This window comes from Roseateles chitinivorans (genome assembly GCF_002761755.1).
GTDB lineage: Bacteria > Pseudomonadota > Gammaproteobacteria > Burkholderiales > Burkholderiaceae_C > Roseateles > Roseateles chitinivorans.
Map to the genome: position 1 here is coordinate 57,165 of NZ_PEOG01000005.1, position 112,038 is coordinate 169,202.

General features: G+C 68.7%; 110 protein-coding genes (2 of these 110 running past the window's edge). 81 read left to right on the top strand and 29 right to left on the bottom strand.

Annotation, left to right across the window (positions count from 1 at the left end):
- The 6 genes from CS062_RS00700 to CS062_RS00725 all read left to right on the top strand — a co-directional run.
- Positions 1 to 3,159 carry the final stretch of a hybrid sensor histidine kinase/response regulator gene (locus CS062_RS00700; protein ID WP_099859561.1) on the top strand. The gene continues 3,633 nt to the left of window position 1, outside the view, so the window shows 3,159 of its 6,792 coding nt (coding positions 3,634-6,792); the start codon falls outside the window, past its left edge; its stop codon occupies positions 3,157 to 3,159.
- Between the two features lie 65 nt (positions 3,160 to 3,224).
- A complete protein-coding gene (locus tag CS062_RS00705; RefSeq protein ID WP_099859562.1) occupies positions 3,225 to 4,283 on the top strand; it encodes a GGDEF domain-containing protein in 1,059 nt (352 codons plus the stop codon).
- Between the two features lie 4 nt (positions 4,284 to 4,287).
- Complete coding sequence (locus CS062_RS00710) at positions 4,288 to 5,346, top strand: alpha/beta hydrolase family protein (RefSeq protein ID WP_099859563.1); 1,059 nt, start codon at positions 4,288 to 4,290, stop codon at positions 5,344 to 5,346.
- A 418-nt stretch (positions 5,347 to 5,764) separates the two neighbouring features.
- A complete protein-coding gene (locus CS062_RS00715; protein WP_099859564.1) occupies positions 5,765 to 7,189 on the top strand; it encodes a CHASE3 domain-containing protein in 1,425 nt (474 codons plus the stop codon).
- Positions 7,170 to 7,808, top strand: a complete 639-nt coding sequence (locus CS062_RS00720; RefSeq protein WP_099859565.1) for a response regulator — start codon at positions 7,170 to 7,172, stop codon at positions 7,806 to 7,808. The genes CS062_RS00715 and CS062_RS00720 overlap by 20 nt, the downstream gene beginning before the upstream one ends.
- Positions 7,809 to 7,963: 155 nt before the next feature.
- Positions 7,964 to 8,848, top strand: coding sequence for a response regulator (locus tag CS062_RS00725; RefSeq protein WP_158238629.1), 885 nt, complete (start codon positions 7,964 to 7,966; stop codon positions 8,846 to 8,848).
- A 21-nt stretch (positions 8,849 to 8,869) separates the two neighbouring features.
- Here the strand turns inward: CS062_RS00725 and CS062_RS00730 are convergent, their stop codons facing one another.
- On the bottom strand, positions 8,870 to 10,396 hold the full coding sequence (locus CS062_RS00730) for a cryptochrome/photolyase family protein (RefSeq protein ID WP_099859567.1): 1,527 nt from the start codon (positions 10,394 to 10,396) through the stop codon (positions 8,870 to 8,872).
- A 35-nt stretch (positions 10,397 to 10,431) separates the two neighbouring features.
- Between CS062_RS00730 and CS062_RS00735 the strand changes: the two genes are divergently transcribed.
- The 7 genes from CS062_RS00735 (at position 10,432) to CS062_RS00765 (ending at position 16,068) form a co-directional block, all read left to right on the top strand.
- Complete coding sequence (locus CS062_RS00735) at positions 10,432 to 11,010, top strand: YqgE/AlgH family protein (RefSeq protein WP_099859568.1); 579 nt, start codon at positions 10,432 to 10,434, stop codon at positions 11,008 to 11,010.
- A gap of 14 nt (positions 11,011 to 11,024) precedes the next feature.
- Complete coding sequence (gene ruvX, locus CS062_RS00740; RefSeq protein WP_199174140.1) at positions 11,025 to 11,429, top strand: Holliday junction resolvase RuvX; 405 nt, start codon at positions 11,025 to 11,027, stop codon at positions 11,427 to 11,429.
- Positions 11,426 to 11,926: a bifunctional pyr operon transcriptional regulator/uracil phosphoribosyltransferase PyrR gene (gene pyrR, locus CS062_RS00745; RefSeq protein ID WP_099859570.1), complete on the top strand. Its 501-nt coding sequence runs from the start codon at positions 11,426 to 11,428 to the stop codon at positions 11,924 to 11,926. Before ruvX ends, pyrR begins: the two co-directional genes overlap by 4 nt.
- 4 nt (positions 11,927 to 11,930) lie before the next feature.
- Positions 11,931 to 12,893, top strand: coding sequence for an aspartate carbamoyltransferase catalytic subunit (locus CS062_RS00750; RefSeq protein WP_091726920.1), 963 nt, complete (start codon positions 11,931 to 11,933; stop codon positions 12,891 to 12,893).
- Positions 12,890 to 14,218, top strand: coding sequence for a dihydroorotase (locus CS062_RS00755; protein ID WP_099859571.1), 1,329 nt, complete (start codon positions 12,890 to 12,892; stop codon positions 14,216 to 14,218). The genes CS062_RS00750 and CS062_RS00755 overlap by 4 nt, the downstream gene beginning before the upstream one ends.
- The gene (locus CS062_RS00760) at positions 14,218 to 14,955 is read left to right on the top strand and encodes a lysophospholipid acyltransferase family protein (RefSeq protein WP_099859572.1); all 738 of its coding nucleotides are present in this window, start codon (positions 14,218 to 14,220) and stop codon (positions 14,953 to 14,955) included. The genes CS062_RS00755 and CS062_RS00760 overlap by 1 nt, the downstream gene beginning before the upstream one ends.
- A gap of 240 nt (positions 14,956 to 15,195) precedes the next feature.
- The gene (locus CS062_RS00765; RefSeq protein ID WP_099859573.1) at positions 15,196 to 16,068 is read left to right on the top strand and encodes a ribose-phosphate diphosphokinase; all 873 of its coding nucleotides are present in this window, start codon (positions 15,196 to 15,198) and stop codon (positions 16,066 to 16,068) included.
- 28 nt (positions 16,069 to 16,096) lie between these two features.
- Here CS062_RS00765 and gpmA read toward each other — a convergent pair whose 3' ends face one another.
- Positions 16,097 to 16,840 (bottom strand): 2,3-diphosphoglycerate-dependent phosphoglycerate mutase, encoded by a 744-nt coding sequence (gene gpmA, locus CS062_RS00770; RefSeq protein WP_099859574.1) that lies wholly within the window; start codon positions 16,838 to 16,840, stop codon positions 16,097 to 16,099.
- A gap of 206 nt (positions 16,841 to 17,046) precedes the next feature.
- Here gpmA and CS062_RS00775 point away from each other — a divergent pair, with 206 nt between their 5' ends.
- From CS062_RS00775 to CS062_RS00810, 8 genes are all read left to right on the top strand, one after another.
- The gene (locus tag CS062_RS00775; RefSeq protein WP_099859575.1) at positions 17,047 to 18,255 is read left to right on the top strand and encodes a porin; all 1,209 of its coding nucleotides are present in this window, start codon (positions 17,047 to 17,049) and stop codon (positions 18,253 to 18,255) included.
- A 29-nt stretch (positions 18,256 to 18,284) separates the two neighbouring features.
- Positions 18,285 to 18,701 carry a type 2 periplasmic-binding domain-containing protein gene (locus CS062_RS00780; RefSeq protein ID WP_099859672.1) on the top strand — a complete coding sequence of 139 codons (417 nt, stop codon included), beginning with the start codon at positions 18,285 to 18,287 and terminating at the stop codon, positions 18,699 to 18,701.
- A 122-nt stretch (positions 18,702 to 18,823) separates the two neighbouring features.
- Positions 18,824 to 20,338: a methyl-accepting chemotaxis protein gene (locus CS062_RS27240; protein ID WP_099859576.1), complete on the top strand. Its 1,515-nt coding sequence runs from the start codon at positions 18,824 to 18,826 to the stop codon at positions 20,336 to 20,338.
- A gap of 72 nt (positions 20,339 to 20,410) precedes the next feature.
- Complete coding sequence (locus CS062_RS00790; protein WP_099859577.1) at positions 20,411 to 20,830, top strand: rhodanese-like domain-containing protein; 420 nt, start codon at positions 20,411 to 20,413, stop codon at positions 20,828 to 20,830.
- A 72-nt stretch (positions 20,831 to 20,902) separates the two neighbouring features.
- Positions 20,903 to 21,160: a glutaredoxin 3 gene (gene grxC, locus CS062_RS00795; protein ID WP_099859578.1), complete on the top strand. Its 258-nt coding sequence runs from the start codon at positions 20,903 to 20,905 to the stop codon at positions 21,158 to 21,160.
- A gap of 123 nt (positions 21,161 to 21,283) precedes the next feature.
- Positions 21,284 to 21,751: a protein-export chaperone SecB gene (secB, locus tag CS062_RS00800; RefSeq protein WP_099859579.1), complete on the top strand. Its 468-nt coding sequence runs from the start codon at positions 21,284 to 21,286 to the stop codon at positions 21,749 to 21,751.
- A gap of 110 nt (positions 21,752 to 21,861) precedes the next feature.
- Positions 21,862 to 22,872: an NAD(P)H-dependent glycerol-3-phosphate dehydrogenase gene (locus CS062_RS00805; protein ID WP_099859580.1), complete on the top strand. Its 1,011-nt coding sequence runs from the start codon at positions 21,862 to 21,864 to the stop codon at positions 22,870 to 22,872.
- Positions 22,873 to 22,945: 73 nt separating this feature from the next.
- Positions 22,946 to 23,947 (top strand): Bug family tripartite tricarboxylate transporter substrate binding protein, encoded by a 1,002-nt coding sequence (locus CS062_RS00810; protein ID WP_099859581.1) that lies wholly within the window; start codon positions 22,946 to 22,948, stop codon positions 23,945 to 23,947.
- A gap of 114 nt (positions 23,948 to 24,061) precedes the next feature.
- Here the strand turns inward: CS062_RS00810 and CS062_RS00815 are convergent, their stop codons facing one another.
- Both CS062_RS00815 and CS062_RS00820 read right to left on the bottom strand, forming a co-directional pair.
- Positions 24,062 to 24,532 carry a tRNA (cytidine(34)-2'-O)-methyltransferase gene (locus CS062_RS00815; RefSeq protein WP_099859582.1) on the bottom strand — a complete coding sequence of 157 codons (471 nt, stop codon included), beginning with the start codon at positions 24,530 to 24,532 and terminating at the stop codon, positions 24,062 to 24,064.
- A 31-nt stretch (positions 24,533 to 24,563) separates the two neighbouring features.
- Complete coding sequence (locus CS062_RS00820; RefSeq protein WP_099859583.1) at positions 24,564 to 25,343, bottom strand: ComF family protein; 780 nt, start codon at positions 25,341 to 25,343, stop codon at positions 24,564 to 24,566.
- A 63-nt stretch (positions 25,344 to 25,406) separates the two neighbouring features.
- Here CS062_RS00820 and CS062_RS00825 point away from each other — a divergent pair, with 63 nt between their 5' ends.
- The 7 genes from CS062_RS00825 (at position 25,407) to CS062_RS00850 (ending at position 31,507) form a co-directional block, all read left to right on the top strand.
- On the top strand, positions 25,407 to 26,324 hold the full coding sequence (locus CS062_RS00825) for a biotin synthase (RefSeq protein WP_233217845.1): 918 nt from the start codon (positions 25,407 to 25,409) through the stop codon (positions 26,322 to 26,324).
- Between the two features lie 290 nt (positions 26,325 to 26,614).
- Positions 26,615 to 27,799, top strand: coding sequence for a cytochrome c oxidase subunit II (coxB, locus tag CS062_RS00830; protein WP_099859584.1), 1,185 nt, complete (start codon positions 26,615 to 26,617; stop codon positions 27,797 to 27,799).
- A gap of 98 nt (positions 27,800 to 27,897) precedes the next feature.
- Positions 27,898 to 29,529 (top strand): cytochrome c oxidase subunit I, encoded by a 1,632-nt coding sequence (gene ctaD, locus CS062_RS00835; RefSeq protein ID WP_099859585.1) that lies wholly within the window; start codon positions 27,898 to 27,900, stop codon positions 29,527 to 29,529.
- Positions 29,530 to 29,554: 25 nt separating this feature from the next.
- Positions 29,555 to 29,674, top strand: coding sequence for a cytochrome oxidase small assembly protein (locus CS062_RS26710; protein ID WP_233217846.1), 120 nt, complete (start codon positions 29,555 to 29,557; stop codon positions 29,672 to 29,674).
- A 31-nt stretch (positions 29,675 to 29,705) separates the two neighbouring features.
- Positions 29,706 to 30,323 carry a cytochrome c oxidase assembly protein gene (locus tag CS062_RS00840; protein WP_099859586.1) on the top strand — a complete coding sequence of 206 codons (618 nt, stop codon included), beginning with the start codon at positions 29,706 to 29,708 and terminating at the stop codon, positions 30,321 to 30,323.
- A 22-nt stretch (positions 30,324 to 30,345) separates the two neighbouring features.
- Positions 30,346 to 30,597: a DUF2970 domain-containing protein gene (locus CS062_RS00845; RefSeq protein WP_099859587.1), complete on the top strand. Its 252-nt coding sequence runs from the start codon at positions 30,346 to 30,348 to the stop codon at positions 30,595 to 30,597.
- A gap of 25 nt (positions 30,598 to 30,622) precedes the next feature.
- A complete protein-coding gene (locus CS062_RS00850) occupies positions 30,623 to 31,507 on the top strand; it encodes a cytochrome c oxidase subunit 3 (protein ID WP_099859588.1) in 885 nt (294 codons plus the stop codon).
- Between the two features lie 146 nt (positions 31,508 to 31,653).
- Here the strand turns inward: CS062_RS00850 and CS062_RS00855 are convergent, their stop codons facing one another.
- The gene (locus CS062_RS00855) at positions 31,654 to 31,863 is read right to left on the bottom strand and encodes a DUF2909 domain-containing protein (protein WP_091726850.1); all 210 of its coding nucleotides are present in this window, start codon (positions 31,861 to 31,863) and stop codon (positions 31,654 to 31,656) included.
- Here CS062_RS00855 and CS062_RS00860 point away from each other — a divergent pair.
- From CS062_RS00860 to CS062_RS00880, 5 genes are read left to right on the top strand one after another with little or no spacing between them, the layout of a single operon-like run.
- Positions 31,862 to 32,692: an SURF1 family protein gene (locus CS062_RS00860; RefSeq protein ID WP_233217848.1), complete on the top strand. Its 831-nt coding sequence runs from the start codon at positions 31,862 to 31,864 to the stop codon at positions 32,690 to 32,692. The genes CS062_RS00855 and CS062_RS00860 overlap by 2 nt on opposite strands.
- Complete coding sequence (locus CS062_RS00865; RefSeq protein WP_233217849.1) at positions 32,673 to 33,401, top strand: SCO family protein; 729 nt, start codon at positions 32,673 to 32,675, stop codon at positions 33,399 to 33,401. The genes CS062_RS00860 and CS062_RS00865 overlap by 20 nt, the downstream gene beginning before the upstream one ends.
- A gap of 28 nt (positions 33,402 to 33,429) precedes the next feature.
- Positions 33,430 to 34,620 (top strand): COX15/CtaA family protein, encoded by a 1,191-nt coding sequence (locus CS062_RS00870; RefSeq protein ID WP_099859589.1) that lies wholly within the window; start codon positions 33,430 to 33,432, stop codon positions 34,618 to 34,620.
- Positions 34,617 to 35,525: a heme o synthase gene (gene cyoE, locus CS062_RS00875; RefSeq protein ID WP_091726838.1), complete on the top strand. Its 909-nt coding sequence runs from the start codon at positions 34,617 to 34,619 to the stop codon at positions 35,523 to 35,525. The genes CS062_RS00870 and cyoE overlap by 4 nt, the downstream gene beginning before the upstream one ends.
- A 47-nt stretch (positions 35,526 to 35,572) precedes the next feature.
- Positions 35,573 to 36,190 (top strand): SCO family protein, encoded by a 618-nt coding sequence (locus tag CS062_RS00880; RefSeq protein ID WP_099859590.1) that lies wholly within the window; start codon positions 35,573 to 35,575, stop codon positions 36,188 to 36,190.
- Between the two features lie 97 nt (positions 36,191 to 36,287).
- Here the strand turns inward: CS062_RS00880 and rpoH are convergent, their stop codons facing one another.
- Both rpoH and CS062_RS00890 read right to left on the bottom strand, forming a co-directional pair.
- Positions 36,288 to 37,202 carry an RNA polymerase sigma factor RpoH gene (gene rpoH, locus CS062_RS00885; RefSeq protein WP_099859591.1) on the bottom strand — a complete coding sequence of 305 codons (915 nt, stop codon included), beginning with the start codon at positions 37,200 to 37,202 and terminating at the stop codon, positions 36,288 to 36,290.
- A 158-nt stretch (positions 37,203 to 37,360) separates the two neighbouring features.
- A complete protein-coding gene (locus CS062_RS00890) occupies positions 37,361 to 40,126 on the bottom strand; it encodes a CHASE domain-containing protein (protein WP_099859592.1) in 2,766 nt (921 codons plus the stop codon).
- 266 nt (positions 40,127 to 40,392) lie between these two features.
- Between CS062_RS00890 and CS062_RS00895 the strand changes: the two genes are divergently transcribed.
- From CS062_RS00895 to CS062_RS00910, 4 genes are read left to right on the top strand one after another with little or no spacing between them, the layout of a single operon-like run.
- Positions 40,393 to 40,569, top strand: a complete 177-nt coding sequence (locus CS062_RS00895) for a YgaP family membrane protein (RefSeq protein WP_099859593.1) — start codon at positions 40,393 to 40,395, stop codon at positions 40,567 to 40,569.
- A gap of 14 nt (positions 40,570 to 40,583) precedes the next feature.
- Positions 40,584 to 41,951: an MBL fold metallo-hydrolase RNA specificity domain-containing protein gene (locus CS062_RS00900; RefSeq protein WP_099859676.1), complete on the top strand. Its 1,368-nt coding sequence runs from the start codon at positions 40,584 to 40,586 to the stop codon at positions 41,949 to 41,951.
- A gap of 48 nt (positions 41,952 to 41,999) precedes the next feature.
- Complete coding sequence (locus CS062_RS00905; RefSeq protein ID WP_099859594.1) at positions 42,000 to 43,022, top strand: zinc-dependent alcohol dehydrogenase; 1,023 nt, start codon at positions 42,000 to 42,002, stop codon at positions 43,020 to 43,022.
- 32 nt (positions 43,023 to 43,054) lie between these two features.
- Positions 43,055 to 43,891 carry a universal stress protein gene (locus tag CS062_RS00910; RefSeq protein WP_099859595.1) on the top strand — a complete coding sequence of 279 codons (837 nt, stop codon included), beginning with the start codon at positions 43,055 to 43,057 and terminating at the stop codon, positions 43,889 to 43,891.
- 55 nt (positions 43,892 to 43,946) lie between these two features.
- Here CS062_RS00910 and CS062_RS00915 read toward each other — a convergent pair whose 3' ends face one another.
- Positions 43,947 to 44,792, bottom strand: coding sequence for a universal stress protein (locus tag CS062_RS00915; protein ID WP_099859596.1), 846 nt, complete (start codon positions 44,790 to 44,792; stop codon positions 43,947 to 43,949).
- Positions 44,789 to 45,244, bottom strand: a complete 456-nt coding sequence (locus CS062_RS00920; RefSeq protein ID WP_158238630.1) for a universal stress protein — start codon at positions 45,242 to 45,244, stop codon at positions 44,789 to 44,791. Before CS062_RS00920 ends, CS062_RS00915 begins: the two co-directional genes overlap by 4 nt.
- Positions 45,245 to 45,589: 345 nt before the next feature.
- Between CS062_RS00920 and CS062_RS00925 the strand changes: the two genes are divergently transcribed.
- Positions 45,590 to 46,345 (top strand): Crp/Fnr family transcriptional regulator, encoded by a 756-nt coding sequence (locus CS062_RS00925; RefSeq protein WP_158238631.1) that lies wholly within the window; start codon positions 45,590 to 45,592, stop codon positions 46,343 to 46,345.
- A 124-nt stretch (positions 46,346 to 46,469) separates the two neighbouring features.
- On the opposite strand, the gene CS062_RS00930 is transcribed toward CS062_RS00925, so the two are convergent.
- The 3 genes from CS062_RS00930 to ychF form a co-directional block, all read right to left on the bottom strand.
- On the bottom strand, positions 46,470 to 46,949 hold the full coding sequence (locus CS062_RS00930) for a universal stress protein (protein ID WP_099859599.1): 480 nt from the start codon (positions 46,947 to 46,949) through the stop codon (positions 46,470 to 46,472).
- 15 nt (positions 46,950 to 46,964) lie between these two features.
- Positions 46,965 to 47,429, bottom strand: a complete 465-nt coding sequence (locus CS062_RS00935) for a universal stress protein (RefSeq protein ID WP_099859600.1) — start codon at positions 47,427 to 47,429, stop codon at positions 46,965 to 46,967.
- A gap of 172 nt (positions 47,430 to 47,601) precedes the next feature.
- Positions 47,602 to 48,696 (bottom strand): redox-regulated ATPase YchF, encoded by a 1,095-nt coding sequence (gene ychF, locus CS062_RS00940; protein ID WP_099859601.1) that lies wholly within the window; start codon positions 48,694 to 48,696, stop codon positions 47,602 to 47,604.
- Positions 48,697 to 48,845: 149 nt separating this feature from the next.
- On the opposite strand from ychF, the gene CS062_RS00945 reads away from it, so the two are divergent.
- The 7 genes from CS062_RS00945 (at position 48,846) to CS062_RS00975 (ending at position 55,629) form a co-directional block, all read left to right on the top strand.
- Positions 48,846 to 49,955: an FAD-dependent monooxygenase gene (locus tag CS062_RS00945; RefSeq protein WP_099859602.1), complete on the top strand. Its 1,110-nt coding sequence runs from the start codon at positions 48,846 to 48,848 to the stop codon at positions 49,953 to 49,955.
- Positions 49,956 to 49,996: 41 nt separating this feature from the next.
- A complete protein-coding gene (locus tag CS062_RS00950) occupies positions 49,997 to 50,767 on the top strand; it encodes a DsbC family protein (RefSeq protein WP_099859603.1) in 771 nt (256 codons plus the stop codon).
- Between the two features lie 4 nt (positions 50,768 to 50,771).
- On the top strand, positions 50,772 to 51,239 hold the full coding sequence (locus CS062_RS00955; protein ID WP_099859604.1) for a DUF3429 domain-containing protein: 468 nt from the start codon (positions 50,772 to 50,774) through the stop codon (positions 51,237 to 51,239).
- A 75-nt stretch (positions 51,240 to 51,314) separates the two neighbouring features.
- Positions 51,315 to 53,081 carry a M61 family metallopeptidase gene (locus CS062_RS00960; protein WP_099859605.1) on the top strand — a complete coding sequence of 589 codons (1,767 nt, stop codon included), beginning with the start codon at positions 51,315 to 51,317 and terminating at the stop codon, positions 53,079 to 53,081.
- Positions 53,066 to 54,226 carry a DUF3108 domain-containing protein gene (locus CS062_RS00965; RefSeq protein ID WP_099859606.1) on the top strand — a complete coding sequence of 387 codons (1,161 nt, stop codon included), beginning with the start codon at positions 53,066 to 53,068 and terminating at the stop codon, positions 54,224 to 54,226. Before CS062_RS00960 ends, CS062_RS00965 begins: the two co-directional genes overlap by 16 nt.
- 86 nt (positions 54,227 to 54,312) lie before the next feature.
- Positions 54,313 to 55,122 (top strand): enoyl-CoA hydratase, encoded by an 810-nt coding sequence (locus CS062_RS00970; protein ID WP_099859607.1) that lies wholly within the window; start codon positions 54,313 to 54,315, stop codon positions 55,120 to 55,122.
- Between the two features lie 222 nt (positions 55,123 to 55,344).
- Positions 55,345 to 55,629 (top strand): DUF4148 domain-containing protein, encoded by a 285-nt coding sequence (locus CS062_RS00975; protein ID WP_158238632.1) that lies wholly within the window; start codon positions 55,345 to 55,347, stop codon positions 55,627 to 55,629.
- Positions 55,630 to 55,822: 193 nt separating this feature from the next.
- Here CS062_RS00975 and lysS read toward each other — a convergent pair whose 3' ends face one another.
- Complete coding sequence (gene lysS / locus CS062_RS00980; RefSeq protein WP_099859609.1) at positions 55,823 to 57,364, bottom strand: lysine--tRNA ligase; 1,542 nt, start codon at positions 57,362 to 57,364, stop codon at positions 55,823 to 55,825.
- 52 nt (positions 57,365 to 57,416) lie between these two features.
- Here lysS and CS062_RS00985 point away from each other — a divergent pair, with 52 nt between their 5' ends.
- The 14 genes from CS062_RS00985 (at position 57,417) to CS062_RS01050 (ending at position 72,631) form a co-directional block, all read left to right on the top strand.
- Positions 57,417 to 58,481: a Gfo/Idh/MocA family protein gene (locus CS062_RS00985; RefSeq protein WP_099859610.1), complete on the top strand. Its 1,065-nt coding sequence runs from the start codon at positions 57,417 to 57,419 to the stop codon at positions 58,479 to 58,481.
- A 1-nt stretch (position 58,482) separates the two neighbouring features.
- Positions 58,483 to 59,079: an acyltransferase gene (locus CS062_RS00990; RefSeq protein WP_099859611.1), complete on the top strand. Its 597-nt coding sequence runs from the start codon at positions 58,483 to 58,485 to the stop codon at positions 59,077 to 59,079.
- Positions 59,076 to 60,179, top strand: a complete 1,104-nt coding sequence (locus CS062_RS00995; protein ID WP_099859612.1) for a DegT/DnrJ/EryC1/StrS family aminotransferase — start codon at positions 59,076 to 59,078, stop codon at positions 60,177 to 60,179. Before CS062_RS00990 ends, CS062_RS00995 begins: the two co-directional genes overlap by 4 nt.
- 65 nt (positions 60,180 to 60,244) lie before the next feature.
- Positions 60,245 to 60,805, top strand: coding sequence for an acyltransferase (locus CS062_RS01000; protein ID WP_099859613.1), 561 nt, complete (start codon positions 60,245 to 60,247; stop codon positions 60,803 to 60,805).
- The gene (locus tag CS062_RS01005) at positions 60,802 to 62,055 is read left to right on the top strand and encodes a DegT/DnrJ/EryC1/StrS family aminotransferase (RefSeq protein WP_099859614.1); all 1,254 of its coding nucleotides are present in this window, start codon (positions 60,802 to 60,804) and stop codon (positions 62,053 to 62,055) included. The genes CS062_RS01000 and CS062_RS01005 overlap by 4 nt, the downstream gene beginning before the upstream one ends.
- Entirely contained in the window at positions 62,052 to 63,356 is a 1,305-nt protein-coding gene (locus CS062_RS01010) for a lipopolysaccharide biosynthesis protein (protein WP_099859615.1), read from the top strand. Before CS062_RS01005 ends, CS062_RS01010 begins: the two co-directional genes overlap by 4 nt.
- The gene (locus tag CS062_RS01015) at positions 63,353 to 64,489 is read left to right on the top strand and encodes a glycosyltransferase (protein WP_099859616.1); all 1,137 of its coding nucleotides are present in this window, start codon (positions 63,353 to 63,355) and stop codon (positions 64,487 to 64,489) included. The genes CS062_RS01010 and CS062_RS01015 overlap by 4 nt, the downstream gene beginning before the upstream one ends.
- Positions 64,490 to 64,525: 36 nt before the next feature.
- Positions 64,526 to 65,740 carry a glycosyltransferase family 4 protein gene (locus CS062_RS01020; protein WP_099859617.1) on the top strand — a complete coding sequence of 405 codons (1,215 nt, stop codon included), beginning with the start codon at positions 64,526 to 64,528 and terminating at the stop codon, positions 65,738 to 65,740.
- A 104-nt stretch (positions 65,741 to 65,844) separates the two neighbouring features.
- Complete coding sequence (locus CS062_RS01025; RefSeq protein WP_099859618.1) at positions 65,845 to 66,570, top strand: class I SAM-dependent methyltransferase; 726 nt, start codon at positions 65,845 to 65,847, stop codon at positions 66,568 to 66,570.
- Complete coding sequence (locus tag CS062_RS01030) at positions 66,567 to 67,745, top strand: DegT/DnrJ/EryC1/StrS family aminotransferase (RefSeq protein ID WP_099859619.1); 1,179 nt, start codon at positions 66,567 to 66,569, stop codon at positions 67,743 to 67,745. Before CS062_RS01025 ends, CS062_RS01030 begins: the two co-directional genes overlap by 4 nt.
- A 34-nt stretch (positions 67,746 to 67,779) precedes the next feature.
- Positions 67,780 to 68,373 (top strand): sugar transferase, encoded by a 594-nt coding sequence (locus CS062_RS01035; protein WP_099859620.1) that lies wholly within the window; start codon positions 67,780 to 67,782, stop codon positions 68,371 to 68,373.
- Positions 68,374 to 68,400: 27 nt separating this feature from the next.
- Positions 68,401 to 70,308, top strand: coding sequence for a polysaccharide biosynthesis protein (locus CS062_RS01040; protein ID WP_099859621.1), 1,908 nt, complete (start codon positions 68,401 to 68,403; stop codon positions 70,306 to 70,308).
- A 206-nt stretch (positions 70,309 to 70,514) separates the two neighbouring features.
- Positions 70,515 to 71,207, top strand: a complete 693-nt coding sequence (locus CS062_RS01045; RefSeq protein WP_143742214.1) for a hypothetical protein — start codon at positions 70,515 to 70,517, stop codon at positions 71,205 to 71,207.
- Positions 71,204 to 72,631: an alkaline phosphatase family protein gene (locus tag CS062_RS01050; RefSeq protein WP_143742215.1), complete on the top strand. Its 1,428-nt coding sequence runs from the start codon at positions 71,204 to 71,206 to the stop codon at positions 72,629 to 72,631. The genes CS062_RS01045 and CS062_RS01050 overlap by 4 nt, the downstream gene beginning before the upstream one ends.
- On the opposite strand, the gene CS062_RS01055 is transcribed toward CS062_RS01050, so the two are convergent.
- From CS062_RS01055 to CS062_RS01120, 14 genes are read right to left on the bottom strand one after another with little or no spacing between them, the layout of a single operon-like run.
- The gene (locus tag CS062_RS01055; protein WP_233217852.1) at positions 72,615 to 73,829 is read right to left on the bottom strand and encodes a glycosyltransferase; all 1,215 of its coding nucleotides are present in this window, start codon (positions 73,827 to 73,829) and stop codon (positions 72,615 to 72,617) included. The genes CS062_RS01050 and CS062_RS01055 overlap by 17 nt on opposite strands.
- Before the next feature lie 15 nt (positions 73,830 to 73,844).
- The gene (locus CS062_RS01060; protein ID WP_099859625.1) at positions 73,845 to 74,861 is read right to left on the bottom strand and encodes a glycosyltransferase; all 1,017 of its coding nucleotides are present in this window, start codon (positions 74,859 to 74,861) and stop codon (positions 73,845 to 73,847) included.
- 45 nt (positions 74,862 to 74,906) lie between these two features.
- Positions 74,907 to 76,268 carry a hypothetical protein gene (locus tag CS062_RS01065; protein WP_143742216.1) on the bottom strand — a complete coding sequence of 454 codons (1,362 nt, stop codon included), beginning with the start codon at positions 76,266 to 76,268 and terminating at the stop codon, positions 74,907 to 74,909.
- Between the two features lie 16 nt (positions 76,269 to 76,284).
- Positions 76,285 to 77,466, bottom strand: a complete 1,182-nt coding sequence (locus CS062_RS01070) for a glycosyltransferase family 4 protein (RefSeq protein ID WP_158238633.1) — start codon at positions 77,464 to 77,466, stop codon at positions 76,285 to 76,287.
- A complete protein-coding gene (locus CS062_RS01075) occupies positions 77,459 to 78,715 on the bottom strand; it encodes an O-antigen translocase (RefSeq protein ID WP_099859628.1) in 1,257 nt (418 codons plus the stop codon). Before CS062_RS01075 ends, CS062_RS01070 begins: the two co-directional genes overlap by 8 nt.
- Before the next feature lie 45 nt (positions 78,716 to 78,760).
- Positions 78,761 to 79,897, bottom strand: coding sequence for a dTDP-4-amino-4,6-dideoxygalactose transaminase (gene rffA / locus CS062_RS01080; RefSeq protein ID WP_099859629.1), 1,137 nt, complete (start codon positions 79,895 to 79,897; stop codon positions 78,761 to 78,763).
- Between the two features lies 1 nt (position 79,898).
- A complete protein-coding gene (locus CS062_RS01085; protein WP_099859630.1) occupies positions 79,899 to 80,663 on the bottom strand; it encodes a GNAT family N-acetyltransferase in 765 nt (254 codons plus the stop codon).
- Positions 80,664 to 80,692: 29 nt separating this feature from the next.
- Positions 80,693 to 81,937 (bottom strand): acyl-CoA reductase, encoded by a 1,245-nt coding sequence (locus CS062_RS01090; RefSeq protein WP_099859631.1) that lies wholly within the window; start codon positions 81,935 to 81,937, stop codon positions 80,693 to 80,695.
- Positions 81,934 to 83,055, bottom strand: a complete 1,122-nt coding sequence (locus CS062_RS01095; protein WP_099859632.1) for a LuxE/PaaK family acyltransferase — start codon at positions 83,053 to 83,055, stop codon at positions 81,934 to 81,936. Before CS062_RS01095 ends, CS062_RS01090 begins: the two co-directional genes overlap by 4 nt.
- Positions 83,052 to 84,407 carry an AMP-binding protein gene (locus CS062_RS01100; protein WP_099859633.1) on the bottom strand — a complete coding sequence of 452 codons (1,356 nt, stop codon included), beginning with the start codon at positions 84,405 to 84,407 and terminating at the stop codon, positions 83,052 to 83,054. Before CS062_RS01100 ends, CS062_RS01095 begins: the two co-directional genes overlap by 4 nt.
- Positions 84,404 to 85,141 (bottom strand): SDR family NAD(P)-dependent oxidoreductase, encoded by a 738-nt coding sequence (locus tag CS062_RS01105; protein WP_099859634.1) that lies wholly within the window; start codon positions 85,139 to 85,141, stop codon positions 84,404 to 84,406. Before CS062_RS01105 ends, CS062_RS01100 begins: the two co-directional genes overlap by 4 nt.
- An 8-nt stretch (positions 85,142 to 85,149) precedes the next feature.
- Complete coding sequence (locus tag CS062_RS01110) at positions 85,150 to 85,374, bottom strand: acyl carrier protein (RefSeq protein ID WP_099859635.1); 225 nt, start codon at positions 85,372 to 85,374, stop codon at positions 85,150 to 85,152.
- A 49-nt stretch (positions 85,375 to 85,423) separates the two neighbouring features.
- The gene (locus tag CS062_RS01115; RefSeq protein ID WP_233217854.1) at positions 85,424 to 86,521 is read right to left on the bottom strand and encodes a Wzz/FepE/Etk N-terminal domain-containing protein; all 1,098 of its coding nucleotides are present in this window, start codon (positions 86,519 to 86,521) and stop codon (positions 85,424 to 85,426) included.
- A gap of 16 nt (positions 86,522 to 86,537) precedes the next feature.
- Positions 86,538 to 88,538 carry an SLBB domain-containing protein gene (locus CS062_RS01120; RefSeq protein WP_233217855.1) on the bottom strand — a complete coding sequence of 667 codons (2,001 nt, stop codon included), beginning with the start codon at positions 88,536 to 88,538 and terminating at the stop codon, positions 86,538 to 86,540.
- A 185-nt stretch (positions 88,539 to 88,723) separates the two neighbouring features.
- On the opposite strand from CS062_RS01120, the gene CS062_RS01125 reads away from it, so the two are divergent.
- On the top strand, positions 88,724 to 89,848 hold the full coding sequence (locus CS062_RS01125) for an MraY family glycosyltransferase (protein ID WP_099859638.1): 1,125 nt from the start codon (positions 88,724 to 88,726) through the stop codon (positions 89,846 to 89,848).
- Between the two features lie 107 nt (positions 89,849 to 89,955).
- Positions 89,956 to 91,482 (top strand): DEAD/DEAH box helicase, encoded by a 1,527-nt coding sequence (locus CS062_RS01130; RefSeq protein ID WP_099859639.1) that lies wholly within the window; start codon positions 89,956 to 89,958, stop codon positions 91,480 to 91,482.
- 99 nt (positions 91,483 to 91,581) lie between these two features.
- On the opposite strand, the gene CS062_RS01135 is transcribed toward CS062_RS01130, so the two are convergent.
- The gene (locus tag CS062_RS01135; protein WP_099859640.1) at positions 91,582 to 92,373 is read right to left on the bottom strand and encodes an SAM-dependent methyltransferase; all 792 of its coding nucleotides are present in this window, start codon (positions 92,371 to 92,373) and stop codon (positions 91,582 to 91,584) included.
- 36 nt (positions 92,374 to 92,409) lie between these two features.
- Positions 92,410 to 93,012, bottom strand: a complete 603-nt coding sequence (locus CS062_RS01140) for a Maf family nucleotide pyrophosphatase (protein WP_099859641.1) — start codon at positions 93,010 to 93,012, stop codon at positions 92,410 to 92,412.
- 50 nt (positions 93,013 to 93,062) lie between these two features.
- On the opposite strand from CS062_RS01140, the gene CS062_RS01145 reads away from it, so the two are divergent.
- The 20 genes from CS062_RS01145 to CS062_RS01240 all read left to right on the top strand — a co-directional run.
- Positions 93,063 to 93,623 (top strand): YceD family protein, encoded by a 561-nt coding sequence (locus tag CS062_RS01145; protein WP_099859642.1) that lies wholly within the window; start codon positions 93,063 to 93,065, stop codon positions 93,621 to 93,623.
- Between the two features lie 285 nt (positions 93,624 to 93,908).
- Positions 93,909 to 94,094, top strand: a complete 186-nt coding sequence (gene rpmF / locus CS062_RS01150) for a 50S ribosomal protein L32 (protein ID WP_091726670.1) — start codon at positions 93,909 to 93,911, stop codon at positions 94,092 to 94,094.
- A 293-nt stretch (positions 94,095 to 94,387) separates the two neighbouring features.
- Positions 94,388 to 95,521, top strand: coding sequence for a phosphate acyltransferase PlsX (gene plsX, locus CS062_RS01155; RefSeq protein ID WP_199174142.1), 1,134 nt, complete (start codon positions 94,388 to 94,390; stop codon positions 95,519 to 95,521).
- A complete protein-coding gene (locus CS062_RS01160; RefSeq protein ID WP_099859644.1) occupies positions 95,518 to 96,507 on the top strand; it encodes a beta-ketoacyl-ACP synthase III in 990 nt (329 codons plus the stop codon). Before plsX ends, CS062_RS01160 begins: the two co-directional genes overlap by 4 nt.
- 180 nt (positions 96,508 to 96,687) lie before the next feature.
- On the top strand, positions 96,688 to 97,629 hold the full coding sequence (gene fabD, locus CS062_RS01165; protein ID WP_099859645.1) for an ACP S-malonyltransferase: 942 nt from the start codon (positions 96,688 to 96,690) through the stop codon (positions 97,627 to 97,629).
- A gap of 39 nt (positions 97,630 to 97,668) precedes the next feature.
- Entirely contained in the window at positions 97,669 to 98,406 is a 738-nt protein-coding gene (gene fabG, locus CS062_RS01170) for a 3-oxoacyl-ACP reductase FabG (RefSeq protein WP_099859646.1), read from the top strand.
- Positions 98,407 to 98,589: 183 nt separating this feature from the next.
- A complete protein-coding gene (gene acpP, locus CS062_RS01175) occupies positions 98,590 to 98,829 on the top strand; it encodes an acyl carrier protein (protein WP_058936430.1) in 240 nt (79 codons plus the stop codon).
- A gap of 9 nt (positions 98,830 to 98,838) precedes the next feature.
- Entirely contained in the window at positions 98,839 to 100,086 is a 1,248-nt protein-coding gene (gene fabF, locus CS062_RS01180) for a beta-ketoacyl-ACP synthase II (RefSeq protein ID WP_099859647.1), read from the top strand.
- 29 nt (positions 100,087 to 100,115) lie between these two features.
- Positions 100,116 to 100,595: a hypothetical protein gene (locus CS062_RS01185; protein ID WP_143742218.1), complete on the top strand. Its 480-nt coding sequence runs from the start codon at positions 100,116 to 100,118 to the stop codon at positions 100,593 to 100,595.
- 135 nt (positions 100,596 to 100,730) lie between these two features.
- On the top strand, positions 100,731 to 102,185 hold the full coding sequence (locus CS062_RS01190; protein ID WP_099859677.1) for a DegQ family serine endoprotease: 1,455 nt from the start codon (positions 100,731 to 100,733) through the stop codon (positions 102,183 to 102,185).
- 542 nt (positions 102,186 to 102,727) lie between these two features.
- Positions 102,728 to 104,536: a translation elongation factor 4 gene (lepA, locus tag CS062_RS01195; RefSeq protein WP_091726633.1), complete on the top strand. Its 1,809-nt coding sequence runs from the start codon at positions 102,728 to 102,730 to the stop codon at positions 104,534 to 104,536.
- Positions 104,533 to 105,513 carry a signal peptidase I gene (gene lepB, locus CS062_RS01200; protein WP_099859649.1) on the top strand — a complete coding sequence of 327 codons (981 nt, stop codon included), beginning with the start codon at positions 104,533 to 104,535 and terminating at the stop codon, positions 105,511 to 105,513. The genes lepA and lepB overlap by 4 nt, the downstream gene beginning before the upstream one ends.
- A gap of 59 nt (positions 105,514 to 105,572) precedes the next feature.
- Positions 105,573 to 105,929 carry a DUF4845 domain-containing protein gene (locus CS062_RS01205; RefSeq protein WP_099859650.1) on the top strand — a complete coding sequence of 119 codons (357 nt, stop codon included), beginning with the start codon at positions 105,573 to 105,575 and terminating at the stop codon, positions 105,927 to 105,929.
- 23 nt (positions 105,930 to 105,952) lie between these two features.
- Complete coding sequence (gene rnc / locus CS062_RS01210; protein WP_091726622.1) at positions 105,953 to 106,660, top strand: ribonuclease III; 708 nt, start codon at positions 105,953 to 105,955, stop codon at positions 106,658 to 106,660.
- A 271-nt stretch (positions 106,661 to 106,931) separates the two neighbouring features.
- Positions 106,932 to 107,855, top strand: coding sequence for a GTPase Era (gene era / locus CS062_RS01215; protein WP_233217856.1), 924 nt, complete (start codon positions 106,932 to 106,934; stop codon positions 107,853 to 107,855).
- Between the two features lie 4 nt (positions 107,856 to 107,859).
- Positions 107,860 to 108,636, top strand: coding sequence for a DNA repair protein RecO (recO, locus tag CS062_RS01220; protein WP_099859651.1), 777 nt, complete (start codon positions 107,860 to 107,862; stop codon positions 108,634 to 108,636).
- Positions 108,633 to 109,415: a pyridoxine 5'-phosphate synthase gene (locus CS062_RS01225; protein ID WP_099859652.1), complete on the top strand. Its 783-nt coding sequence runs from the start codon at positions 108,633 to 108,635 to the stop codon at positions 109,413 to 109,415. The genes recO and CS062_RS01225 overlap by 4 nt, the downstream gene beginning before the upstream one ends.
- Before the next feature lie 70 nt (positions 109,416 to 109,485).
- A complete protein-coding gene (gene acpS / locus CS062_RS01230) occupies positions 109,486 to 109,881 on the top strand; it encodes a holo-ACP synthase (protein ID WP_099859653.1) in 396 nt (131 codons plus the stop codon).
- 93 nt (positions 109,882 to 109,974) lie between these two features.
- The gene (gene nagZ, locus CS062_RS01235; protein WP_099859654.1) at positions 109,975 to 111,060 is read left to right on the top strand and encodes a beta-N-acetylhexosaminidase; all 1,086 of its coding nucleotides are present in this window, start codon (positions 109,975 to 109,977) and stop codon (positions 111,058 to 111,060) included.
- A 98-nt stretch (positions 111,061 to 111,158) separates the two neighbouring features.
- On the top strand, positions 111,159 to 112,038 hold the 5' portion of the coding sequence (locus CS062_RS01240; protein ID WP_099859655.1) for an SWIM zinc finger family protein. The gene runs 530 nt beyond the window's last position; only the first 880 of its 1,410 coding nucleotides appear in the window; it begins with the start codon at positions 111,159 to 111,161; its stop codon lies beyond the right edge, outside the window.

The window sequence follows — 112,038 nt, forward strand, 5'->3', positions numbered from 1 at the left end:
ACCGCCGAGGTCGAGGCGGAAGCGCATCCGCAAGAGACCGTCGAGGACAGCGACGATGGCGTCAAGGTCATCGGGCCGCTGCGCATCAGCATCGCGCTGTTCAACATCTTCCTGAACGAGGCCGACGAGCGTTCGCGCCGCCTGCAGGTGGAGCTGAGCGAGTGGGCGCTGCTGCCCCAATCGCCGCTGCCGCAGGACGCGGAAGCGCTGGCGCACGGCCTGGCCGGCAGCGCCGCGACGGTCGGCTTCGAGGACCTGTCCACGCTGGCTCGTTGCCTGGAACACGCGCTGGAGCGCGCCCAAGGTCATCAGGTCGCCGACCCGACGCTGTTCCAGCGCGCCGCGGACGAGATCCGCCGCCTGCTGCATCAGTTCGCCGCCGGCTTCCTGAAGGAGGCCGATGCCGGCCTGCTGGCGGAACTGCAGGCCTTCGAGCCGGGCGCCGCGCTGCCCGACGGTCATGCCGACAGCGACGAGGGCCTGCTGGCCATGTCGCTGGAGGAGGTGTCGACGGCGTCGCTGCCGGCCCACCTGCTGGCGGACCACACGGCCGAACCGGCCCTGCCGACCTCGCATTACGCCTTCCACCAGGCCGCCGAGGCGACCGCCGACGATTTCGACTTCAGCCAGCCCGACCAGATCGAGCCGGAACTGATGCCGATCTTCGAGGAGGAAGCCGAGGACCTGCTGGGCGAGCTGCACGGCGCCCTGCGCGAGTGGGCGACCCAGCCGGCCGATACCGGACGCGCCGCCGCCTGCATGCGGGTGCTGCACACTTTCAAGGGCGGTGCCCGCCTGGCCGGCGCGATGCGCCTGGGCGAGCAGGCGCACCGCCTGGAGTCCCAGATCGAGCGCCTGCTGGCCGACGGCGAACCGGGCTACGAGCAGCTGCTCGCCCTGCAGGACGCCGGCGACAGCCTGGAGCACAGCTTCAAGACGCTGCAGCGCACCTGGCGCGATCCGGCACCGGTGGTGCCGGCGCCGATGGCGCCGTCCGCCCCGGCCGCGCCGGTGGCCGACCTGCCGGCGCCGATCCCGCCCGCCGTCGCGGTCGAGACCATCCAGGCACCGGCCGAGGGATCCGATGCGATCACGGCGCCGCCCGCCGAGGCAGCGCCTATCGAGCCGATCGCCGAAGTGATCGCCGAACCCGTCGCGGAAGCCGCCACGCCGGTCGAGGCGCCGGTGGCCGAACCCGCGCCCACGGTGGCCACGCCGCCGGCCGACATCGAGATCGACTGGGCCCACTTCAGCGAGATCGCCGACCTGGGTCAGCCGCTGGAAAGCGCCCCGGTGGCCCCGGCCGCCCAGGTGCGCGTCCGTGGCGCGCTGCTGGAGCGCATGGCCGCCCTGTCCGGCGAGGTCTCGATCCGCCGCGCCCGTCTGGAGTCCGAACTGGGCCAGATGCGGACCTCCCTGTCCGACCTGGACGACAACCTGGAGCGTCTGCGCACGCAGCTGCGCGAGCTGGAACTGCAGGCCGAGGCCCGCATCGCCGCCCGCCAGGAAGCCGCGCAGGCGACCGGCAAGGACTTCGACCCGCTCGAATTCGACCGCTACACCCGCTTCCAGGAACTGACCCGGATGCTGGCCGAGTCGGTCAACGACGTGGCCACCGTCCAGCGCGGCCTGCAGCGCAACGTCGCGGCCGGCGAAGACGAACTGGCCGGCCAGTCGCGATTGACCCGCGAGCTGCAGGACGACCTGCTGCGCACGCGAATGGTCGAGTTCGACAGCAGCCTCGGCGAGCGCCTGCACCGGGTCGTCCGCCAGGCCGCCCGCGAGAGCGGCAAGCAGGCCCAGCTCGAGATCCGCGGTGGCGGCGTCGAACTGGACCGCGCGGTGCTGGAGCGCCTGACCGGCGCCTTCGAGCACTTGCTGCGCAACAGTGTCGTGCATGGCATCGAGACGCCGGATGTCCGCCAGCAGGCGGGCAAGGCGCCGGTCGGCCGCATCGTGCTGAACCTGCACCAGGAAGGCAACGAGATCCAGGTCCGCTTCAGCGATGACGGCGCCGGCCTGAACCTGGCGCGCATCCGCGCCCGTGGCGAAAGCCAGGGCCTGATCCAGCCGGGTCAGGACCTGAACGACGCCCAGCTGATGGACCTGATCTACGAGCCGGGCTTCTCCACCGCCGAATCGCTGACCGAGATGGCCGGTCGCGGCGTCGGCATGGACGTGGTCCGCTCCGAGGTGAACACGCTGGGCGGCTATGTGCTGACCCAGTCCACGCAGGGGCAGGGCGCCAGCTTCGAGTTGCGCGTGCCGCTGACGACGGCGCTGACGCAGGTCGTCGTGCTGCGCTACGGCGATCGGAAGGTCGCGGTGCCGGCCAGCCTGATGCTGTCGGTGCAGCGCCTGCCGGCCGAGACGGTCGAACAGGCCTACGTCGACGGCGCGCTGATGGCCGCCGGCGAGCGCATGCCCTTCTACTGGCTGGGCGGCCTGATGCACCAGAGCGACCGTGGCGTCGCCCACGGCAAGACCCTGCCGGTGGCGCTGGTGCACAGCGCCCAGCAGCGCCTGGCGCTGCACGTCGACGAAGTGCTGGGCAACCAGGAAGTCGTCGTCAAGAACCTCGGCCCGCAGCTGATGCAGGTCCCGGGCCTGGCAGGCATCAGCCTGCTGGCCTCGGGCGAGGTGGCGCTGATCTACAACCCGGTGGCGCTGGCCAACCGCTACGGCCATGCCGCGCAGCAGCGCGTGCACGATGCCGAGGCGGCGGCACGCCAGGTGGTGGTCGAGGAGGTCGCCGAGCAGCTCGCGCCGCTGGTGATGGTGGTCGACGACTCGCTGACCGTGCGCCGTGTCACCCAGCGCCTGCTGGAGCGCGAGGGCTACCGCGTGCTGCTGGCCAAGGACGGTCTGGATGCGATGGAGCGCCTGGCCGGCGAGGAACTGCCGCACCTGGTGCTGTCGGACATCGAGATGCCGCGCATGGACGGCTTCGACCTGGTCCGCAACCTGCGTGCCGACGCGCGTCTGGCGGGGCTGCCCGTGATCATGATCACATCGCGCATCGCTCAGAAACACCGCGACTATGCACAACGGCTCGGAGTCGACGATTACCTGGGCAAGCCCTATGACGAGGAGCACCTGCTCGGCCTGATCGCCCGATACACTTCGCACCATTCCGCCGGAAAGCCGGCGAGGGCGTAGCGTCCGGGCTCCCGGACCATCGGTGGTTGCCGGCGCCTGGATCCTCCCTCCACGCTGCAAACACCATGTCCGGGGTAGTCGACCATCTTGCCGAGCTGACGGGTTTCCGTGACCGCGACGTCATGGACGTCACCCTGGTCACCGCGCTGCGCGATCTGCTCAATGGCCCTGCGGCCGCCGTGGCGATCTATCGCTGCGTCGGCGAGCCGGGCCAGCAGCGCTGGCTGACCCGCGCCCGGCTGCACGCCGGCGACGCGGTCGCCACCGCCGACTCGCTCTGGGTCGATCCCGACACCCTCCCGAGGCTGGCCGAGCATCCGCGCCGGCTCGAGTGCCTGACGCAGCGCAGCGTGCTGCAGCAGCGCGAGAACAACGAGTGGGTCACGCTGTTCCCTCTGGCGACCGAACGCGACGTGGTCGGCGTGCTGGAGCTGCACACCGCGCGCCGCCTCAAGGCCGAGGCGCAGCGCATGGTCAGCAGCGTGCTGCGGATCTATCACAACTTCCAGGGCCTGCTGGACTACAGCGAGCGCGACACGCTGACCGGCCTGCTGAACCGCAAGACCTTCGACGAGAGCTTCCTGAAGGCGGTCTCTGAGCTGCCGCTGCGGGTCCACGCCGAGGAGGCCGCGCAGGACGAGCCCGATCAGGACCGCCGCCATGCCGCGGTGCATCCGCGCTACTGGATCGGCGTGATCGACATCGACCACTTCAAGTCGATCAACGACCGCTTCGGTCACCTGATCGGCGACGAGGTCCTGCTGCTGCTGTCGCGGCTGATGCGCAGCAGCTTCCGCTTCAACGACCTGCTCTACCGCTTTGGCGGCGAGGAGTTCGTCGTGCTGATGCGCTGCGAGGACGAACCCGACGCCGCGCATGCGTTCGAGCGCTTCCGCCTCAACACCGCCCAGTACGCCTTCCCGCAGGTCGGCCGCATCACGGTCAGCATCGGCTTCACGCAGATCCGCAGCGGCGACTCGCCGGCTGCGGCCTTCGAGCGCGCCGACAAGGCCGTGTATCACGCCAAGGGCGCCGGGCGCAACCAGGTGCAGAGCCACGCGACGCTGGTCGCGCAGGGCCGGATGGCCGAGGCCAGCCACCTGAGCGACGTCGAGCTCTTCTGATCCCGTGACCAGGACCTGGCGCTGGACCGCGCTCGCCGCCTCGGCGGTGACGGCGGTCGCGGCCCTGCTGATCGGCTGCGCGACGCCGCCCCCGGTGACCGGTCCCGACCTGCCGGCCCAGCCCGGCACGCAGGCGGCCGAGGACGGCAGCCATCATTGGCAGGACTTCGACTGGAGCGATCCCGCCCGCCATCGCGCGGTCCCGGTGCGGGTCTACTGGCCCAGCGGCGAGCCACCGGCGACCGGTTGGCCGGTCGTGGTCTTCTCGCACGGCATGGGCGGCTCGCGCCGAGGCTACAGCTACCTCGGCAGCTACTGGGCGGCCCACGGCATCGTCGCGATGCATGTGCAGCACATCGGCAGCGATCGCCGGCTCTGGGCCGGTGGCTTCGGCTGGTCGAACTCGCTGACGCTGGTGCGGCGGCTGCAGCACGCGGCGCAGCCGGAGGAGGCCATCGAACGCACGCAGGACATCCGCTTCGCGCTGGACCAACTGTTGGCCGGACCGCTGGGCCGCCAGCTGGATGCGACGCGCCTGGCGATCGCCGGGCATTCCTATGGCGCCAACACCAGCCTGCTGATCGCCGGCGCGAAGGTGCCGACGCCGCTCTCCGGCCTGGCCGGCGGCGCGGCGCAGGCGTCGACGCTGGCCGATCCACGCTTCAAGGCGGCGATCCTGATCTCCGCGCCGCCGTTCTACGGCGAGGGGGACCCGGCGCCGATCCTCTCCGGCATCGCCATTCCCACGCTGCACATCAGCGCCACCGCCGACGAGATCACCATCCCCGGCTACTACAGCGGACCGTCGGACCGGGTCGCGCTGTTCGACGCGATCGGCGGGCCGCGCAAGGCGCTGGCGATGTTCAGCGGCGGTTCGCACAGCATCTTCACCGACCGGACGAACACCGGCGGCTTCGAGCTCAATCCGAAGGTCAAGGCCGCGACGCGGGAGCTCAGCCTCGCCTACCTGCGCCTGGTGCTCGACGGCGAGGCAGAGCCGCTGCGCGACTGGCAGCAGCGCCATGGCGCGCTGCTGGCCCGTTGGCAGGCCCCTGGAGGGTAGGGCCGGGCGCCCCAAAGGCGGGTGACGGCCTGGCAAGTCCTGACCCCGGCGCCGGTCTCCGGCTTCCCGCGGACAGGCCGGCGGCGCCGGCGAGTACGCTGGCTGCCAGTGGACGTGGCTTTCCCGGTACGCGGCACGTGAGCAGGGACTTGCTTTTCCCGCGCCGCGCCTCTAGCGTTAGGCCCACGTGAGCGGGCGCCAGGGAGCGACCGCGCGAGCAAGCCCTCCCACCGAAGGGCGAAATCCATGCGAGACAGAAGCGAGAGCGGCCCGATCGTCGCAAGCGGCGCGAAAGACGTCCGATGCGCGTAGCACCAAGGGCCCGACTGCAGTGGGGTGGACGCCGGCGAGCTTGTCATCGCTGGAACGCGGCGTCCGCAGGGTTGTACGAACACGGGCCAGAAGGCCCGGACCATCCATGCGCTTGCTGACCTTTCCGGTGGCTGCGGGCCTGTTGCTGGCCGGCTGCGTTGCCTTCGTGGCCACCGCTTATGGCGAGTACCGCAGCCTGGGCGAGCTGACCCGTCTGGAGGCGGGGCGCGCCCATGCCCTGCGCACCCAGCAGCTGGTCTCGGACCTGAATGGCCTGCTGATCGACCTGGAAACCGGCACGCGCGGTTTCCTGATCACCGGCGATGCGGCCTTCCTGCAGCCCTACGAGCGCGCCCAGCGCGATCTCGACGCCAGCTATGCCCAGCTCAAGGACGCGCTGGCGATCACCGGCGACCGCCAGGATCAGGCCTTCGCGCGACTGGACCGCTTCATCGCCGAACGACGCCGCCAGGTCGAGAACCAGGTGGCCAACCGCTGGAAGCTGGGCGCCGAAGCGCTGAACGACCGGCAGGCCTATGTCGCGGGCAAGCAGCTGATGGACGAGATCCGGGGCGAGCTGGCGCGGCTGAAATCGGTGCAGCAACGCCGGATCGACGGCATCGAATCGGCGGTGGCGCTGCAAACCAAGGAAACCACGCTGCTGGCGCAGGTGCTGCCGCTGGCCGGTGGCGTGCTGGTGGCCGCGGCGATGGCGGCGCTGTGGATCGAGCGCGAGCGGCGCGATCAGGCCGAGCGCGCACTGCGAGACAGCCATGCGCGGCTCGAGGGTGCCGTCGCCGAGCGGACCCGCGAACTGCGCGAGGCGCTGACCCGCATCCAGAGCTTCGCCGCCGAACTGGACCGCAGCGTGGAGGCCGAGCGGCGCCGGCTGGCGCGCGAGGTCCACGACCAGCTCGGGCAGCTCGGCACGGCGGCGAAGATGCTCGCGCTGTCAATGGCGCGCAAGATCGCACCGGCCAAGGAGCCGATGCACGACGAGATGCTCGCCATCGCCGACGAGGTCATCGGCGCCGCGCGCCGCATCGCCAACACGCTGCGACCGCCGCTGCTGGACGACTTCGGCTTCGGTGCGGCGGTCCAGCACTATGCGCAGGGCCTGCAGCGGCAGAGCGAGCTGGTCGTCGACCTGGACCTGGCGCCGGACGAGGCGCTCAGCAGCGAACAGCACAACCAGCTGTTCCGCCTGCTGCAGGAGGCCGCGACCAATGTGCTGCGGCATGCCCAGGCCCACCAGCTGACGATCGAGTCCCGCATCGAGGACGGCGAATATCGGCTGCGGATCGAGGACGACGGCGTCGGCCCGGGCCAGGTGCGGGCGGATGCGTCGGGCCTGCGGAACATGCGGGAGCGCGCCGTGCTGGCGGGCGGTGAGCTGGTCTTCGGGCCGGCGCCGCGGCGGGGCACGCGGATCGATGTCCGGGTGCCGCTCGGTGGCGGCGCGGACGAGCGAGACAGCACCGGGGAGACCCGGGAGAGCGAGGAGGGTTGGGATGAGGTTTCTGATCGTTGACGACCATCCGATCATGCGGCTCGGGGTCAAGCAGTTGATCCAGGGCCATTGGCCATCGGCAGTGCTCGACGAGGCATCGACCATCGCCGAGGCCCTGCAGCTGGGACAGGCGAACCGGCCGGACGCGCTGGTGCTCGACCTGTCGCTGCCCGACGCCAGCGGGACCGAGGGCGCCAGCCGCATGCTGCGGGCGCTCAAGGGCGTGCCGGTGCTGGTGCTGAGCCTCAACGCGGAGTCGGCCTACGCGGCACGGCTGCTGCAGATGGGCGTGTCCGGCTACCTGCCCAAGGACAAGGCGACCGATGAGCTGGTCGTGGCGCTGCAGCGCCTGTTGCAGGGCGGGCGCTATGTCACGGCCGCGATGGCGGACCATCTGCTGGGGTTGCTCAGCGGCGCGACGCCGGGCCAGTTGCCGCATGAGCAGCTGTCGGCGCAGGAGCACCGCGTGATGCTGCTGATCGCCGCGGGCAAGACGCCGGCGGAGATCGCGGAGACGATGCACCTGTCGGCCAAGACGGTCGGGACCTACCGCGCGCGCATCCTCGAGAAGACCGGTTGGCGCAACAACACCGAGCTCACCAAGTACTGCGTCCAGCATGGGCTGACGGACATCCAGTGAGCAGCCGGGTGCTGTAGGGGATCGCCCGACAAATCCTGCGGACAGGCCCCGACACCAGCATGCGCGGGGCGCTGCTGATGCCGGCGCCGGGCCTCGCGCAAGATGCCGGACAGGCGGTGACAGCCGGTCGCCGCCCCGATCCGGAGCATCCCTTCATGGACATTTTTCTCGTCGAGGACTCGTCGGCCATCCGCCGCCTCCTGGCACGGCGGCTCGAGGACGTGGCTGGCGTGCGCGTCGTCGGCGAGGCGGACTCCGCGCCGCAGGCGATCGCGCTCATCGACTGGCTGCAGCCCGACACGGTGCTGCTGGACATGACGCTGCTGGTGGGCACCGGTGTCGACGTGCTGCGGGCGCTGCGTCACAAGGGGTTCCAGGGCCGGATCCTGATGCTCACCCATCACGCGATGGACGCCTACCGCGACATGTGCATGCAGGCCGGCGCGGACGGCTTCTACGACAAGGGCAGCGGCCTGGAGTCGCTGTTCGGCGATCTCGACGAACTGCTGCAGAGCGAGCGCGCGACGGGGCGGCAGACGCGGCCCTCGCCGCTGCTGCGGGACACCGCCACCGGGCTGCTCGGCCAGGTGGCGCTGCTGGAGCGCCTGGACCAGGTGCTGCGCATGGTCAATGCCGAGGCCGGCCGGGTGGCCGTCACCGTGGTGGTGCTCAAGGGCCTGGAAGCGCTGCTGCGCAGCCAGGGCGTGCAGGCGACGGCGCCGGTGCTGGTCGAGATCGGCCGGCGGCTGTCGGCTTGCGCCGGTCCGGTCGACCTGCTGGCGCGGCACGCCAACGAGCAGTTCGCGCTGGTGGTCTCGCGCGCCGGTTCGGCGCAGGAGGCGGAAGCGATGGGCGAGCGCATCCGCGATGCGCTGGCGCAGCCTTTCGACCTCGGCGGCCATCCGGTGCGGCTGGACAGCCATGTCGGCGTGGCGCTTCACCCCCGCGACGCGATCACCGCGCGCGGCCTGCTGATCCTGGCGGAGGCCCGGGCGCACGGCTTGAGCCTGCCCCAGAAGGGCAGCGCCGTCGTGCATTGACGGCGCGCGGATCCGGACGACCTAGTCCGGCGCGAAGCCGCGGTCCTTGACGACGGCGTAGCGCGCCATCGTCGCCATGCGCGCGGTCTCGTGGCGCACGATCGGCTCGGGATAGTCCCGGCCCAGCACCACGCCGCAAGCCGCCAGTTCCGCTGGCCTGGCCAGCCAGGGCGCGTGGATCAGCGCCGGCGGCAGCCGGGACAGCTGCGGCAGGTAGCGCTTGATGAACTTGCCGTCGGGATCGAATTTCTCGCTCTGGCTCACCGGATTGAAGATGCGGAAGTAGGGCTGGGCGTCGCAGCCGCTGGACGCCGCCCATTGCCAGCCGCCGTTGTTGGCGGCGAGGTCGAAGTCGATCAGCTTCTCGGCGAAGTAGGCCTCGCCGCGGCGCCAGTCGATGCCCAGGTCCTTGATCAGGAAGCTGGCGGTGACCATGCGCAGCCGGTTGTGCATGTAGCCGGTCTGGTTGATCTGGTGCATCGCCGCGTCGACCAGCGGATAGCCGGTGCGGCCCTGGCACCAGGCGTCGAAGTCGGCATCGGCCTCCGGTCCCTCGGCCCAGGCAATGCGGTCGTACTCGGGCCGGAAGGCCCGCTCCGTCACCTGCGGGTGGTGATGCAGGACCTGGTGGTAGAAATCCCGCCAGATCAGCTCCGACAGCCAGGTCTGGGCGCCGGCGCTGGGGCCGCTGCTTCCGTAGCCGCGTTGCCAGGCCTCGCGCGCAAGCACGCGGATGGAGATCGTGCCGAAGCGCAGATGGGTGCTCAGGTAGCTGGGGCCCTTGGCGGCGGGGAAGTCCCGGGTCTCGCCGTAGCGGTCGATGCGCTCGAGGAACTCGTCGAACAGCCGCCGCGCGCCCGCGCTGCCGCCTGAAAGCGCCGCGCTCAGCTCGGCGGGCTCGAAGCCGATGTCGGCCAGCGTGGGCACGCCCCGACGCGCCGCCACATCGGCACCGGTCGCCAGCCGGGACGCATGGCGCTCCACCGGATAGCTGCTGAGGAAGAAGGGCGTGATCTCGCGCAGCCACGCGTTCTTGTAGGGCGTGAAGACGCCGTAAGGCTTGCCGGCACCCGTCAGCAGCTCGGAGCGCTCGAACACCACATGGTCCTTGAAGCTGTGCACCTCCAGGCCACGGGCCTTCAGCGTGGCGCCGACATCCGCGTCCCGACGCAGCGCGTCGGGCTCGTCGTCGTGATTGAAGTACAGCGCCTGCACGCCCAGCTCGGCGGCCAGCGCCGGGATCTCTTCGCGCGGCGCGCCGTGCCGAACGATCAGGCCGGCGCCGGGGGCCAGCGCGGCGAGGTCGGTGTCCAGGACGCGCAGCGCGTCGAGGACGAAGGCCACGCGTCGGTCCGCGCGCGGCAGCGGGTCCAGGATGTCGGTGTCCAGCACGAAGGCGCAGTAGACCCGGCGGTGCCGCCTGAGCGCGTGGTACAGCGCGGCATGGTCGTCCGCCCGCAGGTCGCGGCGGAACCACACCAGGGCGCTGTCCGCGCCGTCCGTCGGCGCCGGGGTCCGGGAAGCGGGGGAAGAGGACGTTCGCGTCATGGGGACGGAGTGTCGGTGAAATAGAATCCGCGCCTATGTCCAAGGAACGCATCGACCTGACCAACCAGTTCCTGATCGCCATGCCGGGCATGGTGGACGAGACCTTTGCCGGCTCCGTCGTCTACCTGTGCGAGCACAACGAGAAGGGCGCGCTGGGACTGGTCATCAACAAGCCGATCTCGCTGACCCTGGGCAACCTGTTCGAGAAGGTCGAGCTCGAACTCAACGACGAGGACATGGCCGCGCGGCCGGTGTTCTTCGGCGGCCCGGTCCAGACCGAGCGCGGCTTCGTGCTGCACGAGCCGCTGGACGAGCAGGGCAATCACTACAACGCGACGCTCGCCGTGCCTGGCGGGCTCGAGATGACCACCAGCCGCGACGTGCTGGAGGCGCTGTCCAATGGCGCCGGCCCGAAGCGGGTGCTGGTCACGCTGGGCTACAGCGGCTGGGCTGCGGGGCAGCTCGAGGAGGAACTGGGCCGCAACGGCTGGATCACCGTCGACGCCACGCCCGAGATCATCTTCGACACGCCCATCGAGGAGCGCTACGACAAGGCGCTGGCCTTGCTCGGCATCGATCCGCGCATGCTCAGCCAGGAGGCCGGGCACGCATGAACCCCGGAAGCGCCATGACCATCGCTTCCCCGTCGTCGATTGTTTCCCCCCTCGGTTTTGATTTCGGTACCAAGCGCCTCGGCGTGGCGACCGGCAACCGGATGCTGGGCAGCGCGCGGGGCTTGCGCACGATCACCGAGCAGGGCGATGCGCGCTGGGCCGCGATCGCGGCGCTGATCCAGGAGTGGCAGCCGGATGCGCTGGTCATCGGCGTGCCGCGTCATCCGGACGGCGCCCCGCATGAGATGACTGCCCGCGCGCTCAAGTTCGCCGGGCAGTTGCGCGGCCGCTATCGGCTGCCGGTGATCGAAGTCGACGAACGCTACACCAGCGCGGAAGCCCAGTCCCTGGGCGCGCGCGACCTCGATGCCGCGAGCGCGGCATTGATCCTCGAACAATTCTTCCGGGAACACCCATGAGCACATTGCACCTCGATGCGGAAGCGCTCTACGCCGACCTCGCGCGCGGCGTCCAGCGCCTGCTGCAACCCGACTGCGCGCTGGTCGGCATCTGGTCGGGCGGCGCCTGGCTGGCCGAGCGCCTCCAGCAGGACCTGAAGCTGTCCGGCCAGCACGGCGTCATCTCCAGCGCGCTGCACCGCGACGACTTCGGCAGCAAGGGCATGCATGCGAGCGCCGACCACACCAAGCTCCCGTTCGAGGTCGAGGGCCGCCACATCCTGCTGATCGACGACGTGCTCTACACCGGCCGCACCACCCGCGCGGTCATCAACGAGCTGTTCGACTTCGGCCGCCCCGCCAGCGTGACGCTGGCGGTGCTGGTCGACCGCGGCGGCCGCGAGCTGCCGATCGAGCCGGCGTTCTCGGCCGCGCGCGTCGCGGTGGCGCCGAACCAGCGGCTGAGCCTCGTCAAGGGCGACGACGGCCGCTTCAGCTTCGACGTGAAGGAGGACTGATCCCATGCTGAGCAAACGCAATCCGCAGCTGAACAAGCATGGCGAGCTGATCCACCTGCTGTCCACCGAGGGCCTGCCCAAGGCCGTGCTGCACCAGATCCTGGACACGGCCGGCACCTTCCTGTCGGTCAACGACCGAGAGGTGAAGAAGGTGCCGCTGCTGCGCGGCAAGTCGGTGTTCAACCTGTTCTTCGAGAACAGCACCCGCACCCGCACCACCTTCGAGATCGCCGCCAAGCGCCTGTCCGCCGACGTCATCAACCTGGACATCGCCCGCTCCAGCACCGCCAAGGGCGAGACGCTGCTCGACACGGTGGCCAACCTCTCGGCGATGCATGCGGACATGTTCGTCGTGCGCCACAGCGAGTCGGGCGCGCCCTACCTGATCGCGCAGCATTGCGCGCCGCATGTCCACGTCGTCAACGCCGGCGATGGCCGCCATGCGCATCCGACGCAGGGCCTGCTGGACATGTACACGATCCGTCACTACAAGAAGGACTTCACCAACCTGACGGTGGCGATCGTCGGCGACATCGTGCATTCGCGGGTCGCGCGCAGCGACATCCATGCGCTCACGACGCTGGGCGTGCCGGAGATCCGCGCGGTCGGACCGAAGACGCTGGTGCCGGGCGACCTCAAGGACATGGGCGTGCGGGTCTGCCACGACATGGCCGAGGGCGTGAAGGATGCCGACGTCATCATCATGCTGCGCCTGCAGAACGAGCGCATGAGCGGCGCGATGCTGCCCAGCGCCGGCGAGTACTTCAAGAGTTTCGGCCTGACGCCCGAGAAGCTGGCGCTGGCCAAGCCCGATGCGATCGTCATGCATCCGGGTCCGATCAACCGCGGCGTGGAGATCTCCTCCACCGTCGCCGACGGCCAGCACAGCGTGATCCTGCCGCAGGTGACCTTCGGCATCGCGGTCCGCATGGCCGTCATGTCCATCCTCGCCGGGAACGAAGCATGAAGATCCTCATCCAGAACGGCCGCCTGCTCGATCCCGCCTCGGGCCTGGACCAGACCGGCGATCTCGCAATCGCGTCGGGCCGCATCGTCGGCCTGGGGCAGGTCGGCGACTTCAACGCGGACCGCGTCATCGATGCCAGCGGCCTGGTGGTCGCGCCGGGCCTGGTGGACCTGGCCGCGCGACTGCGCGAGCCGGGCCACGAGCATGAAGGCATGCTGGAGAGCGAACTGGCCGCCGCGGCCGCCGGTGGCGTCACCAGCCTGGTCTGCCCGCCCGACACCGACCCGGCGCTGGACGAGCCCGGCCTGGTGGACATGCTCAAGTTCCGCGCGCGCAAGCTCAGCCGCTGCCGGCTGTTCCCACTGGGTGCGCTGACCCGCGGCCTGGAGGGCGAGGCGCTGACCGAGATGGCCGAGCTCACCGAGTCCGGCTGCGTCGGCTTCTCGCAGGCCTATCGCCCCATCCGCAACACGCTGACCGTGCAGCGGGCCATGCAGTACGCCGCGAGCTTCGGCTACACCTTGTGGCTGCATCCGCAGGATCCGTGGCTGAGCGGCGGCGTCGCGGCCAGCGGCCCGGTGGCGACGCGCCTGGGCCTGTCGGGCGAGCCGGTCGCGGCCGAGACCATCGCGCTGCACACCATCCTGGAGCTGGTGCGCGTGACCGGCTGCCGTGTCCACCTGTGCCGCCTGAGCAGCGCCGCTGGCGTCGAGCTGGTGCGCCAGGCCAAGCGGGACGGCCTGCCGGTCACGGCGGATGTCTCGATCAACTCGCTGCACCTGAGCGACGTGGACATCGGCTACTTCAATTCCTCGATGCGGCTCACGCCGCCGCTGCGCCAGCAACGCGACCGGGCCGCGCTGCGGGCCGCGCTGGCGGACGGCACGATCGATGCGCTGGTCAGCGACCACAACCCGGTCGCGGCCGACGAGAAGACCCTGCCTTTCGCCGAGGCCACGCCCGGCGCGACCGGCCTGGAACTGCTGCTCAGCCTGGCGCTGCGCTGGGGCCAGGACGAGGGCCTGTCGCTGGCGCGGACCCTGGACACCATCACTGGCCGTCCGGTCAAGGTCCTCGGCGGCGCGCTCGGCTCGCTGGCGGCGAGCGCCGGCCGGCTGGTCGAGGGCGGCGTGGGCGACGTCGTCGTCTTCGATGCCGAGGCCAGCGGCGCGGTCACGCCGGAGCGGCTGGTCAGCCAGGGCAAGCACACGCCGTTCTCCTTCGACATCACCGGCTTCGAGCTGCCGGGCCGGGTGCGTTACACGCTGGTGGCCGGCACGGTGGCCTACGAATCGCTGGTCACCGACGTCGAGCGGACCGCCTGATGCGCGCCCTCGTCGGCGTCTGGCGCGGGCTGCGGCTGCTGGCGCACATCGCGCACGGGGTGTTCCTCGTGCAGGTGCGCTGGTCGGGCTTCGGCCCGGCCCGGCGACAGCAGCTGGTGGGCTGGTGGTCGGCGAAGCTGCTGAGGGTCCTGGGCGTGCGGCTGGAGGCGCCCGGTGCGCAGACGCCGGCGCCGCGGCTGATCACCGCGAACCATGTCTCCTGGCTGGACATCGCGGCGATCCATGCGGTGATGCCGGAGGCGCGATTCGTCTCGAAGGCGGACATCGCGGCCTGGCCGGTGGTGGGATCGCTGGCGACGGCGGTGGGCACGCTCTACATCGAGCGTGCCAGCAAGCGCGACGCGCTGCGCGTCGTGCACAAGACGGCCGAGGCGCTTGCCGGCGGCGAGACGGTGGCGGTTTTTCCAGAAGGCACGACTGGTGCCGGTTATCCGTTGCTGCCGCTGCACGGCAATCTGCTGCAGGCGGCGATCAGCACCCACACGCCGCTGCAGCCGGTGGTGCTGCGCTGGTACCAGCCGACGCAGGCTTACAGCGAGGCTGCGCAGTACATCGGCCAGATGACCCTGATCGAGAGCCTGTGGCGCATCCTGACGGCGAAGGATCTGGCGGTGGAAGTCCGCTCGCTGCCTGCGATGTCGACCGAGGGCCTGGACCGCCGCCACCTCGCCGAGGCCTTGGCCGACACGATGTCAAACGCGCTTCCCAGGCCCTGAGTCCTGGGTCGTTCGGGGACGGCAAGGCATGGGGTTTCCGCGCTTGCCGCGGAGGCCCCATGCCTTGGCGGCCAAGCGCGCGGCCGGCGGCAGGTGGGCGGCCTCCCCATCGATCACGGTCCCCCAGAGAGCGCCAGAGAGCCCAGGAGGAGGCAGCCCCCGCTCGCCGCAGCCCTCCAATCGCCCACGAGCGGGAATGCCGCATGCCCTGCGGCCGCGGTTTGATGCGAGGATCCGCCGATGCTGCTGTGCTTCGATGACGAACAGGACCTGGCCACGCGGCTGGCCAGGGAGCTGGGCCGCCCGATGGGCGTCATCACGCGACATCGTTTCCCGGATGGGGAGACCCGCGTGGTGCTGCCCCGGCCGTTGCCGAGCGACATCATCGTGCTGCGCGGGATGCAGCATCAGCCCAACGACCGCCTGGTCGAGCTGCTGATCGCGGCACCGGCCGCGCGCGGCTGGGGCGTGCGGCATCTGATGCTGGTCGCGCCCTACCTCGCCTACATGCGGCAGGACATGGAGTTCACGCCCGGCGAGGCGGTCAGCCAGCGCCACATCGCGGCGCTGCTGTCGACCTTCTTCGATCGCGTGGTGACCGTCGATCCGCACCTGCACCGGATCGCCAGCCTGGATGAGGTGATGCCACGCGGGCGCGGCGTCGCCCTGTCGGCGGCGGCCCTCCTGGGGCGCTTCATCGCCGTGCAGGTGCCCGGCGCGGTGCTGGTCGGACCGGATGAGGAGTCGGGCCAGTGGGTCGCCGAGGCGGCGCGCGCCGGCAAGCTCGAGCATGCAGTCGGCCGCAAGGTGCGCTTCGGCGACACGCAGGTGCAGCTGGCGTTTCCCGAGCTGGACGTGCGTGGGCGCTCGGTCGTGCTGCTGGACGACATGGCCTCGACCGGCCGGACGCTGATCGGCGCGGCGCGCGAGGCGCTCGAGCGCGGCGCCGCCAGCGTGGACGTCGCGGTGACGCATGCGCTGTTCAATGGTGACGCGCTGCCGGCGCTGCGCGCGGCCGGCGTGCGTCACATCTGGAGCAGCAACGCGGTGCCGCACGAGACCAACGCGGTCTGCATCGCGGAACTGCTGGCGACCGCGCTGCGCCGCAAGTAGGGCGCGGCGACAGCGCGCCGGCGAGCCCTCAGGCCTTGCCCTGGTTGGCCACCGCGGCCGCGGCCTTGGCGGCGGCTTCGGCGTCGCCCAGGTAATAGCTCTTGATCGGCTTGAGGTCCTTGTCCAGCTCGTAGACCAGCGGGATGCCGTTGGGAATATTCACGCCAACGATGTCTTCGTCGGCGATGCCGTCCAAATACTTCACGAGGGCGCGGATCGAGTTGCCATGGGCCGCGATCAGCACGCGCTGGCCCGACAGAATGGCGGGCGCGATCTGTTCGTTCCAGTAGGGCAGCACGCGGGCCACGGTGTCCTTGAGGCACTCGGTCAGCGGAATGTCCGATGGCTGCAGGCCGGCATAGCGGATGTCGCCGCGCTCGCTGCGCGGGTCCGAGGCTTCCAGCGCCGGCGGCGGGGTGTCATAGCTCCGGCGCCAGATGAGCACCTGCTCGTCGCCGTACTGCTTGGCCATGTCCGCCTTGTTCAGTCCCTGAAGGCCGCCGTAATGGCGCTCGTTCAGGCGCCAGCTGTGCCGCACCGGCAGCCACTGGCGGTCCATCTGGTCCAGGCAATGCCACAGGGTCCAGATGGCGCGCTTGAGCACGGAGGTGTGGGCCACGTCGAAGTCGACGCCCGCTTCCTTCAGCAGACGGCCCGCCTGCTTGGCCTGCTCCACCCCGGTGGGCGTCAGATCCACGTCGGTCCAGCCGGTGAAGCGGTTCTCGAGATTCCAGGTCGATTCGCCATGGCGAATCAGCACGAGCTTGTACATGGGTCTTGGGTTTCGTGAGGTTTGGCCGGGTTCCGGCAGGCCCGGCGGATTCTAGAGGCAGCCCTCCAGGGCCCCCGTCTCAAGAACCCTTCCGGACCGCCGACAACTGCTTTCGCATCGGGCGAAAGGCGTTCCACACGCCCTCGTTTGGTTCGAGAAAAGAACATGCCCACGTCGGGCATTCACGCTGTACAGGAGTACTTGCAATGATGGTGGTGAAGAGCTTGCGACTGGCGCCGGTGGCGCTGGCGCTGCTGGCGTTCGGCGCTCAGGCGCAGGGCCAGTCGGAATCGATGTTCTCGTTCTCCGGCTTCGGCACGGTCGGCCTGACGGGCACGACCAAGAATGGCGCCGAGTACGTCATCCCGGGCCAGGTCCATGGTGCCGACAAGTCGCTGAGCGGCGAGGTCGATTCCAAGCTGGGCCTGCAGGGCACGGCCAAGTTCAATGCGCAGTTTTCCGCGACCGCGCAGGTGCTGACCAAGCAGACCGGCAAGGGCGACTGGACGCCGCAGGTCGAGTGGGCCTTCGCCAAGTGGCAGGCCACGCCGGGCCTGGCGATCCGCGCCGGCCGCATGGGCGCGCCGTTCTTCGCGGTGTCCGACTTCCGCGACGTCGGATATGCCAACACCTGGCTGCGCCCGCCGATCGACGTCTACGGCCAGGTGCCGGTGAGCCACTTCGACGGCGTCGACGTCAACTGGGCCACGCAGGTCGCCGGCAAGAGCGTCTCGCTGCAGGTCTTCGGCGGCGAAAGCGCCTCCTACGTGCGCCAGACCAAGGTCGAGCTCAAGAAGATGGTGGGCGTGAACGCCACTGTCGAGCTGGCCGACGGCCTGAACCTGCGCGTGGGCCATGCGCAGGGCAAGCTGACCGCGCACAGCGCCACGGTGCGCTCGCTGGTCGGCGCGCTGCGCCAGACGCCGTTCGCCTCGGTCGGCAACGAGATCGATCCGACCGACAAGGATGCCAGCTTCTCCGGCGTGGGCCTGAGCTACGACGAAGGCCAGTGGGTCGTCGCCGCCGAGTACACCAAGCGCCGCAACGACTCCTTCGTGCCGGACACCACCGGCTGGTACACGACGGTCGGCTACCGCGTCGGCAAGTTCACGCCGTACGCGACGCTGTCGCAGCAGAAGACCGACAGCAGCAACGTCAACAACACGATCCCCGGCACGGTGGTCGTGGGTGGCTTGCCGCTGCGCGCCGTCGTCGACGCGGTCACCGCCGCGCAGAGCACGCCGCAGAAGACCATCGCCGTCGGTGTGCGCTGGGATGCCTGGCGCAACGTCGCGCTGAAGGCCCAGTACGACAGCATCAAGACCACCGGCGCCGGCCAGTTCTACAACGTCCAGCCGGGCTTCAACAACGAGCGCGTCGGCGTCTACAGCGTCGCCGTCGACTTCGTGTTCTGAGCGGAGCACAGACCGTCATGCAGTTCAACATGATCAAGCCCCTCATCGGCGCCGCGATGCTGGTCGCCGCCGTGGCCGCGCAGGCGCAGGTCGCCGTCGTGGTCAATCCGAAGAGCCCCGTCGCGTCGATGAGCGCCGACCAGGTCGCGAGCATTTTCCTGGGCAAGTCCAACCAGCTGCCCAGCGGCGCCGCCGCGCAGGCGGTGGATCTGCCGGAAAGCGCTGCGGCGCGGGAGCACTTCTATTCGAAGGCCACCGGCAAGTCCTCGGCCCAGGTGAAGGCCGCCTGGTCGCGCCTGGTGTTCTCGGGCAAGGGCACGCCGCCCAAGGAGCTGGGCAGCTCGGCCGACGTCAAGAAGTTCGTCGCCGCCAATGCCGACGCGATCGGCTACATCGAGAAGTCGGCCGTCGACGGCTCGGTGAAGGTGGTGCTGAGCGTCGATTGACGCCGGCGGGCGGGCGACCGAGGCCGCCCGCCTTGCCGCCGTGACGGTCCGCGCAGACGGGCCGGGCGGGCGCCGTCGACCTGGGGAGGTCGTTGGAGACACAGGATGAATTGGAGTCAGGCATGAACTTGAAGACCCGTATCGCGATGCTGCCGGTGCTGGCGGCGATCGTCTTCGCGGTGGGCATCGCGGTGGTGCTGTTCTTTTCGTCGCGGACCTCGGGCGCCATCCACGCGCTGGGCGAGGCCGACTATCCGTACCTGGTGGCCACCAACCAGGTGGCCGCGCAGCTGGAGGCGCTGGGCGGGACGATCCAGTCCGCCGTCGCCGAGGGCGAGAAGAAGCGCCTGGACGAGGCTGCCGAGCGCGCCGCCGCGATGCGCAAGGTGATCGCCTCGATCAAGGCCATCCCGGGGCGCGCCGATGCCGGCGCGCGGCTGGAGAGCGGCTTCGAGGCCTATTACGCCGCCTCGGTCGAGACGGCGCAGCTGTTCCTCGGCATCAAGCAGGGCGACCAGGCGGGCGCCATTCCCAGGATGCAGGCGGCGCAGAAGGCGCTGGAGCAGATGCTGGGCGACGCCCGCGCCGATGCCAAGACGACTTTCGACGCGACGCTGGCGCGCGCGGAGCAGGGCGTCGGCTCGGGCCTGTGGGCGACGGTGCTGAGCGGCCTGATCGTGGTGGTCTGCCTGGGCGCGGGGTCGTGGCTGCTGATCGCCAGCGTGTGGCGCCAGCTCGGCGGCGAGCCCGAATATGCCCGCGACGTGATGCGCCAGATGGCCGGCGGCGACCTGTCGCAGGCCATCGTGGTGGCGCCGGGCGCCGAGTCCAGCCTGCTGGCGGCGGTGCGCGACATGTCGCAGGGGCTGTCGGCGATCGTGAGCGACGTGCGCAGCGGCACCGACTCGATGACGGTGGCCTCGCGCGAGATCGCGGCAGGCAACCAGGACCTGTCGGTGCGCACCGAGAAGCAGGCCGGCTCGCTGGAGCAGACGGCCTCCAACATGCAGCAGCTGACCGAGACCGTGCGCCAGAGCGCCGACGCGGCCAGCCAGGCGAACCAGCTGGCGGGCAGCGCCGCGACCGTCGCGAAGAAGGGCGGCGAGGTCGTGGGCCAGGTGGTCTCGACGATGGACGAGATCAGCGCGAGCTCGCGCCGCATCGGCGACATCATCGGCGTCATCGACGGCATCGCCTTCCAGACCAACATCCTGGCGCTGAACGCCGCGGTCGAGGCCGCTCGCGCGGGCGAACAGGGGCGCGGTTTCGCGGTGGTGGCCGGAGAGGTGCGCTCGCTGGCGCAGCGCAGCGCGGAAGCGGCGCGCGAGATCAAGGCGCTGATCGGCGCGAGCGTGGCGCGGGTCGAGTCGGGCTCGCGGCTGGTGCAGGACGCCGGCGCGACGATGGAGGAGATCGTGGCCAGCGTGCAGCGGGTCTCGGACATCATCAGCGAGATCACCGCGGCGTCCGCCGAGCAGAGCCAGGGCATCGGCCATGTCAACGAGTCGGTGGTGCAACTGGACCAGATGACGCAGCAGAACGCGGCGCTGGTGGAGCAGGCGGCGGCCGCGGCCAACAGCCTGGAACAGCAGGCGCGGGCGCTGCAGGCGGCAGTCTCGACCTTCAAGCTGGCGTGAGCGCCGGGGGCTGTCGCGGCCCCCGGCCTTCCTATAATCCGCAGCTTTTGGATTCAACCCACGGGCCCCGCCTTGAAGTTCCTGATCGAAAACTGGTATCTCGTGCTGGCCGCGCTCACCTCGGGCGGCCTGCTGCTGTGGCCGTCGCTGCGCGGCAAGTCGGGCGGCGTGGCGACCGCCGAGGCGGTGCGCCTGGTCAATCGCGAGAAGGGCGTGCTGATCGACGTCAGCGAGCCAGCCGAGTACGCGGCCGGCCATGCCAACGGCGCCCGCAACGTGCCGCTGTCGACGTTGACTGGCACTGAACTGCCGGCCAAGCAACTGCCCAGCAACAAGGCCCTGCCGGTGGTGCTGATGTGCAAGACCGGCGCACGCGCGCAGCGCGCCGCTGGCATCCTGCAGAAACAGGGCTACGCGAACGCGGTCGCGGTCCAGGGCGGTCTGGCCGCCTGGCGCGAAGCGAGTTTGCCTGTCGAGAAGTCCGCGGCCTGATCGCCCTGGCAGCCGCACCGGCACCTGTTTTGCCGGGACACCGGACACTCGATTCGACTTTGGAGATTGGCGATGGCCGCCGTGAAGATGTATACGACCCTGGTCTGCCCGTACTGCGTGCGGGCCAAGTCCCTGCTCAAGCAGCGGGGCGTGGAGCAGATCGAGGAAGTGCGGGTGGACCTGGACCCGTCGCAGCGCGATTCGATGATCCAGCTGACCGGGCGCCGCACCGTGCCGCAGATCTTCATCGGCGACACCCATGTCGGCGGCTGCGACGACCTGATCGCGCTGGACCAGCGCGGCGGCCTGCAACCGCTGCTTCAGGCCTGAGTCCCTTGCTGGGACACTGCCCCGGCCACCTCCGGAAATGACCTCACCGGGCGGTCGCGGACGCTCGGTCATAATGCCCGCCACGGCTCGCCGCTGGCGGGCTTTTTCATTTGGATGACCCCCATGGCCGACGACAACAACGCTCCCGTGTTCCAGATCCAGCGCATGTACCTGAAGGACCTGTCGCTGGAGCAGCCCAACGCCCCGGCGATCCTGCTGGAGCAGGCCCAGCCGCAGGTCGACATCAAGCTCTCGCTGGCCGCCGAGCCGGTGGCCGAGGGCCTCTTCGAAGTCAGCGTCACCGCCACCGTCACGACCACGGTGCAGGACAAGACCCTCTTCCTGATCGAGGCCAAGCAGGCCGGCATCTTCGAGATCCGCAACCTGCCGCAGGACCAGCTCGAAGGCATCCTGGCCATCGTCTGCCCGCAGATGATCTACCCCTACCTGCGCGCGATCGTTTCGGACGTCTGCACCCGCGCCGGCTTCCCGCCGGTGATGCTGACGGAAGTGAACTTCCAGGCCATGTTCGAGGCCCAGCAGGCGCAACTGGCCGGCGGCCAGACCAACGGCGAAGCCGTCCCCAACTGATCCCCGGGGCCCATGAGCACGCCGGCCCCGCGGACCCGTCCGCCGGCCGGCGTGTTGCATTGCGGACGCCTCCTCCTCGCTCTCTCTGACCGACCATGACTGCTCCGCGCATGAAGATCAGCGTGCTCGGCGCCGGTGCCTGGGGCACGGCGCTGGCGATCGCCGCGAGCGCGCGCCACGAGCTACTGCTATGGGCGCGCGACGCCGACGCGATCGCCGCGATGCGCACCGCCGGCCGCAACGACCGCTACCTGCCCGATGCGGCGCTGCCTGCGACGCTCGGCCTGACCGACGACCTCGAGGAAGCGCTGGCGCACGGCCGCGACGGCCTTCTCGTCATCGCGACACCGATGTCGGGCTTGCGCGGCATGCTGGCGCGGCTGCCCGATGGCGCGCGCGCGCTGTGGCTGTGTAAGGGCTTCGAGGCCGGCACCGGCCTGCTGGGTCACGAGATCGCCCGCGAGGTCGCGCCGCGGCTGGCCGCCGGCGTCCTGTCGGGTCCCAGCTTCGCGCAGGAAGTGGCGGCCGGTCAGCCGACGGCGCTGGTGTCCGCCTCGGTGGATGCCGCGCTGGCGCAACTCGGCGTGTCGGCTTTCCACAGCGAGCGGCTGCGGGTGTACTCGTCGGCTGATCCTGTCGGTGTCGAGGTGGGCGGCGCGGTCAAGAACGTGATGGCGATCGCCGTGGGCATCGCCGACGGCCTGCGGCTGGTCGCCGAGACCCAGGGTCGACAGGGGCCCGGGTTGAACGCCCGCGCCGCGCTGATCACGCGCGGCCTGGCGGAGATGCAGCGGCTCGCGCTGGCGCTGGGTGCGCAGCCCGAGACGCTGCTGGGGCTGGCCGGCCTGGGCGACTTGGTGCTGACCGCCACCGGCGATCTCTCGCGCAACCGCCGCGTCGGCCTGCTGCTGGCCGAGGGCCTGGACCTGCCGGCCATCCTCGCGAAGCTGGGCCATGTCGCCGAGGGCGTCTACAGCGCGCCGACGGTGCTGGCACGGGCCCGCAGCGCCGGTGTCGACATGCCGATCACCGCGGCGGTCGTCGAGCTGCTCGAAGGCCGGTTGACGCCGCAGGAGGCCCTGGACGCGCTGATGGGGCGCCAGGCCAAGTCCGAATGGTGAGGGCGAGGCATGAGGCCAGGCATGAGGCCAGGCACGGGAGGCAACGCATGAGGGTCAGGGCAGGGGTCGGCTCATGAAGCGGCGAGACCTGATCGCCGCCAGCGCCGCGACCGCGGCCACCGCAGCGGGCGCTGGCCTCGGCGTGATGGCGATGCCTGCGGTCGCCGCCGCCGGCTCGTGGCCGTCGCGACCGGTGCGACTAGTAGTGCCGTTTCCGGGCGGCAGTTCGCCGGACCTGGTCGCCCGCTACCTCGCCGAGCCGCTCGCTCATGCGCTCGGCCAGCCGGTGGTGGTCGACAACAAGCCGGGGGCCGGCGGCAACATCGGCACCGGCGCGGTCGCCAAGGCCGCGCCCGACGGCCACACGCTGCTGTTCACCATCCAGGGGCCGCTGATCACCGCGCCGCTGCTGGCGAAGTCGCTGCCCTATGACCCGCAGCGGGAGCTGCGCGCGGTCAGCTTCATCGCCAGCTCGCCGAACGTGCTGGTCGTGCCGCCGTCGCTGGGCGTGGACACGCTCGCGCAGTTCGTCGCGCTGGCCAAGCGGCGCGCCGGCGAACTCAACTACGGCAGCGTCGGCAACGGCAGCGCCGCACATCTGGCGATGGCGTCGTTCATCGCTCGCGCGGGCCTGGCGATGGTGCATGTGCCGTATGCCGGATTCCCGCAGGTCGTCAGCGCCATGCTCGCCGGCCAGATCCACGCCGGGTTCATGGTGCCGGCCATCGCGATGCCGCAGGTGCGGGCCGGCAAGTTGAAGGCGCTCGCCGTGACCAGCGCCGGCCGCTTCGGCGCGCTCGCGGAACTGCCGACCGTCGCCGAGTCCGGCTATCCCGGCTTCGAGGCCACCTCGTGGCAGGCGCTGCTGGCGCCGGCCGGCACGCCCGAGGCGATCGTGCGGCGGCTGTCGGACGAGGTGGTGCGGATCGTCCGCGGCGAGGCCTTCCGGCGCGAGCTGCTGCCGCTGTTCTTCAGCGCGGCAGGCACCTCGCCGGAGGGGCTGGACAGCCTGATGCGCGACGAGCGTCAGCGCTGGGGCGCGCTCGTCAGGCAATTGAAGCTCGAGCGGGAATGAGCGATTGAGCGTCGAGGCGGCGCTCGCCTCCACGCCCGGCCCTTTCCCACCTTGGCGGCGAGGGAGCCGCCAGCGCCGAGGCGTTCCCGGCGAGCGAGCGGCTCGCCGCCGCGCTCAGACGCCGTCCGCGTAGCCGTTCTGGCGCCAGCCTTCGAAGACCGACACCGCCACCGCATTGCTCAGGTTCAGGCTGCGCTGGCCGGCGCGCATCGGCAGCCGCACGCGCTGCTCGAGCGGGAAGCCATCGCGCAGCGCCGGCGGCAGGCCGGAGGTCTCGCAGCCGAAAACCAGCCAGTCGCCCGGCTTCAACGCCACTGTCTGCAGCAGGCGGCTGCCGCGCGTGGTGAAGGCGAACAGCCGTGTCGGATCCGGCTGTTCCGTCGCGAGGAAGCGGGCCCAGTCCGCGTGCCGCAGCACCGGCGCGTACTCGTGATAGTCGAGGCCGGCGCGCTGCAGCAGCTTGTCCTCCATCGAGAAGCCCAGCGGCTCGATCAGATGCAGCCGGCAGCCGGTGTTGGCCGCGAGCCGGATCACGTTGCCGGTGTTGGGCGGGATCTCCGGATGGACCAGCACGATGTTGAACATGGGGCGAGGCTCTTTCGCTCTTTGTTGAGGACTACGGGGTGCGCGCGACCACCCAGGCCTGCACGTCCGCCGCGCCGGCGCGGCGCAGCGCGAGCGCGGCCTCGTGCAGCGTGGCGCCGCTGGTCATGACGTCGTCGACGATCGCGACACGCAGCCCGCGCACCGGCTTCATCACCGCGAAAGCGCCGCGCAGGTTGCTCCGGCGCCGGTCCAGCGGCAGCCGCGCTTGCTGCGCGGTGTCACGCAGGCGCAGCAGCGTCCGCGCGCAAAGTCGCGATTGTCGCTCGACGCCGTCCGCGGCCCGCGGCCACGCGAGCCGGCGGGCGATCTCATGCGCCTGGTTGTAGCCGCGCTCGCGCAGCCGCTCGGTCGACAGCGGCACCGGCAGGATCAGGTCGGGCGCGTCGACGCCGGCTCGCGCCAGGGCGAGCGACAGACGCCTGGCCAGCAGCGGTGCGACTTCCAGCTGCTCGCCGAACTTGAGCGCCAGCAGCAGCCGGTCCCAGGGGAAGCGGTAATCCATCGCCGCCACGCAGCGCGACAACGGCGGCGGTTGCCGCGCGCAACGGCCGCAGCGCAGCGAACGGAGATCGGACGCCGCGGCGCGCGCAGCGCCCGGTGGCAGGCGCAAGGCGCAGAGCGCGCAACGCGGCCGGGCATCGGGCGGATGCAGCGCATCGCAATCGGCGCAGGTGCCGCCGCGGCACCAGCGGCGACACAGCGCGCATTGACCGGGCCAGCGCCACGGGCCGCCGAGGCGCTCCACGAGCGCCCGGCCGACCGGTCCGATCCGCGCGATACCGCACGCCATCGGGGATCGCAGCAAAGTCCGGCGTCGGGTCGGGTCAAGCATGCCCACCTACAATCGCGCCCCATGACTGGAGACGAGGCCTTGCCGCCGGGCACACAGCAGATCGATGCGAGCGCGGCGCAACGGCAGCGTCGCCGCCTGGCCGCGTCCGAGGAGGCGCCCTGGCTGCATCAGGAGGTCGCCACGCGCATGCTGGACCGGCTGCCGGTGATCCGGCTGCAACCGACCGCGGTGCTGCAGAGCCGCCCCTCCATCGGCGGCGGCGACGCGGGGCTCCGCCAGCACTATCCGCAAGCGACGCAGCTCTGGCTCGAACCCGATGCCCAGGTCCGCGCGCTGTTGCAGCAGCGCCTCAAGCGCGGCTTCATGCAATCGGTGATGGACAAGCTGCGCGGCGGCGCGCCGACCGAGCTGGTCGCGGAGCCGCCCGCAGGTGCGGCGCAGCTGGCGTGGTCCAACATGGAACTGCATGCCGAGGCCGACAAGCCGGCGCTGATGAAGGGCTGGCAGGCCGGCCTGGCGGTCGAAGGCTGCCTGATGTTCTCGTGCCTCGGGCCGGACAGCTTCATCGAGCTGCGTCCGATCTTCGCCCGCGAAGGCTGGGGCGTGCCGGCGCCGGACTGGGTCGACATGCACGACCTGGGCGACATGCTGGTGCATGCCGGCTTCGCCGATCCGGTGATGGACCAGGAGCACCTTCGCCTGACCTGGGGCTCGCCCGAGGACCTGCTGCGCGATCTGCGCGCACTCGGCGGCAATCTCGCGCCGGCCCGCGTGCGCGGTCTGCGCACGAAGGGATGGCGCGCGCGGCTGCTGGGCGCGCTCGAGGCGCTGCGCGGCGGCGACGGCCGGCTCTCCTTGAGCATCGAGCTGGTCTATGGTCATGCGTTCAAGCCTCAGCCGAAGGTGAAGGTCGCGGCCACCACCGAGGTGTCGCTCGAGCAGATGCGGGCCATGGTCCGCGGCGCGGGCAAACACTGACCCCCATCGCGCGCGGCCTCGGCTAGGGCTCGCGCGAGGGCGTCGCGACAGAGGGCGAAGGCCCCTCTGTCTGAGGGTAATCCTGGGCCGTTCGGCCCTCTGGGGGCGGTCATAGTGCGCCAGAGGGGTGGGCTAGAATCCGCGCCCGACTGGAGTACGTCTGCTGGCCCCGTAGGTTTCCGCCACCGCTTGGCGCCGAAGCCCGCGCTACAAGCGGGCTCGAGCGCCGAAGCCGCCTGGAGGAGACCCGGGTGACAAGAGCTTGAGAAAGACTGGATAAAGAGACGACCATGACGATTGAACACAGTTGTGTGCAACTGGGGCGCCGCTGCAGCCAGCTCGCGTTCGGCCTGACGGCCGCGCTGGCCAGCCAGGTCGCCTTGGCGGTCAACGACCTCCCCGGAGGTCCGGCCGTCAACCAGCTGAATCTGCATCCGCCGGTCACCAAGATCGCGCATGAGCAGATGTGGCTGCACAACATGATGCTGATCCTGTGCCTGGCGATCTTCATCGCCGTGTTCGGGGTCATGTTCTATTCGATCTTCAAGCACCGGAAGTCCAAGGGCGCGGTATCCGCCAACTTCCATGAGAGCGTGAAGGTCGAGATCGCCTGGACCGTCGTGCCCTTCATCATCGTCATCCTGATGGCGCTGCCCGCCACCAAGGTCGTCGTGGCGATGAAGGACACCACCAACTCCGACCTCACCATCAAGGCCACCGGCTACCAGTGGAAGTGGGGCTACGACTACCTGAAGGGCGAGGGCGAGGGCATCGGCTTCGTGTCGACGCTGGACGCCTCGCACCGCGCGCTGTCGGACTCCGGCCATCCCGGCCAGGTCGACAACTACCTGCTCAAGGTGGACAACCCGCTGGTGGTGCCGGTGGGCAAGAAGATCCGCATCATCACGACGGCCGACGACGTCATCCACGCGTGGATGGTGCCGGCCTTCGGCGTCAAGCAGGATGCGATCCCCGGCTACGTGCGCGACACCTGGTTCAAGGCCGAGCAGACCGGCGATTTCTACGGCCAGTGCGCCGAGCTCTGCGGCAAGGAGCACGCCTACATGCCGATCCACGTCAAGGTGCTCAGCGCCAAGGACTATTCCGCATGGGTCGACGGCGAGATGAAGAAGATCGCCGCCAAGGCGGACGACCCGAGCAAGGTCTGGACGATGGACGAGTTGATGGCCCGCGGCCAGAAGCTGTTCGACGCCAACTGCGCCGTCTGCCACAAGGCCGACGGCAAGGGCGCGGGCCAGTTCCCGGCGCTGGACGGCTCGGCGATCGTCAAGGCCGAGGACCACGCCGCGCAGCTGCACCTGGTGCTCAACGGCAAGGGCCAGATGCCCGCCTGGAAGGGCGTGCTGAAGGACAGCGAGATCGCCGCCGTCGTGACCTACACGAAGAACGCCTGGTCCAACAAGACCGGCCAGCTGATCCAGCCCGCGGAAGTCGTGGCCGAGCGCGCCAAGTGAGGCGCGCCGCCTGATCCGCCGAGCTTGACCCGCTGATCGCAAGAACGCGTTTGAACGCCAGCCCGTCCTCCGGGACAGGCAGCCACCGAGGATTTGACATGAGTGCAGTGCTCGACCACCCGACCGGTCATGCCCATGACCATGACGATCACCACGACCACCATGCCCCGACGGGCTGGCGGCGCTGGGTCTTCGCGACCAACCACAAGGACATCGGCACGCTGTACCTGCTGTTCAGCTTCACGATGCTGATGATCGGCGGGACGCTGGCGCTGTGCATCCGCGCCGAGCTGTTCCAGCCGGGCCTGCAGTTCTTCAATCCGGAACTGTTCAACCAGTTCACGACGATGCACGGCCTGATCATGGTGTTCGGCGCGATCATGCCGGCCTTCGTCGGCTTCGCGAACTGGATGATCCCGCTGCAGATCGGCGCGTCCGACATGGCCTTCGCGCGGATGAACAACTTCAGCTTCTGGCTGATGATCCCCGCGGCCATCATGCTGGTGGCGTCGTTCTTCATGCCCGGCGGCGCGCCCGCCGCGGGCTGGACGCTCTACGCGCCGCTGACGCTGCAGATGGGCCCGTCGATGGACGCCGGCATCTTCGCGATGCACATCCTGGGCGCCTCGTCGATCATGGGCTCGATCAACATCATCGTGACCATCCTCAACATGCGCGCCCCCGGCATGACGCTGATGAAGATGCCGATGTTCGCGTGGACCTGGCTCATCACCGCCTACCTGCTGATCGCGGTGATGCCGGTGCTGGCCGGCGCGATCACGATGACGCTGACGGACCGCCACTTCGGCACCAGCTTCTTCACGCCCGCGGGCGGCGGCGACCCGGTGATGTACCAGCACATCTTCTGGTTCTTCGGCCACCCCGAGGTCTACATCATGATCCTGCCGGCGTTCGGCATCGTGAGCCAGATCGTCCCGGCCTTCGCCCGCAAGCGCCTGTTCGGCTACGCCTCGATGGTGTACGCGACCGCCTCGATCGCGATCCTGTCCTTCATCGTGTGGGCGCACCACATGTTCGCCACCGGCATGCCGGTGACCGGGCAGCTGTTCTTCATGTACGCGACGATGCTGATCGCGGTGCCCACCGGCGTGAAGATCTTCAACTGGCTGGCGACGATGTGGCGCGGCTCGATGACCTTCGAGACCCCGATGCTGTGGGCCGTGGGCTTCATCTTCGTGTTCACGATGGGCGGCTTCACCGGCCTGATCTGCGCGATGGCGCCGATCGACATCCAGATCCAGGACACCTACTACGTCGTCGCCCACTTCCACTACGTGCTGGTGGCCGGCTCGCTGTACGCGCTGTTCGCCGGCGTCTACTACTGGGGACCGAAGTGGACCGGCGTCATGTATTCGGAGACGCGCGGCAAGATCCACTTCTGGGGCTCGCTGATCACCTTCAACGTGACCTTCTTCCCGATGCACTTCCTGGGCCTGGCCGGCATGCCGCGCCGCTACGCCGACTACCCGATGCAGTTCGCCGACTTCAACGCGCTCGCGTCGATCGGCGCCTTCGGCTTCGGCCTGATGCAGGTCTACTTCTTCGTCTTCGTCGTGATCCCGATGATGCGTGGCAAGGGCGCGAAGGCGCCGCAGAAGCCGTGGGAAGCGGCCGAGGGCCTGGAATGGGAAGTGCCGTCGCCGGCGCCGTTCCACACCTTCGAGACGCCGCCCAAGCTGGACGTCACCGCCACGAGGATCATCGGCTGAGCGCCAGGAACGAGGAGTGGCAGCGATGGCCCCGACGCCCGAGCAACGCAAGAGCAACCTGCGCCTGGCGCTGATCCTGGCCAGCGTGGCCGCCGTCTTCGCGATCGGCTTCGTGGCCAAGATCGTGCTGTACGGCGCGGCCTGAGCGCGCACGGTTCCGGCCCGCAGAGATCGCCATGAGCCCGCCCGCCAGCAAGCTCGCCGCCTGGATCCGCCGGGAGAACCTGCGGATGACCGGCAAGCTGCTGGTGGTGGTGGCGGTGATGTCGTGCTTCGGCTATGCGCTGGTGCCGATGTACCGCGCGATCTGCACCGCGCTGGGCATCAACGTGCTGTCGCTGTCCGAGCGCCAGCATGCGGTGCGCGCCGAGGATGTGAAGAACACGCAGATCGACTACAGCCGCCAGATCACGATCGAGTTCGACGCCAATGCCCGCGGTCCCTGGGATTTCAAGCCGGCCAAGCGCCACCTGACGGTCCACCCGGGCGAGCTGACGACGGTGATGTACACCTTCCAGAACATCCAGCAGCGGACCATGTCGGCGCAGGCGATCCCGAGCTACGCACCGAAGCAGGCGACGCCCTACTTCAACAAGCTCGAATGCTTCTGCTTCAACGAATACACGCTGAAGCCGGGCGAGCAGAAGGAGTGGCCGGTGGTCTTCGTCATCGACCCCAAGATCCCGAAGGACGTGCGCACGATCACGCTGTCGTACACCTTCTTCGAGGTGGCGGGGAAGGGCAAGGCCCAGGCCGCGGCGACGGTGGACGCGAAGGGGCGGCCGGGCGCCTGAGCGCCGGGCGGTGGAAACGACGATGGCCGACGAGCTCAAGCCGGGCGAGGATCTGAAGCGGGCGATGCAGCGCAAGGGCTCGTTCCTGGGCACGCTGCGGGCGGTGGCCTGGTCCTTCTTCGGCGTGAGGAAGGGCTCGGAATACGAGAAGGATGTGTCGCAGCTCAACCCGCTGCACGTGATCGCGGCGGGCGTGCTCGCGGCGGTCCTGTTCGTGCTGGGATTGATCCTGCTGGTCCGCTGGGTGGTGAGCAGCGGTGCGGCAATGAACTGAGAACTGAGTTCGAGGAGAAGAACGCATGTCGGCAACGACGACTCATGGCAATCAGCCTTATTACTTCGTGCCCGGCCCGTCCCGGCATCCGGCGATGGCCGCCTTCGGCCTGTTCTGGGTGATCCTGGGCGCGGGGCAGTGGGTCAACGGCCACGACTGGGGCAAGTGGTCGCTGCTGTTCGGCCTGCTGTGGTGGGCCTTCACGCTCAAGCAGTGGTTCGGCGACGCCATCCGCGAGAGCGAGAGCGGCCAGTACAGCGACCGGATCGACGTGTCCTTCCGCTGGAGCATGGGCTGGTTCATCTTCTCGGAAGTGATGTTCTTCGCCGCCTTCTTCGGCGCGCTGTTCTGGTCGCGCGGCTACAGCATCCCGACGCTGGGCAGCCTGGACAACGCGCTGCTGTGGCCCGACTTCAACGGCCTGTGGCCCAGCGTGGCGGCCGGCGCGACGGCTTCGCCGGCGGGCACGGTGGACGCGTTCTCGACGATGGGCCCGTGGCCGATCCCGACGATCAACACCGCGCTGCTGCTGACCTCGGGCGTGACGCTGACGATCGCGCACCATGCGCTGATCGCCGGCAAGCGCGCCAAGACGATCGGCTGGATGTGGGCGACGGTGCTGCTGGGCTTCGTGTTCCTGTGCTTCCAGGGCTACGAGTACTGGCATGCGTACCAGGAACTGAACCTGAAGCTGAGCTCGGGCATCTTCGGCTCGACCTTCTTCATGCTGACCGGCTTCCACGGCTTCCATGTGTTCGTCGGCATGCTGATGCTGCTGTTCATCACGCTGCGCCTGATGAAGGGCCACTTCACGCCGGAGCGCCACTTCGGTTTCGAGGGCGCGGCCTGGTACTGGCACTTCGTGGACGTCGTCTGGCTGGGCCTGTACGTGATCGTCTACTGGATGTGATCGCGCGGACCGGCGCGGTCCGACGCTGAAAGACGAAGCGCCGCTCGAAGCGGCGCTTTGCTTTTCCGGTCCTGCCCCCCGCGCGAGCCGGTCGCTCGCCGGTCAATCGAGGGTCAATCGCCGGTCGATTGCCGATCACTTGCCGGTCACTTGCCCAGGGGCAGCCCGGTCGGATGGATCCAGCCCATCCAGGCGCTGAAGAGGATGAACAGGAACAGCGCCACTGACAGTCCGACGCGCACCGCCAACGCGCGGGCCATGGTGGCCTTGCCCTTCTGCTTGCGCAGCATCAGGACGCCGGCGGAGAACAGCGCGCCCAGGATGCCGATGAACGCGATGAGGACGATGACTTTCATGGCGGATGATTATTCCCACCGCGACCCGATGCGGCCATCGGGCCGGCCCCGAAGGCGGCATGGCGTCGTGGTGATCGCGACGCTGGCCGGCGTGACGGCGGCGCTCGCGCTCGGCCTCTGGCAACTCGATCGCGCGGACCAGAAAAAGGCGATGCAACGCGCGATCGACGAACGCGGCCGGCAGGCGCCGCTCGTGACCGCGGCGCTGCCGTCCGCGGCCGAACCGCCCGCGCCGGGGCTCGAGCATCGCCGCGCCGCCGTGGTCGGGCGCTGGGATGCGGCGCACACGATCTACCTCGACAACCGGGTGATGGACGGCCACACCGGCTTCTACGTCGTGACGCCGCTGCGGCTGGCCGGCCGCGACGAGGCGATCCTGGTGCAGCGCGGTTGGGCGCCTCGCAATGCGGCGCGGCGCGAAGCGCTGCCGCCGGTGGCGACGCCGACGGGCGAGGTGCGGATCGCCGGCCGGCTCGCGCTGTCGGCGTCGCGGGCCTATGCGCTGGGGCGGGACGCGGAGCTGGGGCCGATCCGGCAGAATGTCGACCTCGCGGCCTTCCAGGCCGAGACGGGGCTGCGCCTGCTGCCGCTGGTGATGCTCCAGACGGAGCCGGACCCGCTGAGCGGTGCCGACGGCACCGACGGCCTGCGCCGCCACTGGCCACCGCCGGCGGTCGACATCCACAAGCATTACGGGTACGCGTTTCAATGGTTTGCGCTCGCGGCGCTGATCCTGGGTCTCTATGTCTGGTTCCAAGTCCTCGCTCCCCATCGGGCTGGCCGAGCCGCCCGCACCGACGAATCCCCCGATGAGCAGCGCCATGCATGACGGTCGCGCGCACGGCCAGGACGCGGCGCCGGCGCCGGTCGACACGCCGCTGCCGCCGGACGGCCCGGTGACGCTGGCGGTGCATTCGGTGCCGATGCCCGACCTCGATCCTCCGAAGCGCTCGCGCTGGACGCTGTGGCTGGTGCTGCTGGTCTGCGCCGCGCCGGTGGTCGCGTCCTACTTCAGCTTCTACGTGCTGGACCTGCGCGGTCGCGCCTACGGCGACCTGATCCAGCCAACACGCGACCTGCCGGCCTCGCTGGCGCTGACCGACCTGAAGGGCGCGCCGGTGGCGGCCGTGTCCCTGCACGGGCAATGGTTGCTGACCTACGTGCCGGACCGCGCCTGCGACGAAGGCTGCGAGCGCATGCTGTTCATGCAGCGTCAACTGCGCGAGATGCTCGGCAAGGACCGCGACCGGCTCGACAAGCTGGTGCTGGTGCCCGACGACGTCAATCTGACGCCGGCGCAGATCGACGCGCTCACCGCGCATGGCGCGCCGGCCACGGTGCTGCGCGCGCCGCGGGCGGCGATCGAGGGCTGGCTGATGGCCGCGCCCGGGCACCGGATGGGCGAGCACCTGTTCCTGGTCGACCCGATGGGGCGCTGGATGCTGCGCACGCCCGCGACGCCGGAGCCGTCGGCGGTGAAGAAGGACCTGGAGCGCCTGATGCGGGCCAATGCCGGCTGGGACAAGCCGGGCCGCTGACGGCGTCGAAGGAACAGGACCCCCGCGCATGAACGGATTGGCGATCGGTTTCGATTTCGAGCCGCTGCTGGAACTGCTGGCGATGGCCGCGCTGGTCGGTGCGGTGCCGCTGGTGGCCTGGCAATGGCGCCACCGCGGCGACACGGCCGCGCGGCGGCTGCGCGCGCTGACGGTGCTGGCGACCTTCCTGACCTTCGACCTGATCCTGATCGGCGCGCTGACGCGGTTGACCGATTCCGGGCTGGGCTGCCCCGACTGGCCGGGCTGCTACGGCAGCGCCTCGCCGATCGGGGCGAAGGCCGAGATCCTTGCCGCGCAGACGGCGATGCCCACCGGCCCGGTCACCCATGGCAAGGCCTGGATGGAGATGCTGCACCGCTACATGGCGGGCGGTGTCGGCTTCCTGCTGGTCGTGCTGGCGGTGTTGAGCTGGTGGGTCTGGCGGCGTGGCCGTCGCACCGGCGAGGCGACGCCGTCGCCCTGGTGGGCCACGCTGTCGCTCGCGTGGGTGCTGGTGCAGGGGCTGTTCGGCGCCTGGACGGTGACGATGAAGCTGTTTCCGGCGATCGTCACCTTGCACCTGCTGCTGGCGCTGGGGCTGCTGATGCTGCTGGCCTGGCAGGCGGAGGCCTACGCGCCCCGGCCGCTGGCCTGGCCGGTCGGTTTGCGGCGGGCAGTCCTGGCGTTCACCGGCGTGGCGATCGCGCAGGTGGCGCTGGGCGGCTGGGTCAGCACGAACTACGCGGTGCTGGCCTGCCAGGATTTCCCGACCTGCCAGGGACAATGGCTGCCGCCGACCGACTTCCAGCACGGCTTCACGCTGTGGCGGGAGCTGGGGCGCGGCGCCCACGGCGGCTGGCTGCCCTTCGAGGCGCTGACCGCCATCCACCTGGCGCATCGCGCCGGCGCGATGGTCGTGTTCGCCGCGTTGCTCGCGCTGGCCTGGGCGCTGTGGCGCCAGGGCGGCAGCGACGCGGGCGGCGAGGGCCGCCGCTGGGCGCGCCGTCTGCTGGCGGTGGGCGGATGGCAACTGGCCTCCGGCCTGTCCAACGTGGTGCTGGGCTGGCCGCTGGTGGCCGCGCTGGCCCATACCGGCGGCGCCGCGGCGCTGCTGCTGATGTGCGCGATCCTGCTGGCGCGGCTGCGTGCCGGCAGATCGTCGAATGTGATCGAGCCGGCGGCGCAGCGCGCCGGCCTCCTGACGGTGAGTTCGAAATGAGTTCCGCGACGCAGGCCGCCATGCCCTCCCGCTGGTGGCAGTTCTATCAACTGACCAAGCCCAAGGTCGTGCAGCTGATCGTGTTCTGCGCGGTCATCGGCATGGCGCTGGCGATCCCCGGGCTGCCGCAGGGGGACGAGTGGGTGCGGCTGATCGCCGGCACCGCCGGGATCTGGCTGGTGGCCGGCGCCGCGGCCGCCTTCAACTGCCTGATCGAGCAGCACATCGACGCCAAGATGAAGCGCACCGCGTGGCGTCCGACCGCGCGCGGCGAGCTGAGCCGCAACCAGACGCTGCTGTTCTCGGCCGGGCTGTGCGCGCTGGGCTCGGCCATCCTCTACCTGCTGGTGAATCCGCTGACGATGTGGCTGACCTTCGCCACCTTCGTCGGCTACGCGATCGTCTACACCGTCATCCTGAAGCCGATGACGCCGCAGAACATCGTGATCGGCGGCGCCTCCGGCGCGATGCCGCCGGTGCTGGGCTGGGCGGCGATGCGCGGCGAGCTGGGCGCCGAGGCCTGGCTGATGTGCCTGATCATCTTCCTGTGGACGCCGCCGCACTTCTGGGCGCTGGCGCTGTACCGCAGCGAGGACTACCGCAAGGCCGGCCTGCCGATGCTGCCGGTGACGCATGGCAACGCCTTCACGCGGCTGCAGATCTTCCTCTACACCTGGATCCTGTTCGCGGCGACGCTGTTGCCCTTCCTGACCGGCATGAGCGGCTGGCTCTACCTGGCCGCGGCGATCGTGCTCGGCCTGATGTTCTGCCATCACGCATTCAAGCTCTGGAAGGCCTATTCGGAGGCGCTGGCGCGCAAGACCTTCCTCTTCTCGATCCTGCATCTGTCGCTGCTCTTCGGCGCGCTGCTGCTGGATCACTACCTCAGTCCCTGGCTCGGCTGAGCCGCGGACGCGCGCGCCGGCGACCTTCTTTCGGATCGGATGTGCTGATGATCTCGCGACGTTTTCTCGGACTGGGCGCCGTCGGCGCGGTGGGCGCGGCGCTGCTGGCGGGCTGCGACAAGCTGGGCTTCTCCTCGGCGCCCAAGGCCAGCTTCCAGGGCGTGGACCTGACCGGCGCCGCCTATGCGCGCGGCTTCAGCCTGCCGGACCAGCACGGCCGCACCCGCACCCTCGAGGACTTCAAGGGCAAGGTCGTCGTCGTGTTCTTCGGCTTCACCCAATGTCCCGATGTCTGCCCGACGACCCTGGCCGAACTGGCCCAGGTGAAGAAGGCGCTGGGCGCCGATGGCGACAAGGTGCAGGGCGTGTTCATCACCGTCGATCCGGAGCGGGACAAGCCTGAGCTGCTCAAGGCCTACCTGGAGAGCTTCGATCCGGGCTTCGTCGCGCTGCGCGGCTCGCCGGAGCAGCTCAAGGAGGTGGCCAAGGAGTTCAAGGTCTACTACGCCAAGGTCCCTGGCAAGACGCCCGACAGCTACACGATGGACCACACCGCGGCGAGCTTCCTGTTCGATCCGCAGGGGCGGGTGCGGGTGTTCTCCCGTTATGGCGCCGGGGCGACCGCGCTGATGTCCGACATCAAGGCGTTGCTCGCCGGCCAGTGACGCCGGCCCCGCCATGAGAAAGGCCCCGCATCGCGGGGCCTTCTTCGTGGTGCCCACCGTCTTGCCGGCGGGCCGCCGTCAGCGGGCGTTCAGGTGCTCAGGCGGTCTCGGCGACCATCGCCTTGCGCATCTTCTTCATCGCCGCGACCTCGATCTGGCGGATGCGCTCGGCGGAGACGCCGTATTCGGCGGCCAGCTCATGCAGCGTCATGCCGCCGGAGCCGTCGTCGTTCACCTTCAGCCAGCGCTCCTCGACGATGCGGCGGCTGCGCGGATCGAGCACCTCCAGCGCCTGCTGCAGGCCGTCGCTGGCCAGGCGGTCGCGGGAGCGCGACTCGATCACCCGGGTCGGTTCCTGGGTGTCGTCCGCCAGGTAGGCGATCGGCGCGAAGGTCTCGCCGTCGTCGTCGGTCTGCGGCTCCAGGGCCACGTCGCCGCCGGACAGGCGCGTCTCCATCTCCAGCACCTCCTCGCGCTTGACGTTGAGCTCCTCGGCCACGCGGGCGATCTCGCTTTCGGTCAGGGACGCGCGCTGCTGGTTCTCGGCGCCTTCCTTCAGCGCATGCTTCATCGAGCGCAGGTTGAAGAACAGCTTGCGCTGCGCCTTGGTCGTCGCGACCTTGACCATGCGCCAGTTCTTCAGGATGTACTCGTGGATCTCGGCCTTGATCCAGTGCATCGCATACGACACCAGGCGGACGTTCTGGTCCGGGTCGAAGCGCTTGACCGCCTTCATCAGGCCGACATTGCCTTCCTGGATCAGGTCGCCCTGCGGCAGCCCGTAGCCCAGGTACTGGCGCGAGATCGACACCACCAGACGCAGGTGCGACAGCACCAGCCGGCCGGCCGCTTCCACATCGCCCTTTTCCTTCAGGCGCGTGGCGTAGTCCTTCTCTTCCTCGGCCGTCAGCAGCGGGACGCGGTTGATCGCCGTGATGTACGCATCCAGGTTCCCGAGCGATGGCACCAGGGACCAGGGATCGCGGACCTTCAATGCAAGGCTGTTGGACATGTGTTCGTTTCTCCTGTATCGGGCCGGTCCTCCGGTCCGATGGCTGGGAATATTAGCACTCATGAGCGGCGAGTGCTAAAGCTCCCGAAAACAGGTCAGTCCGGGAAGGGCTACCTGCTCAAATCAGTGTGAACCGGCCGTCTTAGGGCCGACTTAAGTCATTGATTTGCCGAAGAAACCGGCAGCTGGAAGCTGAAGGTCGAGCCTTCCTCCAGCCGGCTGTCCACGCGCAGTTCGCTGCCCATCAGCGCCAGCAGCCGCTGCGTGATGACCAGCCCGATCCCGGTGCCCTCGATGCCGCCCACCTCCCGGCCGAGGCGGTTGAAGGGCTGGAACAGCTGCGCCTTCTGGGCGTCGCTCAGACCGGGGCCGGTGTCGGAGACGCTCAGTTCGACCATCGACTCCCCCGCCCGCCGGGCGCGCAGCCAGACCTTCCCCCCGGCGTGGTTGTACTTGACCGCATTGCTCAGGAGATTGGTCAGCACCTGCTTGAGCCGGGTGGCGTCGGCGCGCAACTCGCAGGCGTCGGAGGCCAGTTCCACCTCGATCGACACCCCCAGCCGCCGCCGCTGCGACTCGACCATCGCCAGGCTGTCGGCCGCGATCGGTTCCAGGTCCAGATGCTCGATCCGCACCCGCAACTGGTCGGCGTCCAGTCGCGACAGGTCCAGCGTGTCGTCGATCATCTGCAGCAGATGCCAGCCCGACTGCTGGATCTGCGCCAGCCAGCCGCGCTGGCGCGGGCTGAGGATGGGATCGTGGTCCGCCTCGAGCAACTGCGCGAAACCCAGCATCGCGTTCAGCGGCGTGCGCAGCTCGTGGCTCATCCGCGAGAGGAACTCGTTCTTGGCGCGGTTGGCGGCGAGTTCCGCCTCATGCGTGCGCTCCAGCTCCGCCAGGCGCAACTGCTCGCCGATGTCCTCGACGATGCCCAGCAGCCGGTAGGGCTGCCCCTGGGCATCGCGCAGCAGGCTGACGGTGGCGCGCACGGTGATGAGCTGCCCCTGGGCGCCGATGTAGCGCTTGATGCGGCTGTAGCGGCCGAGTTCGCCCCGGATCAGGGCCATGCCCAGCCGGCTGTCCTCCGCCCGGTCGTCGGGGTGGGTGATCGCCATCACCGAGCGCGCCTTGAGCTGCTCGACGCTCATGCCCAGCAGCTGGCAGAAGTAGGGGTTGACCTCCTGCGGCCGCGCCTTGAGGTCGCAGGAGACCACGCCGATCGGCGCATGCTCGACGATGGTCCTGAAGCGCTCCTCGCTGTCGCGCAGCCGCAGCCGGGCTTCCTCGACGCGGCGCGCCACGCGGGCGGTCGTGCCGGTGATGGTCAGCAGCAGCAGGCCCAGCAGCGCGGTGCCGGTGAGGCCGGCGATGGCGAAGGGCAGGGCGGCACTGCCTTCCAGCGCCGGCAGGCCGGTCGGGCTGTAGACGACCAGGCGCCAGGCACGGCCGGCGAAGTCCAGTTCACGCGACTGGCTCGGCAGCGTGTCGGGCAGGCGCAGGCAGCGCGCATCGCCGGCCAGCAACGGACGTTGGCTGCCGGGCGTGGCGTCGAGCAGGCAGTAGTCGAGTTGGCCGGCGCGCGCCGGCAGGGCGCCGTGCAGCAGTGCTTCCGGACGCAGCGTGGCGAAGGCCACGCCGAGCGGACGCCGCGGACGTCCGGCCGCGTCGCGCGGCTCGGTGGAACCGCCTTCGTACAGCGCCCGGTAGACGACCACGCCCATCAGCGTCACGCCGACGTCCTGCGACAGCGGGAAGCTCTCGGTCGCCGCCGGCTGGCCGGTGGCGATGGCGCGCTCCTGCGCCGCGCGCGCCTGCGGAATGCTGCGGATGTTGGCGCCCATCGCCGGCCGGTTGCGGGCATACGGCGCGATCAGGCGGATCGGCAGCAGCAGGTCGGGATCGGGCTGCAGGTCGCCGGGCCGGCGACGCTCGAAGACGCGGTAGTTGAGGTAGCCATCGGCCTGCGCCGCGCGCTCGAACGCCGGTACCTCCTGCGGCCGCAGCAGCGGCGCCCAGCCGACCGCATGCACCGCGCCCCCGGCGCGGGCGCGCTCCGCATGGGCGCGCTCGAAGTCGGCGCGGCTGATGTGCGGGGCCACCAGCAGCAGGCTGTGGTTGGCCTCCAGCGCCGTCAGCGGCATGGACAGCGTGTCGGCCAGGCTGCTCAGCGCGCTGGTCGCCTCGAGCTCGAAGGCCTGGCGGCGGCGACCCTCCTCGTTGTCGGCGACCTGCCGCGTGGCGCCGAACAGCAGCGCGCAGGCGATGACCAGCGGCAGCGCCACGCTGAGCCGGCGTGGCGCCCAGTGCCGGCGGGGCAGGCCGAACAGCGCCAGCGACACCGGCGCGCCGATCAGCACGCCGATCGCATCGCCGATCCACCAGGCCAGCCAGTGCGACGCGACCTGCGACGGCCCGATCGCGCCGCTGCCCCACAGCGCCGCGACGCCGACGGTCGGGCCGACGAGGCAGGCGACGCCGGCGGTCGCGGCGAGGAAGCGCAGCAGCTCGGCGGGCTCGCACAGCGGTGGATGGGGTCCGGTCCAGCGCCGGGCCAGCACCGCGCCGAGCCAGGCCTGCAGTGCGCCGCCGATGCCGACCAGCAAGGGCTGCAGGAGGGCGAGATGGCCGCGTTCCACGCCGATGGCGAGGCTGACGGCCGCGCCGCCCAGCGCGATGCCGGGCAGCACCGGTCGCCCCCAGCGCAGCACCGCCGCGACCGCGAGACCCGCGGCGGGATAGATCGGCGAGACGAAGTCCGGCGGCAGGATCAGCCGCAGCGCCAGCACGCCCAGGACGGCATAGGCCAGCGCCACGGCGGCATTCAGCACCGCGAGGCGTGCCAGCGAGCGTCCCGGCGGCGGATCCTCCGGCGCATGACGACCGGGAGCGGCGACGACGTTCGTGGAAGAAGGCGCTTCGGTCATGGGCACCAGCGTAGCGCCGCTGTGCGCATGGCGACACGAAGATTTGCCCTGCCCCGGAAGCCTGTCACGCGAATCCGGCGCGCCGGATCAAGGCTCGGCCGTGACGGTGGCAACGGGGCGCCTGTGATCGGTACCCGGCTGCATCGATGAATCCGCAGCAGGGAGCCGGCGAACCTGGCCCGGCAATTGATCCAACGCAATCGCTCCGGGCGGGCCCGGTCCTACGCTGAGCCGATCAGAGTGCTGACTGTGCCGAGGAGGCTGCGATGGCGATGAACGTGGGAACGACGGAGCGCTTGCTGCGCGTGGGCGTGGGCGCCGCCCTGATCCTGGCCGCGGGCCTGGGGTGGGTCGGGCTGTGGGGCTTCATCGGCCTGGTGCCGCTGCTGACCGGCCTGGCGGGGTACTGCCCGGTCTATTCGATCTTCCGGCGCGGCACATGAGCGCGCCGGCCCCCCTGAGCCTGCGCTTCCTGGGCGCCGCTGGCACGGTCACCGGCTCTCGCTACCTGGTGCAGTACCGGGAGCGACGGCTGCTGGTCGACTGCGGCCTGTTCCAGGGGCTGAAGCAACTGCGACTGCGCAACTGGGCGCCGTTCCCGGTGCCGCCCGGCACCATCGACGCGGTGGTGCTCACACACGCCCACCTCGATCACAGCGGCTACCTGCCGCGGCTGGTCGAGGAGGGATTCCGCGGCGTCGTGCATGTCACGCCCGGCACCGGCGACCTGCTGCCCATCCTGCTCCGCGACGCCGGCCGGTTGCAGGAAGAGGATGCGCGGTACGCCAACCGGCATGGCTTCAGCAAACATTCGCCGGCGTTGCCGCTCTACACCGAAGCCCAGGCGATGCGCGCCCTGGAGCGGGTGCGGCCTCGTCCCTTCGACCGCGTGTTCGAGCCGCTGCCCGGCCTCATGGCGAAGTTCAGCCACGCCGGGCACATCGTCGGCGCGGCCAGCCTGCATCTGGCGACCGAGGCCGGGTCCATCACCTTCTCGGGCGACCTGGGGCGAACTGACGATCCCGTCATGCGTCCGCCGGCCTGCGCCGAGCAGGCAGACCTCATCGTCGTCGAGTCCACCTACGGCAATCGCCGCCATGCGACCGCGCCGACCGATGGCGAACTGGCCGAGGTCATCTCGCGCACCGCCGCGCGTGGCGGCACGACGCTGATCCCCGCGTTCGCCGTGGGGCGGGCGCAGGCGGTGTTGCACGCCCTGCTGCGGCTCAAGGCGGCGGGCCGCATTCCGGACTTGCCGATCTACCTCAACAGCCCGATGGCGATACAGGCCGGTCGTCTGCTGGAGCCGCACGCCGATGAACTTCGCCTGAGCGAGCCCGAGCGCCGCGACCTCGCGGAGAAGGTCCGCTACATCCGCACGGAAGAGGAATCGCGCGCGCTGAATGCCCCCGCATTCCCGTCGATCATCGTCGCGGCCAGCGGCATGGCGACGGGTGGCCGCGTGCTGCACCACCTCAAGGCGCTGGCTCCGCATCCGGAGCATGCGATCGTCTTTGTCGGTCACCAGGCCGCCGGCACGCGCGGCGCCAGCCTCGTCGCCGGCGCGGACGCGGTGCGCCTGCACGGCCAATGGGTCCCGGTGCGTGCGCAGGTGTGTGCCATCGAGGGCATGTCCTCGCATGCGGACCAGGCGCAGTTGCTCGACTGGCTGTCCACCCTGCAGCGCCGGCCGGCGCATGTGTTCGTCACCCACGGCGAGCCGGAATCCTCCGACGCGCTGCGTCAGGCGATCGAGGAGCGCTTCGGTTGGTCCGCCTCCGTCCCGGAGCACCTCGACACCGTGGCCTGGCCGCCGGCGCTTTGACCGGCAGGCCGGGCCGCAGCCGCTTTCCCTCACCCACAAGGAGTTCCCATGCGCACCATGAAAGCCGCCGTGGTCCACGCCTTCCGCGAGCCGCTCACCATCGAGGACGTGCCCGTGCCCGAAGTGCGGCCCGGCCAGATCCTCGTCAAGCTCGCCGCCTGCGGCGTCTGCCACACCGACCTGCATGCCGCCGACGGCGACTGGCCGGTCCGACCGCGCCTGCCTTTCATTCCGGGGCATGAGGGCGTCGGCACTGTGGCCGCCGTCGGCGCGGGGGTCAAGCACGTCCGCGAGGGTGACCGTGTCGGCGTGCCATGGCTGCACACGGCCTGCGGCCATTGCGAACATTGCCTCACGGGCTGGGAGACGCTCTGCGACCACCAGCAGATGACCGGCTACAGCGTCAACGGCGGTTTTGCCGAGTACGTCCTTGCGGATCCCAACTACGTCGGCCACCTGCCGGCCGAGGGCTCGTTCGAGGCGCTCGCGCCGATCCTGTGCGCGGGCCTGACGGTCTACAAGGGATTGAAGGTCCTCGAGGCGCGGCCCGGCCAGTGGGTGGCCATCGTGGGGGCGGGGGGCCTGGGTCATCTGGCCATCCAGTACGCCCGCGCGATGGGCTTTCATGTGGCTGCGGTGGATGTGGACGCGACCAAGCTGGGCCTGGCCGCGGCGCTGGGGGCCGAACTCTGCGTCAACGCTGTGGACGACGACCCCGCCGCCGTGCTGCAGCGGGAGCTCGACGGCGTGCACGGGGCGCTGGTGACGGCCGTGTCGCGGCAGTCGTTCAGCCAGTCCCTGGCGATGCTGCGCAAGCGCGGCACGATGTCGATGGTGGGGCTGCCGCCGGGCGACTTCGGGCTGCCGATCTTCGATGTCGTGCTCAATGCGAAGACGGTGCGCGGTTCCATCGTCGGCACGCGCCAGGACCTCAACGAGGCGCTGCAGTTCGCCGCGGAGAAGAAGGTCCATGCCGAGACGACGCCGCATGCGCTGGAAGACGTCAACGTCATCTTCGACGCGCTCAGACGCGGCCGCATCGAGGGTCGCGCCGTCCTGACCTTCGACTGACCCGCGGCCCGGACCTCGCCGAGGAGCACGACATGACCTACAGAACCGTGATGGTGGGCCTGGATGGCGCGCCGACCTGCGCCGCGCGCACCGAGGTGGCGATCCACCTGGCCCAGGACTTCGATGCCCACCTGATCGGTGTGGCGCCCACCGGCATGGTGGACCTGCCAGCGGCGCCCGGCGCGGCGGCGCTGCTCGGCGATTACGCGGCGTCCGCCTGGCCGCTGCTGATCGAGAAGGCGGAGGAGGCGGCCGGCGAGTTCCGCGCACGCTGCGAGGCCGCGGGCCTGCCGTCGTTCGAGGCCCTCGTCGACGAGGGCCCGGTGGCGGCTTCGCTGGCCGGCCGCGCCCATTGCACCGACCTGCTGGTGATGAGCCAGCCCGATCCCGCGCAGGCCGGCCATCGGTACGAGTTGTCGACGCTGGAGCAGGTGCTGCTGCATGGCGCGCGGCCCACCTTGCTGGTGCCCTATACCCATCACGGACCGCTGCGCATGCGGCGCATGCTCATCGGCTGGGACGAGAGCCGCGAAGCGGTGCGCGCGATGACCGATGCGCTGCCCCTGCTCCGCCGGGCGCAACAGGTGACGCTCGCCCACTGGCGGCACGATCCCGACAGCGGTCGTGTGCTGCAGCGGCTGCACAGCGTGCACCAGTGGCTGGCCTTCCACGGCGTGGAGGCCCAGCCGCAGGATCTGGTCACCTCGCTGCCGATCGGGGAAGCCATGCTGTCCGCCGCCTGCGACCTGGACACCGACCTCATCGTGATGGGGGCCTACAGCCATCCCCGCTGGTCGGAGTTCCTGTTCGGCGGTACCTCGAGGACCCTGCTCGGCGCAATGACGGTGCCGGTGCTGATGTCGCATTGAGTGGTGTCGCATTGAGGCACGGAGATCGCGACGCGGTCCCGCGCCGGTCCGCCGCTCAGTGCGACATCAGCAGCGGCACCGGCGAGGTCTCCAGCATGAAACGCGTGGTCCGGCCGATCCAGGGCGCGCGCCAGGTCTCCTGGCCGTAGGCGCCCATGACGACGAGTGTCGGCTCGAGCAGTTCCGCCAGGCGCAGGAGCTGGCGTTCAGGCCGCGTCGTGAGCATGACCGAGCGGTTCTCCGCCGTGACGCCTTGCCGGCGCAGCCAGTCGCGCACCGGCGGCCACCAATCCGCTGGTCCGGTGCGGGCGGCTTCCAGGCAGATCAGCTGCATCACCTGCACCTTGCCTGCACGGCGGAGCAGGGGCAGCGCATCGGCCACCGCCCGGGCGCAGGCACCGCTGCCATCCCAGCCGATCAACACGTTCCCGACAGACAGCGGCTCGCTCCTCGTCGAGGGGAGGATCAGCACCGGGCGAGCGGCCAGGCGGAGCACCACCTCGAGATCGTCGAAGGTGAGCGGCCCTCCCCGCGAGCTCGCCACCGGCTGCGTGACGACCAGCACGTCCGCGGCGTGACTGGCCAGCACGAGGGCCGCCGAGGTCTGCCCGGCGTAGGGCGCTACATCGCCGCAGCGGACGCCCGTGGCGTCGCATCGCGCGCGGAAGCGCTCGCTCATGGTGGCGTGATCGACCGACCAGGCGTCCATGGACGCTCTCCAGCGCAGCGATGAGGGCGTGCCGGCCTCGATGCCGGGCGAACGCGCACTGGCGCTCACGCCCGTCACGCCGGCGTCGAACCACCGGGCCAGCAGCAGCGCGGCGTCGATGCATCGCTCCGCCGCGATGCCGAGGTCGACGTGCACCGCGATGGACCGCCATCCTCCGGCGTCCGCGTTCATGGCGCGTGACTGGGTTCCTTGACGATCATCACGGGCACCGGCGACAGCCGCGCCACCAGCTCCGCATCGCTGCCGAGCAGCGCACGGCTGACGCCGCGGCGACCATGGGATCCGATCATGACGAGGCCGGCATGCTCCCGCACGGCGCGCTCCACGATCGCTTCCGCCGTGCGGCGTCCGCCGGCGTCCAGGATCGTGCGCTGCGCGGGCAGACCGGCCTTCGCCAGCTGTTGACCGGCCTGCGACAGGATCGCCTCGGCCGCGGCGCGTTGCGACGCGCGCGACGCTTCGAGCATCGCGGCGTCCGAGAACTCCACGTTGAGCGGCAGGTCGTACATCACGTAGACCAGTTCCAGCTCGGTGGGCTGTCCGCGCAGCAGCTCGGTGGCGGCTGCCAGCGCAGCGTTCGCGGGTGGGCTGCCGTCATAGGCGAGAAGCACTTTGCGATACATGGTCGACCTCCGTGAAGGACGCGTTGAAGGACCTGCGGCCGAAGGCTTGACCGCATCCGGCTGCCGACCGGCTGCCGACCGAGGGAGCGGCTTGCGGACGCCGGCTTGACGCGGACCATTCTGGTGAGGCGTTCGCTGCGCCACTTGCGCTTGCGCAATCCGGCATCGGACGCCCTGGTTCAGGGACATGCGCGGCGATCGTTGATGCATGTCAACCGGCCTGCTTGTGCACAAAAACAGGTGGTCCTAATGTTGGCCCGCGCGCCTCAAGGGCGCCGTGGTCTGCGATGCGCGAGGTGCCCTTTGGCGGGCGCTGGGTCGTCGGGCCAACCAAGGAGCGACGTGATGACGACGACAGGGACCGCCGGCTTGCAGGAAGGCGACGCGGCGCGCTGCACTGGGATGGACCTGCTGCGCTGGAGCGGCATGCCGGTCGAGGAAGCGACTTCGTTGCGGGACGTGAGTTTCCCGGTGAAGTGGTTGTCTGCGGGGCAGCCGCTGGTGGTGGAGGGGGCGCCGCTGGAGAGCCTGTATTTCGTGCGCTCGGGCACGCTGAAGGTGTTCCAGACCGAGCGCGACGGCTATGAGCAGGTCCATGCCTTCGCGCTCAAGGGCGACATCCTTGCGCTCGACGGCCTGCACGACGAGCGCCATGCCACGGCCGCGACGGCGCTCGAGCCGTCCTCCGTGGCCGTGCTGCCGCTGCGGGAGTGGCAACGGGCCACCCGCGAGCATCCCTTGCTGGCGCGCCTGCAGGCGCGCGCGGCCAGCCTGGAATTGGCCCGGCGCGGCGCGACCTTGCACAACATGGCGGCGGTCGCGGCGGAGGTGCGACTGGCGCGGTTCCTGCTCCAGCTCTCGGCGCGGCAAGCGCTGCTCGAATTTCCGCCGCGCAAGCTGCGGCTGCGCATGAGTCGGCGTGACATCGCGAGCCTGCTGGGCGTGTCGCACGAGTCGGTCAGCCGCTCGCTGGGCATCCTGGCGACGGAGGGCCTGATCCGGGTGAACCACAGGGAGGTGGACCTCGTGGACGAGGGTGGTTTGGTCGCGCGCCAGACGACGACCCGTCCGGAGCGCGATGCGCCTCGCCTGACGGCGTGAAGGGCAAGGGCGGGGACGCTGGCTTTGCGTCAGTCTCGGGTCACGAGGAAGAAGACATACAGACGGCTGAGCAGCCCCAGCACGGCCAGCAACGCCAAGGCCGTCACCACGATCGCGCGCCAGCTCATCGGGCCGTCCCCTCGGCGGCGGGAGCGTCCTTCTCCGGCGGGCCGACGAGCAGGACCGGCAGGGGACTGTCGCGCAGCACCACCAGCGCATCGCTGCCCACCAGCATGCGCGACAGGCCGCGCCGCCCATGGGTGCCCATGACGATCAGGTCGCATCCCAGCTCGCGGGCCTGCCGGACGATCTCCGCGCCGGCGTGGGCGTCGAGCGATTCCTTCAGCACGATGGCGACGGGGAGATGCGCGTCCTGGACCTCGAGGGCTGCGGCAGCGAGGAGGTCGTTGGCGGCTTCGCGCCGGGGCGCCAGCTCAAGTTCCAGCTGTCCGGTGAGGCCGGCATAGCCGAAGAACGGGTAGACATCGAGGACGTGCAGCAGGGTGATGTGGGCGTTGAGCGGCCCTGCCAGAGCGATGGCCTCGCGCAGGCCTCTTGCGGCGGTCGCGCTGCCGTCCAGGGGAACCAGGAGAGAGCGGTACATCCGTGACTCCCCGGTTCAGTCGGACGAGGCTTCCGACGGCGGCCGGCGCACCAGCATCACCGGCACCGGGCTCTCGCGCACCACCAGTTCCGCATCACTGCCCAGCACCAGGCGCGACATGCCGCGCCGCCCGTGCGTGCCCATGACGATGAGGTCGCAGGCGGTCCGCGTGGCCTCGGCGACGATCGTGTCGGCGACGCGGCCCCCGATCAGCTCCTTGAGCACCGCCTCGCTGGCGACGCCGGCATCGAGCGCCCACAGACTGGCGTCGCCCAACAGCCTGTCGCCGTCCTTGAGCATCTGGCGCCGCGTTTCGTCGAAGGCGACGGCGGAGGTCGTTTCCAGCACGGCCGGCTGTTCATTGACGACGTGCAGCAACACCAGCGTGGCCTGCAGGCCAGCGGCGAGGCGGATCGCCTCTTCCAGGCCCCTGTTGGCAGTGACGCTGCCGTCGATGGGCACAAGGATTCTCTTGTACATGGCGGACTCCCGCGGCCCAGGAACGGAGGCCCACGCCGGGCCGCCGGCGGTGAGCCTCCTCATTCTGGAGAGCGGGGCGCCGTCGCCGATTGAGCAAACGCAGGTGTTGGCGTTGACCTGCCCGGCGTTGATCAGCGTCGATCGGGCGTCGGTTCGTCGGGTCGGCGTCCGGTCAGACGTTGAACAGGAAGTTCAGCACGTCGCCATCCTTGACCACGTACTCCTTGCCTTCCGCGCGCATCTTGCCCGCGTCCTTGGCGCCCTGTTCGCCCTTGAACTGGATGTAGTCGTCGAAGCCGATCGTCTGCGCGCGGATGAAGCCGCGCTCGAAGTCGGTGTGGATCACGCCCGCGGCCTGCGGCGCGGTGTCCCCGACATGGATGGTCCAGGCACGCACTTCCTTCACGCCGGCGGTGAAGTAGGTCTGCAGGCCCAGCAGCTTGAAACCCGCACGGATCAGGCGGTTCAGGCCCGGCTCGTCCTGGCCCATCTCAGCCAGGAACAGCGCGCGGTCCTCGTCCTCCATCTCGGACAGCTCGGCCTCGGTCTTGGCGCAGATCGCCACCACCGGACCGTTCTGCGCCGCCGCGTACTCCTTGAGGCGATCGAGGAAGGGGTTGTTCTCGAAACCGTCCTCCGCCACGTTGCCGACGAACATCGCCGGCTTGGCGGTGATCAGGCACAGCGGCTTGAGCACCGCCAGCTCTTCCTTGCTGAAGTCGATCGTGCGCACCGGCTTGCCTTCGTTCAGCGCCGCCTCGCACTTCTTGAGCACCTCCACCAGGCGCGCCGCGTCCTTGTCGCCGCCGGCCTTGGCCAGCTTCTGCGCGCGCTGCAGGCCCTTCTCCACCGTGCCGAGGTCCGCCAGGCACAGCTCGGTCTGGATCACCTCGATGTCCGAGATCGGATCGACCTTGCCGTTGACGTGGATCACGTTGGGATCCTCGAAGCAGCGCACCACGTTGACGATCGCGTCGGTCTCGCGGATGTGCGACAGGAACTGGTTGCCCAGGCCCTCGCCCTTGGACGCGCCGGCGACCAGGCCGGCGATGTCCACGAACTCGACGATCGCCGGCACGATGCGCTCGGGCTTGACGATCTCGGCCAGCTTCTGCAGGCGCGGGTCCGGCAGCTCGACGATGCCGACGTTGGGCTCGATCGTGCAGAAGGGATAGTTCTCGGCGGCGATGCCGGCCTTGGTCAGCGCGTTGAAGAGGGTGGACTTGCCGACGTTGGGCAGGCCCACGATGCCGCATTTGAGGCTCATGGTTGGCTTTCGGGGGAAATGCTGTGTTCGGGCCTGCGGCGACGCGCGCGGGCGAAACCGGCATTTTAGTCAAGCCGCCAATCCGCAGCCGACGCCCGCTCAGCCGTTGCCGGCGACCGGCGCCGTCCCGCTGCCTACAATCCCGGCCCATGGAAAAGTTCGACGTCCTGGTTCGCGGCAGTGGCTGCGTCGGCCGCAGCCTGGCGCTGGCGCTGGGCGCCCGCGGCCTGCGCGTGGCGCTGCTGGCCCGGCCCACCGCCCCGCGGTCCTCCGCCGACGTCCGGGCCTACGCGCTGAATGCCGCGTCGGTCGCGCTGCTCAGCCGGCTGCGCGTCTGGGAAGGCCTGGCCGAGGACGCCCGCACCCCCATCCACGACATGCGCATCCACGGCGACCGCGTCGGCGCCGAGCTGCATTTCAGCGCCTGGCAACAGGGCGCCGGCGAACTCGCCCACATCGTCGATGCGGCCGCGCTCGAGGACCAGCTCGATGCCGCGCTGCGCTTCGCTCCGCATGTCCAGCGCGTCACCGAGGCCGTGCCCGCCACGCTCCAGGCGCTGTGCGAAGGTCGCGACACCGGTGCCGCCGAGGAATTCGGCGTCCACTACGAGCGCCACGACTACGGCCACCTGGGCGTCGCCGCCCGGCTGGTCGCCAGCAAGCCGCACCAGGGCCAGGCCTGGCAGTGGTTCCGCTCGCCGGACGTGCTGGCGCTGCTGCCCTTCGACCGGCCCGAACCGGGCCACGGCTACGGCCTGGTCTGGTCGCTGCCCAAGGACGAGGCCCGTCGCCTGCTCGCCGCGGGTCCGGCCGAATTCGAATCCGCGCTGCTGGCAGCCACCGGCGGCGCCGCGGGCACGCTCCGGCTCGCCGGCGAGCGCCAGGCCTGGCCGCTGCAGCTGTGCCGCGCCGACCGCCTGTGCGGGCCGGGCTGGGTGCTGCTCGGCGATGCCGCCCACCTCGTCCACCCGCTCGCCGGCCAGGGCCTGAATCTCGGCCTGGCCGATGTCGAGGCCCTGGTCGACGTGATCGCCCGGCGCGAGTCCTGGCGTAGCCTGGGCGACGAAAAGCTGCTGCGCCGCTACGCCCGCGCCCGCGTCGCGCCGACCTGGGCCATGGGCGAACTCACCGATGGCCTGCTGCGCGGCTTCGCCAGCCAGGCGCCGGTGATCGCCCGGCTCCGCAACGAGGGGCTGCGCCTGGTCGACCGCGCCGGCCCGCTCAAGAAGTGGCTCACCGCCCGCGCGCTCGGCCATTGACACGCCGCGCGCCGCCTCCCGACCGTCTTCGAAAGTCCCGCATGAAGTTCATGACCCGCCCGATCTCCCGCCAGTCGCTGGCACTGGCCGCCGCGCTCGCGGTGCTCGGCCTGTCCGGCTGCTCCGCCCAGGCCAACGAGGACACCATCCGCAAGAACCTGGCCGCGATGATGCCCAAGGAGATCAAGATCGACGAGGTCCGTCCCAGCCCGATCGCCGGGCTGTGGGAGGTGCGCATCGGCAACGAGATCCGCTACAGCGATGCGAGCGGCCAGTACCTGATCGAGGGCGACATCCTCGACCTCAAGAACCGTCGCAACGTGACGCAGGAACGGCTGGAGAAGCTCTCGTCGGTCGATTTCGCCTCGCTGCCGCTCAAGGACGCGATCGTCTGGAAGAAGGGCGACGGCAAGCGTCGCATCGCCGTCTTCGCCGACCCGAACTGCGGCTACTGCAAGCGCTTCGAGAAGTCGCTGCAGGAGATGGACAACATCACCGTCTACACCTTCGTGATCCCGATCCTGGGCGGCGACTCGCCCGAGAAGTCGCGTGCCGCCTGGTGCGCCAAGGACAACACGCTGGCCTGGCGCAACTGGATGATCGACGGCTACGCGTTGCCCAAGCTCGAGTCCGCCTGCGACGCTGCCGCGATCGATCGCAACCTGGCGCTGAGCCAGAAGATCCGCGTGACCGGCACGCCGGCGATCCTCTTCGAGGACGGCACCCGCGCGCCGGGGGCGCTCAGCCCGCAGCAGCTCGAGAAGCGCCTGCAGGCCGTCCAGGCCCCGGACAAGACCCCGAAGAAATCCTGATCCGATGAACGACCGCACCGCCCACTCCGCCCCGGCCCACGCCGGCTCGGCCGCCGTCAACCCGATCGCCCTGCGGCTGGGCTACGCGGGGCTCATTCCCTTCGTCCTGGGCGCGGCGCTGGTCTGGCTGGTGCGCGCGGACGCCCATCCCTATGTCACCGACGGCCTGTCGCGCTACGCGGCCATCGTGATCAGCTTCCTCGGTGCGATCCATTGGGGCCTGGGCTTCCGCCAGACCATCCCGTCGCCCGCGCCCTTCATCTGGGGCGTGGTGCCGGCGCTGCTGGCCTGGATCGCCTCGACAATGCCGCCCTATGCCGGGCTGGTGATCGAGGGCTTCCTGCTGATCGGCTGCTATGTCGCCGACCGCAAGCTCTATCCGTCGCTGGGGGCGTCGGCCTGGCTGACGCTGCGCTTCCGGCTGAGCGCGATCGCCGCGCTGAGCTGCTTCATCGCCGCGCAGGGCACCTGAAAACCCTGACCGGCGCCTGAACGAGAACCGCCCAGCCGCGCACCGCGGCGGGTCCAGGCTTGGTAGGCTGTTCCCATGACCGCAAGCCCCACGATCCATTACCGCATCGCCGTTGCCGACCCGCATGCGCATCGCTTCGAGGTCACCCTGACCGTGCCGGCGCCCGAGCCGCGCCAGGCGCTGAGCCTGCCGGTCTGGATTCCGGGCAGCTATCTGGTGCGGGAGTTCTCCCGCCACCTCGGTGCCGTCAGCGCGCGGCAGGGCAACCGGGAGGTCCTCGTCACGCAGACCGCGAAGAACCGCTGGGAATTCGAGTGCGGCGGCCGTGGCGCGCTGGTCGTCAGCTATCCGGTGTACGCCTTCGACACTTCGGTGCGCGCCGCCTTCCTGGACGCGCAACGGGGCTTCTTCAACCCGACCAGCCTGTGCCTGCGGGCGCACGGCAAGGACCATCTGCCGCATCGCGTCGAGCTGACCGGCCTGCCGGCGGGCTGGGAGGTGGCGACGGCGATGGCCTCGGTCGAGGGCGCGCCGCTGCAGTTCGAGGCCGCCGACTACGACGAACTGGCCGACCACCCCTTCGAGCTGGGCCCGTTCTGGCGCGGCGAGTTCGTCGCCGGCGGCGTGCCACATGAGTTCGTCGTCGCCGGCGCGCTGCCGGTCTTCGATGGCGAGCGGCTGCTGCGCGACGCGCAGAAGCTCTGCGAAGCCCAGATCGCCTTCTGGCACTGCGGCAAGGGCAAGCCGCCGATGTCGCGCTATGTCTTCCTGCTCAACTGCACCGACGACGGCTACGGCGGCCTGGAGCACCGTGCCAGCACCGCGCTGATCGCGTCGCGGCGCGACCTGCCGCGGCTGGGCCAGGCCGAGGTGTCCGAGGGCTACGCCAAGCTGCTGGGCCTGATCAGCCACGAGTACTTCCACACCTGGAACGTCAAGCGGCTGCGGCCGGACGTGTTCGAGCGCTACGACTACGAGCAGGAGAACTACACCGAGCTGCTGTGGTTCTTCGAGGGCTTCACCTCCTACTACGACGACCTGTTCCTGGTGCGTTGCGGCCTGATCGACGAGGCCCGCTACCTGAAGCTGATCGCGCAGACCTTCACCCAGGTGCTGGGCGCGCCGGGCCGCAAGCATCACAGCGTGGCGCGCTCCAGCTTCGAGGCCTGGACCAAGTACTACCGCCAGGACGAGAACACGCCCAATGCGGTGGTCAGCTATTACGCCAAGGGCGCGATGGTGGCGCTGGCGCTGGACCTGTCGCTGCGTGGCGCGGAGAAATGCGACAAGCCGGTGTCGCTGGACGACCTGATGCGCGGCCTGTGGAAGGACACCGGCGGTGGTCCGGTCGACGAGGCCCGCATCCTGCGCAAGCTCGCCGACCTGGGCGGCGAAGCGAGCGCGCAGACCTTGTCGACCTGGGTGCATGGCACCGACGACCTGCCGCTGCCGCAGCTGCTCGAGCGCATGGGCGTGCGCTGGTGCCTGGAGAAACCGACGCTGGCGCAACGCCTGGGGCTGCGAGTGTCGGAAAGCGACGGCGTCGTGATGGTCAAGCATGTGCTGCTGGACAGTGCGGCGCTGGCCGCCGGCCTGAGCGCTGGCGATGAGATCGTCGCCTCCAACGGCTGGCGGGTGCGCAAGCTCGATGACCTGCCGCTGACGCTGAACCATGTCGATCCGCAGCGCCTGGAGCTGCTGGTGACCCGCGACCAGCGCATGTTGTCGCTCGCCCTGACGCTGCCGACACAGGAGAGCGCCGCGCGGCCGGTCTGCCTGGGCCTGCTGGACAAGGCGCCGGCGCGCGCGCAAAGCCTGCGGCGTGCATGGCTGGGCGGCTGAACGCCGCCCCTGGCGGCGCCGGCAGAGGTCCGCGTCCGCGCCGCGGCGCCGTCGCGCTGGGCGGGCTGACCGCGGCCGTGCTGGTCGTCCACCTCTGGCTGCTGAGCGGGGCCCGCGAGCTCCATGAGCACTGGATGCCGGACACGCCGGAGCCGGACCGGATCGAGGCGGTCTTCGTCCGCGAGCTGAAGCCGGCCGCGCCGCCGCCGCCGGCCGCCCCCGAGAAGGCTGGTCCCCCCGGCACGCCGCGGCGGATCCTTCCGGCCATCCCGTCGCTGGGCGAGGGCCCCGCGCCGCTGCCGCCCGATCCCGTTGCCAGCGAGCCGCCGGCGGAGTTGCAGGCGCTGGCGATGCCGCCGGCCCTGGCGGTCTCCGATGCCGTCGGCGAGTGGACGCCCGGCATCGAATGGCCGCTCTCGACCGAGCTCGACTACCGGCTGACCGGCGACTACCGCGGCGCGGTCTACGGCGACGCGCGCGTGCAGTGGCTGCGCGACGGATCGCATTACCAGGTCCATCTCGAGGCGTGGATCGGCCCGAGGATCGCGCCGCTGATGTCGCGCCGGCTGAGCAGCGACGGCGAGATCACCCCGCTGGGCCTGGTGCCGCGGCGCTTCGACGAGGTCACTGGCGGACTGGCCGGCGGCAACCGCCACCAGACGCTGCGCTTCGAGGACGGCGGGGTGCGCCTGGCCGATGGCCGCCGCGAGCCGATGCCCGATGGCACGCAGGACGCGGCCAGCCAGTTCGTGCAGTTCACTTGGCTGTTCCTCACCGGCCGGCAGGTGGCGCAGGGCGACCAGTTGATCCAGCAGTCGCTGGCGCTGCCGCGCCATCTGCACCTGTGGCGCTACCGGGTGACCGAGCTGGAAGAGGTCGCGACACCGCTGGGCCCGATACCGGCCTGGCATGTCGACTCGGACATGGATGACACCCGCGGGGACATGCAGGCCGAGTTCTGGCTGGCGCCGTCGCTGCAGTACCTGCCGGTGCGGGTGCGGCTCTGGCAGAACCGCGCGAAGGACCCGCGCACGCACATCGACCTGGTGCTGAAGGCGCCACCGAAGCAGGCGCTGGCACCCGCTCCGGCCTCGGCGCCGGCCGCGAGCGCCGCGGCGGAGGCAGCCTCCACGGCGGGGCGGTGAAGGCCGGACGGGTCATGCCACCAGCCACCGCCGAGGGCGAAGACCCCCTCTATAGTTGCCGCCATTCCAGCTGAAGGAGACCTCCCATGATCCAAGCCCTGACCGGCGTCACGTTCGAGAACATCCTGGTCGAGGTGGCCGGCGCCGGCGACCGCAAGACCGGCGTGATCCGGCTCCATCGCCCCAAGCAGCTGAATGCCTTGAGCGACCCGCTGATGGACGAACTGGGCCGTGCGCTGCTGGCCTTCGACGCGGACGAGGGCATCGGCTGCATCGTGCTGACCGGCAGCGAGCGCGCATTCGCCGCCGGTGCGGACATCCCGACGATGGCGCCTCACACCTTCATGTCGGCGTTCAAGAGCGGGCTGATCTCGAAGAACTGGGAGACCATCCTGCAGGTGCGCAAGCCGGTGATCGGCGCGGTGGCGGGCTTCGCCCTGGGCGGCGGCTGCGAGCTGGCGATGATGTGCGACTTCATCATCGCGGCGGACACGGCCCGATTCGGCCAGCCGGAGATCAAGCTGGGCATCATTCCCGGCGCCGGCGGCACGCAGCGCCTGCCGCGCGCCGTCAGCAAGAGCAAGGCGATGGACATGCTGCTGACCGCCCGCATGATGGACGCGGCCGAGGCGGAGCGCGCCGGGCTGGTCTCGCGCGTCGTGCCGGCCGAGCAGCTGATGGCCGAGGCGCTGACCGCGGCCGAGACCATCAACGGCTTCAGCGGCCCGTCGACGATGCTGATCAAGGAACTGGTGAACCTGGCCTACCAGGGCCCGCTGACCGATGGCGTCGCGATCGAGCGGCGCTACTTCCATGCGCTGTTCGGCAGCGACGATCAGCGCGAAGGCATGGAGGCCTTCCTCGCCAAGCGCCCACCGGCGTTCAAGCACAGCTGAGCGGCCTGCGGTCGGGGCAGGTCTCCCCCATTGCCTGCCCCGATTGAAACAATCCTTGATCCCGATCGGTGTACGGTTCGCACACCAACGCAGGATTGTTGACGATCCATGAATGGATCTTTCCAGAATACCTAGTGTTTCCCCTGAGGAGCGGCGCCTAGAGTTCAGCCCATGGACGACGCGGAGTGCGGAGTCCGGTGCAACGAACCGAGAGGAACCGCCATGAACACGCTCACCAAGACCGCCCTGATCGCCGCCGCTTTCCTGAGCGCCAGCGCCACCTTCGCCGCCGAACCGGTCGAGAAGACCCGTGCCGAAGTCATCGCCGAACTGCAGGCCGCCCGCGACTCCGGCGAGGTCGCCGCGCTGAGCGCCGAGCAGGCGGGCGTGGGCTCGCTGAGCAACGGCATCAACGCCCCGAGCGCCACCCAGATCGCCGCGAAGAAGGCCGCCGACAAGGTCGCCGCCAAGAAGGGCGCTTCGAACGAAGGCAACGCCGCCAAGTAAGGCGCAGCGCTTCCCCCTCGACACTGCCGGGCGCACCGGCCGGCCCGGGGGGAGGCCAAAGGAAAAGGGACACCTCGCGGTGTCCCTTTCTGCTTTTGGGGCTCTCCCCTTGGCGCTCAGCCCTCGCGCCTTCTTCTCCCTCGCCCGCTTGCGGGAGAGGGAAGGGTGAGGGCCAGCGGCCGTCCGCCTTCGCTCAGCCTTCGCGGCGCAGCGCCGGGAACAGGATCACGTCGCGGATCGACGGGCTGTCGGTGATCAGCATCATCAGGCGGTCGATGCCGATGCCGCAGCCGCCGGTCGGGGGCATGCCGTACTCGAGCGCGCGGATGAAGTCGGCGTCGAAGAACATCGCCTCCTCATCGCCCGCGTCCTTGTTGGCGACCTGCGCCTGGAAGCGCGCGGCCTGGTCCTCGGCGTCGTTCAGCTCCGAGAAGCCATTGGCGTACTCGCGGCCGGTGATGAAGAGCTCGAAGCGCTCGGTGATCGTCGGGTCCGCATCCGAGGCGCGCGCCAGCGGCGAGACCTCGACCGGGTAGTCGACGATGAAAGTCGGTGCCCAGAGCTTTTCCTCGACGGCCGCCTCGAACAGGCCGAACTGCAGCGCCGACAGGCCCCAGTGCTTGGGCGCTTCCTCGCCCAGCGCCTTGAGCCTGGCGCGCAGCACCTCGGCGTCGTCGGCCTCGGCCTCGGTCACGCCGGCATGCACGATCAGCGACTGGCGCACCGACAGCCGCGCGAACGGCTGCTCCAGGTCCACCGGCTTGCCGGCGTAGCTGACGACGGCGCTTCCGGTGGCCGCGCGGGCGGCGTGGCGGATCACTTCCTCGGTGAAGCTCATGACCTCCTGGTGGGTCCAGTAGGCCGCGTAGAACTCCATCATCGTGAACTCGGGGTTGTGCCGGACGCTGATCCCCTCGTTGCGGAAGTTGCGGTTGATCTCGAACACCCGCTCGAAACCGCCCACCACCAGGCGCTTCAGGTAGAGCTCCGGCGCGATGCGCAGGTACATCTCCTGGTCCAGCGCGTTGTGGTGGGTGATGAAGGGCTTGGCATTGGCGCCGCCCGGGATCGGATGCAGCATCGGCGTCTCGACTTCCAGGAAGCCGTTCTCCACCATGTACGAGCGGATCGACGACACCGCCTTGGAGCGCGCCACGAAGCGGTCGCGGGCCTTGCCGTCGGAGATCAGGTCGGCATAGCGCTGGCGGTACTTCTGCTCCTGGTCGGCCATGCCGTGGAACTTGTCCGGCAGCGGACGCAGCGACTTGGTCAGCAGGCGCAGCGTCGTCACCTTGACCGACAGCTCGCCGGTGCGGGTGCGGAAGAGCGTGCCCTCGGCGCCCAGGATGTCGCCCAGGTCGAAGTGCTTGAAGTCGTTGTAGACCTCCTCGCCCAGTGCGTCCCTGGACAGGAACAGCTGGATCGCGCCGGTGGCGTCCTGCAGCGTGGCGAAGGAGGCCTTGCCCATGATGCGCTTGAGCATCATCCGGCCGGCCACCGTCACGGCGACGGCTTGCGGCTCGAGCGTCTCGTTGTCGAGCTCGCCGTACTGCGCCTGCAGCGGCTGCGCGCGGTGCTGGGGCTTGAAGTCGTTCGGGAAGGCCGCGACGCCCTTGGCCTGTGCCTTCTCGCGGATCGCGGCGAGTTTCTCGCGGCGTTCGGCGATCAGCTTGTTGTCGTCTTGCGCGGGCGCCGCTTGGTCGGCGCCGGTGTGGGGGGCTTGGGGCTGGCTCATCGTGGACCTGGAAAAAGCTGGGCGCGATTTTAGGCTCTTAAAATCGCGCGCCATGCCTCAGTTCCCCATCCTGGACCGTCCCGTCCGTGTCGCCCTCGTCGGTTGCGGCCGCATCTCGAAGAACCACGTCGAGGCGCTGACCCGCCACGCCGGTCGCGCCGAACTGGTCGCCGTCTGCGACACCCGCCCCGAGGCCGTCCAGGCCGCGCTGGTCCAGACCGGGCTGGCGCCGGAGCGCGGCTTCGCCTCCCTGGACGCGCTGCTGGCGGGCTCCGACGCCGACCTGGTCGTGCTGGCCACGCCCAGCGGGCTGCACGCCCAGCAGGCGATCGCCTGCGCCCAGGCCGGCCGCCACGTGCTCAGCGAAAAGCCGATGGCGACCAAGTTCGAGGAGGGCCAGGCGATGGTCCGGGCCTGCCGCGACGCCGGGGTGAAGCTGTTCGTCGTCAAGCAGAACCGCCTCAATGCGACGGTGCAGCTGGTCAAGCAGGCGCTGGACCAGGGCCGCTTCGGCCGGATCTTCATGAGCACGGTGAACGTGTTCTGGACCCGCCCGCAGAGCTACTACGACGCCGCCCGCTGGCGCGGCCGCTGGGACATGGACGGCGGCGCCTTCATGAACCAGGCCAGCCACTACGTCGACCTGCTGGACTGGCTGGTCGGCCCGGTGGACAACGTCCACGCCTACACCGCGACGCTGGACCGCGACATCGAGGCCGAGGACACCGGCGTGCTGGCGCTGCGCCTGCGCCACGGCGGCCTGGCCAGCATCAACGTGACGATGCTGACCTACCCGCAGAACCTGGAAGGCTCGATCACCATCCTGGGCGAGAAGGGCACCGTCAAGATCGGCGGCACCGCGGTCAACAAGATCGAGCACTGGGCCTTCGACACGCCGCATCCCGACGACGAGCGGGTGAAGAACGCCAGCTACGAGACCACCAGCGTCTACGGCTTCGGCCATGCCGCCTACTACGACAACGTCATCCAGACGCTGCGCGGCGAGGCGCAGGCGCAGGTCGACGGCTACGAGGGCCTGCGCTCGCTGGAGCTGCTGATCGCCGCCTACCGCAGCGCCCGCGACGGCCAGCGCGTCGGCCTGCCGCTGGTGTTCTGACATGGGCTGGTGGAAGCACGACAGCGCCATCGTCGACGACGGCGCGCAGCTGGGCGAGGGCACCAAGGTCTGGCACTTCAGCCATGTGTGCGCCGGCGCCCGCATCGGCGAGGGTTGCTCGCTGGGGCAGGGGGTCTACGTCGGCAACGAGGTGACCATCGGCCGCAACGTGAAGATCCAGAACAACGTGTCGGTCTATGACGCGGTGACGCTGGAGGACGACGTGTTCTGCGGCCCGTCCATGGTCTTCACCAATGTCTACAACCCGCGCTCGGCGGTGCCGCGCAAGAGCGAATACCGCCGCACGCAGGTGAAGCGCGGCGCGACGCTGGGCGCCAACTGCACCGTCGTTTGCGGCGCCACCATCGGCGAGTACGCCTTCGTCGGCGCCGGTGCCGTCGTCAAGGGTGACGTGACGCCGTTCGCGTTGATGGTCGGCGTGCCGGCGCGCCAGATCGGCTGGATGAGCCGCCACGGCGAGAAGCTGGACCTGCCCGTCGAAGGCCAGGGGCGCGCGGCCTGCCCGGCCAGCGGCGAACGCTATGAACTCACCGGCCGGACGCTGCGCCTGCTGGACGCCACGGAGCCCCAGGCATGAGCCTTCCCTTCATCGACCTCAAGGCGCAGTACGCCGCGCTGAAGACCAGCATCGACGCGCGCATCCAGCGCGTGCTCGATCACGGCCAGTACATCATGGGTCCGGAGGTCCAGGAGCTGGAGACGGCGCTGGCGGCCCGCGCGGGCACGAAGCACTGCATCACCGTGGCCAGCGGCACCGAGGCCCTGCTGATCGCGCTGATGACGCTGGACCTGCAACCCGGCGACGAGGTCATCACCACGCCCTTCACCTTCGCCGCGACGGTCGAGACCATCGTGCTGCTGGGCGGCGTGCCGGTGTTCGTCGACATCGAGCCCGACAGCTGCAACCTCGATGCCGCGCTGATCGAGGCGGCCATCACGCCGCGCACCAAGGCCATCATGCCGGTGAGCCTCTACGGCCAGGTCTGCGACATGGACGCGATCAACGCGATCGCGTCCAGGCATGGCGGCATCGCGGTGATGGAGGACGCGGCCCAGTCCTTCGGCGCCACCTACAAGGGCCGCCCGAGCTGCGGCCTGTCGACCTGGGGCGCGACCAGCTTCTTCCCGAGCAAGCCGCTGGGCTGTTACGGCGATGGCGGCGCGCTCTTCACCGATGACGACGCGCTGGCGCAGGCCGCGCGCGAGATCCGCGTCCACGGCCAGAGCCAGCGCTACACCCACACGCGGGTGGGCGTGGGCGGCCGCATGGACACGCTGCAATGCGCGGTGGTGCTGGGCAAGCTGGAACGCTTCGACTGGGAGATCGCCCGGCGCCTGGCCATCGGCGAGCGCTACCAGCAGCAGCTCGGCGCGCTGCCGCTGCAGCGCCTGGCGGTGCGCGAGGATCGCGACTGCGTCTGGGCCCAGTTCACCGTCCAGGTGGACGAGCGCGAGGCGGTGGTCCAGGCGCTCAAGCAGGCCGGCATCCCGACCGCGATCCACTACCCGCGACCCTTGCACCGCCAGCCCGCCTACGAGCAGCGCTGCCGCGTCGCGACGCCGCTGCCGCAGGCCGAGGCCGCGGCGCGGCGGGTGATGAGCCTGCCGATGAGCGCCGACCTCAGCGAGGCGCAGCAGGACGAGGTGGTCGCCGCGCTGCGCGCCGCCCTGGCCTGAGCGCCGACGCGCGACGGCCCGCACCGATTCCCCCCGATCAACCCCTGGACAAGGCCACCAACGCGATGCTGCTGGGCTACACGCTGGATGCGGTGCGCGCGCGGATGCGCGCCCGGGTCGCGGCGTGGCTGGGGCTGCGCGTCGGTACCCGCGCGCAGATCCATCCCGGCGCGCGCGTGCGCTGCGGCCGGGGCAGCGCGCTGGGCGCCGGCTCCATCCTGTACCGCGACGTCCAGCTGCTGGCCTCCGGCACCGGCAGCTTCCAGATCGGGGTACGCAGCCACATCGCGCCGGGCGGCTACCTGCTGATCGGCCAGCAGCGGCTCACCATCGGCGACGACGTCGCCATCGGCCCCGGGCTGATGCTGTTCTGCGAGTCCAACGCGGTCACCGCCACCGGCCTCTTCCGCGAGCACTACCAGCGCGCCGACATTCGCATCGGCAGCAACGTCTTCCTCGGCGCGCGGGTCACGGTGCTGCCGGGCAGCGTGATCGAGGACGGCGCGGTCGTCGCCGCGCATGCGGTGGTGCGCGGCCATCTCCCCGGCGGCTGGGTCTACGGCGGCGTGCCGGCCCGGCCGCTCCACCGGGTCGACGGCGCCCGCCCGCCGTCGTCGTCCTCATGAAGGGTCATGTCGCCGGCGCGCTGCGCTGGCGCGACCTGCCCGCGGCGCTGTGGCACTGGCTGCGGCGTGGCGCCGCCAGCCTCGAGGACTTCCGCGCTGCCTTCGCGCGCAGCCTGGACCTCGATCCGGCGGTCGCTGGCGAGGTGCGGCTGTTCGGCAGCGGCCGCGCGGCGCTGCATGCGTTCACCGCATCGCTGGACCTGCCGCCGGGCTCCGAAGTGCTGCTCCCGGGCTACACCTGCGTGGTCGTGCCCAATGTCTTCATGCACCTGGGCCTGGCGGTGCGCTACGTCGACATCGCGCGCGACGACTTCAACCCCACGCCGGACGCGATCTCGGAAGCCATCAGCGGCGCGACGCGGCTCGTGGTGGTGCCGCACAACTTCGGCCTGGTCACCGAGGGCCTGGACGAGCTGCGCATCCAGCATCCCGACGTCGTCTTCGTCGAGGACGCCGCCCATGCCTGGGGCAGTGCCGACGCGATCGGTCGCCGCGTTGGCACGCTGGGCCATGCGGCCTTCTTCAGCTTCGAATACTCCAAGCCCTTGACCACCGGCATCGGCGGCGCGCTGGTGATCCACGATGCCGCCACGCGCGAGCGCTTCGCGGCCCGCATGCCCGCGCTGCGGGCGCCGTCGACCGGCACCGTCCTGCGCCAGTTGCTGACGCTGTGCTGGCATCGGTTGACGATGAGCCTGCCGCGGCCGGCGCTGGCCGCGCTGACCACGCTGCTGCGCGCGCCGTCCCGGATGCTCGGCGTGGTGGCGAAGACGCCGGACAGCGAGGTCGCCGGCGACACCCAGCCCGACTACCGGGCCGGGCTGCATCCGCTGAGCGCCGCGATCGGCCTGATGCAGGCACGCCGCTTCGACGCGATCCATGCGCTGCGTCGCGCGCAGGCGGCCGACTTCGATGCGTTGCTGACCAATCTGCCGGGCTGGGAGTGGCCGGTCCGCGCCCCGGGCGCCGTGCTCCTGCGCTATCCGCTGCTGCTGCCCGATGCGGCGTCCCGCGATGCCGCGCTGGCGGCGCTCGAGGCGGAAGGCATCGTCGGCGGCACCTGGTTCGACGACGTCGTGCATCCGCGCGGCAGCCGCCGCTTCAGCTATACGGCCGGCGACTGTCCGCAGGGCGAGCGCGCGGCCCGCACCGTGCTCAACCTGCCGCTGGGGCTGCATGCGCGGCTGAGCGCCTCGCAGCGGGCCGCGGTGCGTGCGATCGCGGAGCGTCACGGAGGCCAGCTCCGATGACCGTCCGCCGCCGCTTCGCCCAGCTCGCTGGCGCCTCGATGCTGACGCAGGCGATCCCGATGCTGATCGCGCCGCTGCTGACGCGCTGGTATGGCGCCGAGGCGCTCGGGCACTGGGCGCTGTTCGTCGCGCTGGCCGCCAACCTCGCCACCATCGCCAACGCGCGCTACGAGTTCGCGATCGTCATGCCGCGCCGGGACGGCGAGGCCGCGCTGGTGCTGCAGCTGGCGCTCTGGATCGCGCTGGCCATGGGCCTGCTGACGGCGGCCGGCGCGGGCGCCTGGCACCTGCTGATGGCGCAGCATGCGCGGCTGGGGGGGCGCTGGGTCTCGCTCTCGCAGCTGGATCCGTGGCTGCTGATGCTGGCCCCGGTGGTGGCGCTGGCCGGCATGCAGCAGGCGCTGAGCCTGTGGAACAACCGCCAGGCGCGCATCGATGTGATCGCGCAGGCGCGGGTGCTGCAGCAGGGGGTGATGGCGGCGGCCCAGGCGCTGGCGGCGCTGGGCGGCTTCGCGAGCGTGGCCGCGCTGGTGCTGTCTCAAAGCCTGGCCGCGTTGCTGGCACCGCTGTGGCTGCTGCGCCGGGGCGCGCGCTGGCGGCGCGCGACGCGGCTGGATCAGGCGGGCAAGTCCTGGCATTGGCGCCACCTGCGGCGGCTGGCCTGGCGCTACAAGCAGTTCCCGCTGCTCAACAGCCCGCATGCCTTCGTCAACGCGGCCCAGGAGACGCTGGTGCTGGCGATGATCGCCGCCTGGGCCGACGCCGCGACGGCGGGCTACTACGCGCTGATGGTGCGGCTGGTGAAGGCGCCGGCGACGCTGGTCGGCGGCGCGCTGTCCGAGGCGCTGCTGGGCGAGCTCGCCCGCGACTGGCAGCGCGGCATCGACCTGCGCCCGCGCCTGCTGCGCGGCATCCGCCTGCTGGCGATGGTGGCGCTGCCCGGCATGGTGGTGCTGATCGCCGTCGGCCCGGCGCTGTTCGGCTGGCTGCTGGGCGAGGACTGGGCGACCGCCGGCGAGTACGGCCGCTGGATCGCGCCCTACGTCGCTGCGCACTTCATCGCCGCGCCGCTCACGGTCACGCCGATGGTCACCGGACGGCAGCGCGGCGCGCTGGCCTTCAGCCTGGTCGGCAACGCGCTGTATGTGCTGCCGGTCGCGCTGGTCCTGAGTTCCGGCGGCGCGCTGACGACGGCGCTCGGCGCCATCGCGGTGCTGCTGCCGATCTATTTCGCGATCTACCTGGCGTGGCTGCTGCGCGGCTCGGCGCCGCGGCCGGTCGCCCACGGAGTGCCTGCATGAGACTGGTCCTGATCGGGGACGGCGAGAGTCCCCACCTGCTGAAATGGGCGCGCGCGCTGTCGCAGCGCCGCGAGATCGAGCTGTGGGCCGCATCCACGCGCGGCTTCGCGCCCGAGTTCCATTTCCTGATCCCCGAGGACCGCCGCCTCGCGCTGAACACCGATCCCGCGCATGCCGGCGGCAACATCGCGGTGCTGAAGCAGCTGCCGGCGCTCGGCGCGTGGCTGAAGAAGGTCGATGCCGACTGGCTGCATGCCCACTACCTGACCTCGCACGGCACGCTGGCCTGGGCCGCGCGTCGCGGCTGGAAGCTGCGCGCGCGGATTGCCGGTTCCGCCTGGGGCAGCGACATCCTGGTCACGCCCGGCCAGGGCTGGGCCTACCGCTGGCTGACGACGCAGGTGCTCAAGGCCTGCGCGGTGACGACTTCGGATTCCGAGTTCATGAGCGCCCGCATGCGCGAGCTGGGCGCGACCGAGGTGATGACCTTCCCCTTCGGCCTTGAGCAGTTGCCCAAGCAGAACGTGCGCAAGCAGCCCTGGCTGTTCTACGCCAACCGCGGGTTGGAGCCGATCTACCGCCCGCATCGCGTGATCGAGGTCTTCGCCGCGATCGCGGCGAAGCAGCCCGAGGCCCGCCTGGTCGTCGCCAACGACGGCTCGCTGCGCGGCGCGCTGGAGGAGCAGGTGCGTGCGCTGGGCCTGGCGGAGCGGGTCGAGTTCACCGGACGCCTGGATGCCACCTCGCAAGGCCGCCGCTACGCGCCGGCGCGCTGGTTCCTGAGCCTGCCGGAGAGCGATTCGGTGTCGGTGTCGGTGCTGGAGGCGATGGCGCACGAGTGCCTGCCGCTCCTGTCCGACCTGCCAGCCAACCACGAGCTGCTGGGCACCGCCGGCAGCCTGGCGCTGGGGCAGCCCGACACGCTGCTCGGCCGCCACGGCCTGATCCTGAAGGACGACGAGGACCTGGGTGCGCTGCCGGACCGCCTCCGGATGCTGGTCGGCCAGGCCGAGGTCGCCGGCCAGGCGGTCGATGCCGACCGCCTCGGCGCGGCCAACCGCGCCTGGGTCGCCGCGCATGCGATGTTCGGCCCCGCCGTCGCCCGCTTCGTCGAACGCCTGCAACGCGCCTGAGGCGCCTGACCGCGAGAGTCTTTCCCTGACGTCCCCATGAAGCTGCTGCTGATCAACCACTACGCCGGCTCGCCGAAGCACGGCATGGAGTTCCGCCCGTTCTACCTGGCTCGCGAATGGGTCCGGGCCGGGCACCAGGCGCTGATCCTGGGCGCGTCCTACTCGCATGTCCGCACCACCCAGCCCGAGCCCGGCATGGCCGCGATGAGCGGCGTGAACTACCTCTTCTACGACACGCCCGAGTACCAGGGCAACGGCATGGGCCGGGTCAAGAACATCTGGTCCTTCTGCCGCCAGGTCTGGAAGGACGCCGACATCCTGGCGCGCGAATTCGCGCCGGACGTGGTCATCGCCTCCAGCACCTATCCGATGGACGTCTGGGTGGCACGCCGCGTGGCCAGGCTCGCGAAGGCCAAGCTGGTCTACGAGGTCCACGACCTGTGGCCGCTCTCGCCGATCGAGCTGTCGGGGATGTCGAAGTGGCATCCGTTCGCGATGCTGTGCCAGAAGGCCGAGAACGATGCCTACCGCGATGCCGACGTCGTCGTCTCGATGCTGCCCAAGGTCCACCAGCACATGGCGGCGCACGGGCTCGACCTGAAGAAGCTGCACATCGTGCCCAACGGCATCACGCTGGATGAATGGTCCGAGCATGGCGAGCCGCTCGAGCCCTCGATCCAGGCGCACCTGGACGCCGAGCGGGCCGCCGGTCGCACCGTCGTCGGTTATGCCGGCTCGATGGGCGAGCCCAACGCGCTGGACGTGCTGCTGGACGCGGCGAAGCTGCTGAAGGACAGTGCGCTGAGTTTCGTGCTGGTCGGCGGTGGCCATCTGCGCGAGCGGCTCGAGGCGCGCGTGCGCGACGAGGAACTGACGAACGTCGCGATGTTCCCGGCGATTCCCAAGGCGCAGATCCCGTCGCTGCTCAAGGGCTTCGACATCGCCTACATCGGCTGGCAGCGCACGCCGATCTACCGCTTCGGCATCGCGCCCAACAAGCTGATGGACTACCTGATGGCGCAGCGGCCGGTGCTGCACTCGGTGGAGGCCGGCAACGATCCGGTGGCCGAGGCCGGCGCCGGCCTGACGGTGCCGCCCCAGGACCCTCGGGCGGTCGCCGACGGCCTGTTGAAGCTGGCCGCCGTGCCGGCCGAGGCGCGCGCCGAGATGGGCCGTCGCGGTCGCGAGTTCGTGCTGGCGAATCACACCTACCCGGTGCTGGCGCAGCGCTTCATCGACGCGGTGTCCTGAGCGCGGCGCCGATCTGCACGCGTCCACCGTTCCGCAGGCCCACAGTCCCGATCCACGCAGTCCCGATCAACGCAGTCCTCACCACGGCTCCGACCGACGACGACATGACCCAGGACCGAGAACTCCAGGCCATCGCCCAGCGTTATGCCCGCCGCGACCAGCGGCTGGCCGGGCTGGAGCGCTACAGCCTGCTGCGCCCCGAGGTCTGGCAGATGCTGCACGAGCGCCAGGCCGCGATGTGGCGGCTGCTGTCGGCGCATCGCGCGACGCTGCCGGAGGCCGACGCGTCGGTGAGCGGCTGGCGCATGACCGAGGTGGGCTGCGGCGCCGGCGGCAACCTGATGGACATGCTGCGGCTGGGCCTGCTGCCGCAGCACCTGACCGGCATCGAGCTGCTGCCCGAGCGCCTGGAGGCGGCGCGCGCCGCGCTGCCGCAGCAGGTGCGGCTGCTGGCGGGCGATGCCTCGCAGGCCGAGGTGGAGTCGGGCAGCCAGGACCTGGTGCTGCAGTCGACGGTGTTCTCGTCGATCCTGGACGATGCGCTGCAGCAGCGCCTGGCGCAGGCGATGTGGCGCTGGCTGCGGCCGGGCGGGGCGGTGCTCTGGTACGACTTCATCGTCGACAATCCGCGCAATCCCGACGTCCGGGGCGTGCCGCTCAAGCGCGTGCGCGCGCTGTTCCCCGAGGGCCGGACGACGGTGCGCCGTGTCACCCTGGCCCCTCCGATCGCGCGCGCCGCCTGCCGGCTGCACCCTGGCGCCTACCGCGTCCTCAACACGATGCCCTTCCTGCGCAGCCATGTGCTGGCGCTGATCACCAAGACACCATGAGCCAGAACCCCGATCAGAAGCTCCCGTTCCTGCCGTTCGCCCTGCCCGAGCTGGGTGAGGAGGAGATCGCCGAGGTCGTCGACACGCTCAGGAGCGGCTGGATCACCACCGGCCCGAAGGCCAGGCGCTTCGAGCAGGCCTTCGCCGAGTTCCTCAACGAGCCGCAGATCGAGTGCATCGCGGTCAACTCCGCGACCGCCGGCCTGCACCTGGCGCTCGAGGCGCTGGGCATCGGCCCCGGCGACGAGGTCATCACCACGACGCACACCTTCACCGCCACCGCCGAGGTGGTGCGCTACATGGGCGCGGACGTGAAGCTGGTGGACATCGATCCGAAGACGATGAACATCGCGCTCGACCAGATCGAGGCCGCGATCACGCCGCGCACCAGGGCCATCATTCCGGTCCACTACGCCGGCCTGGCGGTGGACATGCTGACGCTGCTGGACATCGCGCGCCGGCATGGGTTGAAGGTCGTCGAGGATGCGGCGCATGCGCTGCCCACGACGCTGGAGAAGGAACTGATTGGCACGATGGGCAGCAATGCCACCGTGTTCAGCTTCTATGCCAACAAGACCATGACCACGGGCGAGGGCGGCATGCTGGTGACCCGCGACGCCGAGCTTGCCAAGCGGGCGCGCGTGATGCGCCTGCACGGCATCAACCGCGATGCCTTCGACCGCTTCACGGCCAAGGTGCCGAGCTGGTACTACGAGATCGTCGCGCCCGGCTTCAAGTACAACCTGACCGACATCGCGGCGGCGCTGGGGTTGCACCAGCTCAAGCGGTTGCCGGCCTTCCAGAAGCGCCGGGAGCAGATCGCGGCGCGCTACTTCGAGGCGCTGGCCGACCTGCCGCTGATCCTGCCGCCGCAGGCGCCGGAGGGCGACGTGCACAGCTGGCACCTGTACGTGCTGCGCCTGACCGAGGACGCGCCGATCGGCCGCGACGAATTCATCGAGCGCCTGTTCGAGCAAGGCATCGGCTGCAGCGTGCATTACGTGCCGCTGCACCAGCATCCCTACTGGAAGGAGCGCTACGGCCTGACGCCGGAGATGTTCCCCGAGTCGCAGAAGGCCTACGAGCGCACGGTGACGATCCCGCTGTACACGGCGATGACCGACGAGCAGGTCGAGCGCGTGATCGCCGCGGTGCGCCGCGCGCTGGGCGCCTGAGCGGGCCGGACGGGCACGGGAGCGGGGACGGCCGATGGCCAAGCGACTCTTCGACATCGTCTGCGCCGGCATCGGCCTGCTGCTGCTGAGCCCGCTGCTGCTGGCGGTGGCGGTATGGGTCAAGCTGGACTCGCCGGGGCCGGTGATGTTCCGGCAGGAGCGGGTGGGGCGCTTCGGCGCGCCGTTCCGCATCCACAAGTTCCGCACGATGCGGGTGGACGCGCCACGGCTCGGGCCGCAGATCACCATCGGCGACGACGCCCGCATCACCCGCAGCGGACGCTGGCTGCGCGCGAGCAAGGTCGACGAGCTGCCCCAGCTGTGGGACGTGCTGCGCGGCGCGATGAGCCTGGTCGGCCCGCGGCCCGAGGTGCCGCGCTACGTGGCGCTGTATCCGGCGGAGCTGCGCGAGCTGGTGCTGTCGGTGCGGCCGGGCATCACCGATCCGGCCTCGCTGAGCTTCCGCAACGAGAGCGAGCTGCTGGCGCGGGCGGAGGATCCGGAGCGCGAGTATGTCGAGGTGGTCATGCCGATGAAGCTGCGCCTGGCGGCGGACTACGTGCGCAATGCCAGCCTGGGCGGCGACATCCGGTTGATCCTGGCGACGCTGGGCGCGATCAAGGCCTGAGCACCAGGCACGGAACAAGAGAACACGATGAACTGGTTGTCCCTCGATGCCTTCCTGACGCGCATCCGGCCTTACCGCGAAGCGCTGGCGCTGGCGCTCGACATGGTGGCGGTGGCGCTGGCCTGGCAGGCGACCTATCTGTTCCGGTTGGGCTTCGAGCGCTGGTTCGAAGCCAGGCCCGGCTACGACCACTGGGTGATGCTGGGCATCGTCGCGCTGTACGGGGTGCTGCTGCGGCTGTTCCACGTGCCCAAGGGCATGTGGCGCTTCAGCGGTTTCGGCGAGATCAAGCGGCTGGCAGCGGTGTGCATCGCCGCAGGCCTGATCGCCGCGGTGGCGGTCCTGATGGCGCAGCTGACGAAGGTGCCGCGGGCGGTGCTGGCGCTGCATCCGGTGTTCACGCTGATGGCGCTGGCGACGATGCGCATGGGCTACCGGATGCTCTACGAGCACATGCGCAGTCGCATCAGCGGCAGCGCGCTGGAGCAGCGCCGCGCGCTGGTGATGGGTGCGGGGGATGCCGGCCGGCTGCTGGTGGCCGGCATCCAGCACCAGCAGGGCTGGGTGGTGGTGGGCTACCTGGACGATGCGCCGGAGAAGCGTGGCGCGCGGGTGGCCGGGGTGCCGGTGATCGGCACGCTCGAGGATGCGGGGCGCCTGGCGGAGATGCATGGCATCACCCATGTGATCGTGGCGATGCCGGCCGCGACGACGGCGCAGCGCCGACGCGCGCTGGACCTGGCGGGCAAGACCGGGCTGGCGGTGCTGACGGTGCCGAGCAGCCAGGAACTGCTGGCGGGCCGCGCGGTGAACCAGGTGCGGGACATCGAACCCGAGGATCTGCTGGGCCGCGAGCCGGTGCAGCTCGACGAGGGCGGCATCAGCGAGTGCATCGGCGGCAAGGTGGTGCTGATCACCGGGGCCGGCGGGTCGATCGGGTCGGAGCTGTGCCGGCAGGTGGCGCGGTACGGGCCGTCGCGGATCGTGCTGTATGAGCTGAGCGAGTTCGCGCTGTATTCGATCGAGCAGGAACTGAGCGAGAAGTTCCCGCATATCCCGCTGGTGCGGCTGATCGGGGATGTGAAGGACCTGGAGCACCTGCGGTTCACCTTCGGGAAGTACCGGCCGCAGATCGTGTTCCATGCGGCGGCTTACAAGCATGTGCCGTTGATGGAGGAGGAGAACGCGTGGGCCGCGCTGAGGAACAACACGCTGGGGACGTATCACGCGTGCACGGCGGCGGCTGAATCAGGGGCCGAGCGCTTCGTGCTGATCTCGACCGACAAGGCGGTGAATCCGACGAATGTGATGGGGGCGACGAAGCGCGCCGCGGAGCTGGTGATCAGTCACATGGCGGGGCAGGGGCACGCGACGAAGTTCATGGCGGTGAGATTCGGGAATGTGCTGGGCTCGAGCGGGAGCGTGATTCCGAAGTTCAAGGAGCAGATCGCGAAGGGGGGGCCGGTGACGGTGACGCATCCGGACATCATTCGCTACTTCATGACGATTCCAGAAGCCGCGCGATTGGTGCTGCAGGCCGGCGCGATCGGGGAAAGCGGGCAGGTGCTGGTGCTCGACATGGGGGACCCGGTGAAGATCGTGGATCTGGCCAAGACGATGATCCGGATGGCGGGGAAGAGCGAGCAGGAGATCGGAATCCACTTCACGGGGTTGAGGCCGGGGGAGAAGCTTTACGAGGAATTGATTGCGGATTCGGACAAGACGGTGCCGACCCGCATCGCGCGGGTGAGGATCGCAAGGCTGAGTCAGGCGCATGTCGACGGCGAGTTGACTCAATGGCTGAGTGCTGTTCGAGACGACCGCCACGGAACAAGGGAGGCGACCGTGACTGCGTTGCGACGCTGGGTGGCCGAGTACGGAACGCCCGAGCGCCCGTCCGTGGGCGCCTCCGGTCCAGTGGCGGGGGCACCATGACGCGAGAACGCGCACGCGGGGGAGGGATGCGAACCTCGCGCTTGCCCCTGCTCTTGGCGGGCCTCTGTGGTGCTCTCGTGACGGGTGGCGCGCTTTTGGCCACAAGCTCCGGGCGGCAGTGGTTGCATCGGGTCGATTCAGCGGTGTTGGGCGAGCGCGGAACGGACGCGTGGGCACGTTGGCGTGCTTCGGAAGACTGGTCAAGCGTGGCCCCACTGCGCCCGGGTCAGGACTACGCCTGGTTGGCTGCAGCTGGCGTGCCGGTGCGTATCGCCCATGCGCTGGGGGAATCCGACCAACGGACCGCCAACACGTTGGGGGCCGCTCGGCGGGCCTACGCGGCGGGCCTGCGCGTGCTGGAAGTGGATCTGGTGTTGGAGGGGGGCGAACTACGTTGTCAACACGACCCCGGCCCCCAGGGGGATCTGCTTAAAGACGGCTGCAACATCAACACGCTGCTGTCCACCGTCCCACGTGACGCCTGGATCGTGCTCGACCTCAAGAGTGATATCGAGACCGCAGGCCAATACATCGTTGACCGCATCCAGGGCACGCCCGACGAGCGCCGTGTCGTGTTCCAGCTCTATCAGCCCAAGGACTTTTCCTTGTTCAACCGCTGGCAGTCCCGGGCAAATTTACCTGGCCCGATTCTCAGTACCTACCGGGTTCGACGGAGTGTGGATCATGTCGCACGGCACGCCGACCGGCTGGGCGTGGGCGCGTTCGCCGTCCCGCTCGATCGCCTACCGGCCCTGTCATTCCGTCCCGCTGGCGCGCGTATCCTTGCCCACCCGGTCCACGATTGTCTTTCGTGGGCGGAAGCGCTACGCCGCGTCGACGGCGTCTACACGCTGTCATCCCTCCAGTGCGCGAGCCTTTCTCCGGTCCGTTCTACATGAGCTCCAGTTCCCGGCCGTTCCGTCCGCCCTTTTCGAAGCAAGGTGCGCGCTTGGGCCTCCTATGGCAGTTCCCCGTCCGGTTCGTCGCGACCGTCTTGGCGTTGCATGCACCGTCGTGGCTGAGCGTCTGGATCTTCCAGGTGCCGCGCGCCGAGGAACGGCCGCTGTTCAATCTCGATCTGCTGCTTGGAGCCGCTGTCGCGTGCTTCTCGTCACTGGGGGGGGCGCTCGTATTGACTGCGGCGTGGGCGGCCGATGGTTTGCGCGCCGCCGCCAAGAACTATCACTTCATGTCGACGGTCGACTTCGTCGATGCGGCGCGATTCGTCGACATGCTGCACCTGCCGGCTCTCGTATCTCCCTCGATGCTGGGAGCCCTGGGCGGCGTCGCGATCTGCATGTGGTTGGTGCTGCGGCTCACCAGGCATGCCCGGCTGCTCGCGCTGCCACTGCTGATCGTTGCCGTGCTCGCGGCGGGCTGCGACATCGTCAACGGATCGTTCCACTGGTTTGGCATGGACAAGGACAAGCGTGCCGTCAGCCTGAACTTCGCGGGGAGTCCCGCGTGGAACGTCTGGGCCGCCGAGCGTCAGAGCTTTCCCGTGTCGGGTCCTGGAACGCGGATCGCGAACCCGGTCACATACCGGTCCTTGCAGTCCTGGCAGGCGGACCGTCCCGGGCAGTCCGCCGTCCTGATCCTGGTGGAGTCGATGGGACAGCCCCGGGCTCCCGCACTCAACCGCTGGCTTGAGAATCGGCTGATGACGCCCAGGTTGAAGGCACGGTGGGATACCCGGACCGCCGAAGAGCTCTTCAGCGGGTCGACGACCTTTGGCGAGCTTCGCACCCTGTGTGGCCTGCACGTTCACTACTCGAGGCTCGACGAAGCACTTGCCTCAGACTGTCTGCCTCGTCAATGGATGGCGAAGGGCGTGACGAGCATCGGCCTGCACGGTTTCGGACTGCGCATGTTCGACCGATCGGCCTGGTGGCCGCGGATCGGGCTGCAGCCCTGGAACTGGAGGGACAGCGCTCTCCCAAGGTCGATGAACTGCAACCCTGCCTTCCCGGGCGTTTGCGACGCCGACGTGCTTGCCCAGGCCGTGGGCCTCGCCCAGGAACCCGGTCGGTTCGTGTACGCCCTCACGCTGGACACGCATCTGCCCTTGGACTTCAAGCGGCTGCCGCCACTACCGGACGATCTGCGCGAGGCTTGCGCCGCCTCGGCGACACCGCTCGAAGCCTGCCAGTTGGTGCGTCAACTCGGGGATCTGCTGACCCGGCTGGAGGTGCTTCTGGCAGCGTCAGGGACCACGCCATTCCTGGTCGTCGTTGGCGATCACGCGCCACCGTTCAGCGAACGACTCAACCGTGACGCTTTCGCCCAGGACCGCGTGCCGCTGTTCATCATGAAGCCGCGGTGACGCTCGGGCGGGGCGTCGACGATGCGAGTCGATCGGTGATCGTGTCCACCATAGGTTGCAACATAGCTTCCCAGCTGTGATGCGACTCCACGTAGGCTCGCGCCGCCCGAGCCATCGCACCGGCTGCAACCCGGTCCTCGAGCAGATCAAGCACGCGCGCCGCGTAAGCGGCGGGATCGTCGGCGACCGCGATTTCGACACCGTCCTTCGCGTGAAAGCCTTCGAGGCCGATCGACGTGGAGACGGTGGGAAGGCCAAGCGCCATGTATTCGAGCACCTTGTTCTGCACCCCCGCCCCCAGGCGCATCGGGCAGACTCCGATGGCCCCGCCGTGCGCGGCGACTGCCACACTGTCGACCTGACCGGTGACGACGACTCCGTCGGCGCGCTCCAGTTGCGCACGTTCGTTCGGACCGATGCGACCGATGACGCGCAGGCGGACCTCGGGGCGCTGTCGGCGGACCAGCGGCAGGATCTCCAACGCCATGTATTGCACCGCGTCGAGGTTCTGTAGTGTGGTCATGTTCCCGATGAACACCAGATCTCCGGGGGTGTTCGAGAATGAAAAGGGCAGGCCGGACAGATCGACCCCGTTGGAGGCTACGGTGGCCCGCGCCAGCCGCGCCGGATCGTTGCCGAACAGGAATTCGCGATCCACCGAGGAGACAAGGAAGGAATGGTCGAAGTCGTCCACAACGGCTCGTTCATAGGCTTCCAAGCGTTCGCTTTCGATGCGGTAGACCTGGGAGCGCAGGTCTCGCGCATTTCGTCGCTCGCGTCCGACGCGAGCGTAGTTCAGCGAGATTGCATCGGTCATCTCAAGAAACTTGGGCGCCGGCAGGTCACGAATCGCGTCGCCGGTACGGATCAGATGGGCCAGGATCCCGTCGTGCTCGGGCATCAAGGCCCGGATACGCCGTCGAAATTCGGACGACCGGTAATAGGCGTTCTGCAGCGGCGTTTGCGTGGGCAGGGCCAACAGGCTGTTGAACCGGGACCGCCACTTGGGTAGGTAAACGCGCTCAATGCGCTCGAAGACACCATCCATCGGGAGCCTCGAAGTCATTTCCGCCTTGCTGTCGCACAAGCTGAGCAGGGTAAGTCGGAAGTGCGCGGAGAGCACCTTGCAGATGAAGTAGATGCGCAGCCGGTCACCGCCGATGACCGGGTAAGGGTAGCGAGGGGTGAGGATGAGCAAGCGGGGGCGCAACATTCAGGAGCCTGTCTTCAACCATTGACGAACATTCTCGGCCAGCAGCCTGTCTTCGGCTGGTTCCTGCGGCGGCAGCGCCGATCGATCGAGGTGCTCGAGAACAGTGACTGCGTCCTCGAAGCTCTTGCGGTCGCCGTAGAGTTGGACCGTGTGGTCCTTCTGGTCGCGGAATGGTGGAATGTTGGTGGCAATCGTGTACTTGGCGCAGCACTTGGCTTCCGCGATGGAGCGCCCGTAACCCTCGTTGCGCGAGTGGACCCAGACCCAGCGAGACCGCATGTAGGCCTCGACAACCTCTGTGTCGGTCAGCCGGGGCAGCACCCTGATCAGCGTCGGATCGATTTCGGGATGCTCCGCGAGCCAACGCTGGGTAATGCTCGCATCACCGGCCAGACCCAGTAGCGACACAGGAATGCGGCGCTGCGCCAGGGTCGACGCATACAGGTCGAGCGCGCCGCGCAGGTCCTTGTTCTGTCCGATGCCCGTGCAGAGTAGGACCTCGTCGCCTTGAGGGAAGGCCAAGCCGCGGATTGTGGCCCGGAAGGTCCAGAAGCCGTTGGGCAGAACCAATCGCCGTGATCTAGTAAACGCCTTCAGCTTGACGGCCACCCGGTAGGTGGCGGTGGAGACGCAGGCGACATCGCGGCCCAGGGCTGCATGCACCCACTGGGTCAGCCGGACATATCGCGCCACCAAGCTCTTGTCGGCTTTGCGGTTGGGGATGAAGTCGTGGACGATCAACAGTGCCCCGGGATGCAAGCTGCCCAGAACCGACGCGGTGTTGTAGGGGTAGACGGACTTCGAATGGAAGAGGGACAGCACGGGCATCAGCAACTGCTCGTACAACATGAACAGGACGTTCTGCACCGACTTCGGAACGCCGTGTGCCCACACCGGACAGCACAGTTCGACGACATGATGTCCTTCCATCTCCAGCGCCTCGCGCAGGTTCCTGCAGTAGATGGGGATTCCTCGCTCCATGACGCCGGAGAAGAAATTGAAGATCAGAATTCGCATCGGTTTCGGGATCTTGGTCCTGTAAGACGGCGGCGTGACGTTGATTCAATGCGGCAGCGAAGGGCGTGCCGGATCCCTCCTGGAGATTCGCTGCACCAGCAGGCCGATCAAGAGGATGTACGGAAGGCTCTTGAGGATGAACACTAGCGGCTGCACCAACTCCGCGCGCAGGGTGTAGAGGAAGGCCGGAGCCAGTGCACAGAGGATGGACAGGCTGATGACGGTCTTACGGCTTTCGAGCAGCCGCAACGCGCCATACAGCACCAGCAAGTAGAGGGCCGCAGCGAACGGCCAGAGGGGCCCACTCATCAGCAACACCTCGAAGATCAGCGAGGAACTGACGCTTGTCAGAGGATTCGGATTGCCAGTGAGGCAGTAGTTGAACTCGCCCGACAGTTGCGCACCGCTGCCGACTCCGATGAGCGTCCAGAACTGCGAGAACACCAGCGAGCCGTCCAGGCTTTTCAGGCACTGCGGCTGCGCGGCGACCGAGAGCAGTCCGTTCACGATGGAGGCCAGCGAGTCGAGCACGATCAGCAGGTACTCCGACAAAGGAATCTCGAACCCCTCGCGGATGAAGGACACCATGGAGAGTGCGAGGAAGGCCACCACGAGCCAGATCGGAGACGAGATCCTCTGAAACAGCCTCGCCGCCTTGTTGCGTTCGAACAGGGAAAGGATGTAGATGGCGGCGAGGACGCCAAAGAAGCCCTTGTTGCGGATTCCGATCACGATGTCGGAAACGATCAGGATCAGACACGCTAGCTGCATAAGCGGCCGATTGCGGAAGAGCGCGATGCCGATAATGCCGGTCAGCAGGCTTCCGCCGCTCAGGACCCGGATCCACGTGGGTACGGCACTAAGCAGCGCCTCACCATCGACCCAGATGGCCAGATGGCCGTACTCGCTTGCGCTCAGTACGCCAAAGTAGGCGCGAAGCTTGTAGGCTTGGGCAAGGGACACGGCGGCGAAGACGAAGACGAACGCTCTGTTGGGCTCGAATGTGAAAGGCCTCGTCTCCTTCTCCCTGTCATAGGTTTCGCAATGACTGAGAACCGTGAGCAGGTTGCCGATGCTCAGCAGTCCAAGCAGGAAATCGATCTGCGGGGCGTCATTGAGCGGATTGCTGAGCACCCACGCGACGCAGGGAATTCCAAAGAGCAGTCCGTAGCTGATGGCCATCAACAGGAAAAAACCGAAGCTCAGTCTGCGTCGTGCATACAGGTGAACGAAGCCCACGACATACCCTGCTGAAACCAGGCGGATCGCGATAGCGGTTTCTCCCACCGCAGCCAACGCGTAGCCGAGGCCGGTCAGGGCGGCGAGAGCGCAGAACCAGACAAGGATGTCGGTGCCGGTCGGCAAGACAGGCGGTGAGGGCAGCTTTATTGCATCAGAAGTCGACACGCGATCCTCCCGCGGGTTACACGCCAAACTTCTTGCTCAAGAATCGCCAGATCAGCATGGGCACTGCGTAGCGCAACCCGTTCACGCGAAGCGGACTCGATTGCAGCAAGGCCTTGGCGGTCACATCAACGACGTTCTTCGGCGAGAACGGCTGGATTCGCTTGAGCGATGCAGCCTCGACCTCCCGGTATTGCTCCGGCGACACGGCCAGCAACTGCGCGATCAGCGTGCTGATCGACTTTCGCGGATAGGGCAGATGCGGCTCGAAGAAGCTGGTTCCCGGAATCTCGTGGAGGAAGCCGTAAGTCTCCGCCGCCGTGGCGTATTCGATCGCGGCGATGCTGGGAACGCCACAGGCTGCGGCCTCCATCACCGCCGTACCGGAGCCGACGAAGACGAGCGCGTCGCTCACCGCTTCTTTGAATCGGGGGTAGTCAAGCGGTCCGTGGAGCACGACGACCTCCGACAGGCCTTGCTGCGCGATGACTGCGCGCAGGCGGGTCTCGTCGGGCCCATCGCCGTAGATGTGGTACGTGACCGGATGCCCCTGTGCTCGCAGTGACTTGACGACCTCCAGCATTGTGAAGTTGTAGGTCTTGAAGTCGCATAGCCGACCGACGGAGACGATCTTGTGCCTGTCCACCTGTGCCCGCGTGGGAGGAAGGTACTTGTCGATATCGACCATCAACGGAACGACGGGCGCCTGTGGGAATGCGCGGCCAAGCAGGCGTTCGTGGTGGGCCTTTGCAGCGTCGTTGCCGAACACCTTGTTCTGGTCGGGGAGGCCGTCCCGGAAGATCTGGCGAATCGCTTGATGGTGCCGGAATCCCGCCTCGACCGGGGCACAGAACAATTCCGTCTGATAGACCCCTGCCAGGAGGTGCGCCCTCCGGTATACGAACTGCTGCAGCAATGCCCCGAGGATCAGCGCGTAGTTGATCGTCACGAAGATGTAGTCGAAATCGGCGCCCAGTCGGCGACGCATCCGCGATGGTATCGGGGTGGCGACGTCCGAAAGAAAGACCACGGTGGCGTGCTGTTGCAACTCGGTGAGGAGCACCGGGTCGTAGGCCTTCCTCAGCAGCAGTACCGTCGCATCGAATCCCTTCGCCTTGAGCTCCCGTATGAGCCGGAGCAACAGGGTCTCCACGCCGCCCATCTCGAAATAGAGGTTGATGAACAGAATGCGCTTATTCATGGGGCAGACGTCGCCATGCGCTGTAGAAGAGGGCGCAGAGCACGGTGAAGTAGAGGAAGTAGCAGGCGGCATAGCCGATGGATGCTCCGAGGGCCTGATGGCGAGACGACAGGATCCATGCCAGCACGAAGAACAAGGTCGCCTGCGCTATGTCGCCCAGGACGCTCCACCGTAGCCAAGCGTTGGCAACCACGACGTAGCCCATGATGAAACTGCCGATCTTGAAGAAGTCCCCAATCAACTGGTAGGTCAGCAGTTCTCGCGCCGGCAGGAACTTGTCCGAGAACAATAACGAAATCAATGGCGCCCCGAACAGCCAGATGACTGCGATGCAGGTGGCGACCAGGGGAAGCAAGCGCTTCATTGCGTCCAGCATGTAACGCAACTGCTGTCGGCCGGGACCCAGTTCCGAAAGCCTGGGCATGTAGTAACCGGCAAGCACCATGTTCACGAACAGCAGATAAGCATCAGAAAGCCGGATCGTTGCCTGCCAATAGCCCACCTGCGTCCAGCCCGCTTGGTTCGCCAGATGGCTGCGTAGCAGCATCTGGGCGACAGGCATCGTCGTCGCGGACGCAGCTAGCATTAGCGAGAAGCGGAAGAGGTGGCGGGCGTCTGGCTTGTTGATTCTGAAACTTCGTCGAAGGATCTCCGGGTACTTCCTCCTGGTGATCCATAGCGAGATCAGCACTGGCAGGGCCGGCAGCGCCGCCAGACCGATGAGCATGCCGGTGTCGCCCCAAAGATAGATCAGGGGTGCTAGTGCCAGCAGACCCAGCAGCGTGCCGGTAGTATTGACGACGTTTGATGAGACGACGTCCTTGTAGCCGCCCATCACGGCCAAGGCGAAGGTGTTGAAGGCGATCCCCAACTGCGCAAAGCTCAGGATATAGACGATGTATGCATAACCTGGCTTCTTGAAGATCCACAGCGCAAGCGGTTGTGCCGCCGCGAGCCCGATGATCAGCAGGACGATGGAAGCGATCAGGGCGTAGCCACGCGCCGTCGAGAGGAACTCCAGCAGACGTGCGGGCGTCTCCTTGTACTCCGCCACATACTTGACGACGCCCGTCGCAATGCCACCTCCAGCCAGCAGCACCAGGATCGTCGTGAGGGACATGAACTGACCCATAAGACCTAGGCCGGTGGGACCAAGCAAGGTCGCGATGATCTTGATCAGCAGCAGGCCGAACAGCAGCTTGATGCCTGCACCGATCGCGGAAACGGCACTGGCTTTCAGGAGTGACATAGCGCTCGCGCCCGCAGGCGCTTTCGAAGACCGTGGTGTCGCTGATCAGGACGTGGCCAGATGGGCCAGCACTGCGCCGCACACGCGGTCGACATCGGCATCGTTCAGCTCGTAGAACATCGGCAGTCGCAAGAGGCAGTTGGAAAAGCGGTCGCTGTGGGGAAGTGGGCGGCCGTCGTGCTTCTCCTGGAAATACGGACTGTCGTGCAGCGAGAGGTAATGGAACACGGCATGAATGCCTTTGGCCTTCAGTGCCGCAATCAGCGCAGTGCGTTGTTCCAAGTCGCGACACACCAGATAGAACATGTGTGCGTTGTTGGTGGCGTAGTCCGGTATCGTAGGGAGCGCGATGCCGTACTCCGGCAGCGCCGAGGCCAACTGATCCCAGTAGCGTTGCCAGATCGCCCGACGCCGCTGCTGAATGGTGTCCAGGTTCTCGAGCTGTGCGAACAGGTAGGCCGAGATGATGTCCGACGGCAGGAAGGAAGAGCCGACGTCCACCCAGCCATACTTGTCGACTTCGCCGCGGAAGAACGCGCTGCGGTTCGTTCCTTTTTCGCGGATGATCTCCGCACGGCCGCCATAGGCGGGGTCATTGATGGCCAGAAGGCCTCCTTCACCCGCGATGACGTTCTTGGTCTCGTGGAACGAGAACGCAGCCAGCGCACCAAGGCTGCCCAGAGGCCGGCCCTTGTAGAACGCATCGATGGCCTGCGCGGCGTCCTCGATTACCGTCACGCCGTGCCGGCGTGCGATCTCGTCGATGCGGTCCATGTCGCAGGCGACCCCGGCGTAGTGCACCACCACGATGGCACGCGTGCGAGGCGTGATCAGCGCCTCCAGCTGACCAGCATCGATGTTCGGGTTGTCGGCCTCACTATCCGCGAAAACCAGCTTCGCTCCACGCAGGACGAAGGCGTTGGCGCTTGAAACGAAGGTGAACGACGGGACGATGACTTCGTCACCTTCCTTGATGTCAAGCAGCAGCGCGCACATCTCCAGTGCGTCCGTGCAAGATGTGGTCATCAACGCCTTCGAGAAACCATAGCGCTCCTCGAAGAACGAATGGCACTTCTTCGTGAACAACCCGTCGCCGGAAATCTTGCCGGAGGCCACCGCCTGGGCGATGTACACCAACTCGCGTCCATGGAGATAGGGCTTGTTGAAGGGGATCGTTGTCATATCAGTAGCGCTTGTGAAAGCCGAGAAGAAGCGCCTCGAACTGGAAATCGAAGCGGCGGTAGAGATTGAGGATCGGCACATTGGCGGCTGAGATCAGCGTGTGTGCCTCACGGATGCCTTGCAGTCGGTTGAGCCGTAGAGCCTCCGCCCACAGCGGCACCCCCAGCAGCGCGTGGCTGCGCTTGACGCCGGTCAATACAAGGTCTGCGACGGTGTCCATTGTGCGCTGCACATGCAGGCCGATCACTTCGCCCTTGAGGCGATAGGTCAAGACCTCGTGGCGCTGAGCAACCAAGTCGAGCAGCCAAAGCCGATAGCGTTGCGACGCGTCCTCGCGCGATACCCATGGATCCTCATGAATACGGCCATGCAGGAAATCCTCTGCCAGGATGTCCTGCAGCGCGGGATAGTCCTCCTCGCGCGCGGGCTCAAGTACCGGTCCGAGACGGATCAGGCGGTCGAAGGCCTCTGTCGATTGGATACGCGTGTGGCGGATCCGATAGCTGGCTTCGGCGAAATAGAAGCCGCTCTGATGCAGCGTCCGCTTTTCCTGCGTCGACGGCGTGAAGCGGCCATAGGCGAAGCGCACGCCTTCCTCGGCCGCCCAGGCGTCGAAGCGAGCGAGCAGCGACGTGACCGCCGTGTCGTCCGCGCCCGCCGCCACGTCCAGGCGCGTGATCTCTGCGCACGGATGGCCGAAGACGCGCTCGTCCCAGGGCGTGCGACGACATTCGAGCGTGGTGGTGTCAATGGTGAAGCAAGGCATGGCGGCTCTCTGTCGATCCGACGGATCAGTCAGCTGGTCGGCAGCAACACGTTCCGACTGAAGGTGGTGATCAAGTCCTGGCCATCCCAGACCGGAGCGAACGACAGGGCTTCGCCGAATTTGGCAAAGCGGTCGACCGCCCGCGGTGGCAGGACCAGCGCGAGGTCGACCAGTTCCTCACGCGTGAAACCATAGACCGCGAGCGTCTGCTCCTTGTCCGACAGCTGCGGTGCCAGTTCAACGAGGCGAGGGAACCGCGTTTCGAGAAACAGGCCGTTACCGCAATGCAACGCCTTGGCGGACTCGTCCAGCACGGCCTCCAGGCGCAGGCGCATTGGATGAGCGCTGCGGAATTCTCCCGACATGGCGGGCCGCGCCAGTTCTGCGGCGGCATATTCGAAGCTCGCGGCCACCCGGGCCATGTTCATGGCTTCCGAGTTCTCGGGTTGCCGACGAGCCAACTCGACGTGCAGGGCCGACCAGAAACGTTCGGCGGCAGTGTCGATGGTCGATTCATCGCCGATCCAGGCCACTAGTCGTGGCGACGAACAGGCCTGCTGCGCGAACCAGAACGCGTCGTTGTAGAACGCCGCAGCCATTTGACGAAGTGAGGCGTCGTCGGCCTCCAGCACCGCCGAGGCGCGAATCGCGCAGGCGGAAAAGCGGTCCGGAAAGCAGACTTCGATGGCCGTCGGTCGAAGCGGGATGGTGCGCAGCGCCCGTACCGTCGCATCGCCGCCCCAGACGACGCGGATGAGGCAGGACTCGGAGATGGTCCGCGTCAACTGCTCGTCATGAGGGTAGGTTAATAGCACGATGCGCGCGCGCACCGGCGCCCCCACGTCCTCGGCCAGCGTCTGAGCCAGAGCGTCAACCAGGAAGTCCAGCGGCGCACTCGACTTCTGCGAGACGCGCACCAGGTTCACGTTGCCCGAGAGCAGCGACAGTAGCCACGAATACATGAACACGGAGTCCACGTTGCTCGGTGCCAAATGGAAGGCCAGCCCGCGACCGAGCTTTAGCTGTTCCGGACTTTCGAGTACGTACCTGCTGATCAGCGTCTGCAGATTGGCTCCACGGAACCAGTGACCCAGCGCCGCAAGCTCAGGATGTCGACGGATGCCTGCTGAGGTCAATAGTTTCTGCGAGAAGCGGCGCACAAAGGCCACGGCCCGTTCGTCGAATGGACGCCAGGCCGGCTGCGACCGTAACACCGAGAGCACTTGTGCGATGGGAGCGCCGTCCGAGGCGCCAAGGATGTATCGGATGTTCATGCCATTACCCGCGTGTCGCTGCAGCCGCGCATCTCGACCTGCGGCAACCGGCCGCGCACCGAGAAATGGCTGCCGTGTCGGCCGCAGGGGCAGCCGTCTCGGCCATGCCGCGTGCCGACATCCTCGGTCAGCAACGAGTGACCGGGATAGCTCAAGGGGATAGCGCTGAGCACTTGGATGACGCCCGGTGTCCCGTCTGGAACCGGTTCTAGCGTGTATGGGTCGCGGATGATTACGTCAGCGTACGCGGGGCTATGCAGGTGCCCATGCTCGCATTCCATGAAGATCGATCCAACCTGTTCCACCATGCCGTAGTAGTTGTGCACGTGGTCGATGCCAAACTGCTCGTTGAGCCGGGCCTTGAATTCCTCGTTGTCCACCTGCTGGTCCAGCAGACGCTTCCAACCGCCGCCATGGATCAGGAGGCTGCCCTTGGGGAAGTGCAAGCGCACGCCTTGGCGAAGCGCGCTCTGGTAGAGCCCCTGCCAGACGACGAACGTGAAGCCGAACAACAGCACCGGCGTGTCGGCGTGGCGTTCCAGCCAGGCCTGTAGTCCTGCGACGTCCAAGGACAGCGCATCGTCGAGGCAATGGAAGTGATCCCGTCCGTAGGTGGAGAACCCCAGGATGCCCGCGGCTCGCGCATTGAACCGCTTGCGATCGTTGAGCAGCCCGCCGGAGTCCACGATCACCATCGGCCAGCGCTTCTTTCCGAGGAACGAAGCCATGATGGCACTAAGCACCCGGGTCTGGCGGATCGAGGTCTCGCGGTCCAGATAGATGCGGGAAACTGCCTGTCCGGTCGTGCCGCTCGATGTCAACGTCTTGATGACGTCCTGCTCGGGCACGCTGCGCAGTTCGGCCGTTTTGAACAGGCGCACTGGCAGATAGGGAACCCGATCCAGCGTGGCGGCGTCTCCGGCGGGGAACAGTCGGTCGACCATCGCGGCATAGCGGGCGCCACGTGCGTGATGCCAACGGGTGAGTTCGTTCATCGTGGACAGCAAGGCCGGCCCCTTCACCGACTCCGGGTAGTCGTAGGGGCGGGAGATGTCCAGATGAAGCGCGGGGCCCTGGACCGGAGCCGGGCCGGGTGCGGGCGTTTCGGAAGACGTCATTGACTGCTCAGCAACTGGCTGTAGTCCTTCTTGCCGGTCGGCAGAAGGGGAAGATGGTCCACGATCCTCAGCTTGACCATCGAGTGGTGGATCATGAACTGATCCCGAAGATAGGCCTGTGCAGCGTTGATCGTCTCGGTATCACCGGACTCAATCCAGACGACTAGGCAGTCGTCCTTGCCGCCGACCGAGACCGGCCTCTGCAGACGCGCCTGCAGGGCGTGCTCGACTTCGTCCAGCCCGATGCGGTTACCGCTGAGCTTGATGAAGCGCTTGAGGCGGCCGGTGATGTAAAAGAAGCCATCTTCGTCGACGCGACCCAGGTCGCCCGTAGCCAGACGGCCGCCGAGCTCGTCACCTAGCGACAGGTCGGCCGCACGCTCAGCGTAGCCAAGCATTACGTTCGGACCTTCATAGATCAGCTCGCCGGAACCCTGAGTGACACTGAGCGTGCCGCCCGGAATCGCGATGCCAATCGAACCGAGCTTCGCCGCAAGGCGCTCCGGCGGCACGTAGCTGATGCGTGCGCAGGCCTCCGTCTGGCCGTACATGACGAAGAAGCGCCAGCCGTTCGCTGCCGCAGTCTCGGCCACTAGCCGAGTCATCCGGTCGTCCAGCTTGCCGCCGGCCTGGGTGAGCGTGCGCAGCGTCGGGGGGGGGCGTTTGAAGAAGCCGGTCCGGACCAGCATCTGATAGAGGTAGGGCACGCCGGCTAGCGAGGTCGCGCGATGCTGCTGCAGCCGATGCAGAAATTCGCGGCTCATCACACCATCGCTGTTCAGGATTAGCGTGCCGCCGGCGCTGAGATGGCTGTTGACCACCGACAGACCGTACGAATAATTCATTGGCAGCGACATGATCGCGCGCTCATTGCGGGACAGCGACAGATAGTCGGCGATCGATACCGCGTTGGCCTGTACCGCTTCACGAGACAACCGTACCAGCCGCGGGCTACCGGTGCTGCCGGACGTACTGAGCAGTAGTCCCAGCGCCGGATGCAGTGCCGCGCGAGGCGTCGAGCGCTTCAAGGGCATCGGGCCGGTTTGTCCGTCGCGACCGGCGATCCAGTCTGGGCCGTAATGCGACACGAGCGCCTCGAGCTGGTCGGTCGGCATGTCTGCCGCCAGCAGCAGTGGCACATGCCGCATGCGCAGGCAGGCGAGCAGCAATGCGATGTCATCGACGCGGTTGGCGCACAGCAAAATCCCGAAGCTACGCTCCCCGTACGACGCGAGCTGCTCCTCGTGGCCGCGCACGCGCGCGAGCAGCGCCTTCCGGTCCACGCCTGTGCCGTCGGTGTCGACAAGCACGATGTCGTCCGGCGCATGGGCGGGCAACTCCCAGAAACTCATAGGCTCATTCCGCCATCGATGCCGATCACCTGCCCGGTGATGTAGGACGCGCGATCGGAGGCCAAAAAGCGAACGAGGTCTGCGACTTCGTCGGCCGTCCCCATGCGGCCCATCCGCACCCGAGCCAGGTTCTGACGATGGACGTCCTCTTGGTGCTGTCGGTTGAGGTCGGTGTCGATGTAGCCAGGGGCTACCGCATTGACTCGGATCTGATGGGCAGCGAGTTCCTTCGCCGCGGCAAGCGTGGCGCCGATCAGGCCGGCCTTAGCGGCGCTGTAGGGCACTTGGCCCTCGAAGCCGAAACGGCCGACGATCGACGACATGTTGACGATTGCGCCACGCCCCGCACGGCTCATGAGTTTCGCCGCGCCCTGCGTGTGCAGGATGGCCGCCGCGAGGTTGACGTCCAGCGTCCGAGACAAGGCTTGATGGGAGATCATTCCCAGCTTGGCTGGCTCCATCACGCCGGCATTATTGACAAGCACATCCAGGCGGCGGAACTGCTTGAACACCTCCTGAAAGGCCTTGCCGATGCTCTCTGTATCGGCCATGTCGTAAGCGATGACCAGGGCAGCGTCACCAATCTCCGGCGGCAGTGATGCCAGCAGGGTGTCGAGCGATTCACGGCGGCTGGCATGCAGCACGAGCCGATAGCCGTCCTGCGCCAGCGCGGTCGCGCAGGCCGCGCCGATGCCGCGGGAGGCTCCAGTGACGAATGCAACGCGTTCCTGCATGGTGCGGGTCAAAGATACTTGGTCACGATCTGCTTCGCCTTGGCGAAGCTGCTCATGTCGATTACGTCCTCGGCGTCAATCATGATGTCGAAGGCTTCCTCGATCGCGGCGATCAGTGCCATGTGCGCCACGGAATCCCAGTTCGGGAATTCCGAATAGCTGATGGCGTCGGTGATCAGGTCCGGTGTAGTGCCGAGGGCATCGGCGAAGGCGGAGCGGAGCTTTTCTTCCATGGAGCAGTCTGATGTGAAAGGTGGTAAACGTCCGGACAGGCCGAGGTGATTAGGTCGCGGCGCGCGATGCCTTGCGGCGCGCCGCAGCGACTACAAAGATCATTGCGGCGAAGAGCCCAGCAGCCGCGCCGCCGAGTGCCGTTACAGCGCGGCGCGGCTTGGATTTGTGATCGGGCACGAGCGCGGGATCGATGACCTGGATCAGGCTGCCTTCGCGGCTTTCGTCGCTCTTGGCCAGTTCGAACTGGCGCGCGAAGATCTCGAAGAGCGCCTCCTCATACTTAAAGTCACGGTACTTGGAGACGTAGCCGTCCTGCTGGCGAGAATCGCCGCTGCCGGCGGCCTCCGCCTTGGCGATCTGGCCCTCAAGCGCGGCCAGCGTAGCGCGTGCTCGCTGCACTTCAGCGGAAGTGTCGGAAAGCGTCGAGCGTAGTGTCCGCAAACGGACTTCGACAGCTGTTTGTTCGGCCCTGAGTCGTGCATATGCTTCGGCTGCAGCCTTAGGCTCAGACTTGAGGTCCCCAGCGCCGAATCCGCTGTTTTGCAAGGCTTGTTGCGCCTGCGTGAGGCGGTCGCGCGTCTGCTTGAGTTGGCCTTCGAAGAACACCCGGCGCTGCGCGGCTTCAGACAGTGCCAGACTGCTGGTCATGCGGCGCAGTTCCTCGATGTAGCGGTTCGCGATGGCGGCGGCGCGCTTCGGGTCGTGGTCGTCGACTTCGATGTAGATCAAGCCGTCCTTTTTGCCGGGCTGCATCCGGACGTTGTCATCTAGCCGCTGCCGAGCGACGGAGCGCAGCTTTGCGTCGTAGACGGCCATCAGCTGGAACTGATCAATGATGCGATCGCTCACCGTGGCGCTCTGCATGAGCGAAATGAACTGGTCGGTGGGGCTTTTGATCGCGCTACCGCTACCGGCCAGCGAGGCCAGCGCACCGAGCGACGCTAAAGCCGCGGATGCGCTGCTCTGCTGTTGCTGCGGCGGCAGGAAGCTTGCCTTCGCGGTAAAGGTAGGGGTGATCAGGTAGCTGACGCCAAGGGCCAAGCCACCTGCCAACACCGTGGCCGCAGCGAGCGTGCGCCATGAGCTGCCCAGGCGGGCGAGCAGGTCACGCAGGTCGTCGTCGCGCATCGTCATGGGACTGTTCAAGATGGGCACTCCGGAGTCAGTTCTTGATCGTTTGGAGTGCCGCAATCCCGAGGCCGAAGTTGGCCAGGATCTGTGTCCAGTCCTTCGCATCCTGGATGAATGTCGACTTGTTCATCTGTTCCGGAACAAAGACCGTGTCCCCTGGCAGCGCCTGTAGGTTCGCAAGATTTGAGCCGTAACCCAGCCAACCGCTGCCTGCCTGACGTGCGCTAACCACCGTTCCGTTGGCACGAATCACAAACGCGCCACTTGCATCGGCACCGCGCGTCGGACCTCCGGCGAGCTTCATGACGTCATCGACGGATGCGTCGTTCTGTAGCAGGAAACTACCCGCGTTGAACACGCTGCCAAACACGCCGACGGTCGTCGGTTTCGCTGGAATGAGCAGTCGATCGCCGTCCTCGACGGTGAGGGTGGGCAGTTGTCGAGCTTCGGGCTCGAGTTGCAGCACCACTCGACCGGTTGGGCGCACCGCTCTTAGTCGCGCCACGAGGCGCTCGGAACCAGCGGCACGTTGGGCGTTGCCTGCCGCCTCATCAGCGGTGGTGGCACGTTGCGTCGAGCTGTATTTGGTGAACTCCGTCTCCAGGTCCCGCAGCGCCCGGTCGTAGTTCTCCTGCTGCGACTGGCGCACGCTCTCTCGCGAGAAGTCCGTGCCGAAGACATAGGCCTGCGGCGTCAGGCCACCGGCGGCAGCGATCGCGTCCTGCAGCGTGCTCGTCGGCGGCAGCACATACTCGCCAGGACGGGCGACTTCGCCTTCCACCGTGACGCGCTTGTACTGCTTGGCCAGCGGCAGCGCCGTGTTGACGCTACTGAACACGCGTATCACGTCGCCGTTGGATGCAGCGACCTTCGCCTGCGCGGGCAACTGCAGCTCCCGCACGCGGCGGTCATTGCGATCGCTCAGCTGCTCGATCGAGATGCGCGAGCGGTCCGCCACCGCGCTGAAGCCACCGGCCATCGCGAGCACGTCGTCGATCGTCTCGCCGGGTTTCAGCTCGACGATGCTCTGCTTGTTCACGCTACCCAGCACCGCCACCTGCGGGCCGATCGGGCCGATGTGGATCACGTCCTCGGCCTGCAGCGCGCGGTCGCTGGCCTTGTCGCCCTTGAGCAGCAGGTCGTAGGCGTCGAAATTTGCGACGACCTGGCCGTTGCGGCGCAGTTCGATCTGGCGGAAGCTGCCGGCCGCCGACGGGCCGCCAGCGCGGATCAGGCCGTTGACGATCGTCGCCAGGCTGCTGACCGTATAGGCGCCGGGCTTCGCGGTGAAGCCGGTCACATAGACGCGGATCGTGCGCAGCTTGCCCAGCGAGGTGCTGACCTGGAAGTTCTTGAAGACCTGCGCGATGCGGGCGCGCACCACGTCGTTCAGGTCGCCGTAGCGCACGCCGGCGACCAGCACCGGACCGACGCGCGGGATCGTGACACGACCGGCGCGATCGACGGTGAGGCGCAGGTCGGCATCCACCGAGCCCCAGGCAGTGACCTGGATTTCGTCGCCGATGCCGATCAGGTAATCCGACGGCGCCTGGCGCGGCCCGTCGGTGTCCGAGCCCATGCGGGCGTCGAGCATCAGGTCGGCGCCAAGTCGACGCACGATGTTGTCGGTGGAAATCGTCGTGGACTTGCCCACCGCGCCGGTCTGCGTCTGCGTCACCATGCCGATTTCAGCAAGACCGGATTCGGAGCGGCGCAGTTGTTCCAGCGTCAGCGGATCCGTCAGGTCCAGGCCCAGCAGCTTGTTGACGTAGATCTCGAACTCGCCAGGCACGTACTTGGGCGCGCGCGCCACGGCCGACTGTGCCTGCTGCTGCTGTTGCTGCTGCTGCCCCGACGCGTCCTGCGTGCCGCGCGTCGCGGGGCTCAGCCGGACCGGGCCGCTGAGATCACTGCTGTTCTCGGAAGCAGTCTGGCCGCTTCCCATCGACTGCGCGATGGCGGGGCCCGCCATCAGACATGCCATCAACAGCGCCAGCGCGGGCTTCTGGAAAGTCTGGAGGGATCGAGTCATCGTCGACACCGGCGAAGAGGCGCGTTGGGCGCGAAGTTCCATGCGTGATCTCGTCTCTGAAATGGAGGGCCGCCCCGATGTGCCTTGTGACAAGGGGTGTCGGGGCGGCCAGCGCGGCATTCTATGGCAGCGCTGTTGCGCCAAAACCGCCCTTCGGGCTGAAGCCCCTCGTTACACTGCCGGCCATGTTGTATTTGCTCATCCCGTTCGCATTGGCGGCGGCGATCACGTTGTACGTCGTGCATTCGTCGACCGTGCACGGGCATCTGTCCGCCGATCACGACCTCTCCGGCCCCCAGAAATTCCATGCTCGCCCGGTGCCGCGCATTGGCGGCGTCGGCATCTTCGTCGGTCTGGTCGGCATGGTCGCCCTGGCCTGGTTCCTCAAGCATCCGCAGGCCAAGACCGGCGTGTTGCTTCTGCTGGCCGGCCTGCCCGCCTTCGGCGCGGGGCTGATCGAGGACTTCACCAAGAAGGTCTCCCCGCGCGAGCGTCTGATCGCCACGGCGATTTCCGCCGCGCTCGGCTGCTGGCTCCTGCAAGCCACGATCAACCGCACCGACATCCCCGGCCTGGACTTCATCGTTGGCACCACCGTGGGCGCGGTGCTGATCACCGTCTTCGTCGTCGCGGGCGTCGCCAACTCGGTCAACATCATCGACGGCTTCAACGGGCTGTCCTCGATGTGCGTCAGCCTGATGCTGCTGTCGCTGGCCTATGTCGCCTACCAGGTGGGCGATACCGAATTGGCGCTCTGGGCCCTCGCCGGCGTCGGCGCGATCCTCGGCTTCTTCGTCTGGAACTACCCCGCCGGTCTCATCTTCCTGGGCGACGGCGGCGCGTACTTCATGGGCTTCTATCTCGCGGAGATCGCCATCCTGCTGATCCACCGCCACCCGGAGGTCTCACCGCTGTTCGCGCTGATGGTGTGCATCTATCCGGTGTTCGAGACGGTCTTCTCCATTTACCGCCGCCGCTTCCTGCGCAACACCAGCCCCGGCGATCCCGATGGCATCCATCTGCACTCGCTGATCTATCGCCGCCTGATGCGCTGGGCGATTGGCGCACGCGATGCGCGCCTGATGACGCGCCGCAACTCGATGACCGCGCCTTACCTGTGGACGCTGTGCCTCTCCTCGCTGGCGCCGGCGCTGCTGTTCTGGGACTCCACCCCGGCGATCGCCGCCTGCATGGTGTTGTTCGGCGTCGCCTACGTCGCGCTGTACTGGCGCATCGTGCGTTTCCGCACCCCGAAGTGGATGGTGTTCCGGGGCGATCAGCGCAAGCTGACCGATCGCTCGGCGCCCTGATCCGGCAGGTCGATCCATCACGCGGCGACCCGCTTCATGCGGTGCTGCACGCGCCGGGATCGGTGGTTTCCCGGGGCTTTCGGGGGCTTGGAGGATAATCCGCGCCCATGACCGAATCCACCCCGACGCCAAGCCCCCGTTTCGACACGCTGCCGCTGGACCCCAAGCTGCTGCGTGCCGTGGCCGACCAGGGCTACGCGACGATGACGCCCATCCAGGCCAAGGCGATCCCGATCGTCCTGTCCGGCAAAGACGTGATGGGCGCCGCTCAGACCGGCACTGGCAAGACCGCCGCGTTCTCGATTCCGCTGCTGCAGCGCATGCTCAAGCACGAGAACGCCTCGATGTCGCCCGCCCGCCATCCGGTGCGCGCCCTGGTGCTGGCCCCGACCCGCGAGCTGGCCGACCAGGTCGCCAACAACGTCAAGGCCTACGCCAAGCACACGCAGCTGCGTGTGGCCTGCGTCTTCGGCGGCATCGACATGAAGCCCCAGACGCTGCAGCTCAAGGCCGGCGTCGAGGTGCTGATCGCCACGCCCGGCCGTCTGCTGGACCACATCGAAGCCAAGAACGCGGTGCTCAACCACGTCGAGTACGTGGTGCTCGACGAGGCGGACCGCATGCTGGACATCGGCTTCCTGCCCGATCTGCAGCGCATCCTGAGCTACCTGCCCAAGACGCGCCAGACGCTGCTGTTCTCGGCGACCTTCTCGCCCGAGATCAAGAAGCTCGCGCAAAGCTACCTGCAGGAGCCGGAGCTGGTCGAGGTCGCGCGGCCGAACGCCACGGCCTCCACCGTCGAGCAGCGCTTCTTCAGCGTCGACGACGACGACAAGCGCGCCGCGATCAAGCAGCTGCTGCGCCAGCGCGAGATCACGCAGTCGATCGTGTTCGTGAACTCCAAGTTGGGCGCGGCGCGCCTGGCTCGCGCCTTCGAGCGTGACGGCCTGAAGACCGCCGCGCTGCACGGCGACAAGTCGCAGGACGAGCGCCTGAAGTCGCTGGAAGCCTTCAAGCGGGGTGAGGTCGAGCTGCTGGTGGCCACCGACGTCGCCGCCCGCGGCCTGGACATCGCCGACCTGCCGGCCGTCTTCAACTTCGACGTGCCGTTCAACGCCGAGGACTATGTGCACCGCATTGGCCGCACCGGCCGCGCCGGCGCCTCCGGCCTGGCCTTCACGCTGGTCACCAAGGCCGACGCCCGCCTGGTTGGCGAGATCGAGAAGCTGATCAAGCGCAAGCTGGACCTGGAGCCGATCGAGCTGGAAGGCGAGCGCCGCCGTTTCGAGCGCAGCGACCGCGGCGATCGGGGCGAGCGTTCCGACCGGGGCGAGCGGGGTGGTGATCGCGAGGATCGTGGCGAGCGCCGCGACTATCGCCGCGAGCGCGAGGACCGCCGCGACGAGGCCTACGGCTCGCACGCCTCGGCGCCGCGCGCGCCGCAGCGGCAGGCCTACGATCCGCTGTTCGACAAGCCTTACGAGGTCAGCGAACGCGCCGAGGCGCCGTCCTGGGAGAAGGGTGGTGCGCAGGCGCCGCGCAGCGGTCTGTCGGCCAACATCAAGCCGAAGAAGAAGGTGGCGGCGCTGTTCGGCGCCAAGAAGCCGCCGGTCACCGCGGACAGCGAGTCCTGAGCGTCGAGCGGGCCGAGGCTGCGGCTGAGGTTCCGCTCCCCTGAATGAAGAAGGCCGGACCGCCGCGAGGCGTCCGGCCTTCGTTCATGGCGCTCGTAGTCAGCGCACGCCGAGGATCGAGAACACCGCCGGCACCTTGTCGGCCAGCGCCCTCGGCGTCTTGCGCCATTGCGCCACCGTGGCCGTGTGGGTCCAGGCGTCCTTCAGGCTCAGGCCGCAGCTGACCGAGAGCGCGGTCGTCGGCTTCAGCGTCGCCAGCAGCGCCTGCAGCAACGCGCCGTTGCGATAGGGCGTCTCGATCATCAACTGGGTCTGCTGGTCCCGGGCGGAGGCCGCCTCCAACGCCTTGATGCGGGTCGCGCGCTCCGCCGCGTCGACCGGCAGGTAACCGACGAAGGCGAAGCTCTGGCCATTCAGGCCGCTGGCCGCGACCGCCATCAGCAGCGAGCTGGGGCCTGTCAGCGGAACGACCTCCACGCCGGCGGCGTGTGCGGCCGCGACCAGGCGCGCGCCGGGATCCGCCACCGCCGGCATGCCGGCCTCGGAAATCAGTCCCAGGTCGTGGCCATCCAGCGCCGGTTGCAGCAGCGCCGCCCAGGCCTTGTCCTCGGCGGCGGCGCCGGCCGCGGCGGTCGCCGCCGGAGCACGACCCTTCGGCGGGCGGGGCAGTTCGTCGATCCGTTGCTCCTGCAGCGGCACCGAGAGCGGATGGATCGCGCCGACGCGCTTGAGGAAGGCCCGCGTGGTCTTGGCGTTCTCCGCCGCCCAGTGGGTGATGGCGGCGGCGCGGGCGAGCACCGCGTCGGGGAGGACTTCGCGCAGGTCGACCTCCTGGCCGTCCATGCCGAAATCGAGGGTGTTGGGAACGAGGAAGAGGCGGCCGCGGGTCATCGGATGTTGGCAGTCAAGGTCGGAGAAGCGGGCGGTTCAGGCCAGTTGGCCCAGCACGTCGAGGCCGCCCTGGCGGAGCAGCGCGGCGGTGCGGATCAGCGGCAGGCCGATCAGCGCGGTGGGGTCGTCGGATTCGATCGCCTCGAGCAGCGCGATCCCCAGCCCTTCGGCCTTGGCGCTGCCGGCGCAGTCATACGGCTGCTCGGCGCGGAGGTAGCGCTCGATGTCGGCGTCGCTCAGGTCGCGGAAGCGCACGCGCACCGCCGCGAGGTCCTCGCCGACGAAGCCGGTCGCCGCGCAGACCACCGCGAGCGCGGTCTGGAACACCACGGTGCGGCCGCGCATCGCGCGCAGCTGCTGGATCGCCCGTTCGTGGGTGCCGGGTTTGCCGATCGGCTGGCCGTCCAGGTCGGCGACCTGGTCGGAGCCGATCACCAGCGCCTGGGGGAAGCGGGCCGCCACGGCCTGCGCCTTGGCCAGCGCCAGCCGGCGCGCGAGCGCCTCGGGCGATTCGCCGGGGCGAGGCGTCTCGTCGACCTCCGGTGCCGCGGTCTCGAAGGGCAGTCGCAGGCGCTCCAGCAGCTCGCGCCGATAGCGGGAGGTGGAACCCAGGATCAGCGGGCGGGGAAGGGCAGTCATGGGGCGGGATTCTCCCACCCGGGCGAAGCCGGCTCGTACACTTGCGCCCCATGAAACCGCGTTCGTTCGATCCCCTGAAGCTCGATGTCGAGGCCTTCGCCCGGGAGGGCGCCTCGCTCGAGGGCGAGTGGCCCGCCACCAGTCTCCCGCGCCTGGCCGAGTCGGCCGCGCCCGAGTCCGATCCGGCCCACTGGCCGCCCGTCCGGTGGTCCACCCGGGGCGAAACCCGCACCCCGAAGGGCGGCGAGCCGCAGATCTGGCTCGAGCTCGGCGCCGAGGCGCAGGTCGCGCTGACCTGCCAGCGCTGCCTGAAGCCGGTGCGCGAGGACCTGGCGGTGTCGCGCTGGTTCCGCTTCGTCAAGGACGAGGACATGGCCGCGGAACTGGACATGGACTCGGACGACGACGTGCTCGCGCTGGCGCGCCACCTCAACCTGCGCGAGCTGGTCGAGGACGAGTTGCTGCTCGAGCTGCCGGTGGTGCCGCGTCACGACGAGTGCCCGGAGCCGCTGCCGCACGCCAATGTCGAGGAGGACGAGGCGCCTGAAGAGGAGCGTCCGAACCCGTTCGCCGCGCTGGCCGCGCTGAAGAAGGGCGGCGGCAAGGCTTGAGGTCGGCGGCGGGCCCATGGCGCCGGCCGGCGCCGCGACCTTGTGCCCGCGTGCGGTGCCGATCGTGCAAGGAGTTCACCGCGTGGATTGCCGTCCAGATGCCCGCTGTGCTATAGTTTCCGGCTTTCCCGGTTCGAAATGGCCGCTCATGTGGGCGGCCCGCCGGGACCGAGGCGTCGGTAGCGGAGCATCCTCGTGGGATCCGCGGCACAGCTCGAGTTCTCTCGAGAGCCCGAGCAAGCCTCGAACCACCGAAGCCAGCCGAAGCCTTTAGGAGAATCAATCATGGCCGTTCAGCAAAACAAGAAGTCCCCGTCGAAGCGTGGCATGCACCGCTCGCACAACGCCCTGGGCACCCCGGGCACCGCGATCGAGCCGACCACCGGTGAAGTGCATCTGCGCCACCACATCAGCCCCAACGGCTTCTATCGTGGCCGCAAGGTGCTGAAGACCAAGGCCGACGCCGCCTGATCGACGCGATCAGCCGGTCAGGAAGCCGCCGCACGGCGCCTTCCGCCTGGTCCTCACGACAAGAAGAAAGCCCGGTTCAGCGCCTCGCGTTGCCGGGCTTTCGCATTTTCGTTGATTCCCGTAGCTCTCCGTCGACTTCTGTCGACTTCCGTCGATCTCCGTCGTCTTTCCGTCCCCACCGCGCGTGCCTGGAATGCCCCGGGCGCGTGAGCCGGATGGGTCCGGCTGTCGCGCACGCTTCTTGCGAGGTCGCTACAGTCGCACCTTCGACCGGTGATTCTTCTCAGGTTTCGATGACCGCAATTCCCGCCACCCGCTCATCGCCCTCCGCCGAGCCGCTTCGTCTGGCGGTGGATTGCATGGGCGGCGATCACGGCCCCGCCGTGACGCTTCCCGCCTGCCGGGCCTTCCTCGCCGCGCATCCGCAAGCGGAGCTGCTGCTGGTCGGCCTGCCCGAGGCGCTCCAGGAAGCGGCCGCCTGGCCGCGCGTGCGCATCGTCCCCGCCAGCGAGGTCGTCAGCATGGAGGATCCGATCGAGGTCGCGCTGCGCCGCAAGAAGGACTCGTCGATGCGGGTGGCGATCTCGCAGCTCAAGCCGGGCAAGGACGGGACGCCGGCGCTCGCGCAGGCCTGTGTCTCCGCCGGCAACACCGGCGCGCTGATGGCGGTCGCCAAGTACCTGCTCAAGACGCTCGAAGGCATCGACCGGCCGGCGATCGCCACGGTGATGCCCAACCAGGTCGGCGGCTTCACCACCGTGCTGGACCTCGGCGCCAACGTCGACTGCGGCCCGGAGCACCTGCTGCAGTTCGCCGTCATGGGCAGCGCGCTGGTGTCGGCGGTGGACGGCAAGGAGAACCCGAGCGTCGGCCTGCTGAACATCGGCGAGGAAATGATCAAGGGCAACGAGACCATCAAGCGCGCCGGCGAACTGCTGCGCGAGGTCGCCGCCCATGACCAGCTCAACTTCCACGGCAATGTCGAGGGCAACGACATCTTCAAGGGCACGACCGATGTCGTCGTCTGCGACGGATTCGTCGGCAATGTCGCGCTCAAGACCGCCGAGGGGCTGGCCAGCATGATCTCCAGCTTCATCAAGGCGGAGTTCACCCGCAGCGCCTGGACCAAGCTGATCGCGCTGCTGGCGATGCCGGTGCTGCAGCGCTTCAAGAACCGCGTCGACCACCGCCGCTTCAACGGCGCGGCGCTGCTGGGCCTGCGCGGACTGGTCTTCAAGAGCCACGGCTCGGCCGATGCCTTCGCTTTCGAGCAGGCCTTGAACCGGGCGTATGATGCGGCCCGCAACCGGCTCCTAGACCGGGTTCACGATCGCATCGTCGCGACGCTGCAGGCGCTCCCCGCGCCGGCCAATGAGGAGGGCGTCGATGCTGGAGACAAGGCGGCCGCCGCCGCCCACGCTGCATGACCACTGCTTCCAAGCGCCATACCCGCATCCTCGGCACCGGCAGCTACCTGCCCGCCAACCGCGTCACCAACGCGGCCCTCGCGGAACGCCTCGCCCGCGACGGGATCGAGACCTCCCATGAATGGATCGTCGAGCGGACCGGCATCCACGCCCGTCACTTCGCCGACCCGCAAGTCACCGCCAGCGATCTCGCCCTGCCCGCGTCGCTCGCGGCGCTCGAATCGGCCGGCGTCCACGCCGACGAGATCGACCTGATCATCGTCGCCACGTCCACGCCGGACATGGTCTTCCCGTCCACCGCCTGCCTGCTGCAGCAGAAGCTCGGCATCCATGGCTGCGCCGCCTTCGACGTGCAGGCCGTGTGCTCCGGCTTCGTCTACGCGCTGACCGTTGCCGACGCGATGATCAAGAGCGGCGCCGCGACCAAGGCGCTGGTGGTCGGCGCGGAAGTGTTCTCGCGCATCCTCGACTTCAAGGACCGCACCACCTGCGTGCTGTTCGGCGACGGCGCCGGAGCGGTGGTCGTGGGCGCCAGCGACGAGCCCGGCATCCTCGCCAGCGAGCTCCATGCCGACGGCCGCCATGCCGACATCCTCTGCACCCCCGGCACCGTGTCCGGCGGCGAAGTGCTCGGCCATCCGCTGCTGAAGATGGACGGCCAGGCGGTGTTCAAGCTGGCGGTGGGCGTGCTCGAGAAGGTGGCCCGTTCGGTCCTGGACAAGGCCGGCCGCACCGATGCGGACATCGATTGGCTGATCCCCCATCAGGCCAACATCCGGATCATGCAGGGCACCGCCAAGAAGCTGAAGATGTCGCTGGACAAGCTGATCGTGACCGTCGACGAACACGGCAACACCTCGGCCGCCTCGATCCCGCTGGCTTTCGACGTCGCGGTGCGCGCCGGCAAGATCAAGCGCGGCGACACGGTGATGCTGGAAGGCGTCGGCGGCGGCTTCACCTGGGGTGCGGTGCTGCTGGATTACTGATGCCTGCTTGACGCCGGCTCGTCCGGCCTTTCGACGTGTCGCCTTGAACCAGGCGGCGCCCGCCGCCTCCGCGACTGCGTCGATGCGCGACGCATGCGGTGACGGTGCGGGTGTCGCCCTCCTCCGGGCCGTCGCCCGCGCCGCTCCCTCCCGATTCGTTAGCTTCAGATTCCAACCGCCATGAGCAAGAACTTCGCATTCGTCTTCCCCGGCCAGGGCTCGCAATCGGTGGGCATGCTGGACGCCTGGGGCGATCACCCGGAAGTCGTCCGCACGCTGGCCGAGGCCTCCGCCGCGCTGGGCGAGGACATCGGCGCGCTGATCAAGAACGGTCCCAAGGAACAACTGGACCTGACGACCAACACGCAGCCGGTGATGCTGACCGCCGGTGTCGCCAACTACCGCGCCTGGATCGCCGAGACCGGCCTGGTGCCGTCGGCGGCCGCCGGCCACTCGCTGGGCGAGTACACGGCGCTGGTCGCCGCCGGTGCGCTGAGTCTGTCCGACGCGCTGCCGCTGGTGCGCTTCCGCGCGCAGGCAATGCAGGAGGCGGTGCCGGTGGGCACCGGCGCGATGTCCGCCATCCTGGGCCTGGACGCAGCCACGGTGCGCCAGGTCTGCCAACAGGTCGCCGCAGAATCGAGCGAGGTCGTCGAGGCGGTCAACTTCAACGACCCGAAGCAGACGGTGATCGCCGGCTCGAAGGCGGGCGTGGAGAAGGCCAATGAGGCGCTCAAGGCCGCGGGCGCCAAGCGCGCGCTGCCGCTGCCGGTGTCCGCGCCCTTCCACTCCAGCCTGATGAAGCCGGCTGCCGACCGCCTGCGCGAGAAGCTGGCCGCGGTCGCCTTCCAGCCAGCCGCCTTCCCGGTGATCAACAACATCGACGTCGCCGTGACCGACGACGTCGAGGCGCTGCGCGACGCGCTCTTCCGCCAGGCCTTCGGTCCGGTGCGCTGGGTCGAGGTGGTGCAGGCGCTCAAGGCGCGTGGCCTGACCACCGTCATCGAATGCGGCCCCGGCAAGGTGCTGGCCGGCATGGCCAAGCGCATCGATGCCGAACTGGCCAGCGCCACGGTGCTCGACCCCGCCTCGCTGGCCGAAGCCAAGGCGCTGCTGGCCTGAAGCCTGAATTCCCCTCCCTGAATCCCTCCGAGGTTCCCCATGTCCGATAACAAGCAAGTGGCCCTGGTGACCGGTGCCAGCCGCGGCATCGGCCGCGCGATCGCGCTGACGCTGGCCCAGAAGGGCTACGTGGTGATCGGCACCGCGACCAGCGAGTCCGGCGCGCAGGCCATCACCGAGGCGCTGGCGCCGCACGGCGGCCGCGGCGCGGTGCTCAACGTCAATGACGGCGCGGCCGTCGATGCGCTGATCGACACGATCGTCAAGCAGGACGGCGGCATCCAGGTGCTGGTCAACAACGCCGGCATCACCAAGGACATGCTCGCCATGCGCCTCAAGGACGAGGACTGGGACGCCGTCCTGGACACCAACCTGAAGGCCGTCTTCCGGGCCAGTCGCGCGGTGATGCGGCCGATGATGAAGCAGCGCTACGGTCGCATCATCAACATCACCTCGGTGGTGGGCGCCTCCGGCAACGCCGGGCAGGCCAACTACGCGGCCGCCAAGGCCGGCGTGGCGGGCATGACGCGTGCCCTCGCACGGGAACTGGGCAGCCGCTCGATCACGGTGAACTGCGTCGCCCCCGGCTTCATCGCCACCGACATGACCGACGTGCTGCCGGAGGCGCAGAAGACCGCGCTGCTGGCGCAGATTCCCGCGGGCCGCCTGGGCGACCCGGCCGAGATCGCACATGCGGTGGCGTTCCTGGCGTCGCCCGAGGCGGGCTACATCACAGGCGTCGAGCTGCATGTCAACGGCGGCATGTACATGAATTGAGGTGGAAGCCGCCCCTCGCGGGCGGGCCACCCACCGGATTCACCCGGCCGGTGTGGGGCTGATAGAGTGCGAGCGCGCGCCGTATCCCTCGAGGAAGGCGCGCCTCGGGAGGTCCGAACTAGGGGCGCCACTCTAAGGCCTTAGAATCCCGGGTTGTTCTAGCAAACCCCTCCTGGAGGAGTCATGAGCGATATCGAAGCACGTGTCAAGAAAATCATCGCCGAGCAACTCGGCGTGCCCGAAGCCGATGTGACCAATGAAAAGGCCTTCGTCGCCGATCTGGGCGCTGATTCTCTGGACACCGTGGAACTGGTGATGGCCCTCGAAGACGAGTTCGGCATCGAGATCCCGGACGAAGAGGCCGAGAAGATCACCACCGTTCAACTGGCGATCGACTACGCGGTCAAGCACCAGAAGGCGTAAGCAAGCAGCATGAGCCGTCGTCGCGTCGTCGTCACCGGTCTCGGCCTGATCTCGCCCGTGGGCAACACGGTCGAGCAGGGCTGGGCCAACATCGTGGCCGGTCGGTCCGGCATCGACACCATCACCCGTTTCGATGCCAGCCCCCTGGCCTGCCATTTCGCTGGCGAGGTCAAGGACTTCAAGGTGGATGACTACATCCCCGCGAAGGAAGCCCGGCACATGGACACGTTCATCCATTACGGGCTGGCGGCCTCGCTGCAGGCGATCCAGGACTCGGGTCTGCCCACCGGCGACGCGTTGAGCCCCGAACTGGCTGAACGCATCGGCGTGCTGGTCGGCTCGGGCATCGGCGGCCTGCCGATGATCGAGGAAACCCACGCGGAACTGACCAATCGCGGCCCGCGCCGCATCAGTCCGTTCTTCGTGCCGGCCTCGATCATCAACATGATCTCCGGCCACGTCTCGATCAAGTGCGGGTTCAAGGGCCCGAACCTGGCGATCGTGACGGCGTGCACGACGGGGCTGCACAGCATCGGACAGGCCGGCCGAATGATCGAGGCGGGCGACGCCGACGTCATGGTCGCTGGCGGTTCGGAATCGACGGTGTCCCCGCTGGGCGTCGGCGGTTTCGCCGCGGCCCGTGCGCTGTCCACCCGCAATGACGACCCGAAGACCGCGTCCCGCCCCTGGGACAAGGACCGCGACGGCTTCGTGCTGGGCGAGGGCGCCGGCGTGCTGGTGCTCGAGGAATACGAGCACGCCAAGAAGCGCGGCGCCAAGATCTACGCGGAACTGGTCGGCTTCGGCATGAGCGCCGACGCGTACCACATGACCGCACCCGACGTGGATGGCCCGACGCGCTCGATGCGCAACGCGCTGCGCAACGCGGGCCTGAACGCGGACCAGATCCAGTACATGAACGCGCACGGCACGTCCACGCCGCTGGGCGATGCCAACGAAACCAACGCGATCAAGCAGGCCTTCGGCGCCTACGCGAAGAGCGGCCTGGTGGTGTCGTCGACGAAGTCGATGACCGGCCACCTGCTGGGCGGCGCTGGCGGCATCGAGTCGGTGTTCACCGTCAAGGCGATCCACGACCAGGTCGCTCCGCCGACGATCAACATCTTCAACCAGGACCCGGAGTGCGACCTGGACTACTGCGCCAATGAGGCGCGGAAGATGCCGATCGAGTACGCCGCGAAGAACAACTTCGGCTTCGGCGGCACGAACGGCACGCTGATCTTCAAGCGGGTCTGATCCAGGACCCACGACACGGACGGCGACCGATGACGCCGAACCGATCGACACCACGCCGGGCTGCCGCCCGGCGTTTTTCATTGCCGCGCGACCTGCGGTGGGAGCGCCTGCAGCGCGCCGTGCTGTCGGCCGGTGTCACCGCTGCCGTCGTCGCGGTGCTGCGGCAGGCGGGCCTCTTCGCGGAGGCTTCCGACCTCGGCATGCTGCTGGGTCCTGTGGGCGTCGCACTCGCGGCCGCCTCACTGCCGGTCCGCGCACGGCCTGTGGACGTCCTGCGCTGGGACGGCGCGCAATGGTGGTGGCAGCAGGCGGGCGAGCCGCTTGCCGTCACGCCGGACGTCTTCATCGACATCGAACGGTGGATGCTGCTGCGGCTGAACCCTGCAGTCGAGGTCGCCGGCGTCCCCCGCCGAGGCCGGCAGCCGGTGCGCTGGATTGCCGCCTCGCGCGGGGCGCTCGGCGGGCAATGGACGCCGCTGCGGCTTCACCTGTTCCTCGCTCGAGGCTGACGCCTGCCTGTTTTGAAATGCGGGCATGATGTGAGCCTTTCGACCCTGCATCGCCACCTGCGAGTGTTCATGCCCAATTCCGATCGTTCCCGCTCCCCTCGACGTCTTGTCTTGGCGATCGCCGGCGCCGCCCTGATGGGCGGGTCGCTGGGCGTCTGCGCACAGACCACGACGAAGCCCGCGCCCGCCGCTGCCGTGCCGGTCGCCGCGCCCGACCTGACGCGCGCGCTGCCCGACTTCAGCGCCCTGGTGGAGCAGGCGGGGCCGGCCGTCGTCAATATCCGGACGTCGGAGAAGGTCAAGGTCGCGAACGCGCAGGTCGATGAACAGATGCGCGAACTGCTGCGCCGCTTCGGCATTCCGGTGCCGCCGCAGCGCCGCGCGCCTCCCGGGGCCAACCCGCCGCCGGCTCCCGCGCCGGACGACGATGAGGACGACGACGCGCCGCAGCGTCGCGGCCTCGGGTCGGGCTTCGTGATCGGCGCCGACGGCTTCGTGATGACCAATGCGCATGTCGTCGATGACGCCGATGAGGTGATGGTCACGCTGACCGACAAGCGCGAGTTCAAGGCCAAGGTCGTGGGCCTGGACCGCCGCACCGACGTCGCCGTGCTGAAGATCGAGGCGAGCAACCTGCCGCTGCTGCGGATGGGGGATGTCGGCAAGCTCAAGGTCGGCGAATGGGTCATGGCCATCGGCTCGCCCTTCGGCTTCGACAACACGGTGACGGCCGGCATCGTCAGCGCCAAGGCGCGCGACACCGGCGATCTGCTGCCGCTGATCCAGACCGACGTCGCCATCAACCCGGGCAACTCCGGCGGTCCGCTGCTGAACCTGCGCGGCGAGGTGGTGGGCATCAACTCGCAGATCTATAGCCAGTCGGGCGGGTTCATGGGGATCTCGTTCGCGATCCCGATCGACGAGGCGATGCGCGTGGCCGATCAGCTGCGCGCCAGCGGGCGCGTGACGCGCGGCATGCTGGGCGTGTATCCGGACGACGTCAGCAAGGAAGTCGCCGAAGCCATTGGCTTGGGCAAGCCGCAGGGGGCGTTGATCAGCCGCATCACGCCTGCCGGCCCCGGCGAGAAGGCCGGCCTCCAACTGGGCGACGTGATCACCAAGTTCGACGGGAAGACGGTCGAGAAGGCGGTCGACCTGCGCCGGCTCGCCGCCGCGACCAAACCCGGCACCAAGGTGCCGCTGCAGGTGTTCCGCCGCGGCGCCTACAAGGACCTCGTCGCGACGCTTGACGCGCTGCCGGACGACCGCACGCCGGCCGCGCCGGATGCCGAAGCACCGGCTGCCACCGGCGCGCAAGCCTGGGGCCTGACCGTCAGCGAACTCAGCGAGGCGCAGCGCAAGGAACTGAAGGTGGACGGCGGCCTGCGCATCGACACGGCCGAGGGGCCGGCGGCACGCGCCGGGCTGAAGGCCGGCGACGTGATCCTCTCCGCCAACAATGCCGAGGTGAAGACCGTCAAGCAATTCCAGGCAGCGCTGGCGAAGGTAGAAAAGGGCAAGTCGCTGCAGATGCTCGTCCGCCGGGGCGAGGTCGCCACCTACGTGGTCCTCAAGCCGGGCAAGGGGTGAGCGCTGCATCGTCAACCCAGCGCCGGCCTGGGGCTTTCCGTAATACGGAATGCTCGGCCGGCGATTCGTGACCTGCGATACGCCTTGGCGTCGGTTGGTGCTTGCTCACCGCTGTGACCAAGACGAGGCATTGGTGCCTCGCTCCGCTACAATCCGGCCGCGTTCGGGCAGCTTTGTCGCTGTTCCGACGGTGAATCGGAAGGCTCCTTTTTGATGGGCTCAGCGATCCACAGGATGCCCCCAAGTTTTGTGGATAACCTGTGCACAAAATCGCTGTTGGCGACGGGCAACGCGCGAGAAGCTCGCATCCATGCGGTTTCCAGGGCGGGGCTTTTGGCTACAATGAAAGCCCAACAAGCAGTTGCCATACGTTTTGTTGGAAGGCGCGTCACCGTTTCGACGTGCCTTTTTTTTATGTCCCGTTCAGGTCCTGAGAAGGACCGTGCAACACCGCCCGACCGACCGTCCGCAGCGTCGTCTCAGCGTGCCCCGCTCGAGGGTCGCTGGCGTGGCGGGCGAGTTCGCGGTCTCCGTCCGAGTCCATGAACCACATCCGCAATTTCTCGATCATTGCCCACATCGACCACGGCAAGAGCACGCTGGCCGACCGGATCATCCAGCGCTGCGGAGGTCTGTCCGACCGGGAGATGGAAGCGCAGGTGCTGGACTCGATGGACATCGAGCGCGAGCGCGGCATCACCATCAAGGCCCAGACCGCCGCGCTGCAATACAAGGCGCGCGACGGGCAGGTCTACAACCTGAACCTGATCGACACCCCCGGGCACGTGGACTTCTCCTATGAGGTGAGCCGCTCGCTGTCCGCCTGCGAGGGTGCGCTGCTGGTGGTGGACGCGAGCCAGGGCGTCGAGGCCCAGACGGTGGCGAACTGCTACACCGCGCTGGAACTGGGCGTCGAGGTGATTCCGGTCCTGAACAAGATGGACCTGCCGCAGGCCAATCCGGACGGTGCCAAGGCGGAGATCGAGGACGTCATCGGCATCGACGCGACGGACGCGATCCCCTGCTCGGCCAAGACCGGGATGGGCATCGACGACATCCTCGAGGCCGTCATCGCCCGCATGCCGCCGCCCAAGGGCGTGGTCGAGGCGCCGCTGCGCGCCATGATCATCGACTCGTGGTTCGACAACTACGTCGGTGTCGTGATGCTGGTGCGGGTCGTCGACGGCACGCTGAAGAAGGGCGAGCGCATCCGGATGATGGCGACCAATGCCGTCTACCCGGCCGAGCACCTGGGCGTGTTCACACCGAAGTCGGAGAACCGGGACCAGCTCAGCGCCGGCCAGGTGGGCTTCATCATTGCCGGCATCAAGGAACTGGCCGCGGCGAAGGTGGGCGACACCATCACGCTGGAAAAGAAGCTGCCCAACAACCTCGGCCCCGCCGCCGAGGCGCTGCCCGGCTTCAAGGAGATCCAGCCGCAGGTCTTCGCCGGCCTGTATCCGACCGAGGCGAGCGAGTACGACCAGCTCCGCGACGCGCTGGAGAAGCTCAAGCTGAACGACGCCTCGCTGCGCTTCGAGCCGGAAGTCTCCCAGGCGCTGGGCTTCGGTTTCCGTTGCGGCTTCCTGGGACTGCTGCACATGGAGATCGTGCAGGAGCGGCTGGAGCGCGAATTCGACCAGGACCTGATCACCACCGCGCCGAGCGTGGTGTACGAGGTCCAGCTGGGCGACGGCGAGGTGATCGAGGTCGAGAACCCGTCCAAGATGCCCGAGCAGAGCAAGATCGGCGAGATCCGCGAGCCGATCGTGACGGTCCACCTGTACATGCCGCAGGAATACGTCGGCCCGGTGATGACGCTGGCCAACCAGAAGCGCGGCGTGCAGCTGAACATGGCCTATCACGGCCGCCAGGTCATGCTGACCTACGAGATCCCGCTGGCGGAGATCGTGCTGGACTTCTTCGACAAGCTGAAGTCGGTCTCGCGCGGCTATGCGTCGATGGACTACGAGTTCAAGGAGTACCGCGCCTCGGACGTGGTCAAGGTCGACATGCTGATCAACGGCGACCGCATCGATGCGCTGTCGCTGATCGTGCACCGCTCGCAGTCCCAGTTCCGCGGTCGCCAGGTCGCGGCCAAGATGCGCGAGATCATCCCGCGCCAGATGTACGACGTGGCGATCCAGGCGGCGATCGGCGCCAACATCATCTCGCGCGAGAACATCAAGGCGCTGCGCAAGAACGTGCTGGCAAAATGCTACGGCGGTGACATCACCCGCAAGCGCAAGCTGCTGGAGAAGCAGAAGGCCGGCAAGAAGCGCATGAAGCAAATCGGTTCGGTGGAGGTGCCGCAAGAAGCCTTCCTGGCCATCCTCCAAGTCGAAGAATGAAAGCCATGAGCGCACTGACCGGGCTGCTGTACGCCGCCCTGATCGCCTACCTGGGCGGCTGGTACACGGGCTACTGGAACGGCAACTTCTCGCTGCTGCTGTTGATCCTGACGACGGTGACGCTGGCCTACTGGCTGGCCGAGCGCTTCCACTTCGAGCCGGCGCGCCGTCGCGCGGCGGTCCGTCTCGGCGAGAGCGACGCGGCGCGTCGCGCCTCACTGGCCGCGCAGGGCATCCAGCGCGTCGACGGCGACGTCGAAGGCGCCCGCGAGGAACTGCTGCGCCAGCCCTGGTGGCTGGACTGGACCGCCGGCCTGTTCCCGGTGATCCTGATCGTGTTCCTGCTGCGCTCGTTCATGTTCGAGCCGTTCAAGATCCCTTCGGGCTCGATGGTGCCGACGCTGCTGATCGGCGACCTGATCCTGGTGAACAAGTACCACTACGGCATCCGGCTGCCGGTGATCAACAAGAAGATCATCAGCAACAACGATGTCCAGCGTGGCGACGTGGTGGTGTTCCGCTTCCCGCAGAACCCGAGCGTCGACTACATCAAGCGCGCCGTCGGCCTGCCCGGCGACGAGATCGCCTACCTGAACCAGAAGCTGTACCTCAACGGCAAGCTGGTCGAGACCGTCTCGCAAGGCGAGTACTTCGACGAGGATCCGGGCTCGATGCGCTTCCGTCCGCGCTTCACCGAGAAGCTGGGCGCGGTCGAGCACCAGATCCTGGTCGCCCCGGTAGCGCCCGGCGTCATCCGGAAGCAGTACGACTTCCCGTACAGCGAGAACTGCACCTACACCGCCGAGGGGGTGACCTGCAAGGTGCCGGCCGGCCATTACTTCATGATGGGCGACAACCGCGACAACTCCCAGGATTCCCGCTTCTGGGGATTCGTGCCGGATGAGAACATCGTCGGCCGCGCCTTCGTGGTGTGGATGAACTTCGGCAACCTGAAGCGCATCGGCAGCATCCGCTGAGGCGGCGCCTGCGACGATCGACTACTCTGTACCAACGACTATTTGCGGAGCGACGCGTGATGAGGGCACGGAAGATTCAACGAGGCATCAGCCTGCTGGGACTGCTGTTCTGGGCGGTGATCATTGGCGGTGGGTCGGTGATCCTGCTGCGCGTGGTGCCGACCGTGATGGAGTACTACACGATCCAGCGCGCGATCGACAAGATCGCCAAGGATGGTCCGTCCACCGTGGCGGCGGCGCGTGACTCGTTCGAACGCACCAAGCAGATCGAATACTCGATCGTCAGCATCGAGCCCAAGGACCTGAACATCACCAAGGTCGACGACAAGGTGAAGATCACCTTCGCGTACGACAAGGAAGTGCCCCTGTTCGGCCCGGCCTTCCTGCTGATCAAGTACAAAGGCGAGTCGCACTGACCCGCCCGCAAGGCCTTTCGCCCATGACCCCGCAAGCGCTCGACGCCCTCCAGCAACGCCTCGGCTACCGCTTCACCCAAGCGGGATTGCTGCAGCGCGCGTTGACGCACCGCAGCTTCGGCCAGCAGCACAACGAGCGGCTGGAGTTCCTTGGCGACGCGGTGCTGAACCTGGCGGTGTCCGCGCTGCTGTACGAGCGTTTCGCCGGCTCGGACGAAGGTGACCTGACGCGCATCCGCGCGCACCTGGTGCGCGAGGACAGCCTGCATCGCCTCGCGCTGCAACTGCAGATGCCGGAAGCGCTGCGGATGAGCGAAGGCGAAGCCCGCGGCGGTGGCGGCCAGCGGCCGTCCATCCTGGCCGACGCGCTGGAAGCGGTCATTGGCGCCGCCTTCCAGGACGGCGGCTACGAGGCCGCGCGCGAGATCGTCCGACGCCTGCTGGGCGAGACGATCGCCGCCAGCGGCATCGACCAATGGGCCAAGGACGCCAAGACCGCGCTGCAGGAATGGCTGCAGGCGCGCAAGCTGGCGGTGCCGGCCTACCGCATCGTCGAGACGCGGGGCCAGGCGCATGCGCAGACCTTCACCGTCGAGTGCGAAGTGGCCGCGCTGACGCTGTCGCGTCGCGGCGAAGGCCGCTCGCGCCGGATCGCCGAGCAGGAGGCGGCCCGGCAGGTGCTCGATGAACTGCTCGCCGGCGACCGGCCGGGCACCGGCCTGCGCGACTGACGCGGAGCCCGCGATGAACGCACCGAGACCCCCGAGGACGCCGACGGCGGCGTCCTCGTCCGATGGCCTTCCGGATTCCGCTCCCGGCTCCGCTCCCGATTCCCCTCCGGACGCCCCGTCCGCATCGCTGCCGGCCGCCACGGCCGGCGCTCCAGTTCCCAAGGACCCCGCTCTGAACGCCCCGCACGCCCTCGACACCCCGCTGGACCCCAATGCCGACATCGCCCCCGAAGGCGGCGACGACCGGGACGAGGACCTCGACGAGGACGGGTTGCCCGAGGTGCAGGGCGGCATCGGGGCGCCGCCGTACGAAGGCGACCAGCGCTGCGGCCTGATCGCCATCGTCGGTCGGCCCAACGTCGGCAAGTCCACGCTGCTGAATGCGCTGGTCGGACAGAAGGTCTCGATCACCTCGAAGAAGGCGCAGACGACGCGCCATCGCATCACCGGCGTGCGCACCGTCGACGAGGCGCAGTTCGTCTTCGTCGACACGCCCGGCTTCCAGACCAAGCACAGCACCGCGCTGAACCGCAACCTGAACCGCACGGTGCAGGGTGTGCTGGCGGACGTGGACCTGGTGCTGTTCGTCGTCGAGGCGGGCCGCTTCGGCCTGGATGACGCCAAGGTGCTGTCGCTGCTGCCGCAGGACAAGCCGGTCGTGCTGATCGCCAACAAGCTGGACGCGGTGCATCGCCGCGCCGAGCTGATGCCTTGGCTCAAGAGCATGCAGGAGCGCCGCAACTTCAGCGAGTTCGTGCCGTTGTCGGCCAAGAAGGATGCCGATGTCCAGCGCCTGTTCCAGATCCTGAAGCCCTACCTCCCGAACCAGGAATGGTTCTACGAGGAGGACGCGCTGACCGACCGCAGCGAGAAGTTCCTGGCCGCCGAGATGATCCGCGAAAAGCTCTTCCGCCTGACCGGCGACGAGCTGCCCTATGAGGCGACGGTGATCATCGACCGCTGGGAGGAAGAGGGGAACCTGAGGCGCATCGCCGCGACCATCGTCGTCGAGCGCGACGCCCAGAAGGGCATGGTCATCGGGCAGGGCGGGGAGCGCCTGAAGCGCATCGGCTCCGAGGCCCGCCAGGAGCTCGAGACGCTGATGGACGCGCGCGTGTTCCTGGAGCTGTGGGTCAAGGTCCGGTCCGGCTGGGCCGACAGCGAAGAGCACCTCAGAAGCTACGGCTACGAGTGAGCCCATGGCCCCACGCGCCCCGAAGCCGCCCGCCACGCAGGCGGCTTTTGTCTTGCACCACTACGACTGGAGCGAGACCAGCCTGGTGCTGGACCTGTTCTCCCGCGAGCATGGCCGGCTGGCGGTCGTCGCGAAAGGCGCCAAGCGGCCGTATTCCCAGCTGAGATCGGTGCTGCTGCCCTTCCTGCGCCTGCAGGTGACACTGTCCCGGCCGTCGAAGATGAACGAGGACGGCGCGGCCGAGGTGCAATCGCTGCGCGGCGCGGAATGGGTGGGGGGGCAGACGCTGCCCAGTGGCGCGGCGCTGTTCAGCGGTTATTACGTCAACGAGCTGCTGCTGAAGTTCCTGCCGCGGCAGGACGCGCAGCCGGGCCTGTTCGATGCCTATGCGGCGCTGCTGCCCCGCCTGGCGTCGGTGGACGATGCGCAGGCGGCACTGCGCGCCTTCGAGTTGACGCTGCTGGCGACCTGCGGCCTGCTGCCCGACCTGAGCGTGCTGGCCACGACGCAGGCGCCGCTCGATCCGGAGCGGCCCTACATGCTGGCGCCGGAGTCCGGCGTGATCGTGCCGACGCACGACGCGCCGCAGCTCACCGGCATGGCCTTCATCCAACTCCAGGCGGCCCTGCTGCATGGCAGCCAGGCGGCACTGCAGCAGGCCTGCGAGGGTGCCGGGCCGGCCTTGAAGCCGCTGCTGCGCGCGTTGCTTCACTATCATCTGGGCCATCGTCCTCTGCGGACGCGGCAGGTGCTGCTCGACGTCCAGAAGCTGCTCACATGAATCCGTTGATCGCTCCCGAATCCGGTCGCCACGACGCGCGTTGCGCGCTCTCGGTCAATGTCAACAAGGTCGCGCTGCTGCGCAACACGCGGCACCTGGGCATCCCCAGCGTGACGCGCGCGGCGCAGCTGTGCCTGGAGGCCGGCGCGCAAGGCATCACGGTGCATCCGCGGCCCGACGAGCGCCACATCCGCGCGCACGATGTGCGCGAGCTCGCCGCGCTGATGAAGGCCTGGCCGCAAGCGGAATACAACATCGAGGGCAACCCGACGCAGAACCTGATGGACTTCATCCGCGAGGTCCGTCCCCACCAGGCGACCTTCGTTCCCGACAGCGAGGACCAGTTCACCTCCGACCATGGCTGGAACCTGCCGGCCGACACCGAGCGGCTGCGTCCGCTGATCGCCGAATGCCGGTCGCTCGGCGTGCGGGTGAGCCTGTTCATGGACCCGGTGCCCGAAGCGATGGCCCATGTGGCGGCGCTGGGCGCCGAACGCATCGAGCTCTACACCGAGACCTGGGCGAGCGCCTTCGGCACGCCGCGCGAGGCGGAGGTGGTGGCCGGCTTCGCCGCCGCGGCACGCGCGGCACTGGCGCAGGGGCTGGGCATCAACGCGGGCCACGACCTGAACCGCGACAACCTGACGCGCTTCCTGCGCGAGGTGCCGGGCGTGGCGGAGGTGTCGATCGGCCATGCGCTGATCGCGGACGCGCTGGAACTCGGCTATGCCGAGACCGTGCGCGACTACCAGCGCTGCATCCAGCGCGCCTACGTCTGATTGCATTTGCGCACGCAAGCACCACGCAGCGGGCACGAGACGCGCACCGGGCGCGCATGAAAGGGTCGCGATGATCTACGGCATCGGCACGGACGTCTGCGACATCCGGCGCATCCGGAGCACCTTCGCACGGCGCGGGGAGCGCTTCGCCGAGAAGGTGCTGGGCCCGCACGAGATCGAGGTGTTCCGCGAGCGGTATGCCAAGGTCGAGGCGCGGGGCATCGCCTACCTGGCGACGCGCTTCTCCGCCAAGGAGGCCTTCTCGAAGGCGATCGGCCTGGGCATGCGCATGCCGATGACCTGGCGCGCCTGTGAGATCGTCAAGGCCCGCAGCGGCAAGCCGGAGATCCGGCTGCACGACGACCTGGCCGACTGGTTCGAGGCCAAGGGCCTGAGAGCCCATGTCAGCGTCAGCGACGAGACGGACTACGCCACGGCGTTCGTCGTCGTCGAGACGCGGGACTGAGCCACGGGCCCGAGACGCGGGCGCCGATGGCCCGGCCCGCGATCTGAAACCACGCGGGCGCGACGACGCCCGTTCAACGAGAGAGACAAGTCAATGACCGATTCCCTGCATTCGCCGGTGATCCTCGACATCGCGGGCACGACGCTGACCGCCGACGATCGGCGCCGGCTGGCGCATCCGCTGACCGGCGGGATGATCCTGTTCGCGCGCCACTTCGAGAGCCGCGCGCAGCTGACTGCGCTGTGCGCCGAGGCCAAGTCGCTGCGGCCGGACCTGCTGATCGCCGTCGACCAGGAAGGCGGCCGGGTGCAGCGCTTCCGCACCGACGGCTTCACCGCGCTGCCGGCGATGCGCACGCTCGGCGAGCTGTGGATGGACGACGCGATGCGCGCGGTCCAGGCGGCGACCGCGACCGGCCTGGTGCTGGCGCTGGAGCTGCGGGCCTGCGGCGTCGACATGAGCTTCACGCCGGTGCTCGACCTGGACCACCAGGACGCCTCTCGGCAGTCGGTCAGCCCGGTGATCGGCTCGCGCAGCTTCCATGGCGATCCGCGGGTGGTGAGCCTGCTGGCGCAGAGCCTGATGCAGGGCCTGGCGCTGGCCGGCATGGGCAGCTGCGGCAAGCACTTCCCCGGACACGGCTTCGTGAGCGTCGATTCGCATGTGGGTGTGCCGGTGGACACCCGGTCGCTGAAGACCATCCTGGCGGAGGATGTGCGGCCCTTCGAATGGCTGAGCCTGAGCCTGTCGGCGGTGATGCCGGCGCACGTGATCTACCGCAAGGTGGACAGCCGGCCGGCGGGCTTCAGCCGGCGCTGGCTGCAGGACATCCTGCGCGACCGGCTGGGCTTCGCCGGCGCGGTGTTCAGCGACGACCTGGGCATGGCGGCGGCGCGCGTCATCGAGGGCCGGCCGGTGGGTTACACCGAGGCCGCGCTGGCGGCGCTGGGGGCCGGCTGCGACCTGGTGCTGCTGTGCAACCAGAGCCTGGAGCAGGGCGGCCGCGCGATCGATGAGCTGCTGGACGGCCTGACCGTGGCGCAGTCGACCGGCGCCTGGATGCCGGCGATCGACGGCGAGGCGCGCCGCGCGGCGCTGGTGCCGCAGTCGGCGCCGCTGACCTGGGATGAGTTGATGCTCGCGCCGAGGTACCTGGAGGCGCTGGCGCGACTGCCCTGAGGCTGTGAGGCTGTGAGGCCCCGGGCGGTGGGACGGCGACCGCCAGCTAGACTCCGCCCCAACTGACCGGACAACGATCAATCAGGGAGCGGGCCAGCATGACGCTGACCATGGAGGGAGTGCTGGCGCTGGCGCCGGACGAGGCTTCGGCGAAGGCTGCGCGTGGGCTCACCTCGCCGGCCAAGTGGCCCTTGCTCGGCGCCGATGACGCCGCCGTCTGGGGCGAGTGCCAGGGCAGCGGCTCCAAGCCGTACCAGACGCAGGTGGACCTGAGCGGTCCCGCGTTCCGCTGCTCCTGCCCCAGCCGCAAGTTCCCCTGCAAGCATGGCCTCGCGCTGCTGATGCTGCGGGCGCAGGAGGCGTCGAAGTTCAGCGGCGGCGAGCCGCCGGCCTGGGTGGCCGAATGGCTGGCGTCGCGTGGCGAGCGGGCGCAGAAGAAGGAAGAGCGCTACCAGAAGGCCGCCGACCGCGCCGCCGAGCGCGCGGCACAACTCGCCGACGGCGCCGATCCCGCGCAGGCCGCTGCCGCGCTCGCCGATCCGGATGGCGCGGCGAAGCGCGAATCGCAGCGCTGGCGCCGCATCGAGGACGCCGCCGGTGAACTGCAACGCTGGCTCGGCGATCAGATCGGCCGCGGCCTCGGGGCGCTCGACGACGCCGCGATCCGCGGCTGGCGAACCATGGCGGCCCGCATGGTCGACGCGCAGGCGCCCGGGCTCGGACAGCGGCTCACCGCGGCCGCCGATGGCTGGCGCGTCGGCGCCGACTGGCCCGAACGCATGCTCGCGCGTCTGGGCCTGCTCCAGCTGGCCTGCGACGCCATCGGCCGGCGCGAGACGCTGCCCGCCGCCGTCCAGGCGGACCTGCGCACCGTCTGCGGCTGGCCGCTCGACCAGGCCGAGGTGCTCGCCACCGGCGAGCGCCTGACCGATCGCTGGACCGTCATCGGCGTCATCGTCGAGGAACGCGACGCGCGCC

Coding starts and splice junctions, on each gene's coding strand:
- CS062_RS00705 (WP_099859562.1), top strand. CDS start 3,225: ATGTCCGGGGTAGTCGACCATCTTGCCGAGCTGACGGGTTTCCGTGAC.
- CS062_RS00715 (WP_099859564.1), top strand. CDS start 5,765: ATGCGCTTGCTGACCTTTCCGGTGGCTGCGGGCCTGTTGCTGGCCGGC.
- CS062_RS00720 (WP_099859565.1), top strand. CDS start 7,170: ATGAGGTTTCTGATCGTTGACGACCATCCGATCATGCGGCTCGGGGTC.
- CS062_RS00725 (WP_158238629.1), top strand. CDS start 7,964: ATGGACATTTTTCTCGTCGAGGACTCGTCGGCCATCCGCCGCCTCCTG.
- CS062_RS00730 (WP_099859567.1), bottom strand. CDS start 10,396: ATGACGCGAACGTCCTCTTCCCCCGCTTCCCGGACCCCGGCGCCGACG.
- CS062_RS00735 (WP_099859568.1), top strand. CDS start 10,432: ATGTCCAAGGAACGCATCGACCTGACCAACCAGTTCCTGATCGCCATG.
- ruvX (WP_199174140.1), top strand. CDS start 11,025: ATGACCATCGCTTCCCCGTCGTCGATTGTTTCCCCCCTCGGTTTTGAT.
- pyrR (WP_099859570.1), top strand. CDS start 11,426: ATGAGCACATTGCACCTCGATGCGGAAGCGCTCTACGCCGACCTCGCG.
- CS062_RS00750 (WP_091726920.1), top strand. CDS start 11,931: ATGCTGAGCAAACGCAATCCGCAGCTGAACAAGCATGGCGAGCTGATC.
- CS062_RS00755 (WP_099859571.1), top strand. CDS start 12,890: ATGAAGATCCTCATCCAGAACGGCCGCCTGCTCGATCCCGCCTCGGGC.
- CS062_RS00760 (WP_099859572.1), top strand. CDS start 14,218: ATGCGCGCCCTCGTCGGCGTCTGGCGCGGGCTGCGGCTGCTGGCGCAC.
- CS062_RS00765 (WP_099859573.1), top strand. CDS start 15,196: ATGCTGCTGTGCTTCGATGACGAACAGGACCTGGCCACGCGGCTGGCC.
- gpmA (WP_099859574.1), bottom strand. CDS start 16,840: ATGTACAAGCTCGTGCTGATTCGCCATGGCGAATCGACCTGGAATCTC.
- CS062_RS00775 (WP_099859575.1), top strand. CDS start 17,047: ATGATGGTGGTGAAGAGCTTGCGACTGGCGCCGGTGGCGCTGGCGCTG.
- CS062_RS00780 (WP_099859672.1), top strand. CDS start 18,285: ATGATCAAGCCCCTCATCGGCGCCGCGATGCTGGTCGCCGCCGTGGCC.
- CS062_RS27240 (WP_099859576.1), top strand. CDS start 18,824: ATGAACTTGAAGACCCGTATCGCGATGCTGCCGGTGCTGGCGGCGATC.
- grxC (WP_099859578.1), top strand. CDS start 20,903: ATGGCCGCCGTGAAGATGTATACGACCCTGGTCTGCCCGTACTGCGTG.
- secB (WP_099859579.1), top strand. CDS start 21,284: ATGGCCGACGACAACAACGCTCCCGTGTTCCAGATCCAGCGCATGTAC.
- CS062_RS00805 (WP_099859580.1), top strand. CDS start 21,862: ATGAAGATCAGCGTGCTCGGCGCCGGTGCCTGGGGCACGGCGCTGGCG.
- CS062_RS00810 (WP_099859581.1), top strand. CDS start 22,946: ATGAAGCGGCGAGACCTGATCGCCGCCAGCGCCGCGACCGCGGCCACC.
- CS062_RS00815 (WP_099859582.1), bottom strand. CDS start 24,532: ATGTTCAACATCGTGCTGGTCCATCCGGAGATCCCGCCCAACACCGGC.
- CS062_RS00820 (WP_099859583.1), bottom strand. CDS start 25,343: ATGGCGTGCGGTATCGCGCGGATCGGACCGGTCGGCCGGGCGCTCGTG.
- CS062_RS00825 (WP_233217845.1), top strand. CDS start 25,407: ATGACTGGAGACGAGGCCTTGCCGCCGGGCACACAGCAGATCGATGCG.
- coxB (WP_099859584.1), top strand. CDS start 26,615: ATGACGATTGAACACAGTTGTGTGCAACTGGGGCGCCGCTGCAGCCAG.
- ctaD (WP_099859585.1), top strand. CDS start 27,898: ATGAGTGCAGTGCTCGACCACCCGACCGGTCATGCCCATGACCATGAC.
- CS062_RS26710 (WP_233217846.1), top strand. CDS start 29,555: ATGGCCCCGACGCCCGAGCAACGCAAGAGCAACCTGCGCCTGGCGCTG.
- CS062_RS00840 (WP_099859586.1), top strand. CDS start 29,706: ATGAGCCCGCCCGCCAGCAAGCTCGCCGCCTGGATCCGCCGGGAGAAC.
- CS062_RS00845 (WP_099859587.1), top strand. CDS start 30,346: ATGGCCGACGAGCTCAAGCCGGGCGAGGATCTGAAGCGGGCGATGCAG.
- CS062_RS00850 (WP_099859588.1), top strand. CDS start 30,623: ATGTCGGCAACGACGACTCATGGCAATCAGCCTTATTACTTCGTGCCC.
- CS062_RS00860 (WP_233217848.1), top strand. CDS start 31,862: ATGGCGGATGATTATTCCCACCGCGACCCGATGCGGCCATCGGGCCGG.
- CS062_RS00855 (WP_091726850.1), bottom strand. CDS start 31,863: ATGAAAGTCATCGTCCTCATCGCGTTCATCGGCATCCTGGGCGCGCTG.
- CS062_RS00865 (WP_233217849.1), top strand. CDS start 32,673: ATGAGCAGCGCCATGCATGACGGTCGCGCGCACGGCCAGGACGCGGCG.
- CS062_RS00870 (WP_099859589.1), top strand. CDS start 33,430: ATGAACGGATTGGCGATCGGTTTCGATTTCGAGCCGCTGCTGGAACTG.
- cyoE (WP_091726838.1), top strand. CDS start 34,617: ATGAGTTCCGCGACGCAGGCCGCCATGCCCTCCCGCTGGTGGCAGTTC.
- CS062_RS00880 (WP_099859590.1), top strand. CDS start 35,573: ATGATCTCGCGACGTTTTCTCGGACTGGGCGCCGTCGGCGCGGTGGGC.
- rpoH (WP_099859591.1), bottom strand. CDS start 37,202: ATGTCCAACAGCCTTGCATTGAAGGTCCGCGATCCCTGGTCCCTGGTG.
- CS062_RS00890 (WP_099859592.1), bottom strand. CDS start 40,126: ATGACCGAAGCGCCTTCTTCCACGAACGTCGTCGCCGCTCCCGGTCGT.
- CS062_RS00895 (WP_099859593.1), top strand. CDS start 40,393: ATGGCGATGAACGTGGGAACGACGGAGCGCTTGCTGCGCGTGGGCGTG.
- CS062_RS00905 (WP_099859594.1), top strand. CDS start 42,000: ATGCGCACCATGAAAGCCGCCGTGGTCCACGCCTTCCGCGAGCCGCTC.
- CS062_RS00910 (WP_099859595.1), top strand. CDS start 43,055: ATGACCTACAGAACCGTGATGGTGGGCCTGGATGGCGCGCCGACCTGC.
- CS062_RS00915 (WP_099859596.1), bottom strand. CDS start 44,792: ATGAACGCGGACGCCGGAGGATGGCGGTCCATCGCGGTGCACGTCGAC.
- CS062_RS00920 (WP_158238630.1), bottom strand. CDS start 45,244: ATGTATCGCAAAGTGCTTCTCGCCTATGACGGCAGCCCACCCGCGAAC.
- CS062_RS00925 (WP_158238631.1), top strand. CDS start 45,590: ATGACGACGACAGGGACCGCCGGCTTGCAGGAAGGCGACGCGGCGCGC.
- CS062_RS00930 (WP_099859599.1), bottom strand. CDS start 46,949: ATGTACCGCTCTCTCCTGGTTCCCCTGGACGGCAGCGCGACCGCCGCA.
- CS062_RS00935 (WP_099859600.1), bottom strand. CDS start 47,429: ATGTACAAGAGAATCCTTGTGCCCATCGACGGCAGCGTCACTGCCAAC.
- ychF (WP_099859601.1), bottom strand. CDS start 48,696: ATGAGCCTCAAATGCGGCATCGTGGGCCTGCCCAACGTCGGCAAGTCC.
- CS062_RS00945 (WP_099859602.1), top strand. CDS start 48,846: ATGGAAAAGTTCGACGTCCTGGTTCGCGGCAGTGGCTGCGTCGGCCGC.
- CS062_RS00950 (WP_099859603.1), top strand. CDS start 49,997: ATGAAGTTCATGACCCGCCCGATCTCCCGCCAGTCGCTGGCACTGGCC.
- CS062_RS00955 (WP_099859604.1), top strand. CDS start 50,772: ATGAACGACCGCACCGCCCACTCCGCCCCGGCCCACGCCGGCTCGGCC.
- CS062_RS00960 (WP_099859605.1), top strand. CDS start 51,315: ATGACCGCAAGCCCCACGATCCATTACCGCATCGCCGTTGCCGACCCG.
- CS062_RS00965 (WP_099859606.1), top strand. CDS start 53,066: ATGGCTGGGCGGCTGAACGCCGCCCCTGGCGGCGCCGGCAGAGGTCCG.
- CS062_RS00970 (WP_099859607.1), top strand. CDS start 54,313: ATGATCCAAGCCCTGACCGGCGTCACGTTCGAGAACATCCTGGTCGAG.
- CS062_RS00975 (WP_158238632.1), top strand. CDS start 55,345: ATGAACACGCTCACCAAGACCGCCCTGATCGCCGCCGCTTTCCTGAGC.
- lysS (WP_099859609.1), bottom strand. CDS start 57,364: ATGAGCCAGCCCCAAGCCCCCCACACCGGCGCCGACCAAGCGGCGCCC.
- CS062_RS00985 (WP_099859610.1), top strand. CDS start 57,417: ATGCCTCAGTTCCCCATCCTGGACCGTCCCGTCCGTGTCGCCCTCGTC.
- CS062_RS00990 (WP_099859611.1), top strand. CDS start 58,483: ATGGGCTGGTGGAAGCACGACAGCGCCATCGTCGACGACGGCGCGCAG.
- CS062_RS00995 (WP_099859612.1), top strand. CDS start 59,076: ATGAGCCTTCCCTTCATCGACCTCAAGGCGCAGTACGCCGCGCTGAAG.
- CS062_RS01000 (WP_099859613.1), top strand. CDS start 60,245: ATGCTGCTGGGCTACACGCTGGATGCGGTGCGCGCGCGGATGCGCGCC.
- CS062_RS01005 (WP_099859614.1), top strand. CDS start 60,802: ATGAAGGGTCATGTCGCCGGCGCGCTGCGCTGGCGCGACCTGCCCGCG.
- CS062_RS01010 (WP_099859615.1), top strand. CDS start 62,052: ATGACCGTCCGCCGCCGCTTCGCCCAGCTCGCTGGCGCCTCGATGCTG.
- CS062_RS01015 (WP_099859616.1), top strand. CDS start 63,353: ATGAGACTGGTCCTGATCGGGGACGGCGAGAGTCCCCACCTGCTGAAA.
- CS062_RS01020 (WP_099859617.1), top strand. CDS start 64,526: ATGAAGCTGCTGCTGATCAACCACTACGCCGGCTCGCCGAAGCACGGC.
- CS062_RS01025 (WP_099859618.1), top strand. CDS start 65,845: ATGACCCAGGACCGAGAACTCCAGGCCATCGCCCAGCGTTATGCCCGC.
- CS062_RS01030 (WP_099859619.1), top strand. CDS start 66,567: ATGAGCCAGAACCCCGATCAGAAGCTCCCGTTCCTGCCGTTCGCCCTG.
- CS062_RS01035 (WP_099859620.1), top strand. CDS start 67,780: ATGGCCAAGCGACTCTTCGACATCGTCTGCGCCGGCATCGGCCTGCTG.
- CS062_RS01040 (WP_099859621.1), top strand. CDS start 68,401: ATGAACTGGTTGTCCCTCGATGCCTTCCTGACGCGCATCCGGCCTTAC.
- CS062_RS01050 (WP_143742215.1), top strand. CDS start 71,204: ATGAGCTCCAGTTCCCGGCCGTTCCGTCCGCCCTTTTCGAAGCAAGGT.
- CS062_RS01060 (WP_099859625.1), bottom strand. CDS start 74,861: ATGCGAATTCTGATCTTCAATTTCTTCTCCGGCGTCATGGAGCGAGGA.
- CS062_RS01070 (WP_158238633.1), bottom strand. CDS start 77,466: ATGAATAAGCGCATTCTGTTCATCAACCTCTATTTCGAGATGGGCGGC.
- CS062_RS01075 (WP_099859628.1), bottom strand. CDS start 78,715: ATGTCACTCCTGAAAGCCAGTGCCGTTTCCGCGATCGGTGCAGGCATC.
- rffA (WP_099859629.1), bottom strand. CDS start 79,897: ATGACAACGATCCCCTTCAACAAGCCCTATCTCCATGGACGCGAGTTG.
- CS062_RS01085 (WP_099859630.1), bottom strand. CDS start 80,663: ATGCCTTGCTTCACCATTGACACCACCACGCTCGAATGTCGTCGCACG.
- CS062_RS01090 (WP_099859631.1), bottom strand. CDS start 81,937: ATGAACATCCGATACATCCTTGGCGCCTCGGACGGCGCTCCCATCGCA.
- CS062_RS01095 (WP_099859632.1), bottom strand. CDS start 83,055: ATGACGTCTTCCGAAACGCCCGCACCCGGCCCGGCTCCGGTCCAGGGC.
- CS062_RS01100 (WP_099859633.1), bottom strand. CDS start 84,407: ATGAGTTTCTGGGAGTTGCCCGCCCATGCGCCGGACGACATCGTGCTT.
- CS062_RS01105 (WP_099859634.1), bottom strand. CDS start 85,141: ATGCAGGAACGCGTTGCATTCGTCACTGGAGCCTCCCGCGGCATCGGC.
- CS062_RS01110 (WP_099859635.1), bottom strand. CDS start 85,374: ATGGAAGAAAAGCTCCGCTCCGCCTTCGCCGATGCCCTCGGCACTACA.
- CS062_RS01120 (WP_233217855.1), bottom strand. CDS start 88,538: ATGACTCGATCCCTCCAGACTTTCCAGAAGCCCGCGCTGGCGCTGTTG.
- CS062_RS01125 (WP_099859638.1), top strand. CDS start 88,724: ATGTTGTATTTGCTCATCCCGTTCGCATTGGCGGCGGCGATCACGTTG.
- CS062_RS01130 (WP_099859639.1), top strand. CDS start 89,956: ATGACCGAATCCACCCCGACGCCAAGCCCCCGTTTCGACACGCTGCCG.
- CS062_RS01135 (WP_099859640.1), bottom strand. CDS start 92,373: ATGACCCGCGGCCGCCTCTTCCTCGTTCCCAACACCCTCGATTTCGGC.
- CS062_RS01140 (WP_099859641.1), bottom strand. CDS start 93,012: ATGACTGCCCTTCCCCGCCCGCTGATCCTGGGTTCCACCTCCCGCTAT.
- CS062_RS01145 (WP_099859642.1), top strand. CDS start 93,063: ATGAAACCGCGTTCGTTCGATCCCCTGAAGCTCGATGTCGAGGCCTTC.
- rpmF (WP_091726670.1), top strand. CDS start 93,909: ATGGCCGTTCAGCAAAACAAGAAGTCCCCGTCGAAGCGTGGCATGCAC.
- plsX (WP_199174142.1), top strand. CDS start 94,388: ATGACCGCAATTCCCGCCACCCGCTCATCGCCCTCCGCCGAGCCGCTT.
- CS062_RS01160 (WP_099859644.1), top strand. CDS start 95,518: ATGACCACTGCTTCCAAGCGCCATACCCGCATCCTCGGCACCGGCAGC.
- fabD (WP_099859645.1), top strand. CDS start 96,688: ATGAGCAAGAACTTCGCATTCGTCTTCCCCGGCCAGGGCTCGCAATCG.
- fabG (WP_099859646.1), top strand. CDS start 97,669: ATGTCCGATAACAAGCAAGTGGCCCTGGTGACCGGTGCCAGCCGCGGC.
- acpP (WP_058936430.1), top strand. CDS start 98,590: ATGAGCGATATCGAAGCACGTGTCAAGAAAATCATCGCCGAGCAACTC.
- fabF (WP_099859647.1), top strand. CDS start 98,839: ATGAGCCGTCGTCGCGTCGTCGTCACCGGTCTCGGCCTGATCTCGCCC.
- CS062_RS01185 (WP_143742218.1), top strand. CDS start 100,116: ATGACGCCGAACCGATCGACACCACGCCGGGCTGCCGCCCGGCGTTTT.
- CS062_RS01190 (WP_099859677.1), top strand. CDS start 100,731: ATGGGCGGGTCGCTGGGCGTCTGCGCACAGACCACGACGAAGCCCGCG.
- lepA (WP_091726633.1), top strand. CDS start 102,728: ATGAACCACATCCGCAATTTCTCGATCATTGCCCACATCGACCACGGC.
- lepB (WP_099859649.1), top strand. CDS start 104,533: ATGAAAGCCATGAGCGCACTGACCGGGCTGCTGTACGCCGCCCTGATC.
- CS062_RS01205 (WP_099859650.1), top strand. CDS start 105,573: ATGAGGGCACGGAAGATTCAACGAGGCATCAGCCTGCTGGGACTGCTG.
- rnc (WP_091726622.1), top strand. CDS start 105,953: ATGACCCCGCAAGCGCTCGACGCCCTCCAGCAACGCCTCGGCTACCGC.
- recO (WP_099859651.1), top strand. CDS start 107,860: ATGGCCCCACGCGCCCCGAAGCCGCCCGCCACGCAGGCGGCTTTTGTC.
- CS062_RS01225 (WP_099859652.1), top strand. CDS start 108,633: ATGAATCCGTTGATCGCTCCCGAATCCGGTCGCCACGACGCGCGTTGC.
- acpS (WP_099859653.1), top strand. CDS start 109,486: ATGATCTACGGCATCGGCACGGACGTCTGCGACATCCGGCGCATCCGG.
- nagZ (WP_099859654.1), top strand. CDS start 109,975: ATGACCGATTCCCTGCATTCGCCGGTGATCCTCGACATCGCGGGCACG.